Raw genomic sequence first — 108,110 nt, forward strand, 5'->3', positions numbered from 1 at the left:
GCCGACCGGGCTGATGCTGACCCCCGGCGCGGGCGGCGCACCCGGCGTCGAGAGCCGCTGGCATATCGCGCCCTGCCACGCCCCCGGCGAGACCCGCTGGCGGCTCGATCTCCTCCGCGCCCGGGCCGAGCCGCCGGCCGCCTGGATCATCGCCGCGCCGGCCGAGCGCGCGGGCTTCACGCTAGCGCGGGTGAAATCCACCCCCGATCACGGGGAAATGACGGAAGATCCGCGCCGCACCGGCTAGACTGGCCGCGGCCCGCGCCCGGCGGGTCCCGCGAAGGGCTCCCGATGCGCCGCATTGCCCTCATCCTCGCTCTCGGCCTCGCCGCCCCCGCAGCGGCCGAACCCCTGCGCTACCGGCTCGATGGCGCCAATTCCCGGGTCGGCTTCGAGGCCGATTTTGGCGCCAACCTGATCCGCGGCCAGATGCCCGTCGCCGCCGCGGACCTGCTTCTCGACTTCGACGATGCCGCCGCAAGCCGGGTCCGCGTGACGCTTGCCCCGGACAGGGCCCGCTCCAACCTCCCCTTTGCCACCGAGGCCCTGAAGAGCGATGCAGTCCTGGCCACCCGCAGCCATCCCGAGATCAGCTTCGCCAGCACCGCCGTGCGCCCGACGGCCACCGGGGCCAACGTCACCGGGCTCATCACCATTCGCGGCGTCACCCGCGAAGTGACGCTCGCCGCACAGCTCTACCGCCCGAAGGGGAGCCGGCCGGGCGAACGCGACACCCTCGCGGTCCTGCTGACCGGCCGGCTGAGCCGGGCGGCCTTCGGCGCCGCCGGCTTCTCCAACCTCGTGGGCGACGAGGTGCGGCTGAGGATCCTTGCCCGGATCCGCCGCAACGGCTGAGGCCGCGATGATCCGTCAGACCCTCCCCTTCATCGCCCGGCTCGCCCCCGCCACGAGATCGGCCACGATCTCCGCTGCGCTTTCGGCACGCGTCACGAGACCGACGCCCTGCCCCGCCCAGAGCGCGCCGCCTCGGTCTCGCCCTGCATCTTCGAGCGCGTCGCGACCGCGTCGTAGCGCAGGACCGCGCCACCATCCGCATCACGCGCGATCACTTGACCCTCGCCGGGCCGTTCGCCATGCGCCGGGGGACCCGCCGCCCCCCGGTCCTCCACCGTGCTGTTGCGGAGCACGCGGCCCGTCGCGCCGGGCCAGCCGCCATCGAACAACCGCGAATGGGACGTGTCCGATGCCACAGCGGCCGGCACGCGGTCGCGGTAGACGGGATGGATGTCCGCCGCTCGGGCCGCGAGGAACCGCGTCCCGGTCCACGCCGCCTCCGCCCCGCGGCACAGCGCCCCGGCGAATCCCCTGCCATCCGAATTGCTGCCCGCCGCCACGACCGGCAGCGGCTCCACCGCATCGACGACGGCGGGGACAAGCGCCATGGTCGCGACCTCACCGCGCACAGGGCCGCCGGCCTCCGTCGCCCTCAGCGGCTCCTCGACACTTCCGACCGAGGCCATGCTCAGAGCCCCGGCCTCGCGCACCTGCGTCGTATAGGGCGCGACATCGCCCCAGAAGAACGACACCACCTTCGGCGGAGCGTCGAGGATCGCGCGCATCTCGTACCGGACGTCGTGGGACAGTATCACATTTGCCACGATCCCGGCCGAGGTCAGCTCCGCCGCCCGGTTCGGCTGGTCCCGCGTGCCGTCGTAGCCCCAGCCGGTCATGGCAATGCTGCCAAGGCCTCCCGCATTTGACCCGGCCGCCGCAAGCTCGGGGCATGAAATGCCGCCGATCGCGGTCTGGATGACCGGAATTTGGGTACCGAGCCTGTGGCATGGCGGCGTTTTCACGCACGGCCTCTCCGATCGTGCTATGATGGATGATCCCACGTCGCCGGCCGCACGGCAGCATTCCGGAGGCCGCCGTTTCGCGCGCCGCCGATCCGGAATCGGCGGCGGAAGGAGGACACCTCATGCCGACCCTCGCCCTGCACCATGTTTCGATCCCGTGTCGCGACCTTGCGCGCTCCGCCGCCTTTTACGAGGAGGTCTTCGGTTTCGACCGTCTCGAACGGCCGTCGTTCCACATCGCCGGGGTCTGGCTGGGCTGCGGCACCCAACAGATCCATCTCATCGACAATGCGCAGGGCTCGTTCCGCGACACTCCCGACATCAGCATCGCCGACACACATTTCGCCTTCAGAACCGACGATTTCGACGGGGCGCTCGCATCCCTCACCGCGAGAGGCTTCAGCGCGACCGCGCCCGAGGGAGATCCGAGGCGCCTTCTGGTGCTGCGCGACGGGCCGGCGGGGTTCGCGCAGCTCTATCTCCTCGATCCGGACCTGCATATCGTCGAGATCAACGCCGCGCCGTGAAGTAAGTGGCGAAGGGGTAGCTTTTGGGGCTGGGCATTGCCGGCCAGTCACGACATGGTGGCGCCATCCCGAAAGATGACCTCCGATGCGCCTGCTGATCTCCTTCGCCGCCCTCTTCCTCTCGGTCATCCTGCTGCAACTCGGCACCGGCGGCGTGGCGCCGCTCGACGCGCTTTCGGGCGTCGAGCTCGGCTTCACCAAGTCCGAGATCGGAACCCTCGGCTCGGCGCATTTCTTCGGCTTCTTCATCGGCTGCTGGTGGGCGCCCCGCCTGATGGGCGCGGTCGGCCATTCGCGCGCCTTCGCGGCCTTCACCGCCGCCGGCACGATCGGCCTCATCGCCCATATGATGATCGTCGATGCCGTGGCCTGGGCGCTCCTCAGGATGCTCTCGGGCGCCTGCGTCGCGGGCTGCTACACGATCATCGAGGCCTGGCTGAACGCCAAGGTCACGAACGAGACGCGCGGCCGCGCGATGAGCATCTACCGGGTCGTCGACATCACCGGCTCCCTGGGCGCCCAGCTCGTCATCGGCATTCTCAGCCCGGCGGTCTATTTCTCCTACAACCTCCTCGCGCTTCTTTGCTGCGCGGCGCTCCTGCCGATCACCGTGAGCCGGGTCGAGCAGCCCGAGATGCCCGAGGCGCCGCGGCTCCGGCCCGCGATGGCCTGGCGCCGCTCGCCGCTCGCCGCGATGGGCGTCGTCGTCTCCGGCGTCACCGGCGCGGCCTTCCGCATGGTCGGCCCGATCTACGGGATCGAGGTCGGGCTCTCGGCCGACAAGATCGCGCTCTTCCTCGCCGCCTATGTCGTCGGCGGCGCGGTGGTGCAGTTCCCGCTCGGCTGGCTCGCCGACAAGTACGACCGCCGCCACGTCCTGATCGGGCTCTCGGTCGCCGCCACCGCCTCTTGCGCCGTGACGGTGGGGCTCTCGGGTATGGGCGTGGCCAGCGTCTATCTCGGCGCCGCGTTCTTCGGCATGGCGACGATCCCGATCTATTCGGTCTCGGCCGCCCATGCACACGACTTCGCCAACACCTCCGAACGGGTCGAGCTCTCGGCCGCGCTGATGTTCCTCTATGCTGTCGGCGCGATCGCCTCGCCGGTCGTCACCTCGGCCCTGATCGAGGCCTATGGCGCGCCGGCGATGTTCATCTTCATCGCGCTGACCCATCTGGCGCTCCTCGCCTTCAGCCTCCTGAGGATGCGCGCCCGCCCGGCGCCCGAGGCGCGCACGGCCTATGTCAACACCCCGCGCACCTCGTTCCTTGTCGGTCGGCTCTTCGGCCGCAACCGCGACGAGGGCTGATCCGCGACGGAACCCTCTGGTCCTCGCCCCCCGAAGCCGCTAAATCACCGCCCCAACGACAGCAAAGGCGCGCGCATGACCCGGATCCTGATCACCTCCGCCCTGCCCTACATCAACGGCATCAAGCATCTCGGCAACCTCGTCGGCTCGCAGCTTCCGGCCGACCTCTATGCCCGCTACTGCCGCAACCGGGGCCACGAGGTGATGTTCATCTGCGCCACCGACGAGCACGGCACCCCGGCCGAGCTTGCCGCCGCCAAGACCGGCGAGCCGGTCGCCGACTACTGCGCCCGCATGCACGAGGTGCAGGCCGAGCTGGCGAAGGGCTTCCGCCTGTCCTTCGACCATTACGGCCGCTCGTCGTCGGAGCGCAACCGCCGCCTCACCCAGCATTTCGCCGGCAAGCTCGCCGAGAACGGCTTCATCGAGGAGGTGACGGAAAAGCAGGTCTTCTCCCACGCCGACAACCGCTTCCTGCCCGACCGCTACATCGAGGGCACCTGCCCCAATTGCGGCTACGAGCGCGCCCGCGGCGACCAGTGCGAGAACTGCACCAAGCAGCTCGACCCGACCGACCTCATCAACCCCCGCTCGGCGATCTCCGGCTCGACCGATCTCGAGGTGCGCGAGACCAAGCACCTCTATCTCCGCCAGTCCGCGCTCAAGGACGAGATCGACGTCTGGATCGACAGCCAGACCGACTGGCCGGTGCTGACCACCTCGATAGCCAAGAAATGGCTCCATGACGGCGACGGGCTGCAGGACCGCGGCATCACCCGCGACCTCTTCTGGGGCGTGCCGGTCAGGAAAGGCGATCAGGACTGGCCCGGCATGGAGGGCAAGGTCTTCTACGTCTGGTTCGACGCGCCGATCGAATACATCGCCGCCACCGCCGAATGGGCCGACGCGAAGGGCCTCTCCGAGGCGGACTGGGAACGCTGGTGGCGCACCGACAAGGGCGCGGACGATGTGCGCTACGTCCAGTTCATGGGCAAGGACAACGTGCCCTTCCACACGCTCTCCTTCCCCGCGACGATCATGGGGTCGCGCGAGCCCTGGAAGCTTGTCGACTACATCAAGTCCTTCAACTACCTCAACTATGACGGCGGCCAGTTCTCGACCTCGCAAGGCCGCGGCGTCTTCATGGACGACGCGCTCTCGCTTCTCCCCGCCGACTACTGGCGCTGGTGGCTCCTCTCCCACGCGCCGGAGAACTCCGACAGCGAGTTCACCTGGGAGAACTTCCAGACCTCGGTGAACAAGGACCTCGCCGACGTGCTCGGCAACTTCGTCAGCCGCATCACCAAGTTCTGCCGCTCGAAATACGGCGAGGCCCTGCCCGCAGGCGGCGAGACCGGCGAACGGGCGCAGGCGCTGATCGACGAGCTCGAAAGCCGCACCCGCGCCTACGAGGCGCATATGGAGGCGATGGAGATCCGCAAGGCGGCGACCGAACTCCGCGCGATCTGGGTCGCGGGCAACGAGTACCTGCAATCCGCCGCGCCCTGGACGGTCCACAAGACCGACCCCGAGCGCGCCGCCGCGATGGTCCGGCTCGGCCTCAACCTCGTCCGCCTCTACGCGATCCTGTCGGAACCCTTCATCCCCGACGCCTCGACGACGATGCTCGACGCGATGAAGGTCGCGGACCGCGCCTGGCCCGGCGCCATCGCCGAGGCGCTGACCGCGCTCAAACCCGGCCACGCCTTCGAGACCCCCGAGGTCCTCTTCGCCAAGATCGCGGACGAGGACCGCGAGGACTGGGAGAAGCGGTTCGCCGGCGTCAGGGCCTAGGGCGGGCTTCGGCCCGCCGCAACCTCGCGCCTCGGACCTGGTCCGGGACTTCCGCCCGAGTCATTTCCCGAACACACAAATTCCCTCACGACAAAGGGCATCGCCCGAATCCTTGGGTGGGCGAGAGCGCCCGTCCCTTGGGCGCCGTGCGGGCACTGCCCGGCCCGGATGCGGCCCGGACGGGCAAAATGTCTGAAATGCGGACCAGACGGTCATTCGCCGCTTTTGCCCCAATGGCCGCCTTTGTGCCGACATCGGGTTTGGCTGAGAACACGTTGCTAGTGATCGAGCAGATCAGGGCAAGAGCACATCTACCCACCACACCACCGCCGGACTCTGTTCGCTAAGACGTGAGCGGGCATGCGGTTGCCGCTGCCGGGAATTCCGTGTGAATGTACTTACCGAGCGCATTCCGCACGTTTTCTTTTACACAATGCAACAAGTGGAGCGATGGTTGATGAAAAATCTCGGACCGCGCGGCCTTTTGGCCCTGCTAATTCTGGTCGCTGGGGCGGTCGCGGCCTGGGCGGATATCTCGGGGTCGTACTTCGTCTACGGGCGGCACGGCGACGGACGCGCTTTTGAGGGTACGGCAACAATTACTGCCGCCAGCGAAGACCGTTATTCGATCGAATGGATCGTCGGTTCCGGAGTCTATAATGGCATAGGGGTTCTGGAGGGCCGGGTTCTGACCGTCGACTGGGACACCGAAGCACCGGCAGTCTATGTGGTGATGCCAGATGGCGAATTGCACGGTACATTCGAGGACGGCTTGGCCGTGGAACTGTTGACGCCAGAACAGCGGCAGCTCGACCGGGATCAGGGCGCCGATTAGGGATTTCCGTGCTGAGACGCTTCGGTGCTTTCCCTAGTGAACAGGCCACCCATCGTAACCGACATTCGCCTTCCCGCAGTGTTTTGGTCACTCTGGGCTCAAAGCGTTCATCGCCGATGATGCGGGGGCAACCCGCCAACCGCAGACACGCCCCCCTTCCCGCCTCCGCTCCCATTCTGCTACCCTGCCACATCCCCTCCCCTCGGAGGCCGCGCCAATGCTCGAAAAGACCACCTTCCCGATCGACCGCATCCGCGTGCCGGTGAAGCGTGCCAAGACGCTCGACCCGGAGAAGGTATCGGCGCTCGCCGAAAGCATCCTCGAAGAGGGCCAGCTCACGCCGATCAGGGTGCGCGCGGACGGCGAGAACTTCGTGCTCGTCGAGGGGCTCCACCGGCTCGAGGCGCTGAAGGCCCTCGGCGAGGAGACGGTCGAGGGCTATCTCACCCATGCCCGGCTGCACTGAGCCGGCGCCGGCGGCATCAGCCTCTCGACAGCGCGCAGGGCACGGTATAGACGGCTTGCGACTGCTGTATACGCGACAGCCCGCCGGTTGTTGCGCGTCTTTCCGACGATCGAGACTGCGGCGCGGGGCTCCTGCCGGACGCATCGCCCCAACATGGACATGATGCCCCGCGAATGACCACTGCTCCCTTGCCCGCCGCCGCCACTGCCCCGAAGGACTGGGTGCGCATCCTCGCCGCCTATCGCGATCCCGATCCGGTCCGCAGCGCCTTCGAGCTTGCCGTCAGCGTGATCCCCTTTCTCGGTCTCTGGGCCGTCGCCTGGTGGGCGCTCTCGATCAGCGGCTGGCTCGCGCTGGCCATCGCGGTGCTCAACGCCGGATTCCTCGTGCGGCTCTTCATGATCCAGCACGACTGCGGCCACGGCGGCTATTTCCGCAGCCGCGCGCTCGCCGACTGGGCCGGGCGCGCGATCGGGGTCCTGACGCTGACGCCCTACGACGTCTGGCGCAGCACCCATGCGATCCACCATTCCTCGCACGGCAATCTAGACCGCCGCGGCATCGGCGACATCCACACGATGACGGTGGAGGAATACCGCGCGCTGTCGCCCTTGGGGAAGCTCGGCTACCGACTCTACCGCAATCCATTGGTCCTCTTCGGCCTCGGGCCGATCTACCTCTTCATCTTCCAGAACCGGCTGCCGGTCGGGCTGATGCGGAGCGGCGCGAAATACTGGGTCAGCGCGATGGGCACCAATGCCGCGATCGCAGCGATCCTCGCCGGCTTCCTCTATTTCGGCGGGGTGAAAGCGGTGGCGCTGATCTTCCTGCCGACGGTCCTGGTCGCGGCTTCGGCGGGGGTCTGGCTCTTCTTCGTCCAGCACCAGTTCGAGGACACTCACTGGGACCGGGGCGAGGACTGGCAGCTCCACGACGCCGCCCTGCACGGCAGCTCGCATTACGACCTGCCGCCGGTGCTGCGCTGGCTGACCGGTAATATCGGCATCCACCACGTCCATCACCTGTACAGCCGGATCCCGTTCTACCGGCTGCCGGAAGTGCTGCGCGACCACAGCGTTCTCGCGACGACGGCACGGCGGCTGACTTTGCGCGAAAGCCTCGCCTGCGCGCGGCTCCATCTCTGGGACGAGCGCGGCCGGCGGCTCCTGTCCTTCGCCGAGGCCCGGAAACTGCCGGCGGCCGCGTAAGCGCCCGCCCGGCGCGGCGCCGGAATCGAAAAGGGCGGAGCTTTCGCCCCGCCCTTCCCGAAAGTCCGAACGTCGCTGAGCTCAGGCGAGCTGCAGGTTCGTCGCCGATTCGCGGCCATCGCGGCCGGCTTCGATGTCGAAGGTAACCTTCTGGCCGTCCTTCAGTTCGCGGATCCCGGCGCGCTCAACGGCCGAGATGTGGACGAACACGTCCTTCTTGCCGCCATCCGGCGCGATGAAGCCGAAACCTTTGGTCGCATTGAACCATTTCACGGAGCCCGTAGCCATCGTGATATCTCCTGTCATGATGCCGCCCGCGAAATGCAGCGGCCCGGCGCAGTCAGTCGCAATCGAAGTACTGAGGCCGAAGACGGAGACAGTGGTCGAAAGAGGTAACGTCGCGCCGGCACTATGAACGCGACGCCCCTTTTTCGCAAGCCCCGTGGCGATCAGTTCGCGCCGAGCGTCCTGATCCGGCCCTCGACCCCGACCTTGACGCCGCCCGCCGCCACGATGTGGTCGATCACGTCATTGGCCATCAGGTTGCCATTGCCGGCATTGACGATCACCTTGCCGCCGCCAAGCGCCGCATAGCCGTCGCCGCCGCCGAGCATGTAATCGTTGGTGGCCACGGAATAGACCTTGTCGGGATCGAGCGGCGCATCGCCGACCATCACCTCCGACACCCGCGCCCCCGCCTCGGCCGAGGCGTCGAAGGCGAAGCTCATCCCCGAGACATGCGGGAACCGCCCCGCCCCCTTCTCGACCTGGCTCACCCCGTTCTCGAGCGCGGCGAGGATCTGCGACCCCGGAAGCTCGGTCACCACGGTGACATTGCCGAATGGCAGCTCGGTCAGGACGTCGCGGCGGGTCAGCACGGTGCCCGGATCGTAGGTCCGGTCGCCGCGGATGCCGCCGCCGTTGGTGAAGCCGATGTCGGCCCCGGTCGCGGCGCGGATCGCGTCGGCGATGACGTTGCCCATCGCCGATTCCTCGGCCCGAATCACGTTGCGGCGGGAATCGAGCATGGTCTCGGTCGCGCCGATCTCGACGTTCAGGCTCTCGTCGAGCTTGGCGGTGAAGGCGTCCACCATCGCCTGGCTCTCGGGATCGGGCTCGACCATCGCAGTGTCGATGAAGCGGAAGGCCGGCACCCAGTCTATCGTGCGGTTGCCGTCGCCATCCTGGCCGATCTCGACCGTGAGGTCGATGGGCGAGAGGAACTGGCCGTCGATCGAGGTCTCGACATAGGCCGTCACCCCGTCATAGGCGGTGGCATAGGAATGGTCGTCGCCCGACATGATGACGTCGAAGGCATGGCTCGCAATCAGCGCGCGGTCATTGGTCATGTCGGTCTGCACCACGCCGACGACGATGTCGGCCCCGTCCTCGCGCGCCTGTTTCGCGGCGGCGATGGCGGTGTCGACGGTGGGCAGGAACTTCAGATCCCCGGTCGAGGAAACCTCGGGCGAGGTGTCCTGCGCCACCGGGATGAGCGCCACCTTGAGCCCCGCCACTTCCTTCACCATCACCCCGCCCAGACCCTCGATCGGCGAGCCGTCGGCATTGGTGATGTTGATCGCGGCCCAGGGATAGTCCGACGCCTTCATCTTCTCGATGAAGTTCTCCGGCCCGAAATCGAACTCGTGATTGCCCGGCACGGCGATGTCGAAGGGCACGAGATTGGTCAGGTCGATCGTGTTCTGCCCCTTGTCGAAGCCCGAGAGCAGCGAGGGCGAGAGCATGTCGCCGTCGAAGACATAGAGCGTGTTCGGATTGGCGGCGCGCTCGGCCTTGGCGACCGCGTTCAGCCGCGCGAAGCCGCCGCGGCCGTCCTCCTCGGCGAAGTTGTAGGCGTCGCCGACGCCGAGGATCGTGAGCTTCACCGTCTCCGCCCCGGCCGGGACAGCGGCGGCGAGGATGCCGGCGGTCGACAGGAGCGCGGCAATACGGCTTGCGCGGATCGTCATGGTCAAATCTCCCGTTGGTGTTTTTATCCAGACAGACTGCGGGTTTGCCCCCCGCAAGTCAAAGCCCGTGATGCCTTTCCCGACGGCAGCCCGCCGCACCGCCATGACGGCACGGGATTGACCGGTCGCACGCAAATGGGCATGAGAGCGCCATGCTGGTCTTCAAGATCTTCCGCCGCCCCGAATGGGATGCCTTCCGCGCCGCCGGCGAGACCGCCGGCGCGCCGGTCGACCGCGCCGACGGCTTCATCCATTTCTCGACCGCCGCGCAGGTGGCCGAGACCGCGGCGAAACACTTCGCCGAGGAAAGCGACCTCGTCCTCGTGGCCTTCGAGGCCACGGCCCTCGGTCCGTCGCTGAAATGGGAAGCCTCGCGCGGCGGCGCGCTCTTTCCCCATCTCTACCGCCCGCTGACCCTCGCCGAAGTGGTCTGGGACAAGTCCCTGCCGCTCGGCGCGACCGGCCATATCTTCCCCGAGGGGGTATTGTGAACCTCATCGAACGCGCCGGCCTCTGCGCGCTGCACCGGCTTGACCCCGAAACCGCGCACGGGCTCTCGCTGAAGGCGCTCGCCGCGGGCCTCGTGACGCTCCCCGGCCCCGTCACCTCGCCGCGCCTCGCCACCCGGCTCGCAGGCCTCGCGCTGCCGAATCCGGTGGGCCTCGCCGCCGGCTACGACAAGAACGCCGAGGCGGCCGCGGCGCTCACCCGCGCCGGCTTCGGCTTCATCGAGCTTGGCGCCGCCACCCCGCTGCCGCAGCCCGGCAACCCCAAGCCGCGGCTCTTCCGCCTGACCGAGGACCGCGCCGTCATCAACCGCTTCGGCTTCAACAACGACGGCGCCGCGGCGATCGCGGCGCGGCTCGCCCGGCTCGACCGCAAGGTGCCGGTGGGCCTCAACCTCGGCGCCAACAAGACCTCCGCCGACCGCGCCGCCGATTTCGCCCGCGTGCTCGCGACCTGCGGCGCCCATATCGACTTCGCCACCGTCAACGTCTCCTCGCCGAACACCGAGAAACTGCGCGACCTGCAGGGCAAGGCGGCGCTGACAGCACTCCTCGCGGGCGTCATCACGACCCGCGACGGCCTCGCGCGGAAGATCCCGGTCTTCCTCAAGATCGCCCCCGACCTCGCCGGGGCCGAACTTGCCGATGTCGCCGAGGTGGCGCTTCTCTCCGGCATCGACGGCGTGATCGCGACCAACACCACGCTCGGCCGCGACGGGCTCAGAAGCAGCCACCGGGCGGAAGCCGGCGGGCTCTCCGGCGCACCCCTCTTCGAGAAATCGACCCGCGTCCTCGCCCGCCTGTCCGACCTCACGGACGGAAAGCTGCCGCTCATCGGCGTCGGCGGCATCGCCTCGGCCGAGGATGCCTGGCAGAAGATCCGCGCCGGCGCCTCGGCGGTGCAGATCTATTCGGCGATGGTCTACCAGGGCCTCTCGCTCGTCTCGGAGATCGCGACGGGCCTCGATGCCCGCCTCGCAGCCGAGGGCTTTTCCACCCTCGCCGAGGCGGTCGGTAGCGGTCGGAGGGACTGGCTGTGACCGAGATCTGGCACAATCCGCGCTGCTCGAAGTCGCGCCAGACCCTGTCGCTCCTTGAAACGCGAGGCATCGCCCCGCGCATCCGTCTCTACCAGGCCGACGCCCCGTCGGAGGCAGAGATCCGCGCCGCCCTCGCAGCACTCGGCCGCCCGGCGATCGACCTCGTCCGCAGCGGCGACGCGCTCTTCCGCGACCTCGGCCTCGCGAAGGACGCGGGCGAAGCCCAACTGATCGCCGCGATGGCCGCACACCCGGCACTCATCGAACGCCCGCTCGTCCTCCACGACGGCCGCGCCGCTCTCGGCCGCCCGCCGGAAGCCGTCCTCGACCTCTTCTGATCTTCTTCTTTTCCCAAGTATCCCGGGGGTCCGGGGGCAGCGCCCCCGGCGCTCCCCTGTACGAGAAACCGGTCCCCGCCGCGCGGGACCGACCTAGAAGATCCCGTTGGCCTTCTGCACCGCGCGCACATAGCCGGTAATCGCGGCGATGTCGGCATCGGTCAGCCCCTCGACCGGCGCCATGTCCCCGAAGCTCCAGTGATGCGCCCGCGCGCCCTGCCGCACGGCCCGGACGAAGGCCTCGTCGCCATGATGGCCCGGCTCGTAATAGGGATGCAGGAGCGGCGGCCCCTTGGCCTCGACCCCGGTCAGCGCCTCACCGTGGCAGGAGGCGCATTTCGCGGCGAACCCGCGCTGGCCCGCGACAAGCTCGCCCGCCAGGTCCGGCATCACGACCGCCTCTTGTCCGGCCGTCGCCCCCGTTTCGGACGCGCTCCGGGTGAAGACCCAGTAGCCGAGCCCGACGGCAACCACCGCGCCGAGGATGATCAGGTTCCGCATTTCGCACCTCCGGCCCGCTTATCGCCCTCCCCGGAGGCGGCGACAAGACCCGCGGCGCGGAGCTCATGCGGTCTTTAGTCGCTCCCCGGCCCCGGCGCGCCCGGCCCAGGCGCGCACTGCCGCGCCGAAGGCCTCGAAGATCGGCCGCGAGACCGGATCGCCGCCGGCATTCCATTCCGGATGCCACTGCACCGACAGCGTGAAACCCGGCGCGCCCTCGACATAGATCGCCTCCGGCGTGCCATCCGGCGCCCGGCCATCTATCACGATCCGTCGCCCCGCCGCCTTGATGCCTTGGCCGTGCAGCGTGTTGGTCATGACCTCCGCCGCGCCGAGGAGCCGGTGGAACACGCCGCCCTCGGTGAACCGCACGACATGGCGCAGGGCGAACTTCTCCTCAAGCGTGCCGTCGGGCGGCATCCGGTGGTTCATCCGCCCCGGCAGCTCGCGGATCTCGGGATAAAGCGTGCCGCCCATCGCCACGTTGACCTCCTGGAACCCCCGGCAGACCCCGAGGAACGGCTGGCCGCGCTCGACGCAGGCCCGCACCAGCGGCAGCGTGATCGCGTCGCGGCAGCGGTCGAAATCGCCATGCGCCTCTGTAGGCGCCTCGCCGTATTCCTCGGGATGGACGTTCGGCCGCCCGCCGGTCAGGAGGAACCCGTCACAGGCGGCGAGCAGTTCCTCGACGCTGACGAAACGCGGATCGGAGGGGATCAGGAGCGGCATGCAGCCCGCCACCTGCGCCACCGCGGCCGAGTTCATCGTGCCGCCGGCATGGACCGGATACTCGTTGTTGATCAGGCTCATGTTGCCGATGATGCCGACGATGGGCCGTGCCATGCCTTCTCCGCCTCCGCCCCCCGCGATCAGAATAGGCCGCGCCCCGCGGGAAAAAAAGCCCCGCGCGATGCACAGATCCCCTGCACGGAAGCCCTCACGCCTCGGGCTGCAATCCCGCCGCGCGGATCCCGGCCTCGGCCGCGATCGCGTCATTGTCCGACGTGTCGCCGGTGACGCCGACCGCGCCCACGACCGCCCCCGATGCGTCGCGCACGAGGACGCCGCCCGGCACCGGCAGGATCCTACCCTCGAAGACGCCGGAGAGCGCGGCCATGAAATAGCCCTGCGCCTCGGCCCGCGCCATCTGTGCCCGCCCGCCCATCCCGAGCATCACCGCGCCATGCGCCTTGGCCCGCGCGATCTCGAACCGCCCCGGCGAGGCGCCGTCCGACCGCTCGAAGGCAAGCACATGCCCGCCTTGATCCAAAACCACCACCGACAGCGGCTTCATCCCCGCCGCCGCCCCCGCCTTCAACGCCTCGGTGATGATCACCCGCGCCGCATCAATTCCCAGCATCGAAACGCCCTTTCATCTTGCCCAAAATATCCCGGGGGAGAGGGCCTCCGGGGCCCTCGGGGGCAGCGCCCCCTACCCCGCCGCCTTCACCTCGGCCCGCCGCCGGTGCAGGACCGGCTCGGTATAGCCCGAGGGCTGTTCGCGGCCGAGGAACACGAGATCGCAGGCCGCCTGGAACGCGATCCCCTGGAAATCCGGCGCCATCGGCCGGTAGGCCGGATCGCCGGCATTCTGCCGATCCACGACCGCGGCCATCTTCTTCAAGGCCTCCATCACCTGGTCCTTCGTCACCACCCCGTGATGCAGCCAGTTCGCCACGTGCTGCGCCGATATCCGGCAGGTCGCGCGGTCCTCCATCAGCCCGACATCGCCCAGGTCCGGCACCTTGGAACAGCCCACGCCCTGATCGACCCAGCGCACGACATAGCCGAGGATGCCCTGGGCATTGTTCTCGACCTCGCGCATGATCTGCCCCGGCGTCCATTTCCGATAGGCGGCGAGCGGAATGTCGAGAAGCGTGTCGACATAGGCCCGCCGACCGCCCTTCTTCAGCTTCGCCTGGACGCCGAAGACATCGATCCTGTGGTAATGCAGCGCATGCAGCACCGCCGCCGTCGGCGAGGGCACCCAGGCGCAGTTCGCGCCCGCCTTCGGATGGTCGACCTTCTGCTCCAGCATCGCCGCCATCAGGTCGGGCATCGCCCACATGCCCTTGCCGATCTGCGCCCGCCCCGAGAGCCCGCATTCGAGGCCGATATCGACGTTCTGCGCCTCGTAGCCGGTGATCCAGGCCTTGCGCTTGATGAAGTCCTTGCGGCTGAACGGCCCCGCCTCCATCGAGGTGTGGATCTCGTCCCCCGTGCGGTCGAGAAAGCCGGTGTTGATGAAGCAGATCCGGTGGCGCGCGGCGCGGATGCATTCCTTGAGATTGACCGAGGTGCGCCGCTCCTCGTCCATGATGCCGATCTTCACGGTGTTTTGCGGCAGGCCCAGCGCCGCCTCGACGCGGGTGAAGGTCTCGTCGGCGAAGGCGACCTCCTCGGGCCCGTGCATCTTCGGCTTCACCACATAGACCGAGCCGCGATGCGAATTCCTCATGCCCCCGGTCTTCTTCAGGTCGTGGATCGCGATCAGCACCGTCACCATCGCGTCCATCAGCCCCTCGAAGACCTCGCCGCCCCCGGCGTCGAGCACCGCCGGATTGGTCATCAGGTGGCCGACGTTCCGGACCAGCATCAGCGCCCGCCCCTTCAGCGCGAATTCCGACCCGTCTGGCGCGGTCCAGACCCGGTCGGGCTCAAGCCGCCGGCTGACCCGCCGCCCGCCCTTCTCGAAGGTCTCCTCCAGATCGCCCTTCATGAGGCCGAGCCAGTTCGAATAGGCCTGAACCTTGTCCTCGGCATCGACGCAGGCGACCGAATCCTCGCAATCCATGATCGCCGAGACCGCCGCCTCGAGCCGGACATCGGCAAGGCAGGCCTGGTCGCGGGCGCCGATGAAATGCGCCCGGTCGAAGATGAGCTCCACATGGAGCCCGTTGTTGCGCAGGAGCACCGCCTCCGGCGCGCGCGGGTTGCCGCGGTAGCCCGCGAACTTCTCCGGATGCACCAGCGGCATGTCGTCGATCAGCAGCACCCCCTCCTTGACGTGGTAGCGCCGCACATCGGCGTGGCTGGTGCCTTCGATCGGGAAGGCCTCGTCAAGAAAGACCCGCGCCCGCGCCACGACCCGCGCGCCGCGGCCGCGCTCGTAACCGCCCTTCGGCGGCAGCGACCCCATCGCGTCGGTGCCGTAGAGGCAGTCGTAAAGGCTGCCCCAGCGCGCATTGGCGGCGTTGAGCGCGTAGCGCGCATTGGTGATCGGCACCACGAGCTGCGGCCCCGGCACGGTGGCGATCTCGGGGTCGGTATTGGCGGTGTCGATCTCGAACTCCGGCCCCTCGGGCAGGAGATAGCCGATCTCAGCGAGGAAGGCCTTGTAGGCCTCGTGGTCATGGGGTTGCCCGCGCCGCTCGACATGCCAGGCGTCGATCTGGGCCTGCAACGCGTCGCGCTGCGCCAGCAGCGCGCGGTTCTTCGGCCCGAGTTCGGCCACGATTCCCGCGAAGCCCGCCCAGAACGCATCCGCCTCGACGCCGGTCCCGGGCAGCGCGCGCCCCTCGATGAAGGTGGCCAGCTCCTCCGCCACCCGAAGCCCCTGCCGATCGACTCGCGCCATTGCCGCCCCTCCGCTTCCGCATACGACAGTATGCACTCGCATCCTTGCCGACGCGGTGGGAAGGTCAAGCCGGAAACGACGGACGCGCAGCCGCCCGCGGGATCCGCGACGGAAGACTTGGGCCGAAGCAAAGGTTTGGGCGTGTCAGCAAACCGTATTGGCCCGCTTCGGTACCAGCCAGAGGGTTCGGTCACAGCGCCGGGACTGGCGGCTTTACCGACCGGAAGGACATTCGCTGCACGCGCGAAATTCTTGCTCGCGTTCGCGGCAATGCCAGTGCATAGCACACAAGCTTCCGGATACTGACAGCTCGCCGTTTGCGCCAATTGAAACTCACACTCAACGGCGTGTCGGCAACTTTCACGTTGAATATCGGGTTCGCCCAACGTGTTGTTAGAATGAGTGAATTGGAGATTGAGCCGCGCCGTGGAACCACCCGCTGACGACGAACTTAAGAGGCTCCAGATCGAACTTGAGCATTTGCTGGGTCGATGTCTGCTGAAACTGCAACACTATGAAGGTCTGATCAAAGCAATCATCGCCGATCACAAGATCTCAGGGTCGGTTCATGACTTAGAGGCGATACGAGAGGAACGCGCAGGCGCCACCGCCCGCAAGACGCTCGGATCTTTGGTCGGCGACTTCCTTGGATCATGTGTTGTTGCCAACGAGATCGACACTCCCACCGAGGCGACGGCTGATTCTTCTGAGGTCGCCAACTCGTTCAGTTCGTGGATCTACACCGAGTATTCGGACGCCGATTTCGCCCGGATACAAAGTGAAATGAAAGAGTTGGTGGATCTGAGGAACAACTTGGTCCACCATTTCATCGATCAACACAGCCTCGGAACCTTGGACGGATGCCGTAGCGGGCGCGATGCCTTGGTTGCGGCCAACAGCCGGATCGACGAACACCTCAAACAACTCAAGAACTGGGCTGAAGAGTTCTTGCAAGTTCGTCGAATTCTCGCGGAATTCTTAGGGTCGGATGCGGCCACCGACTTCATCGTAAATGGCATTCGGCCGGATGGCACCGTGTGGTGGCCAGGTGCAGGCATTGTGTATGCATTGCGGGGGGCAGCCCGCAGGCTGGCTGTAGATGGATGGACATCTCTTGCGGCAGCCAGCAAGTGGATTGCCGAGGTGCAGCCCGAACAAATCCCGAAGAGATACGGATGCAGAAGTTGGCACCAGGTCGTGAACGAGGCGCGAGTGTTTGACCTCCGGTACTTTGAGGTGGATGGGCAGCGAGTTGCTTGCTATCGGGAAAGGACAAAGTGCACCGCGAACGGGAGCCTGCCGGCGTAGAAACTGCGAACGGCGGCAATGTATCGCAGAGCGGGCCGCCTTTGTTTGCGAACCCCAAAAACACTTAGGCACCTGCATAAGTTTCTCTTGCGCGACTCGCGGGCCCGGAGATACTTAGGTGCGTGACTAAGTATTAGGGCGCAGATGAACCTCTCCCCGGGCCAGCTCGACCTTCTGTTCCAGGCGCTCGGCGACCCGACCCGCCGCGCGATCCTCGAACGGCTGGCGCGCGGCCCCGCCACCGTCACCGAGCTTGCCGCACCGTTCGACATGGCGCTGCCCTCGTTCCTCGGCCATGTCCGCAAGCTCGAAACTTCGGGCCTCGTCGAAACCGCGAAGCACGGCCGCAGCCGCACCGTGACCCTCGTCCCCGGCGCCTTCACGCCGGTGCGCTCGTGGCTCGACGAGCAGCGGGCGCTCTGGGAAGGCCGGCTCGACCGCTTCGATGCCTATGTCCAGACCCTCATGCAGGAAAAGCGCGATGAACCTTGACCTCGATCCTGATCTCGACCTCGTCCTGACCCGCACACTCGCCGCCCCGCGCGAGCTTCTCTTCGAATGCTGGACCGAGGAGCGGCACCTGCCACATTTCTTCGTGCCGCGCCCGCATCGCGTCATCCGCTGCCGCCTCGACCCCCGCACCGGCGGCACTTTCGAGACGACCTTCGAGGTCGACGGGCAGGAGATGCAGAACAACGGCGTCTATCTCGAGGTGATCGAGAATGAAAAGCTCGTCTTCACGGACGGCTACACCGAAGGCTGGAAGCCCGCGCCGGACCCGTTCATGACCGCCATCGTGCTTTTCGAGGACGCCGGCGACGGCCGCACGACCTACACCGCCATCGCCCGCCACCGCTCGGCCGAGAAGGCCGAGGCGCACAATGCGATGGGCTTTCACGAGGGCTGGGGCACCGTCGCTGACCAGCTCGAAGCCTACGCGCAGGGGCTGATGACATGACCGCCCCGGCCCGCTTTTCGACCCTTGCGTTCGAACGCAAGGTGGCCGCGCCGCCAGCCACGCTATGGCAGGCCTGGACCGACCCCTCCATGCGCGCCATGTGGGCCGCCCCGAGCGCGGAGGTGACCGTCGACTTCCTTCAGGCCGACACCCGCGTCGGCGGCCGCGAGATATCCCTCTGCCGCGCCAAAGGGCAGCCCGACATCCGCTGCGAGGTCGGCTGGCTCCTGCTCGCGCCGCCGCGCCACAGCGTCAACTACGAGGTCCTGCAATCCGGCGGTCACACCCTCTCGACCGCGCTCGTCACGGCGGAAATCGCGCCCGAGGCTGACGGCAGCCGCCTTCGGGTGACGGTTCAGCTCTCCTCGGCGGCCGAGGACATGGAGACCGGCTACCGGCAGGGCTTCGGCGCCGGTCTCGACAACCTGGCACGGCTCTCCGGGCGCACGATGGTCCTCGAACGCGACATCGCAGCGCCCCTCGGCACGGTCTGGGCCGCCTGGACCGATCCCGCGGCCCTGCCGGAATGGTGGGGGCCGAACGGCTTTTCCTGCCGCACCACGCGCATCGACCTCCGCGAGGGCGGCGAATGGGTCTTCGACATGATCGGGCCGGACGGCACCGTCTATCCCAACCACCACCGCTACACCCGCCACGTCCCCCTCGCCCGGATCGACTACACCTTGCACTGGGGCGAGAACGGCCCGAAACATGCCGACGCGAGCGTCCGGTTCGAGGATCACGGCGGCCGCACCACCGTCACGCTGACAATGATCTTCGCGACAGCGGCGGAATATGACGCGGCGAAGGGCTTCGGCGCGGTGGAGCTTGGTCAGGAGACGCTCGGAAAGCTCGCGGCCTACGTCGGGGCAAGCCGGGCACCGGTTGCGGCGCCCGAAGGGAAGGCCTAACGTCCGCGCAAAGTCCTGCCGGAGTGCCCCATGAAAGACGCCGCGCCGCAGCCGACGCTGCTTGCCGAGTACCAGCCCTACCCCTTCACCGTGACCGGGGTCGAGCTGACCTTCCGCCTCGCGCCCGCGGCGACGCGCGTCATCGCGAAGATCGGCTTCGCGCCCAACCCTGAGCGCCCCGGCCGCCACGACCTGCGCCTCGACGGCGAGACGCTGACGCTGATCTCGGCCGCGGTCGACGGCCGCCCGCTCTCGCCCACGATCGACGGCGCGGGCCTCACGGTTCCCGCCGCCGCGCTGCCCCAGGGCCCCTTCACCTGGGAGGCCGAGGTCGAGATCGACCCCAAGGGTAACACCGCGCTCGAAGGGCTCTACATGTCGGGCGGCATGTACTGCACCCAGTGCGAGGCCGAGGGTTTCCGCAAAATCACCTTCTACCCGGACCGCCCCGACGTGATGGCGCCCTTCAAGGTGCGGATCGAGTCGGACCTGCCGGTGCTTCTGTCGAACGGCAACCCGACCGCCGAGGGCGAGGGCTGGGCCGAGTGGACCGATCCGTGGCCGAAGCCCGCTTATCTCTTCGCCCTCGTCGCGGGCGACCTCGCCGCGGTGCGCGACAGCTTCACCACGATGTCGGGCAGGAAGGTCGATCTCGCGATCTGGGTCCGCGACGGCGACCAGGACCGCTGCCCCTACGCGATGGACAGCCTGATCCGCTCGATGAAGTGGGACGAGGAGGCCTACGGGCGCGAATACGACCTCGACGTCTTCAACATCGTCGCCGTGGACGACTTCAACATGGGCGCGATGGAGAACAAGGGGTTGAACATTTTCAACTCGAAACTCGTTCTGGCGAGCCCGGAGACCGCCACAGATGCAGATTTCGAACGTATCGAGGGGGTGATCGCCCACGAGTACTTCCACAACTGGACCGGCAACCGCATCACCTGTCGCGACTGGTTCCAGCTCTGCCTGAAGGAGGGTCTGACGGTCTTCCGCGACCAGGAGTTCACCTCCGACATGCGCTCCGCGCCGGTGAAGCGGATCGACGACGTGCTGACCTTGCGCGCCCGCCAGTTCCGCGAAGACATGGGCCCCCTTGCCCATCCGGTCCGTCCCGACAGCTATTTCGAGATCAACAATTTCTACACCGCGACCGTCTACGAGAAGGGCGCCGAGGTCATCGGCATGCTCAAGCGCCTCGTCGGCGAGGACGGATATCGCCGCGCGCTCGACCTCTATTTCGACCGCCATGACGGCGATGCCGCCACGATCGAGGACTGGCTCAAGGTGTTCGAGGACGCGACCGGACGGGATCTTGCGCAGTTCAAGCGCTGGTACACCGATGCCGGCACCCCGCGGCTCGCGGTCACGGAGGACTGGCAGGACGGCGCCTACACGCTCACCTTCACCCAGAAAACAGCGCCGACGCCCGGCCAGGACGTCAAGGCGCCGCGCGTGATCCCGATCGCGGTCGGCCTTCTCAACCCCAACGGCGACGAGGTCGTGCCCACCACCGTGCTCGAGATGAGCAAGGCGACGCAGAGCTTCCGCTTCGACGGCCTCTCCGCGCGGCCCGTGCCCTCGCTCCTGCGCGGCTTCTCCGCCCCGGTAGTGCTCGACCGCGCGGTGGAACCGGCCGAGCGCGCCTTTCTCCTCGCCCATGACACCGATCCCTTCAACCGGTGGGAGGCGGGCCGCGCGCTCGCCAAGGACGTGCTGATCACAATGATCGCCGACGGGACCGACCCCGACGGCGGCTTCATCGACGCCCTCGGCCGGCTTCTCGCCGATGAGACGCTCGACCCCGCCTTCCGCGCGCTCTGCCTGCGGCTGCCGTCCGAGGACGACCTCGCCCAGACGCTGCACGATGCCGGCCGCGCGCCCGATCCCGCCCATATCCACGGCCAACGCAAGCGCCTCGCCACCGCCATCGCCCGGCGGCTCGAAACCCCGCTCGCCGCGACCTACGCGGCGATGGCGACGCCCGGCGCCTTCTCGCCCGACGCCGCCTCGGCGGGCCGCCGGGCGCTCCGCCTCGCCTGCCTCGCGCTCCTGAACCGGATCGACGGCGGCGACCGCGCGGCGGCGCTCTACAACGACGCCGGCAACATGACCGAGAGTGCCGGCGCGCTCGCCTGCCTGATCGAGGCCGGGCGCGGCGAGGCGGCGACAAACGCCTTCTACGAGCGCTGGCACGAAAACCGCCTCGTCATCGACAAGTGGTTCATGATCCAGCTCCTCCATGCCGCCCCTGACAAGACCGCCGCGACCGCCGAGCGGCTCGCCGCACATCCCGATTTCGACTGGAAAAACCCCAACCGGTTCCGCGCCCTGATGGGGGCGCTTTCGGCCAACCACGCGGGCTTCCACGACGCCTCGGGTGCCGCCTACCGCTTCTATGCCGACTGGCTCCTGAAGCTCGACCCGGTCAATCCGCAGATCACCGCTCGCATGTCCACCGCCTTCGAGACCTGGGCCCGCTACGACGCCGACCGAAAGGCGCTGATCCGGGCCGAGCTATCCCGCATCCTCCACCACCCGAGCCTGTCGCGCGACACCCGCGAGATGGTGACCCGGATCCTCGGTGCCGATGCGTAAGGTCGCGCTGGTCACCGGCGCCGCGGACGGGATCGGGCAGGAAACCGCCCGGCTGATGGCGAAGGCGGGCTGGGACGTCGCGGTCCACTGCCACCGGAACCGCGCCGGTGCCGAGGCCACCGCCCGCGCCGTGGCTGAGGCCGGCGGCCGGGCTGAAGTTCTGCAGGCCGACCTCGCCGAACCGATGGCGCCGCAGGAGCTGATGGCAGCCTGCGGCGCGGCCTTCCCGCGCCTTGACGCGCTGGTCAACAATGCCGGCATCACCGATGCCGCCGCCCGCGTCGAGGAGATCACGCCCGCGCGGCTCACCCGCATGTTCGCCGTCAACCTCACCGCGCCCTTCCTGCTCGCGGGCCTCGCCGCGCGGTGCATGTCGACCCGGCATGGCGGCGAGGGCGGCGTTATCGTCAACGTCTCCTCGGTCGCCGCCCGGCACGGCGCGGCCGGGCACTATGTCGAGTACGCCTCGGCCAAGGCCGGGCTCGACATCCTGACGAAGGGCCTCGCCGAGGAGGTCGCGGCCGAGGGCATCCGCGTCGTCTCGATCCGCCCGGGAAGGGTCGAGTCCGGCGCCCCCGCCGAGACGGTCGCGGTGGACCGCCTCGGCCGGCCGGACGAGATCGCAAAGGCCATCGTCTGGCTCGCCTCGGACGAGGCCTCCCGGGTCACCGGAACGGTGTTCGACATCAACGGCGGGCGCTGAGCCGCGAATCGCGCGCGACGCGCGGCGGCCCGGTTCCGATTGGTGATGATTCCGGCGCCAATCCTGACCAGCAAATATTACTGTTTACGTCGCGGAATGTCGCAAAAGGTCAGGAATGCCGCCATACGCCACGCCCTTTCACTGTGATATGCTTGGTTCGTGGTGGGTGGAGTCTGACGTTGCCAATCGAGTACTTTATGAAACGCAGCCAGGGGCGGCGCCCCCGGACTTATCTTGCGCTCGGCGTCGGCATGGCCGCGGCCTATGCGGCCGTGAAGTACGAGTTCGGCGCGCTGACCCTTGGTCTCGCAGCGGTGTATCTCGCGCTGGTCCTGCGCCGGTTGATCCTTAACCCGGCCACCGGATTCCGGCTCGGCCAGACCCGGATCGACTGGTTCACCGAGAGGGGTACCGAGAGCGCCGCGCTCACCGACCTCGTCGGCGTCACGATCTCGCGCAGCCCCGAGGGCCGCACGGTCTGCACCCTGACCCTGCGCGGCGGCCGCGCGATCACGCTTTCGGGGGTCGAGGATCTCGATCCGAAGCGGCTGATCCGCGAATTCATGCGCCGCGGCATTCCGACCGAGGCCTGCTGACCGAGGTGCGTCCGCCTCAGGCGTCGGTATTCCCGCAATAGCTCTGCTGGCTGGTCCACTGCGCCATGTCGGCGCGTTTCGCGGCCGAGCGCATCGGCGCCCAGTCGCGCGCCACGCCGCGCCAGCCGCCGGTGCCGTCCGAGACGATGGCCCCGTCGCGCCCGACCTGGCGCGCCGCGATCTTGACCGCGCAGGCGAGGTTCGCACCGCCATCGGTCAGCCCGGCCGTATCGGCCGCGTCGCAGTCATAGGCCCGCGCGGTCTGCGGCGCGATCTGCATCAGGCCGATCCACTGGCCGCCGCCGCCCTTGGCCTTGGGGTTCCAGGTGCTCTCATGCTTGGCCAGCGCCGAAAAGAGGCCGGCCCAGAACGCCCGACGCTCGGGCATCGTCGCCTCGACGTAGTTCGGGCAGAAGGTCTCGATATCGGCCGGTACCGTCGAGGCGAGAATCGCCCCCTCCGCCCTCAGCGCCTCGAGCGTCGCCGCGGTCCATTCCGCTGCCTCTGGCCGGTGGTCCCAGCGCATCGCCGGGAGGAACGCGGCCTGATCGACCGTGCCGCCGGACTCCACGCAGGCAGCCGGGAGCAGGGCGAGAACGAAGGCCAGCGGGCGGGCCAGGGGCGGGAACGATGCCATCGGATCGGCAGCCATGATGCACCGGACCCTCGCGCCGGCGCCGGGGAGAATGCCCGGATCGCCGGGCCGTGCAACCGCAGCGCATGAGCATCGGCGGATAACCGCCTGAATTCCCCTGCTTCGCCCGGCACCCCACTCCGCAGCCCTCCGTCGCGAAGGCGTATCCGGACCAAGCCTCATTGGGCTTTCCGCGCCTCCCGGCGCCGCCCGCGCCGTCCCGCGTAAAGGCCCCGCGCCATCGCGGCGCCTGTGGATGCTTGCGCCCCGCACGCGGAGCGAAAGGCGCGCTCCGCCGTGCCGGCTTCTGCCAGCGCCGCGATTCTCCCCCTTCGAATCGGTCTCGGCGGGACCGGGCGCTCGCCGCAACGTGATCCCGCCGTGACCGCCACGGCGGCTATGGATAGGAGCCGAAAGGAGGCCCGATGCGCCGCCCCGCCGCCGCCCTCGTCCTTGCGCTGCTCGCCGCCACGGCCGCAGCACAGGACCGCGCCGGCCGCAACACGCCGGGCGACTGGGTCGTCACCCACCACCGCCATTTCGGTCTCTGGGACTCGGTCTGCGACGAACGGCAGGAGGGCGCATCCATGCACCGGCGCTGTTACATCCGCTATGTGGAGGTCTTCTCGCACCGGCCCGCCTTCGCCGCGCATTTTCTCTTCGTGACACCCGAGGGCGCGGACCTGCGGATCGAATACGGCTCCGAGCCCGGCACCCGCTTCGCCAAGGACGGCCACCGCATCGAGACCGGCGGCGCGACGGTCTGGACCGCGACCCGCGCCGGCTGCCTCGCGGGCGGGAACTGCATCTTCACCGGCGCCGAGGCGGCCGAACTCTACGCCCGCCTGCGCGCCGGCGGCACCTGGCGCTTCGACTTCGCCGACCGCCACGGCGCCTTCCGGCAACTCGCCTGGGATCTCGCGCCCTTCGCCGCGGCGGCGGCCGATTTCGAAGCCGAAGCCGCCGCCCGCGGCCTGCGCTAGCCGGAAACCACCGGCGGGGTATGGTCCTCGCCCCAGTCGTAGAGCGCCTGCATCACCGGCCCGAACGCCCGGCCCTTCTCGGTCAGCGCGTAGTCCGCGCGCGGCGGGTGCTGCGAATAGACCTCGCGCGCAACGAGCCCTGCCTCCTCGAGCTTCTTCAGCCGCGCCGAAAGCGTGTTGGGCGACAGGCCGAGCTCGGCCTGAAGGTCGGCAAAGCGCCGGTTTCCCTCGAGAAAGAACTCGCGGAGGATCAGGAGCGACCACTGGTCGCCGACGATGTTGGTGGCCCTGAGGATCGGGCAGTTGTCGCGTGCGGCTCGTTTCATCGGCGGAGGATAACACTCTCGTTACGGATCCGGAATTTACTATTATTTATATAGTCACTATATATTTTGTATTCAATCGAAAGGATCCCGCCATGATCGACCTCATCCTCGACACCTATGTCCGCAGCTTCGCCGTCCTCCTGCCGGCGGCGGTGACTGCCTTCGTCTCGCTCCACGCCCATGAGGCCGGCCTGCCGCACGGCCGCGTCGTCGGCGCCGCCCTTGCCGTCGCCGTCGCGCTCGGTCTCTGGTCGGCCGGCGCTGCCCAGCTCGCCGCGAACGGCCTCCTCGACCCGCCCGCCACCGCCCTTGAACCGCCCTACATCCTGATGATCCTCACGGGCGGCGCGCTCTTCCTCTGGGCGCTGGCGCGGGCGACGGCGACCGGGCGCCGGATCACCGACACGATGGGCCAGGAGGTCCTCATCGGCTTCCAGTCCTTCCGCGTGATGGGCGGGATCTTCCTTCTCGGCTGGGCCGCCGGCGTCATCCCGTGGCAATTCGCGCTGCCCGCCGGGCTCGGCGATATCTGGGCCGGGGTCGCCGGCTACCGGGCGATGCGCGCCGTGACCCGGGTCGAGGCGGATGCCCGCGCCAAGGTGATCCGCGCCAACGTCATCGGGCTTGCCGATTTCGCCGTCGCCGTCCTGATGGGTGTCACCACCTCCGACGGCATGTTCCAGCTCTTCTCCCATAACGCGCCGAACATCATCAACGCCTGGCCGCTCGGCCTCTTCCCGGCCTTCTTCGTGCCGATCTTCATCGCCTTCCACCTCCTCTCGCTTGGCAAGCTGCGCGAGACCGACAAGGCGATCGCCGCCTGACTCCGGCCACGCAAACCCTTGCCGGCCCCGGCCCGCTCCCTTAGAAAGCGGGCCGGACAGCCGAAGGACCAAGCCCATGCTCGACCTGACCTTTGAGACCCCGAAACCCAAGGTGATTTCCGGCGCCAAGGAGGACTGGGAGCTGGTGATCGGCCTCGAAGTCCACGCCCAGGTCTCCTCGAAGGCCAAGCTCTTCTCCGGCGCCTCGACCGAGTTCGGCGCCGAGCCGAACTCCAACGTCGCCTTCGTCGACGCCGCCATGCCCGGCATGCTGCCCGTCATCAACGAGTTCTGCGTCGCCCAGGCGGTCAAGACCGGCCTTGGCCTGAAGGCCGCGATCAACCTGCGTTCCGCCTTCGACCGCAAGAACTACTTCTACCCCGACCTGCCGCAGGGCTACCAGATTTCGCAGCTCTACCACCCGATCGTCGGCGAGGGCGAGGTGATCGTCGACATTGGGCCGGGGATCGCCCGCCGCGTCCGGATCGAGCGCATCCACCTCGAACAGGATGCCGGCAAGTCGATCCACGACCTTGACCCCACGATGTCCTTCGTCGACCTCAACCGCACCGGCGTGGCACTCATGGAGATCGTCTCGCGCCCCGACATCCGGGGGCCGGAGGAGGCGGCGGCCTACGTCGTCAAGCTCCGCCAGATCCTGCGCTACTTGGGCACCTGCGACGGCAACATGCAGAACGGCAACCTCCGGGCCGACGTCAACGTCTCGGTCTGCCGGCCGGGCGATTACGAGAAATACCAGGCGACGCAGGACTTCTCGCATCTCGGCACGCGCTGCGAGATCAAGAACATGAACTCCATGAGGTTCATCCAGCAAGCCATTGAATTCGAAGCGAGACGCCAGATCGCTATCATCGAGGACGGCGGCAAGGTCGTGCAGGAAACCCGGCTCTACGACCCCGACAAGGGCGAGACCCGCTCGATGCGCTCGAAGGAAGAGGCGCATGACTACCGCTACTTCCCCTGCCCCGACCTCCTGCCGCTGGAGATCGAGCAGGACTGGGTCGACGGTATCGCGAAGTCGATGCCGGAGCTTCCCGACGCCAAGAAGGCGCGGTTCGTGAATGACTACGGCATGACCGAATACGACGCCAACGTGCTGACGGCGGAAGTCGAGAACGCCGCCTTCTTCGAGGCGGTGGCCAAGGGCCGCGACGGCAAGCAGGCCGCGAACTGGGTCATCAACGAGCTTTTCGGCCGCCTCAACAAGGAAGGCCACGCCATCGCCGAAAGCCCGATCTCGGCGGCCCAGCTCGGCGGCGTCCTCGACCTCATGGCCAAGGGCGAGATCTCCGGCAAGATGGCCAAGGACCTCTTCGAGATCCTCTGGACCGAGGGCGGCGACCCCGCCGAGGTCGCGGCCAAGCACGGCATGAAGCAGGTCACCGACACCGGCGCCATCGAGGCCGCCGTGGACGAGGTGATCGCCGCCAACCCCGCGCAGGTGGAAAAGGCGCGGGCCAACCCGAAGCTCGCCGGCTGGTTCGTCGGCCAGGTCCTGAAGGCCACCGGCGGCAAGGCCAACCCGGCCACGGTCAACGAGCTGGTGGCGAAGAAACTCGGGCTCTGAGCCCGAGCCAGCCCCCGCATCCCGGCGACACTCCCCGTCAAGCCGGGCCGGATTTCCGGCCCGCGCGCCACACTTTCGCCGGCTCCTTCGGTCACAGAACGGGAACCGGACACCGGATCCGGCTGCGGGGAGAGTGACGATGACCGAGACCGTCTGGCTGAGCGTGGCGCCGCAGAAATCGCAGATAACCGCGTGGTTCGAGATGGAAGATCGCGTAGTCCCCGGATTACAGCGTTCGAACAACGCCATGTTCCACGGGGGAGGGGGGCATCTGGACCCCAACCTTCTGCCGCAGCGGGCGGTCGAAGATGTCGGCCGCAAGGTGACGCGGCTTCCGCACCTGTTCAAACTGAACGGCTTCCTCTGCGTGACCGAAAAGGCTGCGGCGGTGCTGCGCGCCCATGATCTGGGCGGCGGCGGGCTCTATCCACTGGAGCTGGTGCGGCGCGACGGGGTGACGCCGGTGCCGGGGCAGTTCTGGGCGCTGAATTTCGGCGCGAAGAAGAACGCGCTGAGTATCGAGGAGAGCCGGAACATCCACGGCCATCCCCAGCATGGGTTCAGCCCCGAACTCTGGGCAAAGGACGATGACATCGCGGTCACTCCGAACGCGCTCGAAGGTGCCGATATCTGGGGCGACGAGCTGGTGGATACCGGCTTCTTCGTCAGCCCGAAACTCGGCGCCGCGCTTCACAAGGCCGGGCTCGCCAAGGCCTTTCACCTGATGCGTTGCCGCATCGTCTGAGACGCGCGCCGCCTGCCCCCGTGACGTCCCCGCCCGAGACCCACGTCCGGCGCCGCCCCCTTACCCCAGCAGCAGAGCCCCCTCCCCGCCAAGCCGGGCCGGATTTCCGGCCCGCGTGCCACACTTTCGCCCGCTCCTTCGGTCACAGACCGGGAACCGGACACCGGATCCGGCACCGGGAGAGTGACGATGACCGAGACCGTCTGGCTGAGCGTGGCGCCGCAGAAATCGCAGATCAGTTCCAAGTTCACGATGGAAGACCGGGTTGTTCCGGCAGCAGTGCGTGAGGACAATGCAATGGCCCATCGGGGAGGGGGGCATCTGACCCCCAACCTTCTGCCGCAGAAGGCCATCGAGCAAGTGGGCCACAAGATCAAACGATTGCCCAATCTATTCAAGATCAACGGCTTTCTCTGCGTGACCGAAAAGGCAGCGGCGGTACTCAGGGCGCATGATCTGGGCGGCGGCGGGCTCTATCCGCTGGAGCTGGTGCGGCGCGACGGGGTGACGCCGGTGCCGGGGCAGTTCTGGGCGCTGAATTTCGGCGCGAAGAAGAACGCGCTGAGTATCGAGGAGAGCCGGAACATCCACGGCCATCCCCAGCATGGGTTCAGCCCCGAACTCTGGGCAAAGGACGATGACATCGCGGTCACTCCGAACGCGCTCGAAGGTGCCGATATCTGGGGCGATGAGAGTATCAGGGTCGGCTTCTTCGTCAGCCCGAACCTCGGCCGCGCGCTTCACAAGGCCGGGCTCGCCAAGGCTTTTCACCTGATGCGCTGCCGCGTGGTCGGCGACCGCCCCGGACAGCCGGAATGACCCGGCCTCAGCGGCGCGACAGCGATTGTTTTCAGCCGGTTACCGGACTTTCCTGCGAGGATTTCCGCCGACCGCTCGAAGCCTGCCTCGCCGTCACCCTTGCCGAAATGCCCCGCTTCCGCTAATTGGCGCGGGTCCCGCCCGAGGTGCGAAGAGGCCCAGATGCAGACTTTCGAATACAAGGTCGTCCCCGCTCCCAACCGGGGCGAGAAGGCGCCGGGGCTCAAGACGCCGGGCGACCGCTTCGCCCATGCGCTGGCGCAGCTGATGAACGACCTCGCCCGCGACGGCTGGGAATATGTCCGCGCCGACACGCTGCCGTCGGAGGAACGCGCCGGCATCACCCGCCGCACCACGGTCTACCACTCGGTCCTCGTCTTCCGCCGCCCGCGCGGCGAAAAGCAAGCCGAGGAGGCGCCGCGCCGGCTTCTCGCGGTCGATGCCCCCACCGGCCGGGCGCCGCGCCTGCGCCACGAGGGCGAGGCGCGCGCGCCGGGCAGCGACGCCAAGCGCGACTGACGCCACCCAAGCGATTGTGTCCGCGCCGTTTCACGGCGATACTCGCGCTCCACAGATGCTGGAGGCGCCCATGATCGCGATCCTGAAGATCGTCCACCTGCTTGCGCTCTCGGTCGGGCTCGGCGGCGGAGTCGCCACGCTGATCGTGCGCTGGACCGCCGCCAAGGCCGACCCCGCGCTCGGCGGCCGGATCGCGCTTCGGATCAGCCGCGCGGGCTTCCTCGCGATCCTCGTGCTCTGGGCCACCGGGATCGCGCTCGCCACCCGTGCGGAGGCTGCCGGCCAGACGTTCGGGCTCTTCTTCTGGCTCAAGATCGCCGCGGCGCTGGTCCTGACCGGGGCGATGCTGACGTTTCAGGTCCGGGCGCTGAGACCCGGCCCCGAGGTCGCCGCCCTCGCCCGCCTGCTCTCGCCGCTGATGCTCGGCGCGTCGACGCTCGCAGTGGTCTTCGCCGTCCTCGCCTTCGGCTGAACCGACCCCGCCGGACCTTGGCACTTCCCTCCCCCTCGTGGGGAGGGGGGGCGCCCCCCACCCCCATCCCCTCCCCACGAGGGGGAGGGGAGCCGTCCGTCCCCGGCGCCGCGCCTTTCGGTGAGGGCGGTCTAGCCCGCGACGTCGATCGCCAGCGCGTGAATCCGGCCGACAAGTTCGGGCCCGATCGCGGCATGGACCGCCCGGTGCCGTGCGACCCGGCCCATGCCCTCGAAGGCCGGGGCGCGGATCACCACGCGGAAATGGGTCTCGCCGCCCTCGCGCCAGCCGGCATGGCCGCGATGGCTCTCACTCTCGTCGATGACCTCGAGCCGCTCCGGCGCGAAGGCCGCCTCGAGCCGCGCGTGGATTTCCGCCCTAACCGCCATTTTTTTACCTGCCCCCTTCAAAGCGCCGCGAAATGTCCTAGAATTGGCACCCCGAGTCGGAAAGGCAATAGACGAAGACACCATGACCAGACCCGACCCCTTCGGTTTCGACATTTCGGCCGCTTCCGACAAGAAGAAGCGCACCAAGGGCCGTCGCGGCATGTCCGGCGCCTTCGAGACCTCGAGCCGCGAATGCGAACATGCCGGCTGCACCGAAACCGGCCAGTACCGTGCGCCGAAGTCGCCCGACCAGCTCGACGACTATTTCTGGTTCTGCAAGGAACACATCCGCGAATACAATCTGAAGTGGAACTTCTTCCAGGGCACCACCGACGACGAGTTCCAGAAGTTCCTCGACAAGGACCGGGTCTGGGGCCGCGAGACCAAGCCCTTCGCCAAGAAGGGCACCGAGGACCGCGCGTGGGCACGGCTCGGCATCGAGGATCCGATGGAGATCCTCGGCGCCAATGCCACCCAGAACCCCGGCCGCGCCACGGTGGGCCGCAAGCTGCCGCCGACCGAGCGCAAGGCGCTCGAGATCCTCGAGGCCAAGGACAGCTGGACCAAGGTCGAGATCCGCAAGCAGTACAAGAGCCTCGTAAAGGACCTGCATCCCGACATGAACGGCGGTGACCGCTCGGACGAGGATCGGCTGCAGGAGGTTGTCTGGGCCTGGGACCAGATCAAGGACAGCCGCAACTTCAAAGACTGAGCGGGTCGTCGTCCGGAACCAGCCAGCCGCGATAGCGCACGATCGGCCCGGAAAGCGGGTGCGACAGGGCGACGTCGAAGGTGGCCCGGCCCTGCGCGTCGACGCCTTCCAGCGTCTCGCTCACCGGCAGCAGTAAGCGCGGGAGCGGGAGCCCGAGGATCCGCCCCGACAGCACCGGGTAGGCCAGCCAGCCCGCGTGTGCGGTCAGGCCGATATGGAACGACAGCGGCCCGAAGCGCTCGACGATCCCGCGGCCCTGTCCACCGGCGGGCGTGAGATGCGAGCGGAAGCGCCGTCCGGCGAAGCTTCGCGTCCAGACTTCGCCCGCCCCCCGGCGCTGCATCTCGACGCTGACGGCGCAGTCCTGCGTCGCGGGCGGAAAGCCCATCGCCCATCCGATCAGCCGCGCAAGGCGGCCCTGCCCGCGCACCACTTCGGCGCGGCCCGCCCAGCGGCGCAGGTCGATCACCCGGTGCAGCGCCCGGATCGGCTCCGGCAGCGCCGCAAGGCTGCCGCCCAGCGCCTCCGCGAACAGCAGCGGGAAGCGCGCGCCCTCCTCCTCGAGCGTGATGTCGATCGACGACCGGGCCAGCTCGGCGGCGAATGCGGGCACCCCGAACTCGGCCAAGCAGGGCCGCGCGCCGGGGCGCGCCCCGCCGCCGAGCAGTTGCTGCAGCACGATCCGCGCCGGCAGCGTCGGCACCTGCGGCCCGTCGCCGGCACCGGCGCGCAATCGCCATTCGCGCTGGACGGCGTCGCCGCCGGGCATGATGCCGGCCACCACCACCTGCATCCCGCCCCGGTCGGAGCCGAACGGTTCGAGCCGCGCCGCGATCCAGCGCAGCGCCGCGCCAAGCGGCACGAGGTTTCGGACCAATCCGGCCCGGACCGGCAGTGACAGGAACCACAGCCCGCCGTGCATGAGCCGCAGCTCCAGCCCGGCCCGGAACACGACCGATCGGGCCCGGAACCGCTCCGGGAAAAGCAAGAGGTCCGGCGCGCCGATCAGGCTCGCCCAGCGGGCACGCTCGCCGGCAAAGAGCGCGATCCCGACCGGCTGGTCCCAGCCGCGGCCCTCGGTCCAGCGGCTGCCGCGCCACAACCTGATCCGCTGCCCGGCCTGCGCGAGGATCGCGCGCACGACCGAAACGCCCCGCGGCGCGCGGTTGCCGGGCAGGATGGCGATGTCGATCAGGTGCAGGTCGTCGATGCCCCGGCAGAGATGCTCCACCACCGCCGACGACAGCGCGGGCACGCTCGACACCCCCGACAGGACCTGGACTCCCGCCGCGCGGGCCGGAACGTCGAGCGCACCGATTCCGGCGGTGAATGCGGCGTCGTCCGAGAGGTCGAGATAATGCGCCCCCGCCGCGACCGCCGCCCGCGCCAGCCGGTAGGGGTCGGCGCCATAGGCCTGGAACGGACCGGCCGCGTCGATCACCGCGACGGGGCGCAGCGCCGCGATCCGCGCCTCGAGATCGGGCGCATCGCGGTCCAGCCGCTCCGCCCGTCCGCCGTGCCGCGCCGCGAACCGCTCCGCCGCCGCGCGGTCGCGCCCGGCGACGATCACCTCGACCTGAGGCTCGCGGAGGAGCGCGATGCAGAGCCGCGAGCCGAAGACGCCGGTGCCGCCAATGACGAGGACCGGCCTAGTCAATCAGCCGCGCCCGCAATTCGGGGGGCGGCGCGGCGCAGGCGCGCCGGCCGGCGATGCGGTAGCGGTTCCGGGCGATCCGGTCGTAGATCCAGTCGCCCCCCGGCAGGTGGCGCGTCAGCGCCAGCCAGCGCCACGGCCGGCCGAGCGCCGCCATCGCCGCCGCGAAGGCCCGCATCTTCACATGCGCCCTGCCGTCGACGATCACGATGTTGGTCGTCATCGCCACCGGATCGAGCCCGTGCCTCAGGTAGAGCGCCCGCCCGAGGTCCGATTGCGCGGTGACGAAGCGGAAGCGCCCGGCCCGGTCGTGACGGTGCATGAAGCGGGCGAAGCCCGAGCAGAAGACGCAGGTCGCATCGAAAACGATCAGATCCGCAAGGTCGTGCCGCATCGCATCCCCGCCCCCTATGTCCCGGTGCTAGCAGGAGAAAACACGCCCGGCAATGCGACGGATCGCCCTCAGGCGGGCCGGAACGTGAGCGCGAGCCCGTTCATGCACTAGCGCAAATAGTCCCTGGTCAGGAACCTGCATCCCGACATGAACGGCGGCAACCGCGACGACGAGGATCGGCTGCAGGAGGTTTTCTGGGCCTGGGACCAGATCAAGGACAGCCGCAACTTCAAGGACTGACCGCCCTCAGCCGCGCAGCACGCGCCGCCGCGCCCTGAGCCGCCCGGCCGCCATCTTCATGAAGGCCGCGACGCGGGGCACGCGGCGCTTCTCCGGCGTCGTGATCAGCCAGAGATGACTGACCATCTCGGGCGGCGGGGGGAAGCATCGCTGAAGGTCGCGCTCGCCGTCGCCGTGAAAGCAGGGCAAGGCGCCGACCCCGACGCCCGCGCGCAGGACGCCCGTGAGGTTCATGATCGTGTTCGAGACCCCGGCGACCCGCACGGGATCGGCATGGGCCATGAACCACAGCGAGCCCCGCCGTTCCGCCACCCGCCCGCCGACGGCCACGACGGCGTGGTTTGCAAGATCCGCAGCCGAAGCGGGAACGCCATTGCGGGCGGCATAGTCGTGGCTGCAATAGGCGGTCCAGCCGACATCGGCGACCCTGAAGCCCCAGAGCCTTTCGTCGATCCCGCCGTCCGATGCGCGGACGGCGACATCCGCCTCGCCGCGCAGAAGGTCGAGCACGTTTTCCGAACTGTCGTATTCGATCTTCACGTCGGGATGGTCGCGCCGGAACTCCGCGACGACCGGCGCGACGAGGTGGCTGAAGACGACCTCGGGCGCGGTGACGCGGATCTGCCCCGCAAGCGTCCGCTTCAACCCGCTCGCGAGCCGCGCGAGATCCTCGGCCTGGCTCCGCATCGGCTCCGCCGCCGCCGCAAGCAGACGCCCCTCCTCGGTCAGGCGGAAGCCCTGCGGCGTCCGCTCGAACAGCGCGAGCCCCAAAGCGTGCTCCAGAACGTCCATCCGCCGACTGACCGTGGTCTGGCTGAGGCGAAGTGCTGCCGCGGCGGCACGGGTAGATCCGGCCCCGGCCACGGCGAGAAACAGGCGGACGTCGTTCCAGTCGAACATGCCGGCCACTGCAGAAATGCAGAACGGTTCATCATTATCCCGAATTCCCGATTCTGCACAGGCCCGGCAGAAAACCTCTATCCGGCGCGGCCCGCGCCATCGCCCCGAGAGAGGACACACCGTGACCTACCACTTCCCCTATTACCCCGTGAAGACACGGGAAATGCACAATCACCACATGGATTCGACGATCTGGAACGACTTCCGTTTCCGCGACGACGACATCGTCATCTCGACCTACGCCAAGTCCGGCACGACCTGGACGCAGAAAATCGTCAGCCAGTTGATCTTTGCGGGCGCCGAGGGGCTCGACGTGGCCGCCATGTCGCCGTGGCTCGACCTCCGCGTGCCCGCGCGGGCGGAGAAGCTCGCCGCGCTCGAGGCGCAGACCCACCGGCGCTTCATCAAGACCCACCTGCCGGTCGATGCGCTCGTCTTCTCGCCGCGCGCCAGGTACATCTATATCGGCCGCGACGGGCGCGACGTCGCGTGGAGCATGTACAACCACCACGCCACTGCCAACGACTTCTGGTACGAGGTGCTGAACGACACGCCGGGCCGCGTCGGCCCCGCGATCGGGCGCCCTCCCGCATCGGTCCGCGACTACTTCACCGACTGGATGCGGCGGGACGGTCATCCCTTCTGGCCCTACTGGGACAACATCCGGACCTGGTGGGCGGTGCGCCACCTGCCCAACGTGCATCTCACGCATTTCGAGGCGCTGAAGGCCGACATGCCGGGCGAAATCCGCAAGATCGCGGATTTCCTCGGGATCAGGATCGACCCCGCGAACTGGGATGCCATCCTCGAGCATTGCAGCTTCGACTACATGAAGGCCCATGCGCCATCCGTCGTGCCGCTCGGCGGCGCCTTCTGGGAGGGCGGCGCGCCGACCTTCATCAACAAGGGCACGAACGGACGCTGGCAGTCCGTCCTGAGCGCGGCGGAAAGCGCGCGCTACGAGGCCCGGGCGCTTCTGGAGCTCGGCCCGGACTGCGCGGCCTGGCTCAGCACCGGGCGCCGGAGCACGTCGAACGATGACCAGGACGCAAGCTCGCTGAAATACCTGACCCACGATCGACGTTGATCGTCCGGCTGTGGGCAGGGACAACTTTTGGCCTGCAGGGTCATCGGTGCGATCGTTCCACGGCGATCGTGCCGATGCCTTCGGGCGGCCCAGGCCACGCCGCTCTACCGCGACGCGCAATGGGGGTCCGACACGCGCCCACGTCAACCCTGCCAACCTCGTCGGCCCGGTCGCGGTTCAGGGCTGGTCGGCGGTCCCGATCAGGTTTGCGATCTGCTGCCGGTCCTCGACGCTCCAGGCCCCGGAATCCTCGCCGTGCGCGATGCGCGCATGGGTTTCGATCAGCGCCCAGACTTCGGCTTCGGTGGCGGCCGTCACCTTGCCGGGACAGGACTCCATCCCGGGATAATCCGCGCAGGCATAGCTGTAGGTCTTGGCCATGATGCGTCTCCTTCTTGGCGTGGCGTTTCAGGGGAACCGATCGAAAGCCTTCAGGCGCTTGTCCAGCGCGACCCAGGGCTGCCGGTGTGCCAGGTAGACGTTGGAGGTCGGCACGGCCGCCGCGGGATCGTCGAGCGTCGCGGACATGACCGCGGTGTCGGTCCAGTCCTCCCCGGCATAGGTCAGCGAGGTACCGCAACGGGAACAGAACCCCCGCTCGACACCGGGCGACGAGCGGTAGACCGTCAGCTCGCCGCGCGTGACCGCGAAGTTTTCCGGCGCGACCGCCGTGTAGGTCGCGACACCCGCCCCGACGGCGCGCTGGCACGACCGGCAGTGGCAATGGGCCGAATAGGTGAACGGCCCCGTCAGCCGGTACCGCACCGCTCCGCACATGCAGCCGCCCTCGTGGATCGTCCTAGCCATGTCCGCCTCCCCGGATCGGTTCCCCGGCCCATGCTTTCAGCGGCACGGTCAAAAAGCGATTCAGATCTTCTGCGCATCTGTTAGGATTTCTGACAGATGCAATGGAGCGACCTGCCCCCTCTGAACAGCCTCAGGGCCTTCGCCGCGCTGGCCGAAGCGGGCAGTTTCGTCGCGGCCGGACGCGCGCTCGGGGTGTCGCACGGGGCGGTGACCCAGCAGGTCCGCGCGCTCGAGGACCGGCTTGGCACGGCCCTGGTCGAGCGGCGCGGCCGCGGCGTCGGCCTGACCCCCGAGGGGGCCGATCTGGCCCGGTCGCTTGCCCAGGGCTTCGGCACCATTCACGCCGCCGTCTCCAGCCTCGCCGGGGCGGAGAGGCAGCGTCCGGTCGAGATCACGATGTCACCGGCCTTCGCGACCTGCTGGCTCATGCCCCGCCTCGCCGGGTTCCGCCGCCGCCATCCCGGCATCGCACTGACCCTGATCCCGACCTCGGAGATCATCGAGCCGCGCCCCGGCGGCGTCGATGTCGCCATCCGCTACGCCGAGCGCGGAAGGGCGCCGCCGGATGCCACGGCGGTGCTCGTCGCCGACATGGCGGCCGTCGCCGCCCCTGCGCTCCTCGCCGGGCGCCGCATCGCGCGGCCCGAGGATCTCGGCGCGCTGCCATGGCTCGAGGAACTCGGCACCAGCGAGGTCCGGGACTGGATGAGCCGCAAGGGCGCCGGCGCCGCGCGCCCGCCGGTCTCGCAAATGCCGGGCAACCTGATCATCGAGGCGCTGCGCCGCGGCGAGGGCGTGACCTACACCGCCCTGCCCTTCGTCGCCGAGGAGATCCGCCGCGGCGCCCTGGTCTCGTTCTTTGCCGATCCCGGCTTCGGCATCTACCACATCCGGACGGCGGAGGGCGCCGGCCGCGCGGCGTCGCGGACCTTCCTGCGCTGGCTGTGCCGCGAGACGGAACGCTCCCCGCTCACGCCGCCCTGAACACCAGCGCCAGCCCGTTCATGCAGTAGCGCTTGCCGGTCGGTTTCGGCCCGTCGTCGAAGACATGGCCGAGATGGCCGCCGCAGCGGCGGCAATGGACCTCGGTCCGCCGGCCGAGGAGCCCCCAGTCCGGCTTCGTGCCGACCGCGTCCGGCAAGGGCTCCCAGAACGAGGGCCAGCCGGTGCCGCTGTCGTATTTCGTCTCCGAGGAATAGAGCGCGAGGTCGCACCCCGCGCAGTGAAAGGTGCCCGCCCGCTTCTCGTCGTTGAGCGGGCTCGTATAGGCCCGCTCGGTCGCCTCCTCGCGCAAGACCCGGTACTGCGCCGGGGTCAGGAGCTTCCTCCACTCCGCCTCGCTGCGCGTGATCTCGAAGCTCTCGGCCGCCGTGATCCGCCCGGCACCGGCCCAGAAAGCCAGCCCCGCCGCGCCGAGTGCCAGCGCTCCCCTGCGTGTCGTCATCGCATCTCTCCTCGGCCCTACTGCCCGGTCGCGGCCGATCATGCCCCGAACGCCGGCCTCCCCGCGGTAAAACCTGCGCGAAACCCGGTCGCAATCGCGTGATGTCGCAATCGGACGCCCGGATTTCGCCGCCGCTCTTGCACGCCCGGACGTTATGCTCCATCAAAGCGCCGTGGCGCGTCCGGGGGCCGACGCGCGGTCAGGACATGGCGGACAAGATGCTCGACACGATAGCGAAACCCACCGAGGAAATCTCCGTCCGGGAGGTCTTCGGCATCGACACCGAGATGAAGGTCAAGGGCTTTACCGAGAAGACCGACCGCGTGCCGGAGATCGACCCGACCTACAAGTTCGACCCCGACACCACGCTCGCGATCCTCGCGGGCTTCGCCTACAACCGGCGCGTCATGATCCAGGGCTATCACGGCACCGGCAAGTCGACCCATATCGAGCAGGTCGCCGCGCATCTGAACTGGCCCTGCGTGCGGGTCAACCTCGACAGCCACATCAGCCGGATCGACCTCATCGGCAAGGACGCGATCAAGCTCCGCGACGGCAAGCAGGTGACCGAGTTCCACGAGGGCATCCTGCCCTGGGCGCTCCGCAATCCCGTCGCCATCGTCTTCGACGAATACGACGCCGGCCGCGCCGACGTGATGTTCGTGATCCAGCGGGTGCTGGAGCATGACGGCAAGCTGACGCTCCTCGACCAGAACGAGATCATCACGCCGCACCCCTCGTTCCGGCTCTTCGCGACCTCGAACACCGTGGGCCTCGGCGACACGACCGGACTCTACCACGGCGTCCAGCAGATCAACCAGGCGCAGATGGACCGCTGGTCGATGGTGGCGACGCTGAACTACCTCAGCCACGATGCCGAAAGCGCCATCGTTCTGGCCAAGAACCCGCATTACAACACCGAGAAGGGCCGCAAGACGATCTCCCAGATGGTGACCGTCGCCGACCTCACCCGCACCGCCTTCATGAACGGCGACCTCTCGACCGTGATGAGCCCCCGGACGGTGATCAACTGGGCCCAGAACGCCGAGATCTTCCGCAACACCGGCTACGGCTTCCGCCTCACCTTCCTCAACAAGTGCGACGAGCTCGAACGCCAGACCGTGGCCGAGTTCTACCAGCGCTGCTTCGACGAGGAACTCCCCGAGAGCGCGGCGAGCCAGAGCATCCGGTGATGCGGCCGGGGCGTTCGCTCGGATTTTGGCTACCGGGACTGGCGGTCTCCCTCGTCGCTTCGGCTGCCGTGGCAGAGAAAACCAAACTCTCACCCATTGCACCAACCGAGGTTCAAGACGCGGTTCTTGATAATCGACAGCGATGCGCCGTGTTCTTCGATGCGGTCGTCATGCAATACGAACTGCATCGGGATGGTCGTGTACCCGGCTTTAAACCCGGATATGAAACGCCATTTGCCTTCGCGTGGAGCGACGAGATCAGAAATTGGGTGGAGAGAAATCGCGCGCAGGAAAAAGCTGATGCGCAGCGTCTGTTTCAAGCTTACGCCGACAGCTTTGGCCCGATCACTTTCCCCGAAGCTGTCTCGAACCGCGAGTTGTACCAGAGTGACAAGAGCTATTGCCTAGAACTGGTGGAGACGGACCGTGACGCAGCGGACTGACACCCCCGCCGATCCGTTCAAGAAGGCCCTGCTTGCGGTGGTTGGCTGTCTGACCCTGACGGGCGCAAACGTTGCCCATGGCGCTCCTTGCTGGGGCGGGAGCGTAACGAAACTTGAGCCCACGCCAGAACAGAAGACCCAGATCGCCCAGCGTTTCGCGTTGGTATGTCGAACGAGAACTCCCCAAACCGGCCAACCGATAAGACTCTTCACACTGCCCGACCGTACCGCGATATATGACCCTGAACGCGCGCCAACCTATGTCGATCTCGTGGTGTCCGAAATCGTGCAGTCCGGACCCGACCAGTTCCTTGGCGGCGCCGTCGGTACGACGAACCGTTGCCCGGCACTGACTCGTGTCGAAACCGATGCCGATGGCAAGGAAGTCACGCTGAACCACTGGTATCTGCTCTCCGCCGACCTGTACTGCGAACTCAAGCAACCGGGTGAGGAATGACCCACCGCTCCGACAACCCCGCCGATCCGTTCAAGAAGGCGCTGGCCGAGGCCACCAAGACGATGGCCGACGACCCGGACCTGACGGTCTCCTATTCCGTCGATCCGCCGGGCATGACCGCCGACACGATGCGGCTGCCGCAGGTCTCGCGCCGAATGACGCGCGAGGAAGTGCTGATCGCCCGCGGCACGGCGGACGCCTTCGCGCTCCGCCACCGCCACCACGACCTCAAGGTCGCCGCGAAATACCTGCCCCAGGGCCAGATGGCGCGCGATCTCTACGAGGCGATGGAGACCGCCCGCTGCGAGGCGGTGGGCGCGCGGGCCATGCCCGGCACGCTCGGCAATATCGACGCCAAGATCGGCGCGGAGGCCGAGCGCAAGGGTTATTCCCAGATCCGCTCGGCGCAGGAGGCGCCCTTGGCGCAGGCCGCGGGCTATCTCGTCCGTCACCTCGCGACCGGGCGCAAGATGCCCGGCGGTGCCCAGAACGTGATGGAGCTCTGGCGCCCCTTCATCGAAGAGCAGGCCGGCGGCACGCTTGAGCATGTCGACGAGGTGCTGGCCGACCAGGCCGCCTTCGCCCGCCTCGCCCGGCAGGTGATCAAGGACCTCGGCTACGGCGACCAGCTCGGCGACGACCCGGACATGGAGGACGAATCCGAGGGCGACGAGGCCCAGCAGGAAGAGCAGGAAAGCCCCGAGAGCGAGGAAGGCGAGGACCAGTCCGAGGAATCCGAAGCCAGCCCCGAGCAGTCCCAGGACGAGCAGGACGACCAGTCCCAGGCCGAAGTCACCATGGACGACATGGCCGAGATGGAGGACGGCGACGAGGCCGAGATGCCCGAGGGCGAGGCGCCGCTGGAGCCGCCCCCGCCCCCGCCGCATTCCGACGCCGATCCGAACTATTCCGTCTACACCACGGATTTCGATGAGGAAATCAAGGCCGAGGACCTGGCCGAGCCGGCCGAGCTCGAACGCCTGCGCGCCTATCTCGACCAGCAGCTCGAACCCCTGAAAGGCGCGGTCTCGCGGCTCGCCAACAAGCTCCAGCGCCGGCTTCAGGCGCAGCAGAACCGGTCTTGGGAGTTCGACCGCGAGGAAGGCATCCTCGACGCCGGACGCCTCGCCCGCGTGGTCGCCAACCCGACGACGCCGCTGTCGTTCAAGGTCGAGAAGGACACCGAGTTCCGCGACACCTGCGTGACGCTCCTGATCGACAATTCCGGTTCGATGCGGGGCCGGCCGATCTCGATCGCCGCGATCTGCGCCGACGTCCTCGCCCGCACGCTCGAACGCTGCCAGGTCAAGGTCGAGATCCTCGGCTTTACCACCCGCGCCTGGAAGGGCGGCCAGAACCGCGAACGCTGGCTCGCCGCCGGGCGTCCGGCGCAACCGGGGCGGCTCAACGATCTGCGCCACATCATCTACAAGCCCGCCGACGCGCCGTGGCGGCGGACCCGGCCCAACCTCGGGCTGATGATGAAGGAAGGGCTCCTGAAGGAGAACATCGACGGCGAGGCGCTGGAATGGGCGCACCGGCGGATGATCGGGCGGCCCGAGCAGCGCAAGATCCTGATGGTGATCTCCGACGGCGCGCCGGTCGACGATTCGACGCTCTCGGTCAATCCCGCGAACTACCTCGAGAAGCACCTGCGCGACGTGATCGCGATGGTCGAGAAGCGCAAGGCGGTGGAGTTGATCGCCATCGGCATCGGCCATGACGTGACCCGCTACTACCAGCGCGCGGTGACGATCACCGATGTCGAGCAACTGGCGGGCGCGATGACCGAACAGCTCGCCGCGCTTTTCGACACCGACCCCAGGGCGCGGGCACGGGTGATGGGGATGAAGAAGGCGGGCTGAATCCCGCCCCTACCTCTCACGAGCGTCTGTACGAAAGCTGCACGCTTGCTGTACGGAAGACAGACGCAAATCAGACGCTTGCCGCCCCTGTCGGACGGCGCGGGGGGAGAATGCCCATGTTCCAGAGCTTCAAGTCCACCGCCCGCCCGGAACAGGGCCCGCCCCGCCTCGCCGCCCTCCGCACGGTGATCGACGAGGCCGGTCTCGACGGCTACATCGTGCCGCGCGCGGATGCCCACCAGGGCGAATACGTCGCCCCCGCCGACGCCCGTCTCGCCTGGCTCACCGGCTTCACCGGCTCGGCCGGATTCTGCATCGCGCTGCGGAAAATCGCCGGGGTTTTCATCGACGGCCGCTACCGGACGCAGGTGAAATCGCAGGTCGATACCGGGGCCTTCACCCCGGTTCCCTGGCCCGAGGTGAAACCGGGCGCCTGGCTCAAGGACCAGATTCCCGACGGCGGCCGCATCGGCTTCGACCCCTGGCTGCACACGAAAAAGGAGATCGACGAGATCGAGGCCGCACTCAAGGGCAGCGGCGTCGCGCTCTGTCCCGAGCGCAACTTCGTCGACCTGATCTGGGCCGACCGCCCCGCGCCGCCGCTCGGTCCGGTGGCGATCCAGCCCTTCGACCATGCTGGCGAGACGGCCGAGGCCAAGCGCATCCGGCTCGGCGCCGAACTGGCCTCGGCGGGCCAGGAATCGGCGGTGCTGACGCTGCCGGATTCGATCTCCTGGCTTCTCAACATCCGCGGCTCCGACATCGAGCGGAACCCGGTCGTGCAGGCCTTCGCGATCCTGCACGCGACCGGCCGGCTCACGCTTTTCATCGCGCCCGAAAAGCTCTCCGACGCGGTCCGTGCCCATCTCGGCCCCGACGTCACGCTGCGCCCGCCCGCAGCCCTCGCCCCGGCGCTGCGCACCCTCACCGGGCCGGTCCGCCTCGACCGCGCCACCGCCCCCCTGCAGGTGGCGCTGGAACTCGAGACCGCGGGTATCGAGATCGCCTGGGGCGCCGATCCCTGCCTGCTGCCGAAGGCAAAGAAGAACGCCGCCGAGATCGCCGGGATGGAGGAGGCGCATCTCAGGGACGGCGCGGCGATGGTCGAGTTCCTCGCCTGGCTCGACGCCGAGGCGCCGCAGGGCGGGCTGACCGAGATCGACGTGGTCCGGGCGCTCGAAGGATTCCGCCGAGCGACGAACGCGCTGAAGGAGATCAGCTTCGAGACGATCTGCGGCGCGGGCCCCAACGGCGCGATCATGCACTACCGGGTGACGGAGGAGACCAACCGGCCGCTGAAGCCGGGCGAGATCGTGGTGATCGATTCCGGAGGCCAGTATCTCGACGGCACGACCGACATCACCCGCACCGTCTCGGTGGGACCGGTGGACCCCGAGGCCAGGGCCGCCTTCACCCGCGTGCTGCAGGGCATGATCGCGATCTCGCGCCTGCGCTGGCCGAAGGGCGTGGCCGGTGCCCATCTCGATTCCATCGCGCGCTACAACCTCTGGCTCGCCGGTCAGGACTTCGACCACGGTACCGGCCACGGCGTGGGCGCCTATCTCTCGGTCCACGAGGGGCCGCAGCGCCTGTCGCGAACCGGCGAGGTGCCGCTTGAGCCCGGCATGATCCTCTCGAACGAACCCGGTTACTACCGCGAGGGCGCCTTCGGCATCCGGATCGAGAACCTGATCCTGGTTGAGGAGGCGCCGCCCCTGCCGGGTGGCGACGCCCATCGCAAGATGCTCACGTTCCGCACCTTGACCTTCGTGCCGATAGATCTGCGCCTGATCGACGCCCAGGCCTTGACCGGGGCCGAACGGGCGTGGATCAATGCCTACCACGCGGAGGTCGCGGCCCGGATCGGTCCGCGAGTCTCGGCGCCCGCGCGCGACTGGCTCGCGACGGCGACGAAACCGGTCTGACATATTCCTGAAGGACTGTTCGGCGAGAATTGGGCCCCGATCGGGCCAGATGGAGGTATGAGATGACAGACCAGATGCGGATCTACATGGCGGAGGGCACCTGGGTCGTTCGAGCCGCCGGGGCGGTTATCGGCGAGAGCGCCCGCGCGCTCGAACTCAGCGGTCCCGGCGGCGCGCCCGTGATCTACTTTCCGCGCGACGATATCGCCATGGCCTTCCTCGACCGCAGCGAAAAACAGACGGCCTCCCCCGTCCTAGGCACGGCGAGCCACTACACGATTGCCGCCAAGAGCGGCCCCATCGCCGACGCGGCGTGGAGCTACGAAACCCCGGCCGCCGGGATGGAGGCGATCGCCGGCCATCTCGCCTTTGCCCCCGACAAGGTCACGGTCGAGCGGCTCTGACCACGATTTTTCTGCGAAAAATCAACGAACTTTCGCAGAAAATTCGGGTTCACCCGATCAGCTGTGCTCCTCGGCCGCGGTGTCGGCAAGCGCGGCCGCATAGGACCTGAGCGCGTCAGTCTGAAAGACCGCGCCGAGCAGCACAGGCTCGCCGGTCTCGGGATCCGGCTTCGTGATCGGCACGAAATCCGCCCCGGTCTTCTCGAAGAGCCGCAACGCCGTCTCGAGTGTCTGCGTCGCCCCAAGGACGACGCCCTGCCCGATCAGGTCCCTGCAGGCCGCCTCCGGGGCCGCGCGGGCATGATCCACCGGGCGCAGGATCGTCGCGAGCCGGATCGTCTCGGCGAGATAGGCTTGCGGACCGGCCGCGAGATGCACGCCGCGCCGTTCGAGCTGGGTCAGGAAGAAGGACCGGGCAACGAGCCGCGAGGCGAGCGCGGTCGACAGCGATACCGCCGTCATCACCGCGAGCCCGGTCTGCCAGTCGCCGGTCAGCTCGAAGACGATCAGCGTGGTCGAGATCGGCGCCCCCAGCACCGCCGCCGCCACCGCGCCGGTGCCGGCGAGCGCGTAGACCGTCTCCGCCCCCGACACGTCCGGCAGGACGCCGGTCGCGATCAGGCCGAAGGCGAGCCCGGTCAACGCGCCCACGACGAGTGCGGGCGAGAACATGCCGCCGCCCATCCGCCCGCCCATCGTTACCGCCACCGCGATGACCTTGACGATGGCGAAGATGATCGCGGTCGAAAGGCCGATCTGTCCGGTGAGCGCCGCCGCCGTCGTCTCGTAGCCGACCCCGATGATGTGGGGAAACGGGATCGCGATGGCGCCGAGGACCGCGCCCGCCAGCATCGGCCGCAGGTAGCGCGGGAGCCCGGTCGCGGCCTGCACCCGGTTGCCGATGTCCTCGGCGAAGATCACCGAGCGCATGAGCACCGCCGCCACCAGCCCCGACACGAGGCCGAGGAGCAGGAAGGCCGGCAGTTCGACATAGAAGGCGAGCCCGCCCTCCTCCGGCAGCATGAACTCGGTGACGCCGCCGAATTCCAGCCGGTTGATCACCGTGCCCGCGACCGAGGCGATGGCGATCGGCGCGAAGGCATGGACGGCGAAGTGCCGAAGAACCACTTCGAGCGCAAAGATCGCCCCGGCGATTGGCGCGTTGAAGCTCGCCGAGACGGCGGCCGCCACCGCGCAGCCCAGAAGGTCGCGCCCGGTGATGCCGTTGGCGCCGATCCGGTTCGAGACCCAGGTCGAGATCACGGCGGCGAGGTGCACGACCGGCCCCTCGCGCCCCGACGAGCCGCCCGAGCCGAGCGTGATCAGCGAGGCCGCCGCCGAGGCGAGCCCCGCGCGCTGCTCGACCCGCCCCTCCTTCAGCGCCGCGCCCTCGATGACGTCGGCAACCGCCCTTACCCGCCCGTCCGGCGTGAACCGGTCGAGGATCAGCCCGACCACGAGCCCGCCGAGGATCGGCACCGTCAGCACCCACCACCACGGCAGCTCCCCCGCGACCGAGGCGAGGCGAACGTCATCGCTGCCGTAAAGGAAGGTCTGGAGCCAGCCGATCCCCTTGCGGAAGAAGAGCGCGGCGGTGCCGGCCGCGATCCCGATCGCCAGCGCGATGAACCAGAACTGGACCTGGCTCGGCCCCTTCGTCCGCATCACCGCGAGCCCCCGTGCCGCTTCGGCGCGGATCGCGGCGGCCTGGCGGCCGATCCAGTTCGGAGTATCGTCTTCCACCCGGCACTTTTCCGCGAGCCGTCCCCGTCAGGGCTTCCCCGGCCCGCCCGCTTGGCCTAGGGTCCCGGCGCCCGTCCCGAGGTCCAGATGCCCCACGACACAGCACTTGCCGAACTTGCTTCCTTCTTAGGAGATCGCCTCGCGCGGTCCAAGCCCGAACGCGAAGCTCATGGCCGGAGCGAAACCTGGTTTCCCGAAACGCCGCCCGACGCGGTGGCTTACCCGGAGACGAGCGCGGAGGTCTCCCGTATCATATCCACCTGTGCGAGGCTCGGCTGCCCGGTCACCGCCTGGGGCACCGGCACCTCGCTCGAGGGCCACGCGCTCGCGGTCCGGGGCGGGGTCAGCCTCGACATGAGCCGCATGAACCGGGTCCTCGCGATCCGCGCCGAGGACATGCAGGCGATCGTCCAGCCGGGGCTCACCCGCGAGGCGCTGAACTCCGATTTGCGCGCGACCGGGTTGATGTTCTCGGTCGATCCCGGCGCCGATGCCTCGCTCGGCGGCATGGCCGCGACCCGCGCCTCCGGCACCACCTCGGTGCGCTACGGCACGATGCGCGACAATGTCATGGGGCTCGAGGTCGTGCTGGCCGATGGCCGCGTCATCCGCACCGGCTCGGGCGCGCGCAAATCCTCCGCCGGCTATGACCTTACCGGGCTTTTCGTCGGCTCCGAGGGCACGCTCGGCATCATCACCGAACTGACCCTGAAGCTCCACGGCCAGCCCGAGGCGATCTCGGCCGCCGTCTGCGCCTTCGACGATTTCGAGGCGGCGGTCCGGACCGTCATTGCGACGATCCAGATGGGCATCCCGATGGCCCGGATCGAGTTCGTGGACGAGACGGGTGCTGCCGTCTTCAACGCCGCGAATGGCACGGACCTGCCGGAAAAACCGCATCTGATGGTCGAGTTCCATGGCTCCGAGCTCTCTGCCGCCGAGGACGCGAAACGGTTCGGGGAGATCGTTGCAGAGATGGGCGGGGCGCATTTCGACTGGGCGACCACGACCGAGGACCGGAACCGGCTCTGGAAGATGCGGCATGGCGCCTACCCGGCCTGCCTCGCCTTCCGTCCCGGTTCGATGGGCCTTGTCACCGACATCTGCGTGCCGATCTCGCGTCTCGCCGAGGCGGTGCGGGAAACGCGGGCGGATATCGCCGAGAGCGGCCTGACCGGGCCGATCATCGGCCATGTCGGGGACGGCAATTTCCATTCCGTGCTGCTGATCGAGCGCGACAACGCGGCGGAACTGAAGGCCGCCAAGGCGCTCGCCCACCGGATGGCGGAACGGGCGCTGAGGCTCGGCGGCACGATCACCGGCGAACATGGCGTCGGCATGGGCAAGAAGGATCTGATGGAGATGGAGCATGGCGCGGCCTGGGAGGTCATGGCGCGGATCAAGCGGGCGTTGGACCCCGACGGCATCCTCAACCCCGGCAAGGTGGTCGAGGTGAGCCAATGACGCTGTCCGCCCCCGAAACCTTCGTCCGCGCCTTCGCCAATGCCTGGGCGGTGCGAGACGCGAAGGCCATCGCCGCGCTTTTCGCCGAGGACGCGGATTTCCTCACGCTGACCGGCCACTGGGCCGAGGGTCGCAAGGCCGTCGAAGAGACGCTCGCGGGCGAGATGGCCGGCGCGTTCGCGCGCGCGAAGCTGGTGACCGGACGCACCAAGCTGCGCACGGTCGCGCCGGGCGTGGCGCAGATCATGCAGCGCTATGTGCTCTCGGGCATTCTCAATGCCGACGGCTCCGATGCGGGCCGGGTCGGCGCGATCCTCTCGGCGGTTCTGGTCGAGGGACCGCAGGGCTGGACGGTGGCGGCGGCGCAGTTCACGGCGGAAGGGTGAGCGGCGGTCGGGCCGCAGGGCCCGACCGATCGCTCCGGTGGAGCGATTGAAGCCGCGAACGCGCGCCGCGCAGGCGGCGGGCCGGGAGAGCGTGCCACATGCAACCGGCCCTTCGCTTGCGCTCCGGGCGTTCGGCGCCGACGATCTTCCACCGGAAGATCGTCCGGGCGCGCCTCACCCTTCCAGCTTTGTGAGATCCGCCACGCTGAGGCAGATCGTCCGGATCCGCGAGAGCAGGTTCAGCCGGTTCCGCCGCACCACCTGATTGTCGGTATTGACCTGCACCGCCTCGAAGAAGGCGTCGATGGGGGCGCGCAAGGACGCCATCGCCGACATCGCGGCGGCGAAGTTCTCCGCCTCCATCGCCGGGGCGATGGCGGCCTCGGCCTTGTCGAGGGCGGCGAAGAGCGTGCGTTCGGTCTCGTCTTCCGCGAATTTCGGATCGGCGCCGAAGGAGTATTCGACCCCGTCCTTCTCCTCGGCTTGCGTGAGGATGTTGTTCGCCCGCTTGAAGCCCTGGATCAGGTTCTCGCCGTCATCGGTCTTGAGGAATTCGCTGAGCGCCTCGGCGCGCTTGACCAGAAGCGTAAGGTCGTCATTGCCGGGCATGGCGAGGCAGGCGTCGATGACGTCGTGGCGGATGCCCTCGTCGCGCAAGTGGACCTTAAGGCGGTCGTGGAAGAAGGCGAGGAGGTCGGATAGCTTTCGAGACACTTCCGACGAAAAACTAGGCCAGAAATCTTCATCAGCGTCTTCGTTATTACCCTTCGCGCCCGTTGCCTCGAGAGACGCAAAAACCTGCAACGCCTCATCAAATTCGTCATGATCCGATGAAATACGCGAAAGATGCTCTGCGATCTTCCTCGAACTCGCTGTGAGGCGAGCCTCAACGGAACGCAGTTGCACGTTTTGGATCGACAACTCTGCGGCAAAAACTCCGCGCAGAAGCAGAGGAAACAGTTCAAATCTTAACTCATTCCCCAGCACCAACCGGATCACCCCCAGAGCCGCCCGCCGCAGCGCGAAGGGATCTTTCGACCCCGTGGGCTTCTCGTCGATCGCCCAGAAGCCCGTGAGCGTGTCGATCTTGTCGGCGAGGGCCACGGCGACGGAGACCGGCTCGATCGGCACGGCGTCCGAAGGGCCGAGCGGCTGGTAATGCGCCTTGCAGGCATCGGCCACCGCCTCGGGCAGGCCGGCGGCCTTGGCGTAATAGACGCCCATCGTGCCCTGAAGTTCGGGGAACTCGCCGACCATCGCCGATTGCAGGTCGGCCTTGGCAACCCGCGCGGCTTCCGCCGCGAGGTCGGGCTTGGCGCCGACCAGGGGCGCGATCTCGCGCGCCAGCGCCTCGATCCGCCCGATGCGGTCCTTCTGCGACCCGAGCTTGTTGTGGAAGGTGACGTGGGCCAGCCCCTCGGCCATGCCTTCGAACCCCACATCACGAACCGTCCGCAAGTCGTTCTCCCAGAAGAACTTTGCGTCCGAGAGCCGGGCCGAGAGCACCTTCTGGTTGCCCTTCAGGATCGTCGCCCCGTGGTCCGCGGGGTCATTGTTGGCGACCGTGACGAAGCCCTCGATCCGCCCCGTCTTGGGGTTGCGGCAGGAGAAGAACTTCTGGTGCTCCTTCATCGAGGTCTGAAGCACTTCGGGCGGCAGGCCGAGGAACTCCTCGCCGATCCGGCCCATCAGCACCACCGGCCATTCGACGAGCCCCGCGACCTCGGTCAGGAGGCCACGATCCTCGACCACCTCGAGCCCCGCCGCGAAGGCGGCGTTGGTGGCGTCGTGCCAGATGTGACCGGCCCGCTCCTCGGGGTCGAGCATCACCTTCGCGCGCTTCAACTTCGCCGCATAATCCTCGAAGGAGCTTACCGAAAATGCCTCCGGCGCGAGGAAGCGATGACCGCGCGTCGTATTGCCCGAGCGGATGCCGTCGATGTCGAGCGGCACGACCTCGGCCCCGCTTTCGTCGGAGAGAAGGCAGAGGATCGATTGCAGGGGCCTGACCCAGCGCAAGGCCCCCGTGCCCCAGCGCATCGACTTCGGCCAGGGGAAGTTGCGGACCGTCGCCTCCAGCACCTCGGCGACGATCTCCGCGGCTTTCCGCCCCGGCTTCTCGATCACCGCGAAATAGGCCTGGCCCTTGCCGGCGTCGCGCACCTCAAGCTGCTCCAGCGTCAGCCCGGTCGAGCGCAGGAAGCCCTGCACCGCCTGTTCGGGCGCGGTGGTCGCCGGGCCCTTGCGCTCCTCGCGCACCGCACGGCTCTCCGCCGTCAGCCCGTCGATCGCCAGCACCAGCCGGCGCGGCGTCGAGAGCGCGTGCGCGCCCGCGTAGGTCAGCCCCGCCGCGACGAGCCCGTCGGTGACGAGCGTCTTCAGATCGGTCCGGGCCTTCGCCTGCATCCGGGCGGGAATTTCCTCGGAGAAGAGTTCGATGAGGAGATCGGGCATTTACTTCTCCGCGCTTTCGTTCAGTTCGTGCCAGGCATAGGCCCGGCCATCGGCATAGACCGCGACGACGCGGTCGACACCGGGGTGGATGTTCTTTTCCGACAGGAAGGCGAGCGCCGCGCCGGAGTTCAGGTCGGCGCCGATGCGCTCGGCGTCGAAGCAGGGGAACTGGCGCGGGCCGATCAGCGGCTCGGCGCCGGGGTAGTCCGCGAAGGTCTCGGTCAGCATGGCGAGCGACAGGGGCGTGTGGAAGCAGGCGCGGAAACGCAGGGGCGAGCTCTCGGCGTCGATCCCCTCGAAGGCGTCGGTCGGCAGGGCTTCCACCGCGCCCGAGAGCGCTGTCAGCCGGATCTCGGCCGCGGCCGAGGCGGGCTCGACCGGCGCGTAGAACGCGTATTCCTGCATGTAGTAGAGGGCGATGCCCGCCAGAAGCGCCGTGACCACGATGAACCCCGCGACGATCTTTCCGTTCACGCCGCCCGGCCTTCCGAGGCGCCGCCCGCCTCGGTCGTGACGAAGGCATCGGCGCATTTCTTGGCGAGCGCGCGGACCCGGCCGATATAGGCCTGCCGCTCGGTCACCGAGATCACGCCGCGCGCGTCGAGGAGGTTGAAGAGGTGCGAAGCCTTGATGCACTGGTCATAGGCGGGATGCGCCATGACGATGCGGCGCCCGGCACCGTCGGTCTCCCCGGCGGCAAGGATGCGCTCGCATTCGGCCTCGGCGTCCTTGAAGTGCTGGAGCAGCATCTCGGTATCGGCCTGGTCGAAGTTCCAGCGCGAGTATTCCTGCTCGGTCTGGCGGAAGATGTCGCCATATTTCAGCGGGATCGGGCTCGCCGGATCGTTGAACGGCATGTCCATCACATGGTCGATGCCAAGGACATACATCGCGAGACGCTCGAGCCCGTAGGTCAACTCGCCCGAGACCGGCTTGCAGTCATGGCCGCCGACCTGCTGGAAATAGGTGAACTGGCTGACTTCCATCCCGTCGCACCAGACCTCCCAGCCAAGCCCCCAGGCACCGAGGGTGGGGCTTTCCCAGTCGTCCTCGACAAAGCGTATGTCGTGCAGGCCCATGTCGATCCCGATCGCGGCAAGCGAGCCGAGATAGAGCTCCTGCAGGTTCGCGGGCGAGGGTTTAATCAGCACCTGGTACTGGTAATAATGCTGCAAACGGTTCGGGTTCTCGCCGTAGCGCCCGTCGGTCGGGCGGCGCGAGGGCTGGACATAGGCCGCGGCCCAGGGGCGCGAGCCGAGTGCGCGCAGCGTGGTGGCCGGATGGAAGGTGCCCGCGCCGACCTCCATGTCGTAGGGCTGCAGCACCGCGCAGCCCTTGCCGGCCCAGTAGGTTTGCAAGCGCAGGATGATTTCCTGGAAGGAACGGGGGGCGGTCGCGGTCATGTCGGGCCTTCTCGGGCGTAAAAACGCGTTCTCAATAGGCAACAGCCGCGGGGCGGTCAATCGGCGCCGGGGCGATTGTGGCGTGACGCGGCGGGTGAGCCTGCTAGGTTCGGGGGCGGATTCGTTCCGATAAGAAACGTGGAAGGGGTTGAGCGCATGCGTCTTGCGGGCTGGCTGGTGGGAATGGTGATCTGGTTCGCGGCGTCGGTCGCGGCCGTGGCGCAGGACGTCTGGGTCCAGATCGAGGCGCAGCCGACCAGGCAGGAGGGCGAGGAACGCGCCCGCGCCTATTCGGGGGTCTTCCCGAACGTCAATGGCTTCGCGCTGCCGACCGGCTGGTACGCGATCGCGCTCGGGCCGTTCGACGCCGCCGAGGCGGACCGCCAGCTCCGGCTTCTCAAGCAGGAGCGGCTGATCCCCGGTGACAGCTACATCGCCTTCAGCAACCGCTACCGCGAGCGGTTCTGGCCGACCGGTGCGGCGGCCCTCGCGCCCGCCGTGCCGACGGCGCCCTCCGCGGCCACCCCGGAGGCCCTGTCCGACGAAAGCCCGGCCGAGGCGCGCTATTCCGAATCCCTTCTCGCGCCCGAGGATCGCCAGCTGATCCAGGAGGCGCTCAAGTGGGAGGGCGTCTATGCCGGCGCGATCGACGGCGCCTTCGGTGCCGGCACCCGCAACTCGATGGCCGCCTGGCAGTCGGCGCAGGGCTACCAGCCGACTGGCATCCTAACCACCGCCCAGCGCGCCACGCTCATCGAGACCTTCCAGACCGAGCGCACCGCCCTCGGGCTCGAGGCGATCCGTGAGGAGGAGGCCGGGATCGAAGTCACCCTGCCCGCCGCGCTGGTCGAGTTCGACCGCTACCAGCCGCCCTTCGTCCAGTACCGCGAGAAGGACGGATCGGGCTTTCGCGCGCTCCTGATCTCGCAGCCCGGCGACGAGCGGTCGCTCGCGGGGCTCTACGACATGATGCAGACGCTCGAGGTCGTGCCCCTCGGCGGCGAGCGCCAGCTTGGCCGAACCTCCTTCGTGCTCACCGGCAAGAACGACAGGGTCGAGTCCTACACCCAGGCCGACCTTGCCGGCGGGGTGATCCGCGGCTTCACGCTGGCCTGGAAGCCCGAGGATGGCGCGCAAGCGGCGAAGGCGCTCGAGGCGATGAAGGCCTCGTTCCGGCCCTTCGGCAGCGCCACGCTCGACGAGACGACGGGCGCGGGCCTTGCCGAGGACCATGCCGCCCTGATGGCCGGGCTCGAGGTCCGCAAGCCGATCCGCGCGCGCTCGGGCTTCTACGTCAGCGCCACCGGCCTTGTCGCGACTACAGACGAGGTTCTGGCCGAATGCGGCCGGGTCACGCTTGGCAGCGACAAGCCGGCCGAGACCGTGCTGCGCGATGCCGGGCTCGGGCTCGCGGTCCTCAAGCCGCGCGAGCCGCTGGCGCCGCGCGCCCATGCGCGCTTTGCCGACCGTCCGGCGCGGGTCGGGGCCGAGATCGCGGTGGCGGGCTATTCCTACGAGGGCGCGCTCGACGACGCGGTGCTGAGCTTCGGCACGCTCGCCGATCTCAGCGGCCTGCAGGGCGAGGCCACGAAGGCGCGGCTCTCGGTCACGACGCTTGCAGGCGACGCCGGCGGCCCGGTCCTCGACGCCACCGGCGGGGTGATCGGCATGCTCCTGCCGCGCGGCTCCGACGCCGGGCGGGTGCTGCCGGACGATGTCGGCATCGCGATCCGGGCCGAGGCGATCCGCAGCGCGCTGGCCGCGGCCGGGCTCGCGCCCGCCGAGCCCGCGGCAGCGGGCACCCCGCCGGAACTCGCGCCCGAGGACCTGACGATGCTCGGCCGCGACATGACGGTGCTCGTCTCCTGCTGGCCCTGAGCCTCAGATCCGCCAGAACCGCGGCAGGAACAGGACCAGCACCACAAGGAGTTCGAGCCGGCCGAGCAGCATCGTCACCGTCAGGATCCATTTCGCCACGTCGTTGATCGCGGCGAAATTGCCGGCCGGGCCGATGATCTCGCCGAGGCCCGGTCCGATATTGGCGATCGCGGTGGCCGCGCCAGAGACCGAGGTGATGAAGTCGAGCCCGGTCATGCCCAGCGCCACCGCGACCAGCCCGAGCGTGACCACGAAGAGCCCGAGAAAGGCCATGACCGAGGACAGAACCTCCTCGGTCACCGGCTGGCCGTTGTAGTGTGGCGTGAAGACCCCGTTCGGCGAGTGGATGCGGCGGATCTGCGCCTCGACCGCGGCGATGAGAAGCTGGTAGCGGAAGATCTTCACCGAGCAGCAGGTCGACCCCGCGCAGCCGCCGATGAGGCCGATGAAGAAGAACAGCGCGATCGGGAAATGGCCCCAGAGCTGGTAGTCGACGCTGGCATAGCCGGTGCCGGTGATGATCGAGGTGACGTTGAACAGAGCCTCGCGGAAGGCATGCTCCAGCCCGTCGCCGCGGACGAAGACGCGATAGGACCAGATCACCGCGACGAGGGCCGCGAGCGTCCAGCCGAAGCCGCGCACCTGGGGATCGCGGAGAAGCGGCCGGGTGCTGCCGGCGACGAGCTGGATGTAGCGCACGAAGGGCAGGCTCGCGATGATCATGAAGACCGAGGAGACGTATTCCGGCGCTCCCTGGAAAAGCCCGAACGAGGCATCCGAGGTCGAGAAGCCGCCGGTCGCGAGCGTCGTCATCGCGTGGTTGGCCGCCTCGAAGCCGGTCATCCCGACGCTGGCATAGGCAAGCCCGCAGGCCAGCGTCAGCGCGACGTAGATCGCCATGATCTGCGCCGCGATCTGCGCTGCCCGCGGCAGCACCTTGCCACCGGTGTCGAAGCCTTCGGAGCGGAAGATCTGCATGCCGCCGACCTTCAGCTCGGGCAGGAACACCATCGCGACGACGATGATCCCGACGCCGCCGAACCACTGCAGCATGGAGCGCCAGAACAGGAGCCCCTCGGGAAAGTCGTCGAGCCCGACGAAGACCGTGGCCCCGGTCGTGGTCAGCCCCGACATCGCCTCGAAGACGGCATCGACCGGCCGCGCCCCGGTGGCGCCGAAGAGGAACGGCAGCGCCCCGAACAGCGGCAGCGCGACCCAGACCCCGGTGGCCAGGAGAAAGCTCTGCTGCAGCGTCAGCCGCGGGCCGACGCCGCTCGCGCAGGCGATCGCCAGCGCCGCACCGATGATGATCGTGATGATCGCGCTTTGCAGGAAAGCCTGCCAGTGGCCGTTGTCATAGGCCAGATCGACCGCCATAGGCACCGCCATCGTCGCCCCGAGAACGGCGGCAAGGAGGCCGATGACATATCCCACGGGGCGCAGATCGTGCATGCCGGAGCCTTGGCCCGCCGCCCGGCGCCTGTCAAGCGGCGGCCCGCTCAGGCCTCCCAGAACCGCGGCAGCAGCACCACGAAGACCGACAGAAGCGACAGCCGCCCCATGATCATCGCGAGGATCATCAGCGCCTTGGCCGGGTCGGGGAAGTCGATGAAGGTGCCGGTCTCGGCCACCATCGGGCCGTAGCCGTAGCCGATGTTGCCGATCGAGGTCCAGGAGGCGAAGATCGCGGATTCGAAGTCGACCCCGGTCTGCATGATCAGCACGGCGATGACCCCGAAGGTGATGATATAGGCGCCGAGATAGAGTATGATCGCGTCCATCGTGTCCTTCTCGACCGTCCGCCCCTCGTAGCGAACCGGCGCGATCCGATGCGGGGCATGAATGCGGGCGATCTCGGCCCGGAGTGCGGCGAGGATCACCTGCACGCGGAACACCGACAGCCCCGCGGCGCTCGCCCCCGAACAGGCGCCGATGATGCCGATCCACATCGCCACGATCATCGCGAAACTGCCCCAGCCGACGAAGCTTCCCGAACCGAAGCCGGTCGAGGACATCACCGAGATGAGGTTGAACAAGGCCTCGCGGAAGCTCGATTCGACCCCCTGGTCAGAGCTCGCCACCCGCCAGAGGGTGACCGCCCCCACGACCATCGCGATCCAGCGCAGATAGCCGCGCACCTGGGCGTCGCGCCAGAGCGGCGTGGCGCTGCCGCGCACCAGCTGGACGTAGCGGATATAGGGCAGGCTGCCGAGCACCATGTAGAGGGCCGCGGTATACTCCACCGCCGGCGGATAACCGACGAACGAGGCCGCGCGCGGCGAGAAGCCGCCCGTCGCGATCGTGGCGAGCGCGTGCAGGATCGCCTCGAACCAGACCATGCCGGCGAGGTGGTAGCTGAGCATGCAGGCGACCGTGAGGCCGGAGTAGACGAAGAAGAGCTGCCCCGCGATGTCGGTGGCGCGTGGCAGCACCTTGCCGAAGGTGTCGAAGCCCTCCGAGCGGAAGAACTGCATGCCCCCCACCCGCATCACCGGCAGGAAGATCATCGCGATGAAGGCGATGCCGAGCCCGCCGAGCCAGTTCAGCATCGCCCGCCAGACCAGTACGCCCGCCGGCAGGTCGTCGACCCCGACGAAGACCGAGGCGCCGGTGGTGGTGATGCCCGAGACCGCCTCGAAATAGGCGTCGAGGAGGCTCACCTCGGGCGCGCCGATCATCAGCGGCAGGGCGGAGAAGAACGGCACCGCGAGCCAGATCCCGACGGTGAGCAGGAAGCCCTGCCGCACCGACAGGCTCTGGCTCGCGTGGTTCTGGCAGGCCAGCGCCGTCAGCCCGCCGCAGATCAGGCAGGCCAGCGCGGCCGCGCTGAAGGCATGAGCATTGCCGTCGCCGAGATAGAAGTCGGTCAGGAACGGCACCACCATCGTCGCCCCGAGCGCGGTGACGATGAGTCCGAGCACATAACCGACGGGGCGCAGATCGACCATGACGCGGCGAGCCATGAGCGCGCCGCGCCGAACTGTCAATATGCCTCAGGCGCGGGACCGGCCCGCCGCACGGTGGAAGACCACGGTACCGGCCGCGATCATCGTCGCGGCGGGCCAGAAGAAGGCGGGCAGACTCTCGGCCAGTGCCAGCACGGCGATCAGCGCGCCCGCCACTGCCGCGACGGTGCCGATCTGGCTCATGTAGACCGGCCCGGCGGTTTGCTGGAGACGGAACTGGAGCAAGTATTGCGCGGCCACGGTGAGCGCCCCGGCAAGCGTGAGGAGGAGAAGGAACGGCTCTTGCCAGAGCCGGGCGAGTGCATTGCCCTCCGAGAAGGCGGCAGCGGGTACGACCAGTGCTGCGCCGAGCAGCACCGACAAGGCCGCGAGCGTCAGCGGGGCTTCGCCCGCGGGCCAGTAGCGGCTGCGGAAGATGTTGCCGAGCGCGAGCGCGACCGGAATCGCCGAGGCGAGCGCCACCCAGACCGCGCCGCCATCCGGCCCACCGCTCCCGGCGAGCTTGCCCGAGGCCAGAAGCATACCGCCGGCGAGCCCGGCCAGCACCCCTACCCCCTGCCCCGGCCGCACGGCCTGCATCCTGAGTCCGCGCGCGATGAGCCAGGTGAAGAGCGCCGGGAAGGCGAAAGTGAGCGAGATGTATCCCGCGCCGACATGGACGACCGAGAGATAGCCCATCGCACTCGGCAGGGCCATGAGCCCCCCCGCGCCGAACCCGTAGGGGACAAGCCGGCCGAGCCCCGAAACCCCGCGCCGGAGCGTCACCGGAACCGCGAGGATCAGCCCCGCCCCGAGCCAGACCGCCGCAAGATAGCCGAGCATCGGCGCCCCCGCTGCCGCCGCGAGCTTCGACAGCGCCACCGCGGTCGCGATGAGCGACCCGACCGCGACGAGAAGCGCCAGCACCGCAACGCCCGGCCCTTCGGCGCCGGGCATCGCGCCCGCGCCATGAACGGCATCCGCCATTTGCATCCACTCCGAGACAGGATAATATCTTTCCGCAGACAAACTCGACGAAAAGTATCTTGATGTCAAGACAAATGGATCGCGCCGCCTTCGCGGTCTCGCAATGGGCGCGCGAAATGCCGGACCTCGACCTCCGGGCGATGGAGGTTCTCGGGCGGTTGTCGGAACTGGCGCTGGTGATCCGCCGCGACCACCTCGTGCCGCTCTTCGCGGAGTTCGGGCTTCAGGACGGCGAGTTCGACGTTCTGGCCGCGCTCCGCAGGTCGGGCGCGCCCTTCGAGATGACGCCGACCGAGCTCTACGGGGTGACGATGCTGTCGTCGGGCGGGATGACCGCGCGGCTCGACCGGCTGGAACGGTCGGGACTCGTCGTAAGACGGCCCAACCCGGCCGACCGGCGCGGTACCCTCGTTGCGCTGTCGGCCAAGGGGCGCGAGGTCATCGAACGCGCCCTGCCCGCCCACTCCGCCAACGAGACGCGCATCCTCGCGGCCCTGAGCCCCGGGGAACAGGAGCAGTTCGGCGCATTGATGGCGAAACTGCTGACCGGCCTGACGCCGCGCGGCTGATCTGGGGCTCGATTTTTCGCCGATAAAACGGGGGTCAGCCCGGCCTGTGCAGCGAGGCGAAGAGCCGCGGGTCGATGCTCTCGGCGACGAAGGTCGGCCCCTCGGTCAGGATCGAGACGGCGTCGTGCGAATGCAGGCTTTCCTGGTGGCTCGCCACCACGCGGAAGTCGCCGATCCGGTCGTCGGACAGCAGCCGCTCGGCGAAGCTGCGAGCCGCATCCTCGACGAAGATCGGGTTGGCGGCGTTGAGTTCCGCAAACGCCTGCTCGTCCTCGCGTTTCACCATCACCTGGGTCTCGGTCGGCACCGCCGCGCGGGCGAGGTCGATCAGGTCCTCGTACCAGAGCCGCTTGCCGCCCTCCTCCACCACCGAGAGCCGCGCCACCGAGCGCTGCGAATGCGGCGTGGCGAGCTGGCCGCGCGCCTGGCGGGCATGTTCGGAAAGCTCCAGCGAGCAGGGGCAGGTCGAGGAATAGACGTAGTCGAGATGGGTGATCCGCTTCTGCCGCCCCTCGCGCTCCATCAGTTCCAGCGCGATGTCGTAATACTGCCAGCCGGTCAGCCCCGAGCGCAGCGACTGCACCCGCGCCGGGAAGGAGAACCGCATCATCAGCCGCGCGTCGACGCTGTCGTGGTCCTTCTTGTAATCCTCGAGCACGGCTGCGAGGACCGAGAAGGAGAAGGTCCGCTCGGCATGGGCATAGAAGGACCGCATGATGCGGCTCATGTTGATGCCCTTCTTCTCGCCGATCAGGGAGACGGTGCCGGTGACCGAGGTCTCCAGCGTGATATCGCCGCCGTCGCGGGTGTGGAACACGATCGGCAGCCGGAAGTTCGAGATGCCGACATGCTGGATCGGCGCCTGCGCCCCGACGATGAGGCTCGACGGTCCGTTCTGAAGGTCCGGCATCGAGGCGCGGTACTCGGCATCGGGCGTGAAGCCGTCGGGATAGGTCCGCGACAGGTCAGGATAGTTGCCGACCTCGCGCCCCGGCAGAAGCCGCGCGATGGCGGGATCGAGCCGCGCCACTTCGGTCGGATCGGCACGCTCCGCCCAGGCGCGCAGCACCGCCAAGGCCCGTTCTGCCTCGGCCTTGTTCGGCTCCGGATTGATATCGCCCAGGAAATTCATCGCACGTTCCTCAGACCCCCGGCCCCGCGCGGGATGGTCCATTATGCGGGATCACGCCGTCCCTTGTCCAATCCTACACGGTAACCCGTGACGTTTTCGCGACCTCAGACCGCGTCGAGCGCGCGGGTGAGGTCGGCCAGCAGGTCGCCGCCGTCCTCGATCCCGAGCGAGAGCCGCACCAGCCCCGGCGTGATGCCGAGAAGCACCTTCTGCTCGGCCGGCAGCCGCTGATGGGTGGTCGTGGCCGGATGGGTGATGATCGACTTCGCGTCGCCGAGGTTGTTGGAGATCTTCACGATCTCCAGCGCGTTCAGGAACCGGAACGCCGCCGCCTGTCCGCCCTTCACCTCGATCGTCACCACGGTGCCGCCCGCGCCCATCTGCGCCATCGCGAGATCGTGCTGGGCATGACCCTTCAGGCCCGGATAGATCACCCGCTCGAGCTTCGCGTGGCCCGAGAGCGCCTCGGCCACGGCGAGCGCATTGGCGGCCTGCGCCCGCACCCTGAGGTCGAGCGTCTCCAGCCCCTTCAGCATCACCCAGGCGTTGAACGGGCTCATCGCCGCGCCGGTATGCTTGAGATAGGGCTCAAGCACCTTGCGGATATAGGCCTCGGACCCGCAGACCACGCCGCCGAGGCAGCGGCCCGAGCCGTCGATATGCTTGGTCGCCGAATAGACGACGACATCGGCGCCGAGTTCCACCGCCTTCGAGAAGGTCGGCGTCGCGAAGACGTTGTCGACGACGACAGTCGCGCCGACCGCATGGGCGATCTCGCAGACCGATTTGACGTCGATCACCTCGAGCGTCGGGTTCGACACGGATTCGAGGAACACCGCCTTGGTGCCCTCCCGCATCGCCGCCCGCCACTGGCCGAGATCGGTGCCATCCACCAACGTCACCTCGACTCCGAAGCGACCGAGCGTCTCCAGCACATAAAGGCACGAGCCGAAGAGCGCCCGCGCCGCGACGACATGGTCGCCCGCCTTCAGCATCGCGGTCAGCGCCGCGTTGACCGCGGCCATGCCGGAGGCGGTGGCGAAGGCGTCCTCGGTGCCCTCGATCGCGGCCATGCGCTCCTCGAACATGCGCACGGTCGGGTTGCCGTAGCGGCCGTAGATGAACTCGTCCGGGCCGGTCTCGATGAAGCGGGCCTCGGCCTGCTCGGCGCTCGCGTAGACGAAGCCCTGGGTGAGGAAGATCGCCTCGGACATCTCGCCGTACTGGCTGCGGCGCGCGCCCGCATGGATCAGTTTCGTGCGTGTCTTCCAGTCGTCCATGGCCGTTCCTCCGGCAACAAAAAACCCCCACCGGAACAGGTGGGGGCCGCGACCCTCCGACCTCTTTAGCGGCATGTTTAACGTGGCCCGCAATCCGGTACAAATCGCCACGCGCGCCCTTTACATCGAACCGCCGCCCGGGTCAACCGCGCCGCGCCCGCCTGACCGCTTGCGGCGCACGCCGGGTTGCGCTCAACTGTGCCCGAAGCCGGAGGATGACCGATGCCGAAACCGACCGCCCGCCCCGCCGCGACCCTGCTTGCCATCGCGCTTGCCGCCTGCACCCCTGCCGAGCCCCCCTCCGAGGAGCTCCTTGGCGAGATCCGGATCGGGCCCGAGACCTATCCGATCCGGGCGCTCGACGCCTCCGGCACCCGCTGGAAGGTGATCGTCGATGGCCACCGGCTGATCTGCACCGAGCCGACCGAAACCTCCTGCTACTGGAAGGTGCGCCATCATCTCGCCATGCTCGACCAGCTCAACGACTACAAGTGAGGCGGTCTGTTTGCCGGCGCACATACCCCTTCGCGTTGATCGGCCTGGCGGCGCGGACCAGATAGAGTCCATCGGACCAAGGAACCGCGCATGACCAGGGCTGTCGAGCTTTACTACTGGACCACGCCGAACGGCCGGAAGATCACCATCGCCCTCGAGGAGATGGGCCTGCCCTACAACGTCACCCTCGTGAACATCGGCAAGGGCGACCAGTTCGCGCCGGAGTTTCTCGCGATCTCGCCCAATGGCCGGATCCCGGCGATCGTCGATCCGGACGGGCCCGACGGCGCCCCGGTCTCGGTCTTCGAATCCGGGGCGATCCTGATGTATCTCGCGCGCAAGACCGGCCGTTTCCTTGGCACGACCGCGCGCGAGCAGATCGCCGTCGAGGAATGGCTGATGTGGCAGATGGGCGGCCTCGGCCCGATGGCGGGCCAAGCGCATCATTTCCTCGGCTACGCGCCGAAGTTCGATCCGCCGCAGGTGCTGCCCTATGCCCAGGATCGCTACCGGCGCGAGGTGGCCCGGCTCTACGACGTGCTCGACCGCCAGCTCGGGCAGCACGAGTTCGTCGCCGGCGACTTCCTTTCGATCGCCGATTTCGCGATCTACCCTTGGGCCGCGCGCTGGGAATTCCAGCAGCAGGTGCTCGATGACAAGCCCGACATGCGGCGCTGGTTCGAGATGATGACCGCGCGCCCCGCCGTCCAGCGCGGCATGGCTGTGGCCGCCGACAAGCGGAGCGACCTGCAATCCGACCGCAAGGCCCAGGAAATCCTGTTTCAGCAGCCAGCCAGCCCTAAGGTTCGTCGGGTGTAGCCGGCGTTCGATTTGAAACAGGCAGCCTGGAAAAGAATTCGACGATAGCCGCCCGCCCCTCCTCGTCGGGCGCATGATGTTTCGCGAGGAAGCTCGTCAATTCGTCGTATCCGGCCTTTTCGACATACCGGTTGACGAACGCCATCATCAGGATCGGGCTGTGGCAGGCCACACAACGCGCCCGGATGACGCGCACCGTGAAATCGTGGTCAAACAACGTACCGCTATCCTGGGCGCGCAGCGGCTGAAGCGCCGCAACGAGCCCCAGCAGAAGCGCTGCACCCACGTTGGGAATGTGTCCGAGCTTCACCATTTGCTCGCTCCGGCAAGGGCGGCGCGGTTCGCGCGAACACCCGATTGCCTCTCAAAGACGACATCCTAGGCCGATTTTCGGCGGGGTCACTGAGCCTGATCAGTCATCTTCCGCTGTTTGGGCAGATGCGCAGATCTCTCAGACGGACCGGGCGGTCCGGAGCGACCGCGTGATGCACGCCCGCCGTGCGCGCCGATCTCATCGCCCGTCCTTCTCCTCGATCCCGTAGCGTTTGAAGACGCCGCCCTGTGCCATGAAGAAGAAGAAGATCGCCGCGGTGAGGCCGAAGGTCTTGAAGTTGACCCAGGCCGCGTCCGACATCGTGCGCCAGATCACCTCGTTGAGGACCGCGAGCCCGCCGAAGAAGGCGGTGAGCCGGCGGGTGAGGATCATCCAGCCCTCGTGTTCGAGCGGCATCGCCTCCTCGAGGACCAGCGCGAGATAGGACTGGCCGCGCATCAGTCCCCAGCCGAGGATTCCGGCGAAGAGGAGGTAGATCAGCGTCGGCTTCATCTTGAAGAAGCGCTCGTCGTTGAACCAGACCGAGAGCCCGCCGAAGACGACGACCAGCACCAAAGTCGCGACCTGCATCGGCGAGAGCCGCCCGGTCAGGCGCCAGAGGATCAGCGTGGTCAGGATGAGAAGCGGCACGAAGCCCGCGGTGGCGAGGATGAAGCCGCCGTATTCGGTCCCGCCGATCGTGACGGTCTGGTCCTTGAGCCGCGTGAAGGCGGCGAAGAAGGCGATGACCGGACCGATCTCGAGCCCGAGTTTCAGCCACGGATTGATCTTTCTGCCGGCCATGCGCCCTATCCTGTCAGTTTCACGATCACCGCGCCCGCGGCGATCAAGGTCATCAATGCGAGCCGGCGCGGGCCGACCCGGTCGCCGAGCATCACCCAGGCGATGAGGGCGGCGAAGACCGTCGAGGTCTCGCGCAACACCGCCGCCTCGCCGACGCTGTCGATCCGCGTCGCGAGGAGAATCGCCCCGAAGCTGAAATAGGCGACGAAGGCGCCGATGACACCCCTTTGCAGAAGGGGGACGATTTCCGAGGTCGGCAGGTAGCGCCAGCGCCGCCATGTATAGACCGGCATGAAGATGCCGTCGATCAGGAAGAACCAGGCGAGGAAGGTGAAGGGATCGGCGGTGGCGCGGATGCCGTAGGCGTCATAGGTCGTGTAGAGTGCGACAAAGCCGCCGGTCAGCACCGCGAGCCCGAGTGCGGGCACCATCGTCTCGCGGTCGACGGTGATGGTGCGGAGGTTATAGATGGCGAGCCCGAAGATCCCCGCCATCAGGACGCCGACGCCGGCCCATTGCCCGGCGGTGAAATGCTCGCCGAAGAGGAGGCCCGCGCCGATCACCGCGAAGAACGGGCCGGTGCCGCGCACCACCGGGTAGACGACCGCATAGGCGCCGCGGCTGTAGGTCATGGCCTGGGCGATCTTGTAGCCGACATGGATCACAAAGGCGCCGGCGAAGATCGGCCACATGTGCGGCTCCGGCCAGGGCACGACGAGAAACGCGAAGGGCGCGGCGATGATCGCGTAGCTCGCGTCGATCGCGGCGCGGGAGAGCCAGGGGTCGTGGCGGCCCTTTTGCAGGGCGCCGAAGAGCGCGTGCAGGAAGGCGGCCATGAGTGCGAGACCGAGCGCCACATTGTGCCCGGCCGGAGTGCCTTCGAGCGAGACGAGCCAGGCGCTCATGCCCCGGAGACCGGGGGTTTCACCCCCGGACCCCCAGGGTATTTGGGCAATGAAGAAACCGGGAGGGTCATCGGGCAGGTCAGGCCTCGACACCCACGAGCGCGCGGGCGAAGTCCTCGGGATCGAAGGGCGCGAGGTCGTCGATCTTCTCGCCGACGCCGATCGCGTGTATTGGCAGGCCGAAGCGGTCGGCGAGGGCCACGAGGACGCCGCCCTTCGCGGTGCCGTCGAGCTTGGTCATGACGAGACCCGAGACGTCGGCAAGCTTGCGGAAGGTCTCGACCTGAGAAAGCGCGTTCTGCCCCGTCGTCGCGTCGAGCACGAGAAGCGTGTTGTGCGGCGCCGCCGGGTCCTTCTTGCGGATCACGCGGACGATCTTGGCCAGCTCCTCCATCAGGTCCTGGCGGTTCTGCAAGCGCCCCGCCGTGTCGATCATCAGGAGGTCGGCGCCCTCTTCCTGCGCCCGTGTCATCGCGTCGAAGGCGAGGCTCGCGGGGTCGGAGCCCTCGGGCGCGGTCATCACCGGGACGCCGGCGCGCGTCCCCCAGACCTGGAGCTGCTCGACGGCGGCGGCGCGGAAGGTGTCGCCGGCGGCGATCACCACCTTTTTGCCGGCGGCGCGGAACTGGCTCGCGAGCTTGCCGATCGTCGTGGTCTTGCCCGAGCCGTTCACGCCGACGACCAGCACCACTTGCGGCGTCGTCGCGTAGAGCGGCATCGGCCTGGCCACCGGCTCCATGATCCGGGCGATCTCGGATGCGAGCAGCGTCTTGATCTCGGCGACCGAGAGCTTGCGGCCCATGCGGCCCTCGGCGAGGTTCGCGGCGACGCGGAGCGCGGTCTCGACCCCCATGTCGGACTGGATCAGCAGCTCCTCGAGGCTCTCGAGCATCGCGTCGTCGAGCACGCGGCGCGGAGCCGCAGGCGTGCCGCGGCCGAGAATGCGACCGAGGAATCCTGGCCGTGCGGCCGGCGCCGTCACGGCGATGCCGGCGAGGCTCTCGGGCAGTTCGGGCGGTGTGGGTCCGGGGATCTCGCCCGGTGCCGGGTCCGGGATCTCGGAGGGCGGCACCGGGGATTCGTCGGGCGGAGCGGACGGGGTCTCGGGACCGGGCTGCGGGATCTCGTGCGGTGTTGGGTCGGGGGCGGGTGGCAGGTCGGGTTCGGGCACGATCTCGGGGAAGGGGTCCGGCTGCGGCTCCGGCGTCTGCGCGGGGTCGGACCGGGAGGGTTCGGCGGCTTCGGCAATGATCGCGTCCAGCCCCTCTTCGAGCTTCGAGGAGGATTTGAAGAGCTTGTCCTTGAGCTTGTTGAAGAATGACATCGGCAGCCCCGGCTGATCTTACGCTGCCCCCCACCTAGTGCTTTCGGGCACGCGATGGAAGGGTCAGCTGCCGCACGGCCGCCAAGACGGCATTTCGAACGGCGCGGAACACGCCTGCCGTCGGCAGGGAAGCGGGGGCGAAATCGCGCGAATGTGTCGCGGCCGCCAAGATTTTGCCAAGAATTTCCCGTATTCAGGCCCAGATGAAACATCTGGTCCGCTTTCCCTGGCCGCGACGCCACAGAAACGCTCCGGGAGTCGGACCTTCGACGCCTGGAGCCGGCCCGGCTCTGGCGGGCCTTGCCGCCGGGCCGGACGAGGCGCACGACGATGCAGCGACGATGGAGGCCGTGCTCTCGGCGCTGACGGGCGAGGCGGAACCCGTTCGAGCCGGAACCACATTGGAAACGGACAGCGAAGACGCACCGGCCGTGACGGTGAAGCTTCCGGACCGCATGCCGCGGGAAAAACCAGACGGCGCGGAGGGCGCGGCGGCCGGCAGCGACGCTTCGGGCCCGGCTGAGGCCCGGGGGAGCTCCGCCACTGCGCTGGATGAGGCGATCGCCGCGACAGTGGCGGGCGCCCCGACCGGGACCGCACCTGTTGGCGCGGCGGCAACGCTTGCCGGGCGGGTCCGCGCCGCCTGGGCGCCGTGGCGACCGCTGCGGCCGTTCCTCTTGGCGACGCTGGCGCCGGTTCCGGTGCTCGTCCTCGCCGGGTTTTTCGGGGGGCTCTGGAGTCTTGCCGCGTTGCTCTGCATGACGGGCCTGCTCCATGCGATCGACGCCGTGGCGCTGCGGCGCGGGCTTTCCGCGCCCGGACAGGTGCCTGCGAGGATGGCCGACCGGCTGTCGCTGCTGCTCGCGGGGTTGCATTTCCTGCTCCTGCCCTTCGCGGTCTGGGTGCTGACCGGGGCGACGGGGCTCGGATTTCTCGACGGGATGGCGACCCTGCTCGCCTTCGGGCTCTGGTTCGGGCAGGTTTCCAACTCGAACGCGCACGAACTGATCCACCGCGCCGAGCGGCGGCTCTTCCGGACCGGGATGTGGGTCTATATCTCGCTGCTCTTTGGCCATCACACCTCGGCCCACCGGCTGGTCCACCACCGGTTCGTGGCCACGACCGACGATCCCAACACCGCGGCGGCGGGCGAGAGCTTCTATCTCTTCGCCGCCCGCGCCTGGCCCGGCGCCTTCGTCGCCGGATACGAGATGGAGGCGCATCGCCGGGTGGCGCGCCAGGGCCGGAGCCTCTTCGATCCGCATCCCTACGCGGTCTACGTCGCCGGTGGCACCCTCTGGGTCGTCGCGATCCTCGCCGCCTTCGGCCTCGACGGGCTGCTGGCCTACCTGCTGCTTTGCGCCCATGCGCAGGTCCAGCTCCTGCTTTCGGACTATGTGCAGCACTACGGGCTCCTGCGCCGCGAATTGCCGTCCGGCGCGCTTGAACCGGCCGGCATCCGGCACAGCTGGGACGCGCCGCATCCGGTCTCTGGGCTGATGATGCTGAACGCGCCGCGCCATGCCGATCACCATTCCCACCCGGCACGGCGCTATCCGGACCTCAGGCTGTCGGCCGGCGGGCAGGCGCCGCTCCTGCCCTATTCGCTGCCGGTAATGGCGACGATCGCGCTCGTGCCGCCGCTGTGGCACCGGATCATGGACCGGCGGCTTGCGCGGCTCGGCCTTGCCGGCGACTGAGCTCCGGGGGCTGGCCGGTGGCGCCGGCATCTGCCATTCTGAACGGGCACTGCCCCGGTCGAGGAGGCTTGCCATGCGCTGGGCCGCCCTGCTTCTTGCGATCTCGTTCGCCACGGCGCCCGCCGTCGCGGCCGAGCCCGGCGCGCCGCTCGATGCGGCCGGGTTCGACGCGCTCACGGTGGGGCGGACGCTCTACTACAATTCCGGCGGCCAGCCCTATGGCGTCGAGCAGTATCTGCCGGGCCGCAAGGTGGTCTGGGCGTTTCTCGGCGACGATTGCCGCAAGGGCGAGTGGTACGAGGAAGGGGGCTTCATCTGCTTCGTCTACGAGGACAATCCCTCGCCGCAATGCTGGACCTTCTGGGACAGCGACGAAGGCCTCGTGGCGCGGTTTCGCGGCGATCCGGAGGGGCTGCCGCTGATCGCGGTCGAACAGAGCCCCGAGCCGATGCAGTGCCTCGGGCCGAATGTCGGGGTGTGAGCGGGGTTTCGGCCTCGGCTCTGCCGCGGCCGACCCGCCGGGGGTTTCACCCCCGGACCCCCAGGGTATTTGGGCAATGAAGAAGCCTCAGGGTCAGAACAGGCTGCCCTGATCGGGCGGCTCGGATTTCGCGCGCTTCGGTTTCGGCGCGGATCCGGCGAGGACCGGCAGGCGTCCGTCCTGGAACTCGATCTCGAGCTGGGCGGCGGTTTCGGCGGCCTGCCGCGTGGTGACGACGGCGCCTTCGGCGCGGATCACCGCGTAGCCGCGTTTCAGCGTCTCGGTGTAGCCAAGTGTCTGGCGCATGCGGTCGGCGGTGGCCAGCCGTTCCGCGAGCCCGTCGAGCCGCAGGCGTTCGGCGGTGGCGAGTCGCCGCGCGAGCGTGACGAGATCGGCGCGGCGGCGGCTGTTTTCACGGGCCGCATCGCGCCTGAGGCGGGCGAGTGCGGGCGCGAGGCGCTCGGCGAAGGTGGCGAAATGGCGCCGTTCACGGGCGATGAGGCCGGCGAGGATGCCGGGATGGAGGCGGCCGGCGACCGAGTTGAAGCCGGCGCGCTTGCGGGTGGCGGCGGCGTGGAGCGCGGGGCCGAGCCGGTCGGACCAGAGGTCGAGGCCCTGCCGCGCGGGATCGAGCAGCGTCTCGGGCCGGCCGAGTGCGCGGGAAAGGTCGGCGAGGCGCTGGCGGCGCTGGTCGAGGCGCTGGGTCAGCGCGCGCGAGAGCCGGGCGCCCTGGTCGGCGGTCCAGCTCAGGAGCTCCAGGCGGACCGGCACCGCCATCTCGGCCGCCGCCGTGGGCGTCGGCGCGCGGCGGTCGGCGGCGTGGTCGATGAGCGTGGTGTCGGTCTCGTGGCCAACGGCGGAAATCAGCGGGATCCGGCTTTCGGCGGTGGCGCGGACCACGATCTCCTCGTTGAAGCCCCAGAGGTCCTCGAGCGAGCCGCCGCCGCGGGCGACGATCAGGAGATCGGGGCGCGGGATCGCGCCGCCGGGGGTGAGCGCATTGAAACCGCGGATCGCGGCGGCGACCTCGGGGGCGCATTTCTCGCCCTGCACCGCCACCGGCCAGATCAGCACCTTGCGGGGAAAGCGGTCGCGCAGGCGGTGGAGGATGTCGCGGATGACGGCACCCGAGGGCGAGGTGACGACGCCGATGACCTCGGGCAGGTAGGGAATCGGCTGCTTCCGTTCGGGCGCGAAGAGGCCCTCGGCCGTGAGCGCCGCTTTGCGCTTTTCCAGCATCAGCATCAGGGCGCCCATGCCCGCGGGCGCGATATCCTCGACGATGAGCTGGTATTTCGACTGGCCGGGGAAGGTGGTGAGGCGGCCGGTGGCGATGACCTCCATCCCCTCCTCGGGTCGGACCGAAAGCCGGGCGGCCTGGCCCTTCCAAGAGACCGCGGCGATCACCGCGCGGTCGTCCTTGAGGTCGAAATAGACATGGCCCGACGACGGCCGCGAGACGCGGCCGATCTCGCCGCGGACCCGGACATGGCCGAACTCGCCCTCGATCACGCGCTTCACGGCGCCGGAGATTTCCGAGACGGTGAATTCGGGGGCGTTGCCGCCCTGTTCGTCGTTTTCGAAGATGTCCATGGGTCCGCTTGTATCCTCTGCGGGGCGACCTTAGAACGCCCGGCAGGCAAGGCCAAGCGGGGGCGGACATGAACATTCTCATTCTCGGCGGCGGCGGGCGGGAACACAGCCTGGCCTGGGCAGTCAAGCAGAACCCGAAATGCGACCGGCTCATCGTGGCGCCGGGCAATGCCGGGACCGCGATGCTGGCCGAATGCGCCGATCTCGACATTCTCGACGGCGCGGCGGTGGTCACCTTCGCCGAGGAGAACGCGGTCGATTTCGTCATCGTCGGGCCCGAGGCGCCGCTGGCGGCCGGGGTGGCGGATGCGCTGCGCGCCGCGGGGATCCTGACCTTCGGGCCGTCCGCGGCGGCGGCGCGGCTCGAGGCTTCGAAGGGCTTCACCAAGGAGATCTGCGACGCTTCCGGTGCGCCTACAGCGGGCTACGCGCGCTTCACCGACCGCGCGGCGGCCGAGGATTACATCCGGGTCCAGGGGGCGCCGATCGTGGTGAAGGCCGACGGGCTCGCCGCCGGCAAGGGCGTGATCGTGGCGATGACCGAGGCGGAGGCGCTGGCCGCCGTCGCCGACATGTTCGGCGGCGAGTTCGGGGAAGCCGGCGCCGAGGTGGTGATCGAGGAGTTCATGGACGGCGAGGAGGCCTCGCTCTTCGTTCTCTGCGACGGCAAGGACGTGCTCGCGGTGGGGACCGCGCAGGATCACAAGCGGGTGGGCGACGGCGACACCGGGCCCAATACCGGCGGCATGGGCGCCTATTCGCCGGCGCCAGTCCTGTCGGAGGCGGTCCTCGATCAGGCGATGGCGGAGATCGTGCGCCCCACCGTCGCCGAGATGGCGCGGCGCGGCACGCCGTTCCAGGGCGTTCTCTATGCCGGCCTCATGATCGAGGACGGGCGGGCGCGGCTCGTCGAGTACAACGTGCGCTTCGGCGATCCGGAGTGCCAGGTGCTGATGATGCGATTGGGTGCACAGGCCTTCGATCTCATTCATGCCTGCGCCGAGGGGCGGCTGGGCGAGATGCAGGTGACCTGGGCCTCGGATCACGCGCTGACGGTGGTGATGGCGGCGGCAGGCTATCCCGGCGCCTATGGCAAGGGGTCGCAGATCCGCGGGCTCGAGGAGTTGCCGGAGGATTCGAGCCACATGGTCTTTCATGCCGGGACGGCGGGGCGCGACGGTTCGGTCGTGGCCTCGGGCGGGCGGGTGCTGAACGTCACCGCGCGGGGCGCGACCCTGGCCGAGGCACGGGACCGGGCCTACGGGATGGTCGATGCGATCGACTGGCCGGGCGGGTTCTGCCGGCGCGATATCGGCTGGCGGGCGCTTTAGGATTTCGACCTCGGCTGTGCCTCGGCCGACCCGCCGGGGAGGCGCTGCCTCCCCGGACCCCTCCGGAGTATTTTCGGACAGAAAGTGAAGCTGCGGTCAGTCGCAGCCGGCAACCCGGTCGAAGCTCGACGGGTCCCTGTAGGGGCCGAGATCGCGGATGGCGAGCTGGCCTTCGGCGAGCGTGGTGCCGATGATCCGGCTCCAGCCGGCATCGGCGGTCAGAACCGTCGGGCGGCCGCCGCAGCTGGCGATGCGGCCCTGGATGAACGGGTCGCCGATCCTGTGGTTGGTCAGCCCTCTGGCCGCGGCGACCGGGGCGAGGCGGTCGCCGTCCAGCCGGACGATCTTCAGGATCTTGCCGAGATGCGGGGTCTCGACATAGGCGATCTCGGTCTTGCCATCGCCGTCGAGATCGGCGGCGCCGACGGGGGCGAGCCAGCGGTGGCGCCGCCCGATGAAGGGGGTCGCGGCATAGGGGCTGCCGTCGAGACCCGCGGCCAGGAGCCGCGCCCCCTTCCGGTGGTCGGTCTGGACGACGATCAGCTCGGGCCGTCCGTCGCCGTCGACGTCGGCGACCCGCGGCGCTGTGTCCTCGAAGAGCGTGCCGTCGGGCGTCTCGAATTCGAGCGTCCCGCCCCGGCGAAGCGCGCGGAGGCCGCGCGGCCCGAGCGTCACCCGGATCCGTGACCATTCAGGCGTTGCACCGAGGATGTCGTGGCCGTAAAGGCCGCTGCTGCGCGGCTCCTCGTAGCAGGCCCGGCGCACCCAGTCGCCGTCGCCCTCGGTGCAGCGCGCCGCGAGCGGTGATGCGGCGAGGGCGACGAGAAGCGCCAGCGCCGCGCGCAGCATCAGATCTGCTTTTCCGGCATGAACACCTTGAGCCCGTCGAGCGCGTCCGTGACCTTGATCTGGCAGGTCAGCCGCGAGCGCGCCGGGTCCGGCTCGTAAGCAAAGTCGAGCATGTCCTCTTCCATCGAATCCTTCGCCGGCAGCTTCTCGACCCAGGCGGCATCGACATAGACATGGCAGGTCGAGCAGGCGCAGGCGCCGCCGCAATCGGCCTCGATCCCGGGAATGCCGTTGTCGCGTGCGCCTTCCATGACCGTCAGCCCCTTGGCCACGTCCACGACATGCTCGGTTCCGTTGAATTCGACATAGGTGATCTTCGCCATCGACTCGGTCCATGAAAGAGAGCGTTTCTGCGCTTCTAGCGACTCGCGCCGTCCGGCTCCACCCCTCGCGCGATTCCATGTAGAGTTGGGGGAACGGCAGCGGTCGGGGAGGTCGGGATGCTCAAGGTCATCGGCACCGGATTCGGGCGTACCGGCACCGACTCGATGCGGGAAGCGCTCAACCGCCTCGGTGCGGGCCCCTGCCACCACATGGCAGCCGTGTTGCAAGACCCGGAACAGAAGCGCCTCTGGCGGGCGCTGGCGCGCGGCGCGGCGCCGGATTGGCCGCGCCTTTTCTCCGGTTTCAGGTCCTGCGTGGACTGGCCCTCGGCCGCCTACTGGCGCGAGCTCATCGCTTTTTACCCCGAGGCGCGGGTGCTCCTGACCTTGCGCAGCGCCGAGAGCTGGTGGGCGAGCTTCGAGCGGACGATCCTCGACGTGATCCGCAGTTCGGAAGATCCCGACTCGCTCGGCGTGGCGCTGATCGCCGAACAGGTCTTCGGCGGCCGGCCCGACGACCGCGCCCACGCGATCGCCACCTACGAGGCGCATGTCGCGGAGGTGATGGCGACGGTGGGTCCGGGCCGGCTTCTCGTCCACCGGATCGGCGACGGCTGGGCGCCGCTCTGCGCCCATCTCGGCGTCGCGGTACCGGATGAGCCCTATCCGCACCGCAACCGGACGACGGAGTTCCACAGCCGGTTCGGAAACCGTCCCGGCAGCTGAGCGGCTCTTGCCGGGATCTGCCAGATGTTCTACATTTGTTCCCATGCTTACCGATTACCATCCGTTTGAGGACTGGCCGCGCCCGCCCGCCGCCCTGCCCCATGCGCGGCTCAACGAGCCGCCCTCCGGCGCGCGGGTAACGGTGGCCGGGCTGGTGCTGGTGCGGCAGCGGCCCGGCACCGCGAAGGGGGTGGTCTTCCTCACGCTCGAGGACGAGACGGGCGTCGCCAATGTCGTCGTCTGGGCCAAGGTCTTCCAGCGCTTCCGCCGCGCGGTGATCGCCGGGCGGCTCCTGCGCGTGACCGGGCGGCTGCAGCGCGAGGCCGAGGTGGTCCATGTCGTGGCCGAGGCGATCGAGGACATCACGCCGATGCTCGACGAGCTGCTCGCCGCGCCCGGCGCGCCGGCGCGCCGGGCCGAGGCGGCGCGGGCCGACGGGCGGCCGTGACCGCGGCGATCAGGAAACCGGCGTCAGGTCGCAGACGATCGCCGTCGCGGGCGCGTCCGTCCGGTTGTAGAACCAGTGCACCGTGTCGCCGTCCTCGATGATCGCCTCGGCACCGTCCCCGGCAAAGACGGTCTCGCCCGTCTCGCGACCCTCGACGGCCTCCCCGTCGATGACCTTGACGAGCCCCGGTCTTTTCTCATGCGAGTGTTCGGCGATCTGGCCGCCTGGCGCGATGGTGATCGCGCGGAGCTGCATGAGATATCCCTCGAGACCGGTCTGGCGCCGCAGCATCTCCTCCTCGATCACGCCGAGCTTCCCGATCGTCAGGCCCTTGTGCTCGGTCGGGCCCGACATCTTCGCCAGCGCCACCCCGGTGAGGGTCCCGAAAAGCGTCAGCGCGATCGCCGGGGCGATACCGATGCGCCATCTCTCCTGAATGGCCCGCACAGCCATGAACTTCCCTCCCGTTTTGCGATAATCGTGCGGAAAGGGTAGAGTTGGATGCGGCGCGCCTTCAAACGAAGAGACTTCACCCGCGCCTGAGGGAAATTCACCCGGATGAGACGCAAGCTGCCCCCCTTCCCCGCGCTGCGTGCCTTCGAAGCTGCGGCCCGGCTCGGCAGCTTCAAGGCGGCGGCAGAGGAGCTCTGCGTCTCCGCTTCCGCGATCAGCCACCAGGTCAGGCTGCTCGAGACCTATCTCGACAGGCCGATGTTCGCGCGCGGACCGCAGGCGGTGCGCCTAACGCGGGCCGGAGAGCGGTACCTCGCGCGCATCGGACCGTTGCTCGACGAACTGGACGCCAGCACCCGCGCGATCAAGGGCGAGGCAGCGCAGGGCGTGATCCGCCTTAGGATGACCGAATGGTTCGCGAAACGCTGGCTGATCCCGCGCCTGCCGCGGCTCATGCGGGCCTGCCCGGGGCTGGACGTGCAGATCGAGACCGGGTTGCCGCCCACCGACTTCCGCCACGGCGCGCTAGACGTGATCATCCACTGGGGCGACGCGCCGGTCGAGGGCGCGGTCATCGAGCCTTTCTTCGCCTCGACCCGCACACCGGTCTGCAGCCCCGCCTATCTCGCGGCGCATCCCGACCTGAAGGCGCCGCGCGACCTTGCCCGCCACGTTCTTCTGCGCGACGAGACGGATGACGGCTGGGCGGAGTGGTTCGCCGTCGCCGGCTTGCCGGCGTCCTGCCCGGAAGGCGGGCCGGTCTTCTCGCACTGCGAACTTTCGACGAACGCCGCCCTGAGTGATGCGGGTGTCGAGCTGGCTTACCGGGAACTTCTGATCGACCTTCTGCGAGGCGGCGACCTCGTCCAGCTCTTCGACATCCACTCGCCGGTGCGGACGATCTATTCGCTTGCCTATGAGCGTCACCGCGCCACGGATGCACGCATCCTCGCCTTCCGCGAGTGGCTCTTCGGCGAGATCCTTGCCGAATCCGAGGCTCCGGCAGACGCGCACCCGCCGCTCACGGCGGCGCAATAACGTCGCGGCGATGGACACCGGGTGCCCGCTCGCCTAGCCATGAGGCAGTCAGCCCCGGAACCCGCATGTCCCGCCATCCGCTCTTCGGCCTCGGCCTCGCCGCCTTCGGCGCGCTTGTCCTGACCCCGGACACGCTCTTCATGCGCTGGTCGGGAATGTCGGGCTTTCCGATGGTGGCCTGGCGCAGGATGCTGATGGGCACCCTGCTCCTCGGCCTCTGGCTGCTCTCCGCCGGCGGGCGCCGCCGCGCGGACCTGCGCGCCATCCTCAGCCTCTCTGGCCTCGGCGTCATCCTCTGCCACGGGCTGAATGCGACGCTCTTCAGCCTCGGCATCGGACACGCGCCGGTGGCCGTTGTCCTCTTCGGCGTCGCCACGATGCCGATCTTCTCGGCCGTCCTCGGCCGGCTCCTCGGCGACGAGCCGACCCGCTCCGCCACCTGGATCGCGACCGCCGCGGTGCTCGCCGGGATCGGCATCGCGGTCTTCGGGGACGGCGGGAGTCTCAGGCTCGACCGCGCCGCGCTCGTCGGGGCGGCGGCGGGCCTCAGGGTCGCGGCGCTCCTTGCCTCGGCCTTCGCGATCATCCGCCGGGCGCGCGGCCTGCCGATCATGCCGCTGGTCGGCTTCGGCGCGCTGCTCGCGGGGTCGATCGGCATCACCGCCGCGCCGGCCGGATCGCTTCTGAGCGGAGAGATCTGGGCGATCGCGGTCACCGGCGCGGTGATCCTGCCCGCCTCCTTCCTCGCCCTGACCCATGCGACGCGCCACACGGCGGCGGCGAACGTGAGCCTCCTGATGCTGCTCGAGACCGTGCTCGGTCCCGCCTGGGTCTGGATCGGCGCGGGCGAAGCGATGACGCCGCCGATGATCCTCGGCGGCGCGATCGTCGTGGCGAGCCTCGCGCTCTACATCCTCACCATCACCCGCGGCACCTCCGTTCCGCGGTAAGTGCCCGAAAACGCGAAAGGGCGCCCTACGGCGCCCCTCCCCCGTTTCCCGGATCCGCCCGGCTCACTCGACCGACAGCGCCACGAAGCGCGGGTCGCCGTCGCGGCGGATCAGCAAGAGGAGCGACTTGCGCCCCGCTTCCTTCGCCTCGGCGATCCGGGCCTCGAAATCCTCGATCGACGCGACCTTCTGCTGGCCCGCCTCGGTGATCAGGTCGCCGGCGCGCAGGCCCTTCTCGTAGGCCTCGCTGGTCTGGTCGATATCGGTGACGAGAAGCCCCGCCGCATCCGCCGCGAGCCCCATCTGGTCGCGCTGCTCCTCGCTCAGAACGCCGAGCGTCATGCCGAGCAGGTCCTTCTCGACCGGTTCGGTCGTGCCCGCCACCGCTGGCACCGCCTCGCCCTCGGCGACCTCGCGGCGGCCGAGCGTGACCGAAAGCTCTTGGCTCTCGCCGTCGCGCAGCACTACGACACTCACCGCCTTGCCGACATCGGCATCGGCCACGCGGCGCACGAGTTCGCGGGTATCGGTGACCTCGGCGCCGTCGAAGGCGGTGATCACGTCGCCGGACTGGATGCCGCCATCCTTGGCCGGGCCGTCCGGCACGTCGGTGACGAGCGCGCCCTTGATGTCGGCAAGGCCCATCGCCTCGGCCACATCGGGGGTCACGTCCTGGATCCGGACGCCGAGCCAGCCACGCCGGGTCTCGCCGAATTCCTGAAGCTGGCCGACGACCTTCGACACCACGTTCGCGGCCATCGAGAAGCCGATCCCGATCGAGCCGCCGTTGGGCGACAGGATCGCGGTGTTCACGCCGATCACCTCGCCGTCCATGTTGAAGAGCGGCCCGCCCGAGTTGCCGCGGTTGATCGCGGCGTCGGTCTGGATGAAGTCGTCATAGGTGCCCGACAACTCGCGGTTGCGGGCCGAGACGATGCCGGCCGAGACCGAGAAGCCCTGTCCCAGAGGGTTGCCCATCGCCATCACCCAGTCGCCGACCCGCATCACGTCGGAATTGCCGAAGTTCACGTAGGCCAGGGGCTCGTCGCTCTCGACCTTCAGAAGCGCGATGTCGGTCTTGGGGTCGGTGCCGACCAGTGTCGCGTCGAGCTTGCCGCCCGAGAAGAACTCGACCGAGATCTCGTCGGCGCCCTCGATGACGTGGTTGTTGGTGACGATGTAGCCGTCCGCCGAGATCACGAAGCCCGATCCGAGCGCGTTGGACCGCTGCGGCCCGCGCGGCGCATTCGGATTGCCGAACTCGCGGAAGAAATCCTCGAAGGGCGAGCCTTCGGGCACGATCGGCCCGCCATCGGTCGGCGCCGCGATCGTCGTCGAGGTGGTGATGTTCACCACCGAGGGGCTCACCTGTTCGGCCAGTTCGGCAAAGCTTTCCGGCGCGCCGCGCGCCTCCACCGGCCCGACCGGGCCGATGGCCAGCGCGATGGCCAGCATCGCCGCCCAGATCGTTCCTGCCGCCGTCCACGGCCGCGTTCCGGACGGCTGAAGAGTCATCGCCTGAGGTTCCACTCCAAACTCCCTTGTTCTTCTTGCGGCCGCGGCGATCCATCGCCCCGGCCGACCCGTGCGCATCATTCAGCTATGTAGCACGCACCCAAATTCAAACCCGGTCGCGGCGGCTCAACAGATCGTGATCGCCCAAGTCCGGCTGCCCGCGCCAATTCTCTCAGCCCGACAGCCCGGTCGCAAGCCAAATGAGCGCGAGGCCCAGCGCCACCGCCGCAAGACCGAGATTGCGCCGCGTCTCGACCGGCATCCGCCGAATCAACTCGAGAAGCTCGTCGATACGCGAAGGGGCCAGTGCAAGCACCAGCCCCTCCAGAGACAGCACCAGCCCGACGGCCAGCAGGATGAGCGCGAGGCCCGACATCCCTGGCTACCGCTTGTCGGTCGACTTCAGGTAGTCGAAGAACTCGCTGTCCGGCGCCATCACCATCGTCGAGTTGCCCTCCAGAAGCGATTGCCGGTAGGCCGCGAGCGAGCGGTAGAAGTCGAAGAACTCCGGGTCCGCGCCATAGGCCTGGGCAAAGATCCCGTTGCGCAGCGCATCGGCCTCACCGCGGATGATCTCGGCCTGGCGCTGCGCGTCCGAGACGAGCTCCACCTTGGTCCGGTCGGCCTGGGCGCGCACCCTCTGCGCCGCCTCGTTGCCGCGCGCCACCTCGTCGGCCGCCTCGCGCTCGCGCTCGGCGCGCATTCGCGCGAAGGTCGCGTCGAGGTTCTGCTCGGGCAGGTCGGTGCGCTTCAGCCGCACGTCGATGATCTCGACGCCGAGCGAGCTGGCCTCGAAGCGCGAGGCGTCGCGGATCGAGGCGGCAAGACCGGCGCGGTCGGCCGAGAGGATCTCGGACGAGGTGACCGAGCCGAGAACCTCACGGGTCTGGGCGCGCAGGATCGTGTCGATACGGTTTTCCGCGAGCGCCACGCCCGAGGCGCCGACCGCCTGGCGGAAGCGCCGCACATCGGTGATCCGGTAGCGCGCGAAGGCGTCCACCACGAGCCGGCGGTCGTCGAGCGGCGTGATCTCCAGGGGATCGACGTCGAGCCCGAGGATCCGGTCGTCGTATTTCACGACTTCCTGGATGATCGGCAGCTTGAAGTAGAGCCCCGGCTCCTCACGCACGGCCTTGATCTGGCCGAACTGCAGGACCAGCGCCTTTTCCCGCTCGTCGACGATGAAGATGGCCGACAGCGCCGCCGCGATGGCGAGGACGAGGATCGGCAGAAGAAGCGTTGCGCGGTTCATCAGTTCGTCCCCTCGCTGGCGGGCGCCGCCGCGCCACGTCTGAGTTCGTTCAACGGCAGATAGGGCACCACGCCCTGCCCGCCCTGGGTCTCGTCGATGATCACCTTGTCGACCCGGCCAAGCACTTCCTCGAGCGTCTCGAGATACAGCCGCTTGCGCGTAACCTCGGGCGCCTTTTGGTATTCGGCGAGAACGGCGGAGAAGCGGCTCGCCTCGCCCTCGGCCTGGTTCACCACCTGGGCGCGGTAGCCCTCGGCCTCTTCCAGAAGCTGCGCCGCCTGGCCGCGCGCTCCGGCGAGGACAGTGTTGGCGTAGGCGTCGGCCTCCTTCTGCAAGCGGTCGCGCTGCTGCTCGGCCGACTGCACGTTCTTGAAGGCGTCGATCACCTCACGCGGTGGGTCGGCGCGGTCGAAGTTTACCCGCACCACGTTCAGCCCCGAATCGTAGCTGTCGAGCGTGGACTGGATCAGCTCCTTCAGCCGCTCGGCGATGAGGCCGCGGTCGCGGTTGAGGATCGGCGCGAGCTGCGACTGGGCGATGATCTCGCGCATCGAGGACTCGGCCACGGCGTTGATCGTCAATTGCGGGTCGCGCAGGTTGAACAGGTACTTCTGCGGATCGTTGATGTTCCAGACCACCTGGAAGTCGATGTCGACGATGTTCTCGTCGCCCGTCAACATGAGCCCGCTGTCACCGGTTCCGCCGCGGCCGACACCGATATCCTCGGTGCGTTCCGGCGTGACCGCGATCACGTTCGCGGTAACGAGCGGCCAGGGCGCGAAGTTCAGGCCCGGATCGCCGACGGCCGAGAACTCGCCGAGGAAGAGTTCCACCGACTGCTCTTCGGGCTTCACCGTGTAGAACGAGGCGAAGGCCCAGAGGCCCACCGTCGCGAGCGCCGCGATCCCGAGCGTGCCGCGGGTGAAGATCGGCCCCGTTGGCCGTCCGCCGCCGCCCGGCCCGCGCGGCCCTCCGCCGCGCCCGCCCATCAGCACCTTGAGCTGCTCGGTGCCCTTCTTCATTATCTCTTCGATCTCGGGGATCTGCGGGCCCTCGCCCGGCCGCCGTCCGCCGCGTCCGCCCGGACGGTCGTCGTCATCTCCACCGGACCCGCCGCCGCCCCAGGGACCTCCGCTGCCAGCCATCAGATCATTTCCCCCTGCTCTCGTTTCATTGCAATCTCGTTTCCCAACTGGTTGTTCCCGGCTGAATTTCAAGCCGTCCTGACCGGCTTGCGCAAGGTCACCAGTTCCTCGGCCATCACCGGATGCACCGCGACGGTGCGGTCGAAGTCCTCTTTCGTCGCGCCCATCTTGATCGCGATGGCGGCGAGCTGGATCATCTCGCCAGCGCCGGGTGCCACGATATGACAGCCCAGAACCTTGCGCGTCTCGGCGCAGACGACGAGCTTCATCATCACCCGGTCGGGCCGCCCGGCAAAGGCCGACTGCATCGGGCGGAACGAGGTCGCATAGACCTCGATCGGCCGCTCGTCGCGCGCCGCCTCCTCGGTCATGCCCACCGTACCGAACTCGGGCTGGGTGAAGACCGCGCTCGCCACAAGCGCGTGATCGGGCTTCACCGGCTTCGCGCCGAAGACCGTGTCGGCGAAGGCGTGACCCTCGCGGATCGCCACCGGCGTCAGGTTGATCCGGTCGGTCACGTCGCCCACCGCGTAGATCGAGGGCACGGCCGTCTGCGACCAGCCGTCGACCACCACCTCGCCCTTGCGGCCGAGCCTCACCCCGGCCTCGACAAGCCCGAGCCCCTCGGTGTTGGGCACCCGCCCGGTCGCGTAGACGACCTTCTCGAAGACCGCCTCGCGCCCGTCGGTCGACTTGACCCAGGTGCCGCCCTCCACCGGTTTCATCTCGATCACGTCGGTCCCGACATGGAGGTTGATACCGCTCTCCTTCATCAGCTCGGCGATATGGCCGCGCGCCTCGCCGTCGAAGCCGCGCAGGATCTGCTCGCCCCGGTAGAACTGCGTCACCGCAACGCCCAACCCGTTGAGGATGCAGGCAAACTCGCAGGCGATGAAGCCGCCGCCGACGATCAGCACGGATTTCGGCAGCGCGTCGAGCTTGAAGATGTCGTTCGAGGTCATCGCCCCTGCCCCGGCCGCGATCTCCGGCACGAAGGGCCGCCCGCCGGTCGCAACGAGGATGTGCTTCGCGGTGAAGGTCTCGCCCGTGGCGAGTCGCACGGTATGGGGATCGACCACCGTCGCCCGCGTGTCGTGGACCGTGACATTCGCCCCCGCGAGCCCCGCGCGGTAGGCCGCTTCCAGGCGGTCGAGCTCGGCATCGAGCTTGGCGCGGAACGCCGGCCAGTCGAAGGCCGCCGCCTCGACCGCCCAGCCGTAGGACCGCGCATCGACGATCGCCCCGGCATAGGCCGAGGCGAAGACCATCAGCTTCTTCGGCACGCAGCCGCGGATGACGCAGGTCCCGCCCATCCGGTATTCCTCGGCCAGCGCCACCTTGGCGCCGTATTCGCCGCTCGCGATCCGCGCCGCGCGCACGCCGCCCGAACCGCCGCCGATGACGTAAAGATCGTAGTCGAAGACCATCTCAGCGCCACCCGCCATCAGTCGCCAAGATCGGCGAAGATGTTCCGGATCTCGCCGTCATCGTCCCGTCCGTTCTCCGCGGTATCCACCTTCGGCTTGCGGATCTCGGCCGACCCGTCGATGTGACCGATGATCACCCGGCTGCACAGGTCGATGAAGAGCCCGTTCTCGACCACCCCCGGCACCTGGTTCAGGACCAGCGAAAGCCGGCTCGGATTGCCGATCCGCCCGAGATGCAGATCGAGGATATGGTTGCCCTCGTCGGTGACGAAAGGTGCATCCCCGTTCATCCTGAGCGTGACCTTGCGCCCCGCGACGTCGAGCGGCACCAGCGTCTCCTCGACCAGCGCCTTGGTCGCCTTCAGGCCGAAGGGAATGACCTCGACCGGCAGCGGGAAGGCGCCGAGCTGGGGGACGTCCTTGGCCGTATCGGCGATCACGATCATCTGGTCCGAAGCCGCGGCGACGATCTTTTCCTGCAGATGCGCGCCGCCGCCGCCCTTGATCAGGTTGAGGTCGGGGTCGAACTCATCGGTGCCGTCGATGGTGAGATCGAGCCAGCCCGCCTCGTCGAGCGACACGACGGTGATCCCCTCCTCGCGCGCCTGCTTGGCGGTTCGGGACGAGGTCGGCACGCCGGTGATCCTCAGCCCCTCCTCGCGCACCCGCTTGCCGAGAAGCCGGACCATCCAGGCCGCCGTCGAACCGGTTCCAAGCCCGACCCGCATGCCGTCCTCGATGAACTCCACCGCACGTTTCGCGGCGGCGTATTTCGCCTTGTCGGCGGGGGAAAGATCGGCGGGCATGGTCATCTCCGTATCACTCGCGCTCCGGTTATAGGAAAGATGGCCGCGCGGTGCGAGGGGCAAATCTCGCTCCCCGGCGCGCGCGACGCCCCGGTTGTGCTAGGATCGGGGGCGCGAAAGGGGGACGCGATGATTGAATTCGATGCTGAGACCACCCGTATTCTCGAAACCGCATACGAGGGCGCCGACTTCGCGCGGCGCCGCCGCGCGAGCTTCGACGCCGTCGATCCGCGGCCGGGCGAGCATATACTCGACCTCGGCTGCGGGCCGGGCTTCCTGACCCGGGAGTTCGCCCGCGCAATCGGCCCCGGCGGCCGCGTGACCGGCGTCGACCCGAGCCCCGAGATGCGCACGGCGGCCGCGGAGCGCTGCGCCGGCCTCTCCGGCGTGGAGATCCTCGAGGGCAGCGCGGCGGCGCTCCCGCTCGAGGATGCAAGCACCGACAAGGCGGTCTCGGTTCAGGTCTTTGAATACATAAACGATTTCGACGCGCCGCTCGCCGAGCTTCACCGCGTGCTCCGCCCCGGCGGGCGGCTGGTGATCGCCGACATGCACTGGGACACGCTGGTCTGGCACAGCACCGATCGCGACCGCATGGCTCGGATGATCGCGGCCTGGGACGCCCATCTCGCCGACCGCATCGTGCCGGAGAAACTGCCCGCCCCCCTCGCCCGCGCCGGATTCGGCGGGATCCGGACGATCCCGCACCCGATGCTCGACACGGTGCTGAAGCCCGACGGGCTCGCGCGCGTGTTGATGATCCTGATGGTTGCCTTCGCGCGCGGGAACGACCTCATGCCCGAAGCCGACATCGCCGCCTGGGCCGCGGAACAAGAGGCGCTCGCCGCCGAGGGCCGGTTCTTCATGTCGCTGACGCATTTCGTGACGGTGGCCGAGAAGCGGTAAGCGCGGCGATCCGGCCCACATCCCTCTCCGGCGCACCAGCGTCGACCGGCGCGCCGAGGCGCGGCGGGCGGGTGGCCCGCACACCCCCGTTCACCGCCGTCATTCCCGCCGCATGTTTCCGATCACCCACCTCATCATGTCGAGGAACTGGGTCTTTTCCTCCTCGGTGAACCGGCCGAGCGCCACAGCGTTCTGCGCCTGCGCCGCCGCGACGGCCTCCGCCCGAACCTGCCGCGCGGTGTCGGTCAGGTAGATCAGCCGCGATCGCCGGTCGGTTTCCGACGCCCGCCTTTCGATCAGGCCATCCCGCTCCATCCGCGCCAGGGTATTGGCCATCGTCGCCTGCTCGACGTCGAGCGCCGCCACCAGGTCGGCCTGCATGCGCCCGTCCTCCTCCCACAATTCAAGCAGCACCATGAACTGCGCGGGCGCGAGTCCGAGCGGCTGAATACGCCGGGACAGGCCGACGGCGAAGAGCCGGGCCATGTGATTGGCCAGGTAACCGGCCGAGTTTCGCCTAAAGTCGGACATGGGCGCATGAAACACTTGCATAGCGCGCTATGCAATACCATTTGCATAGCATGATATTCAACACGGACACATCGCAATGAAACCGAAACTCCATGCCGCGGCCGGGGCGATTGCCCTTGCCACGATCCTGACCTTCTGGCTCTCGACCGTTCTATCCGAGATCTTCGGCGGCCCTGCCACCGTCGCGGCGGCGAAAACCGCGATTCTCTACGGCATGGCGCTGCTCATTCCCGCGATGGCCACGGCGGGCGCTACCGGCGCCGCGATGGGGCGCGGCTGGAAACTGCCGCAGGTGCAGGTGAAATTGCGGCGCATGAAGATCATCGCCACGAACGGTATCCTGGTCCTTCTCCCCAGCGCGGTCTTCCTCGCGTTTCGGGCCCAGGCGGGAGTGTTCGATACGACCTTCTACACGGTACAGGCGATAGAGCTTCTAGCCGGCGCCACCAATATCATCCTGCTCGGCCTCAACCTGCGCGACGGGCTCGCATTGGCGCTGCGGCGCAACCGCCGCGCGGTCTGAGCCGGCCGACCTCGCGTCGTTCGGGAGAGGCCGCCGCTTCCTGCGCCCACCTTGCAGCCGCGCCGGTTTCAGATCTCCTTCCGCGCCGCCGCGAGGTCGAGCGCGGCGACCGCCTCGACGCCCGCCATGACCTCCCCGAGCGCCACCCGTCCGTCGTGATCGAGATCGAACGCCATCAGCGCCATCAGTTCGGCCGCATCCCGGTCGTCCATCGCGTCAAGCGCCACCGCCTCGGCATGGTCCTTCAGTTCCGCCGCCGAGATCACCCTGTCGCCGTCGCGGTCGGCCCGCTCCTGCGCGAGCTTCAGCTTGCCGCGCCGGCCCTCGTAGGTCCGCGTGATCAGCCCCTCGATCTCCACCGCGGTCATCCGCCCGTCGTTGTCGAGATCGGCGACGAGGAACCGTTCCATCTCGCGCGCCCGGACCCTTGCTCGCTCTGCCCGGATCGCGGTGTCGATCCTGTCCGGGCCGATCCTGCCCCCTTCGCCGAAGCTCAGGATCATATCGGCCGCGTCCTCAGCATAGGCCGCGGGGCGCGCATGGATGCGCGAAACGACCCGCTCCGGCAACACCCGGACCAGCGCCGCGCCGTCGGCGACCGCGACGGGCCGCTCCTCGGCCGCCGCAGCCGCCGCGAATAGCCCCAGAATGATGACGACCACGCGCCCGATCATCGCCTCTCCTCCGCAAGGATCGCCGCCACTCTCGCCCGGCGGGGTTAAGGAAGCGTTGACGCCGCCAGCCGCCGGAAATCGCGGCAAAGGGTCGCTTTCCGCCTCGCGGCGCGGCCCGCTCCGGCGGATAACCACCCGAAGCCCCGGAGCCCGCCGATGTACATCCTCCACTACGCTCCCGACAACGCCTCGCTGATCGTGCGCCTCGCGCTCGAGGAGTTCGGCCAGCCCTTCGAGACCCGGCTCGTCGACCGCGGCATCCGCGCCCAGGACGGCGCCGCCTACCGGCGGCTGCATCCTAACGGCCTGATCCCGGCGCTCGAGACCCCGGACGGGCCGATCTTCGAGACCGGCGCGATCCTCCTGTGGCTCAGCGAGCGCCACGGCGCGATGGCACCGCAACCCGGCGCCCCCGACCGCGCCGCCTTCCTGAAATGGCTGTTCTTCACCTCGAACACGCTCCACGCCGACATAAGGCTGCATTTCTACCCTGAAAGCCATGCCGGCGCGCCCGACTGCATTCAGCCCTTCGCCGCCGCCACCCGCGCCCGCATCGCCGGCCATCTTGCGCTGGTTGAGGCGCTGGCGGCCGGCCGCCCGACCTGGCTCCGCCCCGAGGTGCCCTCGGTCCTCGGGCTTTACCTCTGCGGCCTCCTGCGCTGGCTCGCGCTCTACCCGAGGGGCGGCACCGGCTGGTTCGACCTTGCGGCCTACCCGGCGCTCCATGCCCTCGCCAGCGGCCTCGAGACCCGCCCCGCGGCGCGGAAGGCCGCCCTTGCCGAAGGGCTCGGCGAAACCGTATTCTCAAACCCCTCCCTCGCCTGCCCGCCCGAGGGCAGCGCCACCTGAAAGGCCCCGCCATGTTCCTCTCCGTCTTCGACATGTTCAAGGTGGGCGTCGGCCCCTCCTCGTCCCACACCATGGGCCCGATGGTCGCGGGCGCCCGCTTCCTCGACGCGCTCCGCGCCTCGCCCTTCCACGCCCACGGGCTGAAGGCCTCGCTGCACGGCTCGCTCGCCTTCACCGGCAAGGGCCACGCCACCGACCGCGCGACGATCCTCGGCCTCGCGGGCTTCGCGCCCGACAGCTATGACAATGCCAAGGCCGAGGCCACGCTCGCCGCCATCGCCGAGACCGGCACGGTGACGCCGCCGGGCCTGCCGGCGCTGAAGTTCCAGCCCGAGACCGATCTCGTCTTCGACTACGGCCCGAACCTGCCCGGCCATGCCAACGGCATGATCCTGATGGCAACCGACGCCCAGGGCGACGTGATCCTGCAGGAGACCTATTACTCGATCGGCGGCGGCTTCGTGCTGACCGAGGGCGAGCTGATGAACGCCGACAAGACCGCGGCCAGGCCCACGGGCTGCCCCTACCCGTTCGAGAGCGCCGCGAAGATGCTCGAGATGGCGGCCCAGTCCGGCAAGTCGATCGCCGAGATGAAGCGCGCCAACGAACTGCATTTCCGCTCCGCCAGGGAGCTCGACGAGGGCATGGCGCGGATCTGGCAGGTGATGAACGACTGCATCGAACGCGGCCTCGCCACCGACGGCATCCTGCCCGGCGGCCTGAAGGTGCGCCGCCGCGCCAAGGGCATCCATCAGGCGCTGAAGGCCGAGCAGGGGCTGAACCTGACCGCGCCGCACACGATCAACGACTGGATGAGCGTCTATGCGATGGCGGTGAACGAGGAGAACGCCGCCGGCGGCCAGGTCGTCACCGCGCCGACCAACGGCGCGGCCGGCGTGCTGCCGGCGGTGATCCGCTACTGGCTCGACCATGTGCCGGGCGCGAGCCAGTCGCGGATCGGCGACTTCCTCCTCACCGCCGCCGCCATCGCGGGCCTCTGCAAGCACAACGCCTCGATCTCGGGCGCCGAATGCGGCTGCCAGGCCGAGGTCGGCTCGGCCGCCGCGATGTCGGCCGCCGGGCTCTGCGCGGTGATGGGCGGCACCCCCGAACAGGTGGAAAACGCCGCCGAGATCGCACTCGAGCACCATCTCGGCATGACTTGCGACCCGGTGAAGGGGCTGGTGCAGGTGCCCTGCATCGAGCGGAACGGCCTCGGCGCGATCAAGGCGGTCTCGGCCGCCTCGCTGGCGCTCCGGGGCGACGGCAAGCACTTCGTGCCCTTGGACTCGGCGATCGAGACGATGCGGCAAACGGGGCACGACATGCACGAGAAATACAAGGAAACCTCGCTCGGCGGGCTCGCGGTCAACATCCCGAACTGCTGACCCGCCCCTCTCCATTGCCAAGTACCCCCGCCGGAGGCGGCCCGAGCCGCCCCGGCCCCGCCGGGGTGGCGAGAGATCTCCCGGCCCGGAACGGGCCTCGATCGGGATTGCGGCGGGACCGGATCACCCCTAGCCTCGCCGCCGATGCGCCCCGACCGCCCCCTCCTCGGCATCCTCCTGATGCTCGGCTTCTGCCTCCTCGCCCCCATCGGCGATTCCATCGCCAAGCTCCTCGGGCCGCGGATCCCGCTGCTTGAGCTCGTCGCCACCCGCTTCGCGGTCCAGGCCGCGGTGCTCGTGCCGCTCCTCGCCGCCACCGGCGGCACGCTCAGGATGCGCCGCCGCACCGCGCTCCTGACCGGGCTGCGCACGCTCCTGCACATCACCGGGATCGCCGCGATGTTCCTCTCGCTGCGCTTCCTGCCCCTCGCCGACGCGGTCGCCATCGCCTTCGTGATGCCGTTCCTGATGCTGCTCCTCGGCCATGCCGTGCTCGGCGAGGAAGTGGGCCGCCACCGGCTCGCCGCCTGCGCGGTGGGCTTCGCGGGCACGCTCCTCGTGATCCAGCCCAATTTCGCCGCGGTCGGCGCACCGGCGCTCCTGCCGCTCCTCGTGGCCCTCGTCTTTGCGCTCTTCATGCTGGTCACCCGCCAGATCGCCCGCGACACCGACGCGATCACGCTCCAGGCGGCGAGCGGCCTCCTCGGCTCGGCGCTCCTCCTGCCCGCGCTCCTCCTGGCCGAGGGCTCCGGCCTCGCCGCGCTCGACCCGATCTGGCCCGCGCCGGGCGACGCGGCGCTCCTCGTCGCGCTCGGCCTTCTTGGCACCGCCGCCCATCTCCTGATGACCGGGGCGCTGCGCTTTGCCCCGACCTCGACGCTCGCGCCGATGCAATACCTCGAGATCCCCTTCGCCACGCTGATCGGCTGGGCGGTCTTCGACCAGCTGCCGAACCGGCTCGCGGGCCTCGGCATCGCCGTGACGATCGGCGCCGGACTCTACGTCATCGCCCGCGAACGCCGCCTCGCCCGCGCCGCCTGAGCGCAGCGCCGACCGCTACCCACGTCGCTTTCGGGATGGACGCGCGCGCCGCCGCAGGCTAGCGGGGGCGGATGAACCTCGATGACCGCATCCTGCCCGGCGTCGCCCTGATGATCGGCTTTTGCATCTTCGCGCCGTTGATCGACGTCGCCTCGAAACTCGCCGCCCAATCGGTGCCGGTGGGCGTGGTCACGCTCGGCCGCTTCATCGTCCAGGCCGCGCTGATGCTGCCGGTGGTGCTCGCGATGGGGCTGACCTTCCGGCTCTCCAGGCGGGCGCTCTGGCTCACCGGCCTGCGCGCCGCGATGTCGATCGTCTCGACCTTCTGCTTCGTCGCCGCCGTCAAGGTCATGCCGATCGCCGACGCGCTCGCCATCGCCTTCGTCGAGCCGTTCATCATCCTCCTGATCGGCAAGCTCGTCCTCTCCGAACAGGTCGGGCCCCGCCGCCTCGCCGCCTCGGCGGTGGGATTTGCCGGCGCGATGCTGGTGATCCAGCCCTCCTTCGCCGCCTTCGGCGCGGTGGCGCTCTTCCCGCTCGGCACCGCGGTCTCCTTCGCGCTCTACATGCTCGTCACCCGCCACCTGTCGCGCCACGTCCACCCGGTGACGATGCAGTTCCAGACCGCGGTCGTCGCCGCGCTCCTCTGCCTGCCGCTCCTCGCCCTCGGCGACGCGACCGGCGAACCCGCCCTCGCCTTCGCCCTGCCCGAGGGCATCTTCTGGCTCTGGTGTTTCTGCGTCGGCCTCGCCGCCACGGTCAGCCACATGGCGATGACCTACGCGCTGAAATTCGCGCCCTCCGCCACGCTGGCACCGCTCCACTACCTCGAAATCGTGACCGCGACGCTTTTCGGCTACCTCTTCTTCAGTGACTTCCCCGACGCGATGACCTGGGCCGGCGTCGCCGTCATCGTCGGCTCGGGCCTCTACATCATCCACCGCGAGCGCCAGGTCGCCCGCGCCGCGCGCCTCACGCTCGACCCGCCGGCGCCAGAGCTGCGATAGCCGCGCCGAGGCAGGCGCGCGGGAGCATCACCAGCATCCTGTCGGCGTCGAACTCCAGCGTCACCGGCCCGGTCGCCCGGTTCGAGGTGCCGATCCGCCCGTCCGGCGCGAAAGCCTCGCCCTCGATCGGCCAGTAAAGCCCCTCGGACCGCCCCGCCACCCGGCCCATCGGGTAAAGCGACACCCGCGTCCCCGCCGCGAGGTCGAGCGTAACCCGCCGCGGGGCAACGAAGACGACATCTTCAGAGCCGAGGATCAGGCAGCGCCGCGCCGGATGGCGCACCAGCGCCGACCAGACCGCGAGCGCATGATCGAGCCGCGCCCCGGTGAAGCCGAGCCCGAGGATATAGGGCGCCTCGATCCGGCTCAGACATTTCTCGAAATCGGTCGTCTCCTGCTCGTCGATGCGCCAGATCCGTTCGGCCGGAATCGCCGCCCGCGCCGCCGGGCTCACCGAATCGAGATCGCCGATGACCGCCTCCGGCACATGCCCCGCCGCGATCGCCACATTCGCGCCACCATCGGCGGCTACAAGGAAGGGTGCCCTCGAAAGCGCCTCGGCCACGCAGCGATGCGATACCTCTCCTGCGCCAAGAAGCGTAACGGGTCGTGGTGATTGGACAATGCCCCTGATCATGGCAGTATTGATGGCGAGCAAGGCGCGAGAACACAATCGCCGCCAGAAAGAATCCTTCTTTTTGCCCGCATTTGTCCATGCAAAGGCGCCAGATTGTTTCCAGCCTGTCCGGACAGGCGAAGTCAGAAAGCGAGTATCCCATGGTCGGTGCAAGTAAGATCCTCACGGTCTCGTACGGCACGTTCTCCTGCACGCTGGAGGGGTTCGACGAGCCGTTCTCGACCATGAAGGCGATTGCCGAGTATTTCCGTGACCTCGCCGCCGACGACCGCTATTTCGGCGCCGAGCCGCCGACTCCGGATGCCGAGATGCTGCACAAGATCGCCGAGCGCGAGATCCAGCGCCGGGTCGACGCGAAGATCAGCGAGCACGGCATCGTGCTGCGCCCCCAGGGCGCGCAGGCGGACCAGCCGGCCACCGCTCCGGCGCCGGCCGCGGCCAAATCCGCAGCTGCCCCGGCACCGGCCGTGGCCGAGCGCGTAACCGCACCGGAGGACGACGGCGTCGCCGCGAAGCTCCAGCGCATCCGCGCGGTCGTCGCGACCACCCATCCGGCCTCCGGCGCCAACGAGCCCGAGGCGGAGTTCGCCTCTGCCGCGCCCATGCCCGGCGACGATTTCGGCTTCGACATCGACCTCGGCGACGACCTCTCCGAGCCGATGGAAGCCTCCCCCGCCGTCGGAGCCGGCCCGGCCAGCGACTCCGCCGCCCCCGAAGACGACAAGCCGAGCTACTTCGAGCGCGCCCGCGCCCGGGTGATCAAGATCCACCGCGCGGCGGCCGAGAATGACGGGACCTCCCCGCAGGCGATCCCGGCGGCCCCCGAGGCCGGCCGCGACGCGGACGTCACCGTCGAGAGCCCGGACGAAGACGACCAGCGCTCGGCGATCTTCGCCGCGCTCCACGACGACGCCGGCGCGGCCGCGACCGACGAGCCGCAGGATGACGCCGTCGACGCGGCCGAGGACGACGAAGATTCGACGCTACTCGCCGGCATCAGCGCGGCGATCGGCGCGGCCGGGCACGACCACGGCACGGACGCCCCGCGCAATCGGGCCGAGCCCCCCCATGAGCCGCGCCGCCCGTCCCATACCGGCCGCGCGATCCTCGAAGCCCGGTCGGATAATGACGAGGCCTCGGTGGAACGGCTGATGGAGGTCGCCAAGTCGAAGCTCGAAGGCGTCGAGAACCGCCGCCGCTTCTCGGCGATCACCCAGCTCAAGGCGGCCGTCGTCGCCACCGTCGCCGACCGCAAGCTGAAATCCAGCGACGATGAGGACCGTGCGTCGGCAGCCCCCAGGACCGATCTCGACCGTTACCGCGACGATCTGTCGAAGGCCGTTCGTCCGCGCCCGCCCGTGACCGGGATGGAGGACGCCGAGCCCGCACCGGCTCCCGCGGCCGAGCCACGCCCGGCGCCGCTGGTTCTCGTCTCCGCGCAGCGTATCGACGCCGAACCCGAGCCCGCGCCGGCCGACGAGGAGATCATCCAGCCGCGCCGCGTCAGCGCCGGTCACCACGACCTCGACGAGGCCGATGTCGACGAGGCTGAAGTCGAGGCCGAGGCCGCGATCTCGCCCGAGGACGCCCGGAATTTCGCCGACTTCGCCGAGCGGCTCGGCGCGACGAGTCTTGTCGAGCTTCTCGAGGCTGCCGCCGCCTATACCGCCACGGTCGAGGGCCAGCCGCATTTCTCGCGCCCGCAGATCCTGCGCAAGATCGCGCGGGTCTCCGACGAGGTCGAATACAGCCGCGAGGACGGGCTGCGCTCGTTCGGCATGCTCTTGCGGCAGGGCAAGATCCAGAAGGTACGCCGCGGCCAGTTCGCGATCACCGAGGCCTCGCGCTTCATGTCCGAGGCGCGTCACGCGACGCGCTGAGGCGGATCAGACCGGAGCGATCAGGAAAACGGAGCGGTTCTCACCGCTCCGTTTCGTTTCCGGCCTCCGGATCGGCCTTGCCGACGCCGCGGAAGACGAAGCGGAACGGCAGCATCCAGAGAAAGCCGAGCCCGAGGTAGATCAGCATCTCGACCCAGAACGGCTGCCGCCCGAAGGCCGCGTCGAGCATGTTGATCAGGCTCACCGCGACGACGATATAGACCGGCAGCCCGACCAGCAGAATCAGGAGCGCGAGGCGCCGGCGGGTGCGGTAGGACAGCATCAGTCGGCAAACGGGTCGGTGACGAGGATCGTGTCGTCGCGCTCGGGGCTCGTCGACAGAAGCGCCACCGGGCAGTCGATCAGTTCTTCGACCCGGCGGACGTACTTGATCGCGTTGGCGGGCAGGTCGGCCCAGCTTCGGGCTCCTTCCGTCGATTCCTGCCAGCCCGGCATTTCCTCGTAGATCGGCGTGCAGCGCGCCTGCTTGTCGGCGGCCATCGGCAGGTAGTCCAGCCGCTCGCCATCGACCTCGTAGCCCGTGCAGATCTTCAGCGTCTCGAACCCGTCGAGCACGTCGAGCTTGGTCAGTGCGATGCCCTTGACGCCCGAGGTCGCGCAGGTCTGGCGCACGAGACAGGCGTCGAACCAGCCGCAGCGGCGCTTGCGGCCGGTGACGGTGCCGAACTCGCGGCCGCGCTCGCCAAGGCGCTGGCCGTCGCCGTCATGCAGCTCGGTCGGGAACGGCCCTTCGCCCACGCGGGTGGTGTAGGCCTTGACGATGCCGAGGACGAAGTCGATCGCGCCCGGGCCGATCCCGGTCCCGGTCGCCGCCTGCCCGGCGATGACATTCGACGAGGTGACGAAGGGATAGGTGCCGAAGTCGATATCGAGAAGCGCGCCCTGCGCGCCTTCGAAGAGGATACGCTTGCCGGACTTCCGCGCCTCGTTCATCACCTTCCAGACCGGCGCCGCATAGGGCAGGATCTCGGGCGCGATCGCGCGCAGGTCGGCGAGAAGCGCGTCGCGGTCGATGGGCTCGAGCCCGAGACCGGCGCGCAGCGCGTTGTGATGGACGAGCGCGCGGTCCACGCGCAGTTCCAGCGTCGCCTCATCGGCCAGATCGGCGACCCGGATCACCCGGCGGCCGACCTTGTCCTCGTAGGCGGGCCCGATGCCGCGCCCGGTGGTGCCGATCTTGGCGACCGAGACCTGGCTTTCCCGCGCCCGGTCCAGCTCGCCGTGGAACGGCAGGATCAGGGGCGTGTTCTCGGCGACCATCAGCGTCTCGGGGCTGATCTCCACCCCCTGCTCGCGGATCGACGCGATTTCCTTGACCAGATGCCAGGGATCGAGCACGACGCCATTGCCGATGACCGAGAGCTTGCCGCCGCGCACGACGCCCGAGGGCAGCGCGTTCAGCTTGTAGACCTTGCCGTCGATGACCAGCGTATGGCCGGCATTGTGGCCGCCCTGGAAGCGCGCGATCACGTCGGCGCGCTCGGAGAGCCAGTCGACGATCTTGCCCTTGCCCTCGTCGCCCCACTGGGCCCCGACCACCACGACATTGGCCATCCGTCTCTCTCCTCTGACGCCAAACCCGGCACGGTATAGCGGCGTGGGCGGGCGGACGGAACCGGTAAATTGCGGCCGGCGCGGAATCGCGTCCGCGCCATGCGTTGACGCATGTCAACGCGCGCGCGCCCGGCGTGGCGCAGACTGGTCCGGTCCAACCGATTGCACGCGGCGCGAGGGGCGAAGGGAGGGCGCAAATGGCTTGGGTACGCGACATCCTCAGTGCCAAGAGGCACGGGATCTTCGGCGTCGGCCCCGACGACATGGTGCTCGATGCGCTGAAGCTGATGGCCGAGAAGGACATCGGCGCGGTGCTCGTCACCGAGGGCGACCGGCTCGCCGGCATCTTCACCGAACGGCGCTACGCGCGCGAGGTGTTCCTCAAGGGCCGTTCCTCGCCCATGACGAAGGTCGGCGAGGTGATGGAGCGCGACGTGATCACGGTGACGCCCGACGAGACGGCGGAGGCCTGCATGGCGCTGATGTCCCGCAACCGCATTCGCCACCTGCCGGTGATGCGGGACGGCACGCTCGTCGGGGTGATCTCGATCGGCGACCTGATGCAGAGCATCATCGAGGACCGGGAGTTCGATATCGGCCAGCTCGTCAACTATGTGAGCCGGTAGTCGCGGGCGGACAGCCCCGCCCCGCACCCCGTCCCCGTCTGGACAGGGGCCGCCCGGCTGCGCTAGCCAGTGCGAAAACCGGAGAACACCCATGGGCTTCCTGATCCGCTGGCTCGCCGCGTTCGGCCTTCTGTCCGCGACCTACAACCCGACCGGCTGGAGCTTCGCCCACTGGGCCCGGCAGTCCTTCGCCGACGAGATGCCGCTGATCGTGCTCGCCGGCCTCGTGCTGCTCATCGGCTATGTGATCTACCTGCGCGCCACCCTGCGCTCGATCGGCGGCCTCGGCATGGCGCTCGTCGCCGCCGTCGTGGCCGCGCTGGCCTGGGTACTGATCGACCAGGGGCTTCTCCGGCTCGACAATCCCTCGCTCAACGCCTGGCTCGGGATTGTGGCGCTGTCGGTGGTGCTCGGCATCGGCCTGAGCTGGAGCCATGTGCGCCGCCGCATCTCCGGACAGTCCGACATGGACGATGTCGGCGACTGAGGGGTTGCGGCCCCGCCGCCATGGGCCTAGATAGGCGCGTCAGCGAAATACGAAGGCCAAGCGGTCCATGGAAAACGTCGTCCTCACCGTCCATCTGATTCTCGCGCTCCTGATGATCGGGGTGGTGCTCCTGCAGCGCTCCGAGGGCGGCGGGCTTCTCTCCGGCGGCGGCTCGATGTCGGCCCGCGGCGCGGCCAATGCGCTGACGAAGGTGACCTGGCTTCTCGCCATCGGCTTCATCGCCACCTCGATCACGCTGACGATCCTCGCGGCGCAGAACGCCAAGGGCACCTCGGTGCTCGACCAGTCCGGCGCCGAGGCCCCGGCCGAGGTTCCGGCGGACGTGACCGCCCCGCTTGCGCCCGAAGGCGACCTCCTGCCGCCGTCGAGCGGCGACGCCCCCGCCGCACCGCCGCCGGCGGAGTGACGCCGCACCACAACGATTTGATCTGACACTCGAACCTTACCACAACACCTTGCGGTCCAGTTGCGGGCAGCGCGCGAATCTGTTATGCGTCGACTCCCGTGATGTCGTGTCCTGAGACGGCACGACAAACCCAGGCGACTTGAGGCAATCACGGGAGATTCCGCAGCATGGCGCGTTATGTATTCATCACCGGCGGTGTGGTCTCCTCGCTCGGCAAGGGACTGGCCTCGGCGGCGCTCGGCGCGCTCCTGCAGGCCCGCGGCTATTCGGTGCGGCTGCGGAAGCTCGACCCCTATCTCAACGTCGACCCCGGCACGATGTCGCCCTTCGAGCATGGCGAGGTCTTCGTCACCGACGACGGCGCCGAGACCGACCTCGACCTCGGCCATTACGAGCGGTTCACCGGCGTCCACGCCCGCAAGACCGATTCCATCTCCTCGGGGCGGATCTATTCCAACGTGCTGGAGAAGGAGCGCCGCGGCGACTACCTCGGCAAGACGATCCAGGTGATCCCCCACGTCACCAACGAAATCAAGGAGTTCCTCCATATCGGCGAGGACGAGGTCGATTTCATGCTCTGCGAGATCGGCGGCACCGTGGGCGACATTGAGGGCCTGCCCTTCTTCGAGGCGATCCGCCAGTTCATCCACGAGCGGCCCCGCGGCCAGTCGATCCTGATGCACCTGACGCTCCTGCCCTATCTCGCGGCCTCCGGCGAGTTGAAGACCAAGCCGACCCAGCACTCGGTCAAGGAGCTCCAGTCGATCGGCCTCGCGCCCGACGTGCTCGTCTGCCGCTCCGAACACCCGATCCCGGAGAAGGAGCGCGCCAAGATCGCGCTCTTCTGCAACGTCCGTCCCGAGGCGGTGATCCCCGCCTACGATCTCAAGACGATCTACGAGGCGCCTCTGGCCTATCACCGCGAGGGGCTCGACCAGGCGGTGCTCGACGCCTTCGGCATCGCGCCTGCGCCGCGGCCCAACCTCGGGCGCTGGGAAGACGTGATGGACCGGCTGACCAATGCCGAGGGCGAGGTCCGCGTCGCCATCGTCGGCAAGTACACCCAACTCGAGGACGCCTACAAATCCATCGCCGAGGCGCTGACCCACGGCGGCATGGCCAACCGGGTGCGCGTGAAGTCCGAATGGATCGACGCCGAGATCTTCGAGCGCGAGGACCCCGCGCCCTGGCTCGAGCGCTTCCACGCGATCCTCGTCCCCGGCGGCTTCGGCGAGCGCGGCACGGAAGGAAAGATCAAGGCCGCGCAGTTCGCGCGTGAAAAGAAAATCCCCTATCTCGGCATCTGCCTCGGCATGCAGATGGCCGTGATCGAGGCGGCGCGGAACAAGGCGGGCCTCACCCGCGCCGGCTCCGAGGAATTCGACCACGAGAAGGGCGAGAAGCGGTTCGAACCGGTCGTGTACCACCTCAAGGAATGGGTGCAGGGCAACCACATGGTCGCCCGCAAGGTCGATGACGACAAGGGCGGCACGATGCGGCTCGGCGCCTATACCGCCAATCTCAAGGAAGGCTCGAAGGTCGCCCATGTCTACGGCGCCGCGACGATCGAGGAGCGCCACCGCCACCGCTACGAGGTGGACGTGAAATACCGCGAGAAGCTCGAGGCCTGCGGGCTGATCTTCTCGGGCATGAGCCCGGACGGCAAGCTCCCCGAGATCGTCGAGTGGCAGGACCATCCCTGGTTCATCGGCGTCCAGTTCCACCCCGAGCTGAAGTCGAAACCCTTCGCCCCGCACCCCCTCTTCGCCGATTTCGTGCGGGCAGCGAAGGAGATCGAGCGGCTGGTTTGACGGCGCGGCGCGAGCGGACGATCCGCTTAAAGCCGGCTCGTTGCAGGACCGCCTGCCGAGCGGCCATGTCTCTGAATTGCGCGGGTCCGCCATGCGGACACTGCCGTTCGTCGCACAAGCGGTGTTTCCGCTCGTTTCGACTGTTTTTTCGAACAGCAGCAAAATCTGGCAATCTGCCGCCATCTGCATCAACGTTCGCCTGACCGCCAAACTTTTGGAAACAGGCGCAAGTCCGACGTGAAGCCGTAACGGGCCGAGAACCCGGTTCCAAGATACGAGGGGCACACATGCAGAATGCGGGTTTCAGGGGAATGCGTGTGCTGAGTGCAGTCTGCGCACTCGCCTTGCTTGCCGGGTGTCAGGCTTCCCCGGAAGGGCGCGCGCTGCCTGACGATCCTTATGGTTGGCACGGTTCGGGAAAGATCGTCAGGCTTGCGGAGTTGGGAGACAGCGCCGAGCTTCGGCGCGGCTTCGCCGAGATGTCGCGGGGGGAGGTGTACTTCGGGGCGCTCCATGTGGATCGCGAAAGCGAACGTTACGCCTACACCCGCAGCTGGAACTCGATCGAAGCGGCCATCTCAGTCAGTGCGGCGGTCTGCTCGTCGAAGTCTGGCCGAGCCTGCCAGCTCGCCGCATTGGCTCTGCCGGCCGCGCTGCCGCCGGACACGCGCCGGGCGAAGGGCTTCAGTGTGCAGACGCTGAACCAGTTCCGGCTGCTTTATGCCAAGGTCCAAAAACCCGGCCTCTGGGGCGCCTATGCCATCGCCCCGATGGCAGCGCAGGGATTTTCGGCGCAAGAGCGAACGGAAGAAGACGCCACACGCGGCGCCCTGAAAGATTGCGAGTTCCGGCTTGAGGCGGAACTGGCCCGGATCGGGCCGGCAGGCGCCGCAGCCGCACGGCGGGCCGGCTTCGCCCGTTGCGAGGTGGTCCACATTACGTCACCGTGAAAGAAGCCGTCTGCAGGCTAGTTTCGGTCAGCCGGCCTGCGCCGCGTCGCAAACCTGCCACGCGCCGCCGGCCCCTGCTCGCACCTTCATTTCTGAGAGCGCGCTGTCGTGCCAGCGCCAGCGAGCCGATCGAGCCCCGCACGGAGGCGCCAGACCGCTTCGGCGGCGTGGTCTAGGCCGAGGATCACGAGGCAGAGCGGACAGATCACGAAACGCGACAGCAGGCTGCGGCGAGTCCCGTCCGCGGTGCGGAGCGCCATGCCGGTCGGAAAGATGTTGGGGCTCACGACATCAAGCATTGGCGCCATCTGCGGCCCTCCCGCCCTGAAACGGGAGCCGCTGCGGCGTGGCGTGGCGCCCGGATCGTCCGGCGCGACCACAAGGACATTCTGCCTCTGCCATGTGCGAGACTCTTCCCAATCGTTGCGAGGAAAACGCGGCCACCGTCTACGGTCGACAGGCCCATTGGGCGCACAGGGCCGACTGAGCCGACCATGACCTCATGGTGTCACCGGCCACGCCCTGTCGCAAGCGACAAGATGCCGCTATGGCTTGTTTGCGACAAAAAACTACAACTTTGACGTGTTTGTCATCTCACCGCGGAGCCGAACCGTTGACGCCACGGCAACCATACGAGCGGACCGGCCGGATTCGGGATCGTTTCGCGACGCCGGCAGCCCCTACCCGCGCCGATTCGACGCAATCGGGACCTTTACGACGCGGCTCTGGCGCGGACAACGGACCGACGCCTGCCATACACTTTGCAGACGCCGGATTTTCCGCCTATATGGCCTCCATGTTCGGACGCCTCCTCTCCTCGCTGCTCGGCCCTGAGCCCGAGCCCCTGCCCGCCCCCGAGGCGCGGCTGGCGCTTGCCGCGCTCCTGGTGCGGCTCGCCCGCGCCGACGAGTCCTACACCGATCCCGAGCGCGCCCGCATCGACCGTGTCCTCGCGACCCGCTATGACGTCTCGCCCTTCGAGGCCGCCAGGCTCCGCGCCGAGGCCGAGGTGCTGGAATCCGAGGCGCCCGACACCGTCCGCTTCACCCGCGCGCTGAAGGACGCCGTGCCGCACGAGGACCGGATGAGCCTGATGGAGGCGCTCTGGTCGGTGGCGCTCGCCGACGACGACCGCGACCCGCGCGAGGATGCGATGATCCGGGTCACCGCCGATCTGCTCGGCATCAATGACCGCGACCGCGCCATCGCCCGCCAAACTGTTGAGAAAAGACGGAAATGATCGCCAGCCTCGCGATGTACGACTGGCCGCATGTCGCGGCCGAACACGACCGCCTGTGGCAACTGGTCCGCGCGGCCCTGGCCGAGGAGGGCATCGACGCCCCCGCGGGCCTGACCCGCAACGGCAGCCTCTGGACGATCTGGGAAAGCCCCGCGCTGGTGCTCGGCCAGACCTGCGGCATGCCCTACCGGACCCGGCTCCACGGCCATGTCGCGCTGGTCGCGACGCTCGACTACGCGCTGCCCGACGCGCCGCCCGGCTACTACTATTCGGAATTCATCACCCGCGCCGACGAGCCGGGCGACGTCATTGATTTCATTGACAGAACGCTCGCCTTCAACGGTCAGGACAGCCAATCGGGCTGGGCCGCGCCGCAAAACCACGTCGCGCCCCTCGGGCTGAAGTTCAGCCACACCCGCCACACCGGCGCCCATCGCGACAGCGCCCGCGCGGTCGCCGAGGGCCGCGCCGACATCGCCGCGATCGACGCCGTCACCTGGCGGCTGATCGAGGCGCACATGCCCAAGCTCGCCGCGAAACTGCGCGTCATCACCCATACCGCGCCGACCCCCGGCCTGCCACTCATCACCGCGAAGGGCCGCGACGCCGTCGCCGTCGCCCGTGCGGTCGCCGCCGCGCTTGCCGCACTTGCCCCCGAAGACCGCGCGGCCCTCGGGCTGGCCGGCCTCGCGGCGATCCCGCCGGAGGCCTATCTCGCGGTTCCCACCCCCGCCCCGCCATCGCAAGATGTGCCGGTCAACTGAGCGTTTCGCCGGAATTTTCCCGTCCAGCCGGACAAAAAGCGCATTGTAAAGCGGCGAATTATCCGCCCTACTCTGCGCCGGGGAGAATGCAACGTGACAGAAAAAGACATTCCGGTCATCGAAATCCGTGACCTGCACAAGGCTTATGGCCAGCTTGAAGTCCTGAAAGGCGTCTCGCTCAAGGCGATGCGCGGCGGGGTCGTCTCGCTCATCGGCTCGTCCGGCTCGGGCAAATCGACGCTCCTGCGCTGCTGCAACCTGCTGGAGGACAGCCAGCAGGGCGAGGTGATCTTCAAGGGCGAAGAGGTCAAGTGGCGCGGCGAGGGGCTCGGCCGCCATCCGGCCGACCGGGCGCAGGTGATCCGCATCCGCACCAACCTGTCGATGGTGTTCCAGCAGTTCAACCTCTGGTCCCACATGACGATCCTGCAGAATGTCATGGAGGCGCCGCTGACGGTGCTGAAGCGGGACAGGGCCGAGGTCGAGGCCTCGGCGCGCAAGTATCTCGAGAAGGTCGGCATCGGCGACAAGTGCGACGCCTATCCCGCGCAGCTCTCGGGTGGCCAGCAGCAGCGCGCCGCCATCGCGCGCGGGCTCTGCATGGAGCCGACCGCGCTCCTCTTCGACGAGCCGACCTCGGCGCTCGACCCCGAATTGCAGCAGGAAGTGGTGAAGGTGATCAAGGCGCTCGCCGAGGAACACCGCACCATGATCATCGTCACCCACGACATGCGGCTCGCCGCCGATGTGTCGGACCACGTCGTCTTCCTGCACCAGGGTCGGATCGAGGAGGAAGGTCCGCCGGCCGAGCTCTTCGGCAATCCGAAAACCGAACGCCTGCAACAGTTCCTGAGCGCGACCGTTGCGGCCTGACATTCAAAGCAGCTCGAACCAAAGCAAGACCGGGAGTTACCTTATGAAGAAGCTTGTCCTTTCCGCCGCCGTTCTGGCGCTGACCGCAGGGCTCGCCACGGCCCAGACTGTGCGCATGGGCACCGAGGGCGCCTATCCTCCGTACAACTTCATCAATGATGCCGGCGAGGTGGACGGGTTCGAGCGCGAGGTCGGCGACGAACTCTGCGCGCGGGCCGAGCTGACCTGCGAATGGGTCACCAACGACTGGGATTCGATCATCCCCAACCTCGTCTCGGGCAACTACGACACGATCATCGCCGGCATGTCGATCACCGCTGAACGTGACGCGGTCATCGACTTCACCCAAAACTACTTCCCGCCGGCGGCCTCGGCCTATGTCGGGCTCTCTGCGGATGCCGACCTGTCCGGCGTGATCGCGGCGCAGGCGGCGACACTGCAGGCGAGCCATGTCGCCGAAACCGGCGCCACGCTCCTCGAATTCCCGAGCCCGGACGAGACCATCGCCGCGGTCCGCAACGGCGAGGCCGACGCGGTTCTGGCCGACAAGGATTTCCTCGCGCCGATCGTCGCGGAATCGGGCGGCGAGCTGGCCTTCGTCGGCGATGACATCCAGCTCGGCGACGGCATCGGCATCGGCGTGCGCGAATCCGACGCCGAGCTCAAGGGCAAGCTCGACGCGGCGATCCAGTCGATGAAGGACGACGGCACGCTGAACGAGATGATCAAGAAGTGGTTCGGCGAAGAATCGCTGGTCTTCTGATGCGAGAGGGCGGGGCGTCCGAGCCCCGCCCGTCCTGATCCCATGTTCAATTCCTGCACCGATCCGAGCGCGCTCGAAGGCCTCAGCTGGCTTCTCTGCTACCTGACCACGGGCAAACACCTGTCGATGTACTGGGCCGTCGGCACGGTCCTGCTGCTTCTGGCCATCACCGCCCCCGTGGCATTGGTCTTCGGCTTCGGCGGCGCCTCGGCAGCGCGCAGCCGCTTCCTGCCGCTCCGCTGGTTCGGCAAGGCCTATATCTCGGTGGTGCGCGGAGTTCCGGACATCGCCTTCTTCATGTTCTTCGTCATCGCGCTCGACCAGGCGTTCGAGCTGGTGCGCCACAAGATCAAGTGCCCCGGCTGGGATCAGGATATCTGGCAGGGCAACGATTTCGTGGTCTGCACCGCGGCGAAGCTGCCCCTGGGCACAGCGCCGCAATGGGTGCACGAGACCTACGGCTTCTTCCTCGCCGTCCTGACCTTCTCGATCGTCTTCGGGGCCTTCGCCGCGAACGTGCTCTACGGCGCGATGCAGGCGGTGCCGCGGGCGCAGATCGAGACCGCCGAGGCCTACGGGATGACGCACCGCCAGAGCTTCTGGCGCATCATGGTGCCGCAGATGTGGGTCTACGCGCTGCCCGGCCTCTCGAATCTCTGGATGGTGCTGATCAAGGCGACGCCGCTGCTGTTCCTCCTTGGCGTCGAGGACATCGTCTACTGGGCGCGCGAGCTCGGCGGGTCGAAGACGACGCAGTTCACCGACTATCCCCATCCCGACTGGCGGATGTGGTACTTCCTCGCGCTCCTCATCTTTTATCTCGGCTTCACGCGGGTGTCCGAGGTGGCGCTCGACAAGATCATGAAGCGCCTCACCAAGGGTCAGGCGACGATGGGCGGCGAAGCACAACGAAAGGCGGCGGCATGAGTTGCTGGGAAACGATCGCCGATTACGGCCTCAGAAGCCTCGGCCATGGCGAGCGGCTCCTGCCGCGGTCCGACTTCACGCTCTGCCAGCAGTTCACGCTGATCGGCTCGGGCATGATCTGGAACATCTACTTCGGCACGCTGGCGCTTCTGTCGGGCTTCGTGCTGGCGACCGCGGTCGCGCTCGGCAAGAGCGCGCGCAATCCCCTGATCCGAAAGCCCGCGGAGTGGTTCGTCTTCGTGTTCCGCGGCTCGCCCCTCTTCATCCAGTTCTTCTTCGCCTACTTCCTGTTCCTGAGCCTCAAATCCTCCTACCCGGTGCTGGCGCCCCTGACGGCCGCGGCACTCGGGGCGCTGGTCGTCCTTTTCCTCAACACCGCCGCCTATTCGGCCGAGATCTTCTACGGCGCGCTGCAGTCGATCCCGAAGGGCGACATCGAGGCCGCCGACGCCTATGGCATGTCGGGCTGGCCGCGCTTCCGACGGGTGATCTGGCCGACGATGCTACGACTCGGCTGGCCGGCCTATACGAACGAGGCGATCTTTCTCTTCCACGCCACGACGCTGGTGTTCTTCTCGGGCTTCCCGACCCTGAAGCAGAAGGGCGACGCGCTCTATTACGCGAGCTATTTCGCCGACAAGACCTTCAACCCGTTCATCCCCTATCCGATCCTCGCCTTCTACTTCATCCTGCTCACGCTCACGGTGATCTGGCTCTTCGGGCGGGTGAATGCCCGGCTCAACCGGCACCTGCCGCAGGAGACCCGCAGCAGAATTCGCTTGCGTCCACAGCTGATCCGGTAGTATCACATATTTGATCAAATTATTCGGGCGTACTGAACGCCTGATTCCGGGAACTTGTCGGCGCATGCCGCGCCACCCGCAAAATTTGATCACAAACAGCGAAGGCCCAAGGGCATGGGCCGATGCTGCCTGCCGGATCGTTCAAGATCCGGCCCGAGGCGGTTTCGGAACGCGCGCCAGGCCAATCAGGTGCGGAAGATGAAGAACTGGCTCAGAAAACACCCCGAGGTGCGCACGATTCGCGTGGCGGCCGCGGATCTCAACGGACAGCCGCGCGGCAAGCGCGTCCCGGTCCGCTTCGCCGACACGGTCGTCGAGAACGGCACGCGCTACCCGATGTCGGTCCTGAACCTCGACATCTGGGGCGAGGACATCGAGGACAGCCCGCTGGTGTTCGACTCCGGCGATGTCGACGGCGTGCTGAAACCGACCGAGCGCGGCTTCATGCCGATGCCCTGGCTCGACAGCCCCTCGGCGATCCTGCCGATCTGGATGTTCCGCGAGAGCGGGCGCCCCTACGAGGGCGACCCGCGCCACGCGCTGTCCCGCATCGTCAAGCGCTACAAGGCGCTGGGGCTCACGCCGGTCTGCGCGATGGAGCTTGAGTTCTTCCTGATCGACGATTCCGGCAAGACGCTCCAGGTGCCGCCGAGCCCCCGCTCCGGAAAGCGCCGCAAGGCGGCCGAGATCATGTCGATCCGCGCGCTCGACATGTTCGACACCTTCTTCACCGATCTCTACGACGCCTGCGAGGCGATGGACATTCCGGCCGATACCGCGATCTCGGAATCCGGGCTCGGCCAGTTCGAGATCAACCTGATGCATTGCGACGACGCCCTGCGCGCCGCCGACGATGCCTGGCTGTTCAAGATGCTCCTCAAGGGCATGGCCCGCCACCACGGCTTCGCCGCGAGTTTCATGGCGAAGCCCTATCCGGAGTATTCCGGCAACGGGCTCCACACCCATTTCTCGGTGATCGACAAGGACGGCGAGAACGTCTTCGACAACGGCGGGCCGGAAGGCACCGACATGATGAAGCATGCCGTCGCCGGCTGCCTCGCCGCGATGCGCGACTGCACGCTTCTCTTCGCGCCGCATTCCAACAGCTACGACCGCCTGATCCCCGAGGCCCATGCCCCGAACGGCGTCTGCTGGGCCTACGAGAACCGCACCTCGGCGATCCGCATCCCCTCGGGCAATCCCAAGGCGCGGCGGATCGAGCACCGGGTCGCGGGCGGCGACGTGAACCCCTACCTGATGCTCGCCGGCATCCTTGGGGCGGCGCTCGTCGGCATCGAGGAAAAGATGACCCCGCCGGCGCCGATCACCGGCAATGCCTACGCGCTCGAACTGCCGCTTCTCTGCGAGAGCTGGGAGGAGGCGATCGACACGTTCGAGCAGAGCGAGATCGTGGCGAAGATCTTCCCCAAGGAGCTCATCCGCAACCTCGTGATGACCAAGCGGCAGGAGCTGCGCTACATGGCAGAACTGACGCCCGAGGAGAAGACCGAGATCTACCTCGACACCGTCTGACCCGGCTTCCGCGCCGCTTGCAAAGGCGGGCGGCGCGGCGCACCCTTCCCTGACGTTCCGACCGAGAGACACCCATGCGTATCGGCATCCTCCAGACCGGCCAGGCCCCAGATGTCCTGAAGGACAGGATGGGCGACTATCCCGACATGTTCGTCCGGCTTCTGGCGGGACGCGGGCTCGACTTCACCTCGTACCATGTCGAGGGGATGGAGTTTCCCGAGAGCGTCCATGACTGCGACGGCTGGCTCATCACCGGCTCGCGCCACGGCGCCTACGAGGACCATCCGTTCATCAAGCCGCTGGAAGAGTTCATCCGCAAGGCCTATGCCGAACGGGTGCCCGTCGTCGGCATCTGCTTCGGCCACCAGATCATCGCCCAGGCGATGGGCGGCCGCGTGGAGAAGTTCAAGGGCGGCTGGTCGGTCGGCCCGACCGACTACGACTTCGGGGGCGAGACGGTGACGCTCAACGCCTGGCACCAGGACCAGGTCGTCGAGAAGCCGGCCGCGGCCGAGACCGTGGGCTCCAGCCCCTTTTGCGAACATGCCGCGCTCCTCTATGACGACCGCGCCTATACCGTTCAGGCCCATCCCGAATACGGCGATGCGTTCATCGACGGGCTGATGACGTATCGCGGGAAGGGCCTCGTGCCCGACGCGCTGATGGAGGCGGCGCGCGCCCGATTCGACGGCGCCAATTCCTCCGCCGCGATCGCCGACCGGATCGCGGACTTCTTCAAGCAGAACCGAAATAAAGCGACAGTGTGATTCATGTCCGACTGGACCCAGAAGCTTCCCGAAGCCGCCCAGGAATACATCGCCGGCCGCCGGCTGGACGAGGTTGAGTGCCTCGTCTCCGACCTCGCGGGCGTGGCCAAGGGCAAGGCGATGCCGGCCTCTAAATTCGGCAAACAGAAGTATTTCCACCTGCCGAACTCGATCTTCGCGCAGACCATCACCGGCGACTATGCCGACATGCCGGACGAGAGCGAGTTCACCGAACCCGACATGATCCTGACGCCGGACTTCTCGACCGCGACCGCTGTGCCCTGGACCGCCGACATCACCATCCAGGTGATCCACGACGTCAACGACCAGCAGGGCAACCCGGTGCCGATGGCACCCAGGAACGTGCTTAAGCGCGTGGTGAAGCTCTTCAACGATCAGGGCTGGAAGCCGATCGTCGCGCCCGAGATGGAGTTTTTCCTCGTCGCGCGCAACGTCGACCCGAACATGCCGGTGATCCCGCCGATGGGCCGCTCCGGCCGGCGCGCCGCCGCCAAGCAGGCCTATTCGATGTCGGCCGTCGATGAATACGGCAAGGTCATCGACGATATCTACGACTTCGCCGAGGCCCAGGGCTTCGAGATCGACGGCATCGTCCAGGAAGGTGGCGCTGGTCAGGTCGAGCTCAACCTCTCCCACGGCGATCCGATCGACCTCGCCGACGAGGTATTCTTCTTCAAGCGGCTGCTGCGCGAGGCGGCGCTGCGCCACGACTGCTTCGCGACCTTCATGGCCAAGCCGATCGAGGGCGAGCCGGGCAGCGCCATGCACATCCATTCGTCCGTCGTCGATCTCAAGACCGGCAAGAGCATCTTCTCCGACGCCAAGGGCGGCGAGACCGAGGCCTTCCTGCACTTCATCGCCGGCATGCAGAACTACCTGCCCGCGGTGGTGGCGCTGATGGCGCCCTATGTAAACTCCTACCGCCGCTACGTCCCGGACTTCGCGGCGCCGATCAACCTCGAATGGGGCCGCGACAACCGCACCACCGGGCTCCGGGTGCCGATCTCGGAACCCGCCGCGCGGCGGATCGAGAACCGCCTGCCGGGGATGGACTGCAACCCCTATCTCGGCATCGCCGCGACGCTGGTCTGCGGCTATCTCGGGCTGACGGAGAAGAAGCTGCCGCGGCCCGAGGTCACCGGCAACGCCTATATCGACTCCGACGAGCTGCCGACCAATCTCGGCGACGCGCTCGACCTCTTCTCCGACTGCGCGCCCCTGCGCGAGGTGCTGACGCCGGAGTTCTGCGACATCTACGAGGCGGTCAAGCGCAACGAGTACAAGGAGTTCCTGCAGGTCATCAGCCCCTGGGAGCGCGAGTACCTGCTGCTCAACGTCTGACCGCCGCGATCGGCGATTTTTTGCAGGCCGCCCCCGGGCGGCCTGTGGTCTTTTCCACATCGGACAGATATGGATTTTTGAAACCGGCGATTTCAAAAAGGTGAACCATGTCCACCGCCACCCTGGCACCCCAGCCGACCCGGACCCCCGACGTCCACCAGGCCGAACCGATCCCCGAGGCCGCGCGGGCCGAGATCGAGCGGCTGCTCGCGAGTGGCGACCTCTTCCGCTACACCGCGCCCGAAGGCGCGCCGGTGGCGCTCCTCGAAGCCGAGTTCGCCGCCCATATGGGGGTGCGCTACGCGCTCGCGGTCTCCTCCTGCTCGGCGGCACTCTTCCTCGCGCTGAAGGCGCTCGACCTGCCGCGCGGCGCGCGCGTCGTGATCCCCGCCTTCACCTTCGCCGCGGTGCCCTCCGCCGTGGTTCACGCCGATTGCGAACCCGTCCTCGTCGAGGTCGGCCGCGACCTCCGCATCGACCTCGACGATTTCCGCGCCAAGCTCGACGGCGCCGACGCGGTGCTCATCAGCCACATGCGCGGCCATACCTCCGACATGGACGCGATCATGATCGAGGCCGAGGCTCGCGGCCTGCCGGTGGTGGAGGATGCCGCCCATTCGCTCGGCACGCTCTGGGCGGGCCGCAAGATCGGCACGATTGGCCGGATCGGCTGCTTCTCGTTCCAGTCCTACAAGCTCGTCAATGCCGGCGAGGGCGGCATGTTCATCACCGACGACCCCGAGCTTGCCGCCCGCGCGGTGATCATGTCGGGCGCCTACGAGCACAACTGGAAGAAACACCCCGGCCTGCAGACCGGCTTCATGCGCTGGCAGAACCGGCTGCCCTTGTACAACATGCGGATGCAGAACCTCTCGGCCGCCGTGATCCGGCCGCAGATCCCCGAGATCGCCGCCCGCGTCGCCGCCGGCCGCGCCAATCACGACCACGTCGCGGAGCGCCTAAACGCCTCGCCCTGGATCGAGGTGCCGCCCGCCCTGCCCCAGGAGGAACGCGCCCCGGATTCGCTGCAGTTCAACCTGAACGGCTTCGACACCGACGACGAGGCGCGCGCCTTCCAGGACGCCGCCCTGCGCCGCGGCGTCTCGGTCCAGGTCTTCGGGCTCTCGAAGGACAATGCCCGCGCCTTCTGGAACTGGCAGTTCCTCGGCACGCCGCCCGACCTGCCGAAGACCCGCGCGATGCTGATGCGGGCCTGCGACGTGCGCCTGCCGACGCGGCTCACCCGCGCCGAGCTCGACGTGATCGCCGACGGCCTGCTCGCTGCGGTCGACGAGATCAGGCGCGCCTGATCCTTCTTCATTGCCAAAATACCCCCGCCGGAGGCCTCCTCCGGCGCGGCGTCAGAGCCTGGAGAGCTTTGACTGCAGCTCGGCAAGCTGCTTCTTGATCGCCTCGAGGTCTTCCTCGTCCTTGCCCTTCGCCTTGCCCTTCGGCTTCTCCTCGGCCTCGGATTCCCTCGCAGGCGCCAAGCCGCCCATCATCGAGCGCAGGAAGGCCTGCTGCTGGCGCTGCAATGCCTCGAAGCCCGGCATCGACGACATCGGGTTGGGGAAGGTCGAGAGGTTTTCCAGCATCTTCGACTGGCCCTCGCGCAGCATCTCGAAGGAGGCGGCGAGAAACTGCGGCACCACGCTCTGCGCACTCGTCGTGTAGCTGCGGACGAGATCGGTCAGCACGTCGATCGGCAGCACGCTCTCGCCGCGGCTCTCGTGCTCAGCGATGATCTGGAGGAGATACTGCCGGGTCAGGTCGTCGCCCGACTTCAGGTCGACGATCTGCACTTCGCGCCCGTCGCGGATGAAGGCGGCGATATCCTCAAGCGTGACGTAGTCGCTCGTTTCCGTGTTGTAGAGCCGCCGGCTGGCATAGCGTTTGATCAGCAGCGGCTTGGCGTCTTCGGCCATCGGCCATCCTCCCGGGATCGTCTTTTTTTGGCGTTGCAGCGAGATTAAGCCGCGCGGCAGAAAAGACAACAAAAAGAACGAAAAAAGAAAAGGGCGGGCACGAGGCCCGCCCAGTTTCGGTCTCACCGACAGGGAGGAGTAAGGAGACCGTTAATCTCGCACTCGCTACTTACTTCGAGGTCGCGGCTGCCGCGGCCTTCTTCGCGGCGGTCGTGACTTCCGCCTGGGCTTTCTTCACCGCGGCGGTCGCGTCCTCGGAGAAGTCCTTGCCGGCGGCGAGCATCAGCTCGACGGTTTCCATCTGGGCCTTCTTCGCGACTTCGGCGAAGGCGGCGAGGTTTTCGGCGGCCATCTCGGCAGCGGCCGACGCGAAGTCGGTCATCGCTTTGGAGTAATCGGTCGGCTCGTCCTTGACCTTGGCGAGGGCGCCGAACTTGGCGATCGTGTCCTTGGTCCACTTCGAGGAAATCTCGTTCGACTTCTCGGCGGCTTCGAGAGCGACTTTCGCCACTTTCTCACCGAGAACGGCCGAGGTCTTGAACGTGTCCTGGAACGCTTTCGCGTCGAAGGGAACGGAGGAAGCCATGTCCTGCATGACTTTGGTGAAGTCCTGGGTCTTCTGCATCTGTGTATCTCCTGGCAAGGGCGTCAGCCCGTTCTGCGTATGCAAGGAAGATACGTTCTGCACCGCAGCATTTCAAGGTTTTTCGCTGCAGTGCAGAAAAAAGTTTTTCCGCTTCTATTTCAGATACTTGGAACTTCAGCCACATAATTTCCCGGCGCCGGAGCCAGCACCGGATGCGCCGAATCGCCCAGAGCGCGCGCCGGAACCTTCGTGCCGGCCCGCGCCCGCAGCCACTCTTCCCAACGCGGCCACCAGCTGCCCTTGTGGAAGGTTGCCGACTTCAGCCACTCGTCGGCGGTCGTCATCTCGGCCTCGTTGGTGTAATGGCCGTACTTGTCCTTACCGGGCGGATTGATGATCCCCGCGATATGGCCCGATTGCGACACCACGAAGGTCTTGTCCTTCGACCCGTACTGCCGGATGCCGTTGAACGACCCCTTCCACGGCGCGATATGGTCGGCCTCGCAGGCCACCGCGAAGAGCGGGATC

Annotated in this window: 118 protein-coding genes, 1 pseudogene and 1 riboswitch (2 of these 120 cut by a window edge); of the genes and pseudogenes, 71 read left to right on the top strand and 48 right to left on the bottom strand. The window is 68.3% G+C overall.

Features of this window, described 5'->3' with window-relative positions; all coding sequences use genetic code 11:
• Together OM960_RS09450 and OM960_RS09455 are read left to right on the top strand one after the other, a co-directional pair.
• Window positions 1–247 carry the end of an ImuA family protein gene (locus OM960_RS09450; RefSeq protein ID WP_263334539.1) on the top strand. It extends 419 nt beyond the left edge of the window, so the window shows 247 of its 666 coding nt (coding positions 420–666); the start codon falls outside the window, past its left edge; its stop codon occupies window positions 245–247.
• Between the two features lie 44 nt (window positions 248–291).
• Window positions 292–855 carry a YceI family protein gene (locus OM960_RS09455; protein ID WP_263334538.1) on the top strand — a complete coding sequence of 188 codons (564 nt, stop codon included), beginning with the start codon at window positions 292–294 and terminating at the stop codon, window positions 853–855.
• Between the two features lie 92 nt (window positions 856–947).
• On the opposite strand, the gene OM960_RS25540 is transcribed toward OM960_RS09455, so the two are convergent.
• Window positions 948–1,817, bottom strand: a complete 870-nt coding sequence (locus tag OM960_RS25540; protein ID WP_263334536.1) for an NAD(P)H-dependent flavin oxidoreductase — start codon at window positions 1,815–1,817, stop codon at window positions 948–950.
• A 122-nt stretch (window positions 1,818–1,939) separates the two neighbouring features.
• On the opposite strand from OM960_RS25540, the gene OM960_RS09465 reads away from it, so the two are divergent.
• The 6 genes from OM960_RS09465 to OM960_RS09490 all read left to right on the top strand — a co-directional run bounded on the left by OM960_RS09465 (window position 1,940) and on the right by OM960_RS09490 (window position 7,956).
• Complete coding sequence (locus OM960_RS09465) at window positions 1,940–2,344, top strand: VOC family protein (RefSeq protein WP_263334534.1); 405 nt, start codon at window positions 1,940–1,942, stop codon at window positions 2,342–2,344.
• Window positions 2,345–2,429: 85 nt separating this feature from the next.
• On the top strand, window positions 2,430–3,653 hold the full coding sequence (locus tag OM960_RS09470) for an MFS transporter (RefSeq protein WP_263334532.1): 1,224 nt from the start codon (window positions 2,430–2,432) through the stop codon (window positions 3,651–3,653).
• A gap of 75 nt (window positions 3,654–3,728) precedes the next feature.
• Window positions 3,729–5,447, top strand: a complete 1,719-nt coding sequence (gene metG, locus OM960_RS09475) for a methionine--tRNA ligase (protein WP_264771796.1) — start codon at window positions 3,729–3,731, stop codon at window positions 5,445–5,447.
• 388 nt (window positions 5,448–5,835) lie between these two features.
• Window positions 5,836–6,282 (top strand): hypothetical protein, encoded by a 447-nt coding sequence (locus tag OM960_RS09480; RefSeq protein WP_263334529.1) that lies wholly within the window; start codon window positions 5,836–5,838, stop codon window positions 6,280–6,282.
• A gap of 217 nt (window positions 6,283–6,499) precedes the next feature.
• Window positions 6,500–6,748: a ParB N-terminal domain-containing protein gene (locus tag OM960_RS09485; protein ID WP_264771797.1), complete on the top strand. Its 249-nt coding sequence runs from the start codon at window positions 6,500–6,502 to the stop codon at window positions 6,746–6,748.
• A 173-nt stretch (window positions 6,749–6,921) separates the two neighbouring features.
• On the top strand, window positions 6,922–7,956 hold the full coding sequence (locus OM960_RS09490) for a fatty acid desaturase (RefSeq protein ID WP_263334525.1): 1,035 nt from the start codon (window positions 6,922–6,924) through the stop codon (window positions 7,954–7,956).
• A gap of 81 nt (window positions 7,957–8,037) precedes the next feature.
• Here the strand turns inward: OM960_RS09490 and OM960_RS09495 are convergent, their stop codons facing one another.
• Together OM960_RS09495 and OM960_RS09500 are read right to left on the bottom strand one after the other, a co-directional pair.
• Window positions 8,038–8,244, bottom strand: a complete 207-nt coding sequence (locus OM960_RS09495; protein ID WP_263334524.1) for a cold-shock protein — start codon at window positions 8,242–8,244, stop codon at window positions 8,038–8,040.
• A gap of 161 nt (window positions 8,245–8,405) precedes the next feature.
• Window positions 8,406–9,926: a bifunctional metallophosphatase/5'-nucleotidase gene (locus OM960_RS09500; RefSeq protein ID WP_263334522.1), complete on the bottom strand. Its 1,521-nt coding sequence runs from the start codon at window positions 9,924–9,926 to the stop codon at window positions 8,406–8,408.
• A 152-nt stretch (window positions 9,927–10,078) separates the two neighbouring features.
• Here OM960_RS09500 and OM960_RS09505 point away from each other — a divergent pair, with 152 nt between their 5' ends.
• From OM960_RS09505 to arsC, 3 genes are read left to right on the top strand one after another with little or no spacing between them, the layout of a single operon-like run.
• On the top strand, window positions 10,079–10,417 hold the full coding sequence (locus OM960_RS09505; RefSeq protein ID WP_264771798.1) for a DUF952 domain-containing protein: 339 nt from the start codon (window positions 10,079–10,081) through the stop codon (window positions 10,415–10,417).
• Window positions 10,414–11,472 carry a quinone-dependent dihydroorotate dehydrogenase gene (locus OM960_RS09510; RefSeq protein WP_264771799.1) on the top strand — a complete coding sequence of 353 codons (1,059 nt, stop codon included), beginning with the start codon at window positions 10,414–10,416 and terminating at the stop codon, window positions 11,470–11,472. The genes OM960_RS09505 and OM960_RS09510 overlap by 4 nt, the downstream gene beginning before the upstream one ends.
• Complete coding sequence (arsC, locus tag OM960_RS09515) at window positions 11,469–11,810, top strand: arsenate reductase (glutaredoxin) (RefSeq protein WP_432759515.1); 342 nt, start codon at window positions 11,469–11,471, stop codon at window positions 11,808–11,810. Before OM960_RS09510 ends, arsC begins: the two co-directional genes overlap by 4 nt.
• Window positions 11,811–11,903: 93 nt before the next feature.
• On the opposite strand, the gene OM960_RS09520 is transcribed toward arsC, so the two are convergent.
• The 4 genes from OM960_RS09520 to OM960_RS09535 all read right to left on the bottom strand — a co-directional run bounded on the left by OM960_RS09520 (window position 11,904) and on the right by OM960_RS09535 (window position 15,888).
• Window positions 11,904–12,311 (bottom strand): c-type cytochrome, encoded by a 408-nt coding sequence (locus tag OM960_RS09520; RefSeq protein ID WP_263334517.1) that lies wholly within the window; start codon window positions 12,309–12,311, stop codon window positions 11,904–11,906.
• Window positions 12,312–12,374: 63 nt separating this feature from the next.
• Window positions 12,375–13,154, bottom strand: coding sequence for a gamma-glutamyl-gamma-aminobutyrate hydrolase family protein (locus OM960_RS09525; RefSeq protein WP_263334515.1), 780 nt, complete (start codon window positions 13,152–13,154; stop codon window positions 12,375–12,377).
• Between the two features lie 94 nt (window positions 13,155–13,248).
• The gene (locus OM960_RS09530; RefSeq protein ID WP_264771800.1) at window positions 13,249–13,671 is read right to left on the bottom strand and encodes a GlcG/HbpS family heme-binding protein; all 423 of its coding nucleotides are present in this window, start codon (window positions 13,669–13,671) and stop codon (window positions 13,249–13,251) included.
• 72 nt (window positions 13,672–13,743) lie between these two features.
• Window positions 13,744–15,888, bottom strand: a complete 2,145-nt coding sequence (locus OM960_RS09535) for a malate synthase G (protein ID WP_263334512.1) — start codon at window positions 15,886–15,888, stop codon at window positions 13,744–13,746.
• Window positions 15,889–16,302: 414 nt separating this feature from the next.
• Here OM960_RS09535 and OM960_RS09540 point away from each other — a divergent pair, with 414 nt between their 5' ends.
• The 7 genes from OM960_RS09540 (at window position 16,303) to OM960_RS09570 (ending at window position 22,965) form a co-directional block, all read left to right on the top strand.
• A complete protein-coding gene (locus tag OM960_RS09540; RefSeq protein WP_264771801.1) occupies window positions 16,303–17,196 on the top strand; it encodes an LOTUS domain-containing protein in 894 nt (297 codons plus the stop codon).
• A gap of 144 nt (window positions 17,197–17,340) precedes the next feature.
• On the top strand, window positions 17,341–17,688 hold the full coding sequence (locus OM960_RS09545; protein WP_263334508.1) for an ArsR/SmtB family transcription factor: 348 nt from the start codon (window positions 17,341–17,343) through the stop codon (window positions 17,686–17,688).
• Complete coding sequence (locus OM960_RS09550) at window positions 17,678–18,154, top strand: SRPBCC family protein (RefSeq protein ID WP_264771802.1); 477 nt, start codon at window positions 17,678–17,680, stop codon at window positions 18,152–18,154. The genes OM960_RS09545 and OM960_RS09550 overlap by 11 nt, the downstream gene beginning before the upstream one ends.
• A complete protein-coding gene (locus tag OM960_RS09555) occupies window positions 18,151–19,065 on the top strand; it encodes an SRPBCC family protein (protein WP_264771803.1) in 915 nt (304 codons plus the stop codon). The genes OM960_RS09550 and OM960_RS09555 overlap by 4 nt, the downstream gene beginning before the upstream one ends.
• Before the next feature lie 30 nt (window positions 19,066–19,095).
• The gene (gene pepN / locus OM960_RS09560) at window positions 19,096–21,666 is read left to right on the top strand and encodes an aminopeptidase N (protein ID WP_264771804.1); all 2,571 of its coding nucleotides are present in this window, start codon (window positions 19,096–19,098) and stop codon (window positions 21,664–21,666) included.
• Window positions 21,659–22,369: an SDR family NAD(P)-dependent oxidoreductase gene (locus OM960_RS09565; RefSeq protein WP_264771805.1), complete on the top strand. Its 711-nt coding sequence runs from the start codon at window positions 21,659–21,661 to the stop codon at window positions 22,367–22,369. The genes pepN and OM960_RS09565 overlap by 8 nt, the downstream gene beginning before the upstream one ends.
• Before the next feature lie 197 nt (window positions 22,370–22,566).
• Window positions 22,567–22,965 carry a hypothetical protein gene (locus tag OM960_RS09570; RefSeq protein ID WP_264771806.1) on the top strand — a complete coding sequence of 133 codons (399 nt, stop codon included), beginning with the start codon at window positions 22,567–22,569 and terminating at the stop codon, window positions 22,963–22,965.
• 16 nt (window positions 22,966–22,981) lie between these two features.
• Here the strand turns inward: OM960_RS09570 and OM960_RS09575 are convergent, their stop codons facing one another.
• The gene (locus OM960_RS09575; RefSeq protein WP_263334499.1) at window positions 22,982–23,617 is read right to left on the bottom strand and encodes a lytic transglycosylase domain-containing protein; all 636 of its coding nucleotides are present in this window, start codon (window positions 23,615–23,617) and stop codon (window positions 22,982–22,984) included.
• 407 nt (window positions 23,618–24,024) lie between these two features.
• On the opposite strand from OM960_RS09575, the gene OM960_RS09580 reads away from it, so the two are divergent.
• Window positions 24,025–24,582: a hypothetical protein gene (locus OM960_RS09580; protein WP_263334496.1), complete on the top strand. Its 558-nt coding sequence runs from the start codon at window positions 24,025–24,027 to the stop codon at window positions 24,580–24,582.
• Here the strand turns inward: OM960_RS09580 and OM960_RS09585 are convergent.
• Window positions 24,579–24,908, bottom strand: a complete 330-nt coding sequence (locus OM960_RS09585) for a winged helix-turn-helix transcriptional regulator (protein WP_263334494.1) — start codon at window positions 24,906–24,908, stop codon at window positions 24,579–24,581. The genes OM960_RS09580 and OM960_RS09585 overlap by 4 nt on opposite strands.
• Before the next feature lie 92 nt (window positions 24,909–25,000).
• Between OM960_RS09585 and OM960_RS09590 the strand changes: the two genes are divergently transcribed.
• From OM960_RS09590 to OM960_RS09615, 6 genes are all read left to right on the top strand, one after another.
• Complete coding sequence (locus OM960_RS09590; RefSeq protein WP_263334492.1) at window positions 25,001–25,732, top strand: DUF8737 domain-containing protein; 732 nt, start codon at window positions 25,001–25,003, stop codon at window positions 25,730–25,732.
• A gap of 76 nt (window positions 25,733–25,808) precedes the next feature.
• Window positions 25,809–27,320: an Asp-tRNA(Asn)/Glu-tRNA(Gln) amidotransferase subunit GatB gene (gatB, locus tag OM960_RS09595; RefSeq protein WP_264771807.1), complete on the top strand. Its 1,512-nt coding sequence runs from the start codon at window positions 25,809–25,811 to the stop codon at window positions 27,318–27,320.
• Window positions 27,321–27,459: 139 nt separating this feature from the next.
• Window positions 27,460–28,065, top strand: a complete 606-nt coding sequence (locus OM960_RS09600; RefSeq protein ID WP_264771808.1) for an imm11 family protein — start codon at window positions 27,460–27,462, stop codon at window positions 28,063–28,065.
• Between the two features lie 189 nt (window positions 28,066–28,254).
• Window positions 28,255–28,884, top strand: coding sequence for an imm11 family protein (locus tag OM960_RS09605; RefSeq protein WP_264771809.1), 630 nt, complete (start codon window positions 28,255–28,257; stop codon window positions 28,882–28,884).
• A 162-nt stretch (window positions 28,885–29,046) separates the two neighbouring features.
• Window positions 29,047–29,403: a DUF4177 domain-containing protein gene (locus OM960_RS09610; protein WP_263334485.1), complete on the top strand. Its 357-nt coding sequence runs from the start codon at window positions 29,047–29,049 to the stop codon at window positions 29,401–29,403.
• Window positions 29,404–29,473: 70 nt separating this feature from the next.
• Entirely contained in the window at window positions 29,474–29,875 is a 402-nt protein-coding gene (locus tag OM960_RS09615; protein ID WP_264771810.1) for a hypothetical protein, read from the top strand.
• Window positions 29,876–30,006: 131 nt separating this feature from the next.
• Here OM960_RS09615 and OM960_RS09620 read toward each other — a convergent pair whose 3' ends face one another.
• Window positions 30,007–30,264: a BolA family protein gene (locus OM960_RS09620; RefSeq protein ID WP_263334481.1), complete on the bottom strand. Its 258-nt coding sequence runs from the start codon at window positions 30,262–30,264 to the stop codon at window positions 30,007–30,009.
• A gap of 82 nt (window positions 30,265–30,346) precedes the next feature.
• Here OM960_RS09620 and OM960_RS09625 point away from each other — a divergent pair, with 82 nt between their 5' ends.
• A complete protein-coding gene (locus OM960_RS09625) occupies window positions 30,347–30,976 on the top strand; it encodes a J domain-containing protein (protein ID WP_263334480.1) in 630 nt (209 codons plus the stop codon).
• On the opposite strand, the gene OM960_RS09630 is transcribed toward OM960_RS09625, so the two are convergent.
• Both OM960_RS09630 and OM960_RS09635 read right to left on the bottom strand, forming a co-directional pair.
• Entirely contained in the window at window positions 30,966–32,633 is a 1,668-nt protein-coding gene (locus OM960_RS09630; RefSeq protein ID WP_264771811.1) for a saccharopine dehydrogenase family protein, read from the bottom strand. The two genes, OM960_RS09625 and OM960_RS09630, sit on opposite strands and share 11 nt — an antisense overlap.
• Window positions 32,626–33,024 (bottom strand): thiol-disulfide oxidoreductase DCC family protein, encoded by a 399-nt coding sequence (locus OM960_RS09635; RefSeq protein WP_264771812.1) that lies wholly within the window; start codon window positions 33,022–33,024, stop codon window positions 32,626–32,628. The genes OM960_RS09630 and OM960_RS09635 overlap by 8 nt, the downstream gene beginning before the upstream one ends.
• Before the next feature lie 120 nt (window positions 33,025–33,144).
• Between OM960_RS09635 and OM960_RS09640 the strand changes: the two are divergent.
• A pseudogene (locus OM960_RS09640) lies at window positions 33,145–33,264 on the top strand (molecular chaperone DnaJ); the annotation flags it as partial.
• 6 nt (window positions 33,265–33,270) lie between these two features.
• Here the strand turns inward: OM960_RS09640 and OM960_RS09645 are convergent.
• Window positions 33,271–34,164 (bottom strand): LysR family transcriptional regulator, encoded by an 894-nt coding sequence (locus OM960_RS09645; protein ID WP_264771813.1) that lies wholly within the window; start codon window positions 34,162–34,164, stop codon window positions 33,271–33,273.
• 121 nt (window positions 34,165–34,285) lie between these two features.
• Between OM960_RS09645 and OM960_RS09650 the strand changes: the two genes are divergently transcribed.
• Window positions 34,286–35,251 (top strand): sulfotransferase domain-containing protein, encoded by a 966-nt coding sequence (locus OM960_RS09650; RefSeq protein ID WP_264771814.1) that lies wholly within the window; start codon window positions 34,286–34,288, stop codon window positions 35,249–35,251.
• Window positions 35,252–35,428: 177 nt separating this feature from the next.
• On the opposite strand, the gene OM960_RS09655 is transcribed toward OM960_RS09650, so the two are convergent.
• Both OM960_RS09655 and OM960_RS09660 read right to left on the bottom strand, forming a co-directional pair.
• The gene (locus OM960_RS09655; protein ID WP_263334471.1) at window positions 35,429–35,632 is read right to left on the bottom strand and encodes a DUF1059 domain-containing protein; all 204 of its coding nucleotides are present in this window, start codon (window positions 35,630–35,632) and stop codon (window positions 35,429–35,431) included.
• Window positions 35,633–35,659: 27 nt separating this feature from the next.
• Window positions 35,660–36,058 carry a GFA family protein gene (locus OM960_RS09660; RefSeq protein ID WP_263334469.1) on the bottom strand — a complete coding sequence of 133 codons (399 nt, stop codon included), beginning with the start codon at window positions 36,056–36,058 and terminating at the stop codon, window positions 35,660–35,662.
• Window positions 36,059–36,154: 96 nt separating this feature from the next.
• Between OM960_RS09660 and OM960_RS09665 the strand changes: the two genes are divergently transcribed.
• Window positions 36,155–37,042, top strand: coding sequence for a LysR substrate-binding domain-containing protein (locus tag OM960_RS09665; protein WP_264771815.1), 888 nt, complete (start codon window positions 36,155–36,157; stop codon window positions 37,040–37,042).
• Here OM960_RS09665 and msrB read toward each other — a convergent pair.
• Window positions 37,029–37,502, bottom strand: a complete 474-nt coding sequence (gene msrB, locus OM960_RS09670; RefSeq protein ID WP_264771816.1) for a peptide-methionine (R)-S-oxide reductase MsrB — start codon at window positions 37,500–37,502, stop codon at window positions 37,029–37,031. The genes OM960_RS09665 and msrB overlap by 14 nt on opposite strands.
• 206 nt (window positions 37,503–37,708) lie before the next feature.
• Between msrB and cobS the strand changes: the two genes are divergently transcribed.
• The 6 genes from cobS to OM960_RS09700 all read left to right on the top strand — a co-directional run bounded on the left by cobS (window position 37,709) and on the right by OM960_RS09700 (window position 43,789).
• Window positions 37,709–38,695, top strand: coding sequence for a cobaltochelatase subunit CobS (cobS, locus tag OM960_RS09675; RefSeq protein ID WP_264771817.1), 987 nt, complete (start codon window positions 37,709–37,711; stop codon window positions 38,693–38,695).
• 68 nt (window positions 38,696–38,763) lie between these two features.
• The gene (locus OM960_RS09680; RefSeq protein WP_264771818.1) at window positions 38,764–39,138 is read left to right on the top strand and encodes a hypothetical protein; all 375 of its coding nucleotides are present in this window, start codon (window positions 38,764–38,766) and stop codon (window positions 39,136–39,138) included.
• Window positions 39,122–39,595: a hypothetical protein gene (locus OM960_RS09685; RefSeq protein WP_264771819.1), complete on the top strand. Its 474-nt coding sequence runs from the start codon at window positions 39,122–39,124 to the stop codon at window positions 39,593–39,595. Before OM960_RS09680 ends, OM960_RS09685 begins: the two co-directional genes overlap by 17 nt.
• Window positions 39,592–41,460 (top strand): cobaltochelatase subunit CobT, encoded by a 1,869-nt coding sequence (gene cobT / locus OM960_RS09690; protein ID WP_264771820.1) that lies wholly within the window; start codon window positions 39,592–39,594, stop codon window positions 41,458–41,460. The genes OM960_RS09685 and cobT overlap by 4 nt, the downstream gene beginning before the upstream one ends.
• Window positions 41,461–41,576: 116 nt before the next feature.
• On the top strand, window positions 41,577–43,385 hold the full coding sequence (locus OM960_RS09695) for an aminopeptidase P family protein (protein ID WP_264771821.1): 1,809 nt from the start codon (window positions 41,577–41,579) through the stop codon (window positions 43,383–43,385).
• A gap of 62 nt (window positions 43,386–43,447) precedes the next feature.
• Window positions 43,448–43,789, top strand: a complete 342-nt coding sequence (locus tag OM960_RS09700) for a DUF427 domain-containing protein (RefSeq protein ID WP_263334457.1) — start codon at window positions 43,448–43,450, stop codon at window positions 43,787–43,789.
• Between the two features lie 57 nt (window positions 43,790–43,846).
• Here the strand turns inward: OM960_RS09700 and OM960_RS09705 are convergent, their stop codons facing one another.
• Window positions 43,847–45,454, bottom strand: coding sequence for a chloride channel protein (locus tag OM960_RS09705; protein WP_264771882.1), 1,608 nt, complete (start codon window positions 45,452–45,454; stop codon window positions 43,847–43,849).
• A 165-nt stretch (window positions 45,455–45,619) separates the two neighbouring features.
• On the opposite strand from OM960_RS09705, the gene OM960_RS09710 reads away from it, so the two are divergent.
• Both OM960_RS09710 and OM960_RS09715 read left to right on the top strand, forming a co-directional pair.
• Window positions 45,620–46,996 carry an FAD-binding oxidoreductase gene (locus OM960_RS09710; protein WP_264771822.1) on the top strand — a complete coding sequence of 459 codons (1,377 nt, stop codon included), beginning with the start codon at window positions 45,620–45,622 and terminating at the stop codon, window positions 46,994–46,996.
• The gene (locus OM960_RS09715; RefSeq protein ID WP_264771823.1) at window positions 46,993–47,382 is read left to right on the top strand and encodes an SgcJ/EcaC family oxidoreductase; all 390 of its coding nucleotides are present in this window, start codon (window positions 46,993–46,995) and stop codon (window positions 47,380–47,382) included. The genes OM960_RS09710 and OM960_RS09715 overlap by 4 nt, the downstream gene beginning before the upstream one ends.
• 174 nt (window positions 47,383–47,556) lie before the next feature.
• On the opposite strand, the gene glyS is transcribed toward OM960_RS09715, so the two are convergent.
• The 3 genes from glyS to OM960_RS09730 are packed head-to-tail and all read right to left on the bottom strand — an operon-like array spanning window position 47,557 to window position 51,239.
• Window positions 47,557–49,836 (bottom strand): glycine--tRNA ligase subunit beta, encoded by a 2,280-nt coding sequence (gene glyS, locus OM960_RS09720; RefSeq protein ID WP_264771824.1) that lies wholly within the window; start codon window positions 49,834–49,836, stop codon window positions 47,557–47,559.
• A complete protein-coding gene (locus OM960_RS09725) occupies window positions 49,837–50,310 on the bottom strand; it encodes a DUF6446 family protein (RefSeq protein ID WP_263334449.1) in 474 nt (157 codons plus the stop codon).
• A complete protein-coding gene (locus OM960_RS09730) occupies window positions 50,307–51,239 on the bottom strand; it encodes a glycine--tRNA ligase subunit alpha (protein ID WP_263334447.1) in 933 nt (310 codons plus the stop codon). The genes OM960_RS09725 and OM960_RS09730 overlap by 4 nt, the downstream gene beginning before the upstream one ends.
• Window positions 51,240–51,395: 156 nt before the next feature.
• On the opposite strand from OM960_RS09730, the gene OM960_RS09735 reads away from it, so the two are divergent.
• Window positions 51,396–53,117: a serine protease gene (locus tag OM960_RS09735; protein WP_263334445.1), complete on the top strand. Its 1,722-nt coding sequence runs from the start codon at window positions 51,396–51,398 to the stop codon at window positions 53,115–53,117.
• A 3-nt stretch (window positions 53,118–53,120) separates the two neighbouring features.
• Here the strand turns inward: OM960_RS09735 and OM960_RS09740 are convergent, their stop codons facing one another.
• Genes OM960_RS09740 through OM960_RS09750 form a run of 3 tightly spaced genes read right to left on the bottom strand, consistent with a single transcriptional unit; the run spans window position 53,121 to window position 57,049 of the window.
• The gene (locus tag OM960_RS09740) at window positions 53,121–54,569 is read right to left on the bottom strand and encodes a TrkH family potassium uptake protein (protein WP_263334444.1); all 1,449 of its coding nucleotides are present in this window, start codon (window positions 54,567–54,569) and stop codon (window positions 53,121–53,123) included.
• A gap of 47 nt (window positions 54,570–54,616) precedes the next feature.
• Entirely contained in the window at window positions 54,617–56,080 is a 1,464-nt protein-coding gene (locus OM960_RS09745; protein WP_264771825.1) for a TrkH family potassium uptake protein, read from the bottom strand.
• Window positions 56,081–56,110: 30 nt separating this feature from the next.
• Window positions 56,111–57,049, bottom strand: a complete 939-nt coding sequence (locus tag OM960_RS09750; RefSeq protein WP_264771826.1) for a DMT family transporter — start codon at window positions 57,047–57,049, stop codon at window positions 56,111–56,113.
• A 62-nt stretch (window positions 57,050–57,111) separates the two neighbouring features.
• Between OM960_RS09750 and OM960_RS09755 the strand changes: the two genes are divergently transcribed.
• On the top strand, window positions 57,112–57,618 hold the full coding sequence (locus tag OM960_RS09755) for a MarR family winged helix-turn-helix transcriptional regulator (RefSeq protein WP_264771827.1): 507 nt from the start codon (window positions 57,112–57,114) through the stop codon (window positions 57,616–57,618).
• Between the two features lie 34 nt (window positions 57,619–57,652).
• Here OM960_RS09755 and folE2 read toward each other — a convergent pair whose 3' ends face one another.
• Together folE2 and metZ are read right to left on the bottom strand one after the other, a co-directional pair.
• On the bottom strand, window positions 57,653–58,750 hold the full coding sequence (folE2, locus tag OM960_RS09760) for a GTP cyclohydrolase FolE2 (protein ID WP_264771828.1): 1,098 nt from the start codon (window positions 58,748–58,750) through the stop codon (window positions 57,653–57,655).
• A 104-nt stretch (window positions 58,751–58,854) separates the two neighbouring features.
• Complete coding sequence (metZ, locus tag OM960_RS09765) at window positions 58,855–60,030, bottom strand: O-succinylhomoserine sulfhydrylase (protein ID WP_264771829.1); 1,176 nt, start codon at window positions 60,028–60,030, stop codon at window positions 58,855–58,857.
• Between the two features lie 44 nt (window positions 60,031–60,074).
• Window positions 60,075–60,151: riboswitch (SAM riboswitch) on the bottom strand.
• Window positions 60,152–60,252: 101 nt separating this feature from the next.
• Here metZ and OM960_RS09770 point away from each other — a divergent pair.
• Together OM960_RS09770 and OM960_RS09775 are read left to right on the top strand one after the other, a co-directional pair.
• Window positions 60,253–60,525, top strand: coding sequence for a hypothetical protein (locus OM960_RS09770; RefSeq protein ID WP_263334433.1), 273 nt, complete (start codon window positions 60,253–60,255; stop codon window positions 60,523–60,525).
• A 90-nt stretch (window positions 60,526–60,615) separates the two neighbouring features.
• Window positions 60,616–61,344, top strand: a complete 729-nt coding sequence (locus OM960_RS09775; protein ID WP_264771830.1) for a glutathione S-transferase N-terminal domain-containing protein — start codon at window positions 60,616–60,618, stop codon at window positions 61,342–61,344.
• Here OM960_RS09775 and OM960_RS09780 read toward each other — a convergent pair.
• The 4 genes from OM960_RS09780 to ftsY form a co-directional block, all read right to left on the bottom strand.
• Window positions 61,325–61,657, bottom strand: a complete 333-nt coding sequence (locus tag OM960_RS09780) for a hypothetical protein (RefSeq protein ID WP_264771831.1) — start codon at window positions 61,655–61,657, stop codon at window positions 61,325–61,327. The two genes, OM960_RS09775 and OM960_RS09780, sit on opposite strands and share 20 nt — an antisense overlap.
• Before the next feature lie 198 nt (window positions 61,658–61,855).
• Complete coding sequence (locus OM960_RS09785; RefSeq protein WP_264771832.1) at window positions 61,856–62,461, bottom strand: inner membrane-spanning protein YciB; 606 nt, start codon at window positions 62,459–62,461, stop codon at window positions 61,856–61,858.
• A 5-nt stretch (window positions 62,462–62,466) separates the two neighbouring features.
• Complete coding sequence (locus tag OM960_RS09790) at window positions 62,467–63,366, bottom strand: DMT family transporter (protein ID WP_264771833.1); 900 nt, start codon at window positions 63,364–63,366, stop codon at window positions 62,467–62,469.
• 79 nt (window positions 63,367–63,445) lie between these two features.
• Window positions 63,446–64,690, bottom strand: coding sequence for a signal recognition particle-docking protein FtsY (gene ftsY / locus OM960_RS09795; protein WP_263334423.1), 1,245 nt, complete (start codon window positions 64,688–64,690; stop codon window positions 63,446–63,448).
• 203 nt (window positions 64,691–64,893) lie between these two features.
• Here ftsY and OM960_RS09800 point away from each other — a divergent pair, with 203 nt between their 5' ends.
• Both OM960_RS09800 and OM960_RS09805 read left to right on the top strand, forming a co-directional pair.
• Window positions 64,894–66,390, top strand: coding sequence for an alkane 1-monooxygenase (locus tag OM960_RS09800; protein WP_263334422.1), 1,497 nt, complete (start codon window positions 64,894–64,896; stop codon window positions 66,388–66,390).
• Between the two features lie 73 nt (window positions 66,391–66,463).
• Window positions 66,464–66,871: a hypothetical protein gene (locus OM960_RS09805; RefSeq protein ID WP_264771834.1), complete on the top strand. Its 408-nt coding sequence runs from the start codon at window positions 66,464–66,466 to the stop codon at window positions 66,869–66,871.
• Between the two features lie 93 nt (window positions 66,872–66,964).
• Here the strand turns inward: OM960_RS09805 and xseA are convergent, their stop codons facing one another.
• Window positions 66,965–68,464, bottom strand: a complete 1,500-nt coding sequence (gene xseA, locus OM960_RS09810) for an exodeoxyribonuclease VII large subunit (RefSeq protein WP_264771835.1) — start codon at window positions 68,462–68,464, stop codon at window positions 66,965–66,967.
• A gap of 68 nt (window positions 68,465–68,532) precedes the next feature.
• On the opposite strand from xseA, the gene purD reads away from it, so the two are divergent.
• A complete protein-coding gene (purD, locus tag OM960_RS09815; RefSeq protein ID WP_264771836.1) occupies window positions 68,533–69,795 on the top strand; it encodes a phosphoribosylamine--glycine ligase in 1,263 nt (420 codons plus the stop codon).
• A gap of 96 nt (window positions 69,796–69,891) precedes the next feature.
• Here purD and OM960_RS09820 read toward each other — a convergent pair whose 3' ends face one another.
• Both OM960_RS09820 and OM960_RS09825 read right to left on the bottom strand, forming a co-directional pair.
• The gene (locus OM960_RS09820) at window positions 69,892–70,644 is read right to left on the bottom strand and encodes an FG-GAP repeat domain-containing protein (protein WP_263334415.1); all 753 of its coding nucleotides are present in this window, start codon (window positions 70,642–70,644) and stop codon (window positions 69,892–69,894) included.
• Window positions 70,644–70,967, bottom strand: a complete 324-nt coding sequence (locus tag OM960_RS09825) for a 2Fe-2S iron-sulfur cluster-binding protein (RefSeq protein WP_263334413.1) — start codon at window positions 70,965–70,967, stop codon at window positions 70,644–70,646. The genes OM960_RS09820 and OM960_RS09825 overlap by 1 nt, the downstream gene beginning before the upstream one ends.
• Window positions 70,968–71,084: 117 nt before the next feature.
• On the opposite strand from OM960_RS09825, the gene OM960_RS09830 reads away from it, so the two are divergent.
• Window positions 71,085–71,693, top strand: coding sequence for a sulfotransferase family protein (locus OM960_RS09830; protein WP_263334412.1), 609 nt, complete (start codon window positions 71,085–71,087; stop codon window positions 71,691–71,693).
• A gap of 43 nt (window positions 71,694–71,736) precedes the next feature.
• Window positions 71,737–72,141 (top strand): OB-fold nucleic acid binding domain-containing protein, encoded by a 405-nt coding sequence (locus OM960_RS09835; protein ID WP_263334410.1) that lies wholly within the window; start codon window positions 71,737–71,739, stop codon window positions 72,139–72,141.
• A 9-nt stretch (window positions 72,142–72,150) separates the two neighbouring features.
• Here OM960_RS09835 and OM960_RS09840 read toward each other — a convergent pair whose 3' ends face one another.
• Window positions 72,151–72,594 (bottom strand): cupin domain-containing protein, encoded by a 444-nt coding sequence (locus OM960_RS09840; RefSeq protein ID WP_264771837.1) that lies wholly within the window; start codon window positions 72,592–72,594, stop codon window positions 72,151–72,153.
• A gap of 105 nt (window positions 72,595–72,699) precedes the next feature.
• Between OM960_RS09840 and OM960_RS09845 the strand changes: the two genes are divergently transcribed.
• Complete coding sequence (locus OM960_RS09845; RefSeq protein WP_264771838.1) at window positions 72,700–73,632, top strand: LysR substrate-binding domain-containing protein; 933 nt, start codon at window positions 72,700–72,702, stop codon at window positions 73,630–73,632.
• Between the two features lie 65 nt (window positions 73,633–73,697).
• Window positions 73,698–74,582 carry a DMT family transporter gene (locus OM960_RS09850; protein ID WP_264771839.1) on the top strand — a complete coding sequence of 295 codons (885 nt, stop codon included), beginning with the start codon at window positions 73,698–73,700 and terminating at the stop codon, window positions 74,580–74,582.
• 63 nt (window positions 74,583–74,645) lie between these two features.
• Here OM960_RS09850 and OM960_RS09855 read toward each other — a convergent pair whose 3' ends face one another.
• The 6 genes from OM960_RS09855 to rpiA form a co-directional block, all read right to left on the bottom strand.
• A complete protein-coding gene (locus OM960_RS09855; protein WP_264771840.1) occupies window positions 74,646–76,097 on the bottom strand; it encodes a DegQ family serine endoprotease in 1,452 nt (483 codons plus the stop codon).
• A 172-nt stretch (window positions 76,098–76,269) separates the two neighbouring features.
• Window positions 76,270–76,473 carry a DUF2065 family protein gene (locus OM960_RS09860; protein ID WP_263334402.1) on the bottom strand — a complete coding sequence of 68 codons (204 nt, stop codon included), beginning with the start codon at window positions 76,471–76,473 and terminating at the stop codon, window positions 76,270–76,272.
• A gap of 6 nt (window positions 76,474–76,479) precedes the next feature.
• The gene (gene hflC / locus OM960_RS09865; RefSeq protein ID WP_263334400.1) at window positions 76,480–77,349 is read right to left on the bottom strand and encodes a protease modulator HflC; all 870 of its coding nucleotides are present in this window, start codon (window positions 77,347–77,349) and stop codon (window positions 76,480–76,482) included.
• Window positions 77,349–78,494 (bottom strand): FtsH protease activity modulator HflK, encoded by a 1,146-nt coding sequence (gene hflK / locus OM960_RS09870; protein WP_264771841.1) that lies wholly within the window; start codon window positions 78,492–78,494, stop codon window positions 77,349–77,351. The genes hflC and hflK overlap by 1 nt, the downstream gene beginning before the upstream one ends.
• A gap of 68 nt (window positions 78,495–78,562) precedes the next feature.
• Window positions 78,563–79,921, bottom strand: coding sequence for a glutathione-disulfide reductase (gene gorA / locus OM960_RS09875; RefSeq protein ID WP_264771883.1), 1,359 nt, complete (start codon window positions 79,919–79,921; stop codon window positions 78,563–78,565).
• Window positions 79,922–79,938: 17 nt separating this feature from the next.
• Complete coding sequence (gene rpiA, locus OM960_RS09880) at window positions 79,939–80,727, bottom strand: ribose-5-phosphate isomerase RpiA (protein WP_263334397.1); 789 nt, start codon at window positions 80,725–80,727, stop codon at window positions 79,939–79,941.
• Window positions 80,728–80,856: 129 nt separating this feature from the next.
• Between rpiA and OM960_RS09885 the strand changes: the two genes are divergently transcribed.
• Window positions 80,857–81,633 (top strand): methyltransferase domain-containing protein, encoded by a 777-nt coding sequence (locus tag OM960_RS09885; protein WP_263334395.1) that lies wholly within the window; start codon window positions 80,857–80,859, stop codon window positions 81,631–81,633.
• A 99-nt stretch (window positions 81,634–81,732) separates the two neighbouring features.
• Here OM960_RS09885 and OM960_RS09890 read toward each other — a convergent pair whose 3' ends face one another.
• A complete protein-coding gene (locus tag OM960_RS09890) occupies window positions 81,733–82,164 on the bottom strand; it encodes a MarR family winged helix-turn-helix transcriptional regulator (protein ID WP_264771842.1) in 432 nt (143 codons plus the stop codon).
• 76 nt (window positions 82,165–82,240) lie between these two features.
• Here OM960_RS09890 and OM960_RS09895 point away from each other — a divergent pair, with 76 nt between their 5' ends.
• Window positions 82,241–82,687: a hypothetical protein gene (locus OM960_RS09895; protein ID WP_264771843.1), complete on the top strand. Its 447-nt coding sequence runs from the start codon at window positions 82,241–82,243 to the stop codon at window positions 82,685–82,687.
• A 68-nt stretch (window positions 82,688–82,755) separates the two neighbouring features.
• Here the strand turns inward: OM960_RS09895 and OM960_RS09900 are convergent, their stop codons facing one another.
• Window positions 82,756–83,361 carry an EF-hand domain-containing protein gene (locus tag OM960_RS09900; RefSeq protein ID WP_264771844.1) on the bottom strand — a complete coding sequence of 202 codons (606 nt, stop codon included), beginning with the start codon at window positions 83,359–83,361 and terminating at the stop codon, window positions 82,756–82,758.
• Between the two features lie 156 nt (window positions 83,362–83,517).
• On the opposite strand from OM960_RS09900, the gene OM960_RS09905 reads away from it, so the two are divergent.
• From OM960_RS09905 to OM960_RS09920, 4 genes are all read left to right on the top strand, one after another.
• The gene (locus tag OM960_RS09905) at window positions 83,518–84,210 is read left to right on the top strand and encodes a glutathione S-transferase family protein (RefSeq protein WP_264771845.1); all 693 of its coding nucleotides are present in this window, start codon (window positions 83,518–83,520) and stop codon (window positions 84,208–84,210) included.
• A gap of 11 nt (window positions 84,211–84,221) precedes the next feature.
• Complete coding sequence (locus OM960_RS09910) at window positions 84,222–85,598, top strand: L-serine ammonia-lyase (protein WP_263334387.1); 1,377 nt, start codon at window positions 84,222–84,224, stop codon at window positions 85,596–85,598.
• A 144-nt stretch (window positions 85,599–85,742) separates the two neighbouring features.
• Window positions 85,743–86,639: a DMT family transporter gene (locus OM960_RS09915; RefSeq protein WP_264771846.1), complete on the top strand. Its 897-nt coding sequence runs from the start codon at window positions 85,743–85,745 to the stop codon at window positions 86,637–86,639.
• Between the two features lie 71 nt (window positions 86,640–86,710).
• Window positions 86,711–87,646, top strand: coding sequence for a DMT family transporter (locus OM960_RS09920; RefSeq protein WP_263334383.1), 936 nt, complete (start codon window positions 86,711–86,713; stop codon window positions 87,644–87,646).
• On the opposite strand, the gene OM960_RS09925 is transcribed toward OM960_RS09920, so the two are convergent.
• The gene (locus OM960_RS09925) at window positions 87,612–88,283 is read right to left on the bottom strand and encodes a thiamine diphosphokinase (RefSeq protein WP_263334382.1); all 672 of its coding nucleotides are present in this window, start codon (window positions 88,281–88,283) and stop codon (window positions 87,612–87,614) included. The two genes, OM960_RS09920 and OM960_RS09925, sit on opposite strands and share 35 nt — an antisense overlap.
• Before the next feature lie 140 nt (window positions 88,284–88,423).
• Here OM960_RS09925 and OM960_RS09930 point away from each other — a divergent pair, with 140 nt between their 5' ends.
• On the top strand, window positions 88,424–90,163 hold the full coding sequence (locus tag OM960_RS09930) for a prolipoprotein diacylglyceryl transferase (protein ID WP_264771847.1): 1,740 nt from the start codon (window positions 88,424–88,426) through the stop codon (window positions 90,161–90,163).
• A 40-nt stretch (window positions 90,164–90,203) separates the two neighbouring features.
• On the opposite strand, the gene OM960_RS09935 is transcribed toward OM960_RS09930, so the two are convergent.
• A complete protein-coding gene (locus OM960_RS09935) occupies window positions 90,204–90,446 on the bottom strand; it encodes a DUF2842 domain-containing protein (RefSeq protein WP_263334379.1) in 243 nt (80 codons plus the stop codon).
• The gene (locus OM960_RS09940) at window positions 90,446–91,738 is read right to left on the bottom strand and encodes an adenylosuccinate synthase (RefSeq protein ID WP_264771848.1); all 1,293 of its coding nucleotides are present in this window, start codon (window positions 91,736–91,738) and stop codon (window positions 90,446–90,448) included. The genes OM960_RS09935 and OM960_RS09940 overlap by 1 nt, the downstream gene beginning before the upstream one ends.
• A 197-nt stretch (window positions 91,739–91,935) precedes the next feature.
• On the opposite strand from OM960_RS09940, the gene OM960_RS09945 reads away from it, so the two are divergent.
• The 6 genes from OM960_RS09945 to OM960_RS09970 all read left to right on the top strand — a co-directional run bounded on the left by OM960_RS09945 (window position 91,936) and on the right by OM960_RS09970 (window position 96,039).
• Window positions 91,936–92,364: a CBS domain-containing protein gene (locus OM960_RS09945; protein ID WP_263334375.1), complete on the top strand. Its 429-nt coding sequence runs from the start codon at window positions 91,936–91,938 to the stop codon at window positions 92,362–92,364.
• 91 nt (window positions 92,365–92,455) lie between these two features.
• The gene (locus tag OM960_RS09950; protein ID WP_263334372.1) at window positions 92,456–92,851 is read left to right on the top strand and encodes a DUF6524 family protein; all 396 of its coding nucleotides are present in this window, start codon (window positions 92,456–92,458) and stop codon (window positions 92,849–92,851) included.
• Window positions 92,852–92,918: 67 nt separating this feature from the next.
• Entirely contained in the window at window positions 92,919–93,278 is a 360-nt protein-coding gene (gene secG / locus OM960_RS09955; protein ID WP_263334370.1) for a preprotein translocase subunit SecG, read from the top strand.
• Window positions 93,279–93,445: 167 nt separating this feature from the next.
• Entirely contained in the window at window positions 93,446–95,089 is a 1,644-nt protein-coding gene (gene pyrG, locus OM960_RS09960) for a CTP synthase (RefSeq protein WP_264771849.1), read from the top strand.
• 40 nt (window positions 95,090–95,129) lie between these two features.
• Window positions 95,130–95,330 carry a hypothetical protein gene (locus OM960_RS09965; RefSeq protein WP_264771850.1) on the top strand — a complete coding sequence of 67 codons (201 nt, stop codon included), beginning with the start codon at window positions 95,130–95,132 and terminating at the stop codon, window positions 95,328–95,330.
• 46 nt (window positions 95,331–95,376) lie between these two features.
• Window positions 95,377–96,039 carry a hypothetical protein gene (locus OM960_RS09970; RefSeq protein WP_264771851.1) on the top strand — a complete coding sequence of 221 codons (663 nt, stop codon included), beginning with the start codon at window positions 95,377–95,379 and terminating at the stop codon, window positions 96,037–96,039.
• An 86-nt stretch (window positions 96,040–96,125) separates the two neighbouring features.
• On the opposite strand, the gene OM960_RS09975 is transcribed toward OM960_RS09970, so the two are convergent.
• Entirely contained in the window at window positions 96,126–96,347 is a 222-nt protein-coding gene (locus OM960_RS09975) for a hypothetical protein (RefSeq protein ID WP_264771852.1), read from the bottom strand.
• A gap of 488 nt (window positions 96,348–96,835) precedes the next feature.
• On the opposite strand from OM960_RS09975, the gene OM960_RS09980 reads away from it, so the two are divergent.
• The 10 genes from OM960_RS09980 (at window position 96,836) to OM960_RS10025 (ending at window position 106,381) form a co-directional block, all read left to right on the top strand.
• Entirely contained in the window at window positions 96,836–97,279 is a 444-nt protein-coding gene (locus OM960_RS09980) for a tellurite resistance TerB family protein (RefSeq protein WP_264771853.1), read from the top strand.
• The gene (locus tag OM960_RS09985; RefSeq protein WP_264771854.1) at window positions 97,276–98,043 is read left to right on the top strand and encodes a phosphate/phosphite/phosphonate ABC transporter substrate-binding protein; all 768 of its coding nucleotides are present in this window, start codon (window positions 97,276–97,278) and stop codon (window positions 98,041–98,043) included. Before OM960_RS09980 ends, OM960_RS09985 begins: the two co-directional genes overlap by 4 nt.
• A 93-nt stretch (window positions 98,044–98,136) precedes the next feature.
• Window positions 98,137–98,916, top strand: coding sequence for an ABC transporter ATP-binding protein (locus OM960_RS09990; protein WP_354003551.1), 780 nt, complete (start codon window positions 98,137–98,139; stop codon window positions 98,914–98,916).
• A gap of 43 nt (window positions 98,917–98,959) precedes the next feature.
• On the top strand, window positions 98,960–99,679 hold the full coding sequence (locus OM960_RS09995; RefSeq protein ID WP_263334360.1) for a transporter substrate-binding domain-containing protein: 720 nt from the start codon (window positions 98,960–98,962) through the stop codon (window positions 99,677–99,679).
• A gap of 42 nt (window positions 99,680–99,721) precedes the next feature.
• A complete protein-coding gene (locus tag OM960_RS10000) occupies window positions 99,722–100,606 on the top strand; it encodes an ABC transporter permease (RefSeq protein ID WP_264771855.1) in 885 nt (294 codons plus the stop codon).
• Window positions 100,603–101,409: an ABC transporter permease gene (locus OM960_RS10005; protein ID WP_263334356.1), complete on the top strand. Its 807-nt coding sequence runs from the start codon at window positions 100,603–100,605 to the stop codon at window positions 101,407–101,409. Before OM960_RS10000 ends, OM960_RS10005 begins: the two co-directional genes overlap by 4 nt.
• 198 nt (window positions 101,410–101,607) lie before the next feature.
• Window positions 101,608–102,942: a glutamine synthetase family protein gene (locus tag OM960_RS10010; protein WP_263334354.1), complete on the top strand. Its 1,335-nt coding sequence runs from the start codon at window positions 101,608–101,610 to the stop codon at window positions 102,940–102,942.
• A gap of 74 nt (window positions 102,943–103,016) precedes the next feature.
• The gene (locus OM960_RS10015) at window positions 103,017–103,709 is read left to right on the top strand and encodes a type 1 glutamine amidotransferase (RefSeq protein WP_263334353.1); all 693 of its coding nucleotides are present in this window, start codon (window positions 103,017–103,019) and stop codon (window positions 103,707–103,709) included.
• 3 nt (window positions 103,710–103,712) lie between these two features.
• Complete coding sequence (locus OM960_RS10020; RefSeq protein ID WP_264771856.1) at window positions 103,713–105,071, top strand: glutamine synthetase family protein; 1,359 nt, start codon at window positions 103,713–103,715, stop codon at window positions 105,069–105,071.
• 107 nt (window positions 105,072–105,178) lie between these two features.
• The gene (locus OM960_RS10025; protein ID WP_264771857.1) at window positions 105,179–106,381 is read left to right on the top strand and encodes a DegT/DnrJ/EryC1/StrS family aminotransferase; all 1,203 of its coding nucleotides are present in this window, start codon (window positions 105,179–105,181) and stop codon (window positions 106,379–106,381) included.
• A 51-nt stretch (window positions 106,382–106,432) separates the two neighbouring features.
• On the opposite strand, the gene phaR is transcribed toward OM960_RS10025, so the two are convergent.
• The 3 genes from phaR to OM960_RS10040 form a co-directional block, all read right to left on the bottom strand.
• A complete protein-coding gene (gene phaR / locus OM960_RS10030; protein WP_263334348.1) occupies window positions 106,433–106,996 on the bottom strand; it encodes a polyhydroxyalkanoate synthesis repressor PhaR in 564 nt (187 codons plus the stop codon).
• A gap of 169 nt (window positions 106,997–107,165) precedes the next feature.
• Window positions 107,166–107,621, bottom strand: a complete 456-nt coding sequence (locus OM960_RS10035) for a phasin family protein (protein ID WP_263334346.1) — start codon at window positions 107,619–107,621, stop codon at window positions 107,166–107,168.
• Between the two features lie 119 nt (window positions 107,622–107,740).
• Window positions 107,741–108,110: the 3' end of a PHA/PHB synthase family protein gene (locus OM960_RS10040; RefSeq protein ID WP_264771858.1), read on the bottom strand. It continues 1,424 nt past the right edge of the window; 370 of the gene's 1,794 nt are visible here — the last part of the coding sequence; its start codon lies off the right edge, out of view; the stop codon is at window positions 107,741–107,743.

The sequence above is a fragment of the Defluviimonas salinarum genome (assembly GCF_026013545.1).
In the GTDB taxonomy this organism is placed as follows: domain Bacteria; phylum Pseudomonadota; class Alphaproteobacteria; order Rhodobacterales; family Rhodobacteraceae; genus Albidovulum; species Albidovulum salinarum.

What these genes read in the sequence shown, in the direction of transcription:
- OM960_RS09455 (WP_263334538.1), top strand. Translation starts at nt 292, where the DNA reads ATGCGCCGCATTGCCCTCATCCTCGCTCTCGGCCTCGCCGCCCCCGCA.
- OM960_RS09465 (WP_263334534.1), top strand. Translation starts at nt 1,940, where the DNA reads ATGCCGACCCTCGCCCTGCACCATGTTTCGATCCCGTGTCGCGACCTT.
- OM960_RS09470 (WP_263334532.1), top strand. Translation starts at nt 2,430, where the DNA reads ATGCGCCTGCTGATCTCCTTCGCCGCCCTCTTCCTCTCGGTCATCCTG.
- metG (WP_264771796.1), top strand. Translation starts at nt 3,729, where the DNA reads ATGACCCGGATCCTGATCACCTCCGCCCTGCCCTACATCAACGGCATC.
- OM960_RS09485 (WP_264771797.1), top strand. Translation starts at nt 6,500, where the DNA reads ATGCTCGAAAAGACCACCTTCCCGATCGACCGCATCCGCGTGCCGGTG.
- OM960_RS09490 (WP_263334525.1), top strand. Translation starts at nt 6,922, where the DNA reads ATGACCACTGCTCCCTTGCCCGCCGCCGCCACTGCCCCGAAGGACTGG.
- OM960_RS09495 (WP_263334524.1), bottom strand. Translation starts at nt 8,244, where the DNA reads ATGGCTACGGGCTCCGTGAAATGGTTCAATGCGACCAAAGGTTTCGGC.
- OM960_RS09500 (WP_263334522.1), bottom strand. Translation starts at nt 9,926, where the DNA reads ATGACGATCCGCGCAAGCCGTATTGCCGCGCTCCTGTCGACCGCCGGC.
- OM960_RS09505 (WP_264771798.1), top strand. Translation starts at nt 10,079, where the DNA reads ATGCTGGTCTTCAAGATCTTCCGCCGCCCCGAATGGGATGCCTTCCGC.
- OM960_RS09520 (WP_263334517.1), bottom strand. Translation starts at nt 12,311, where the DNA reads ATGCGGAACCTGATCATCCTCGGCGCGGTGGTTGCCGTCGGGCTCGGC.
- OM960_RS09525 (WP_263334515.1), bottom strand. Translation starts at nt 13,154, where the DNA reads ATGGCACGGCCCATCGTCGGCATCATCGGCAACATGAGCCTGATCAAC.
- OM960_RS09530 (WP_264771800.1), bottom strand. Translation starts at nt 13,671, where the DNA reads ATGCTGGGAATTGATGCGGCGCGGGTGATCATCACCGAGGCGTTGAAG.
- OM960_RS09535 (WP_263334512.1), bottom strand. Translation starts at nt 15,888, where the DNA reads ATGGCGCGAGTCGATCGGCAGGGGCTTCGGGTGGCGGAGGAGCTGGCC.
- OM960_RS09545 (WP_263334508.1), top strand. Translation starts at nt 17,341, where the DNA reads ATGAACCTCTCCCCGGGCCAGCTCGACCTTCTGTTCCAGGCGCTCGGC.
- OM960_RS09550 (WP_264771802.1), top strand. Translation starts at nt 17,678, where the DNA reads ATGAACCTTGACCTCGATCCTGATCTCGACCTCGTCCTGACCCGCACA.
- OM960_RS09555 (WP_264771803.1), top strand. Translation starts at nt 18,151, where the DNA reads ATGACCGCCCCGGCCCGCTTTTCGACCCTTGCGTTCGAACGCAAGGTG.
- pepN (WP_264771804.1), top strand. Translation starts at nt 19,096, where the DNA reads ATGAAAGACGCCGCGCCGCAGCCGACGCTGCTTGCCGAGTACCAGCCC.
- OM960_RS09565 (WP_264771805.1), top strand. Translation starts at nt 21,659, where the DNA reads ATGCGTAAGGTCGCGCTGGTCACCGGCGCCGCGGACGGGATCGGGCAG.
- OM960_RS09570 (WP_264771806.1), top strand. Translation starts at nt 22,567, where the DNA reads ATGAAACGCAGCCAGGGGCGGCGCCCCCGGACTTATCTTGCGCTCGGC.
- OM960_RS09575 (WP_263334499.1), bottom strand. Translation starts at nt 23,617, where the DNA reads ATGGCTGCCGATCCGATGGCATCGTTCCCGCCCCTGGCCCGCCCGCTG.
- OM960_RS09580 (WP_263334496.1), top strand. Translation starts at nt 24,025, where the DNA reads ATGCGCCGCCCCGCCGCCGCCCTCGTCCTTGCGCTGCTCGCCGCCACG.
- OM960_RS09585 (WP_263334494.1), bottom strand. Translation starts at nt 24,908, where the DNA reads ATGAAACGAGCCGCACGCGACAACTGCCCGATCCTCAGGGCCACCAAC.
- OM960_RS09590 (WP_263334492.1), top strand. Translation starts at nt 25,001, where the DNA reads ATGATCGACCTCATCCTCGACACCTATGTCCGCAGCTTCGCCGTCCTC.
- gatB (WP_264771807.1), top strand. Translation starts at nt 25,809, where the DNA reads ATGCTCGACCTGACCTTTGAGACCCCGAAACCCAAGGTGATTTCCGGC.
- OM960_RS09600 (WP_264771808.1), top strand. Translation starts at nt 27,460, where the DNA reads ATGACCGAGACCGTCTGGCTGAGCGTGGCGCCGCAGAAATCGCAGATA.
- OM960_RS09605 (WP_264771809.1), top strand. Translation starts at nt 28,255, where the DNA reads ATGACCGAGACCGTCTGGCTGAGCGTGGCGCCGCAGAAATCGCAGATC.
- OM960_RS09610 (WP_263334485.1), top strand. Translation starts at nt 29,047, where the DNA reads ATGCAGACTTTCGAATACAAGGTCGTCCCCGCTCCCAACCGGGGCGAG.
- OM960_RS09615 (WP_264771810.1), top strand. Translation starts at nt 29,474, where the DNA reads ATGATCGCGATCCTGAAGATCGTCCACCTGCTTGCGCTCTCGGTCGGG.
- OM960_RS09620 (WP_263334481.1), bottom strand. Translation starts at nt 30,264, where the DNA reads ATGGCGGTTAGGGCGGAAATCCACGCGCGGCTCGAGGCGGCCTTCGCG.
- OM960_RS09625 (WP_263334480.1), top strand. Translation starts at nt 30,347, where the DNA reads ATGACCAGACCCGACCCCTTCGGTTTCGACATTTCGGCCGCTTCCGAC.
- OM960_RS09635 (WP_264771812.1), bottom strand. Translation starts at nt 33,024, where the DNA reads ATGCGGCACGACCTTGCGGATCTGATCGTTTTCGATGCGACCTGCGTC.
- OM960_RS09645 (WP_264771813.1), bottom strand. Translation starts at nt 34,164, where the DNA reads ATGTTCGACTGGAACGACGTCCGCCTGTTTCTCGCCGTGGCCGGGGCC.
- OM960_RS09655 (WP_263334471.1), bottom strand. Translation starts at nt 35,632, where the DNA reads ATGGCCAAGACCTACAGCTATGCCTGCGCGGATTATCCCGGGATGGAG.
- OM960_RS09660 (WP_263334469.1), bottom strand. Translation starts at nt 36,058, where the DNA reads ATGGCTAGGACGATCCACGAGGGCGGCTGCATGTGCGGAGCGGTGCGG.
- OM960_RS09665 (WP_264771815.1), top strand. Translation starts at nt 36,155, where the DNA reads ATGCAATGGAGCGACCTGCCCCCTCTGAACAGCCTCAGGGCCTTCGCC.
- msrB (WP_264771816.1), bottom strand. Translation starts at nt 37,502, where the DNA reads ATGACGACACGCAGGGGAGCGCTGGCACTCGGCGCGGCGGGGCTGGCT.
- cobS (WP_264771817.1), top strand. Translation starts at nt 37,709, where the DNA reads ATGGCGGACAAGATGCTCGACACGATAGCGAAACCCACCGAGGAAATC.
- cobT (WP_264771820.1), top strand. Translation starts at nt 39,592, where the DNA reads ATGACCCACCGCTCCGACAACCCCGCCGATCCGTTCAAGAAGGCGCTG.
- OM960_RS09695 (WP_264771821.1), top strand. Translation starts at nt 41,577, where the DNA reads ATGTTCCAGAGCTTCAAGTCCACCGCCCGCCCGGAACAGGGCCCGCCC.
- OM960_RS09700 (WP_263334457.1), top strand. Translation starts at nt 43,448, where the DNA reads ATGACAGACCAGATGCGGATCTACATGGCGGAGGGCACCTGGGTCGTT.
- OM960_RS09705 (WP_264771882.1), bottom strand. Translation starts at nt 45,454, where the DNA reads ATGCGGACGAAGGGGCCGAGCCAGGTCCAGTTCTGGTTCATCGCGCTG.
- OM960_RS09710 (WP_264771822.1), top strand. Translation starts at nt 45,620, where the DNA reads ATGCCCCACGACACAGCACTTGCCGAACTTGCTTCCTTCTTAGGAGAT.
- OM960_RS09715 (WP_264771823.1), top strand. Translation starts at nt 46,993, where the DNA reads ATGACGCTGTCCGCCCCCGAAACCTTCGTCCGCGCCTTCGCCAATGCC.
- glyS (WP_264771824.1), bottom strand. Translation starts at nt 49,836, where the DNA reads ATGCCCGATCTCCTCATCGAACTCTTCTCCGAGGAAATTCCCGCCCGG.
- OM960_RS09730 (WP_263334447.1), bottom strand. Translation starts at nt 51,239, where the DNA reads ATGACCGCGACCGCCCCCCGTTCCTTCCAGGAAATCATCCTGCGCTTG.
- OM960_RS09735 (WP_263334445.1), top strand. Translation starts at nt 51,396, where the DNA reads ATGCGTCTTGCGGGCTGGCTGGTGGGAATGGTGATCTGGTTCGCGGCG.
- OM960_RS09740 (WP_263334444.1), bottom strand. Translation starts at nt 54,569, where the DNA reads ATGCACGATCTGCGCCCCGTGGGATATGTCATCGGCCTCCTTGCCGCC.
- OM960_RS09745 (WP_264771825.1), bottom strand. Translation starts at nt 56,080, where the DNA reads ATGGCTCGCCGCGTCATGGTCGATCTGCGCCCCGTCGGTTATGTGCTC.
- OM960_RS09750 (WP_264771826.1), bottom strand. Translation starts at nt 57,049, where the DNA reads ATGGCGGATGCCGTTCATGGCGCGGGCGCGATGCCCGGCGCCGAAGGG.
- OM960_RS09755 (WP_264771827.1), top strand. Translation starts at nt 57,112, where the DNA reads ATGTCAAGACAAATGGATCGCGCCGCCTTCGCGGTCTCGCAATGGGCG.
- folE2 (WP_264771828.1), bottom strand. Translation starts at nt 58,750, where the DNA reads ATGAATTTCCTGGGCGATATCAATCCGGAGCCGAACAAGGCCGAGGCA.
- metZ (WP_264771829.1), bottom strand. Translation starts at nt 60,030, where the DNA reads ATGGACGACTGGAAGACACGCACGAAACTGATCCATGCGGGCGCGCGC.
- OM960_RS09770 (WP_263334433.1), top strand. Translation starts at nt 60,253, where the DNA reads ATGCCGAAACCGACCGCCCGCCCCGCCGCGACCCTGCTTGCCATCGCG.
- OM960_RS09775 (WP_264771830.1), top strand. Translation starts at nt 60,616, where the DNA reads ATGACCAGGGCTGTCGAGCTTTACTACTGGACCACGCCGAACGGCCGG.
- OM960_RS09780 (WP_264771831.1), bottom strand. Translation starts at nt 61,657, where the DNA reads ATGGTGAAGCTCGGACACATTCCCAACGTGGGTGCAGCGCTTCTGCTG.
- OM960_RS09785 (WP_264771832.1), bottom strand. Translation starts at nt 62,461, where the DNA reads ATGGCCGGCAGAAAGATCAATCCGTGGCTGAAACTCGGGCTCGAGATC.
- OM960_RS09790 (WP_264771833.1), bottom strand. Translation starts at nt 63,366, where the DNA reads ATGAGCGCCTGGCTCGTCTCGCTCGAAGGCACTCCGGCCGGGCACAAT.
- ftsY (WP_263334423.1), bottom strand. Translation starts at nt 64,690, where the DNA reads ATGTCATTCTTCAACAAGCTCAAGGACAAGCTCTTCAAATCCTCCTCG.
- OM960_RS09800 (WP_263334422.1), top strand. Translation starts at nt 64,894, where the DNA reads ATGAAACATCTGGTCCGCTTTCCCTGGCCGCGACGCCACAGAAACGCT.
- OM960_RS09805 (WP_264771834.1), top strand. Translation starts at nt 66,464, where the DNA reads ATGCGCTGGGCCGCCCTGCTTCTTGCGATCTCGTTCGCCACGGCGCCC.
- xseA (WP_264771835.1), bottom strand. Translation starts at nt 68,464, where the DNA reads ATGGACATCTTCGAAAACGACGAACAGGGCGGCAACGCCCCCGAATTC.
- purD (WP_264771836.1), top strand. Translation starts at nt 68,533, where the DNA reads ATGAACATTCTCATTCTCGGCGGCGGCGGGCGGGAACACAGCCTGGCC.
- OM960_RS09820 (WP_263334415.1), bottom strand. Translation starts at nt 70,644, where the DNA reads ATGCTGCGCGCGGCGCTGGCGCTTCTCGTCGCCCTCGCCGCATCACCG.
- OM960_RS09825 (WP_263334413.1), bottom strand. Translation starts at nt 70,967, where the DNA reads ATGGCGAAGATCACCTATGTCGAATTCAACGGAACCGAGCATGTCGTG.
- OM960_RS09830 (WP_263334412.1), top strand. Translation starts at nt 71,085, where the DNA reads ATGCTCAAGGTCATCGGCACCGGATTCGGGCGTACCGGCACCGACTCG.
- OM960_RS09835 (WP_263334410.1), top strand. Translation starts at nt 71,737, where the DNA reads ATGCTTACCGATTACCATCCGTTTGAGGACTGGCCGCGCCCGCCCGCC.
- OM960_RS09840 (WP_264771837.1), bottom strand. Translation starts at nt 72,594, where the DNA reads ATGGCTGTGCGGGCCATTCAGGAGAGATGGCGCATCGGTATCGCCCCG.
- OM960_RS09845 (WP_264771838.1), top strand. Translation starts at nt 72,700, where the DNA reads ATGAGACGCAAGCTGCCCCCCTTCCCCGCGCTGCGTGCCTTCGAAGCT.
- OM960_RS09850 (WP_264771839.1), top strand. Translation starts at nt 73,698, where the DNA reads ATGTCCCGCCATCCGCTCTTCGGCCTCGGCCTCGCCGCCTTCGGCGCG.
- OM960_RS09855 (WP_264771840.1), bottom strand. Translation starts at nt 76,097, where the DNA reads ATGACTCTTCAGCCGTCCGGAACGCGGCCGTGGACGGCGGCAGGAACG.
- OM960_RS09860 (WP_263334402.1), bottom strand. Translation starts at nt 76,473, where the DNA reads ATGTCGGGCCTCGCGCTCATCCTGCTGGCCGTCGGGCTGGTGCTGTCT.
- hflC (WP_263334400.1), bottom strand. Translation starts at nt 77,349, where the DNA reads ATGAACCGCGCAACGCTTCTTCTGCCGATCCTCGTCCTCGCCATCGCG.
- hflK (WP_264771841.1), bottom strand. Translation starts at nt 78,494, where the DNA reads ATGGCTGGCAGCGGAGGTCCCTGGGGCGGCGGCGGGTCCGGTGGAGAT.
- gorA (WP_264771883.1), bottom strand. Translation starts at nt 79,921, where the DNA reads ATGGTCTTCGACTACGATCTTTACGTCATCGGCGGCGGTTCGGGCGGC.
- rpiA (WP_263334397.1), bottom strand. Translation starts at nt 80,727, where the DNA reads ATGCCCGCCGATCTTTCCCCCGCCGACAAGGCGAAATACGCCGCCGCG.
- OM960_RS09885 (WP_263334395.1), top strand. Translation starts at nt 80,857, where the DNA reads ATGATTGAATTCGATGCTGAGACCACCCGTATTCTCGAAACCGCATAC.
- OM960_RS09890 (WP_264771842.1), bottom strand. Translation starts at nt 82,164, where the DNA reads ATGTCCGACTTTAGGCGAAACTCGGCCGGTTACCTGGCCAATCACATG.
- OM960_RS09895 (WP_264771843.1), top strand. Translation starts at nt 82,241, where the DNA reads ATGAAACCGAAACTCCATGCCGCGGCCGGGGCGATTGCCCTTGCCACG.
- OM960_RS09900 (WP_264771844.1), bottom strand. Translation starts at nt 83,361, where the DNA reads ATGATCGGGCGCGTGGTCGTCATCATTCTGGGGCTATTCGCGGCGGCT.
- OM960_RS09905 (WP_264771845.1), top strand. Translation starts at nt 83,518, where the DNA reads ATGTACATCCTCCACTACGCTCCCGACAACGCCTCGCTGATCGTGCGC.
- OM960_RS09910 (WP_263334387.1), top strand. Translation starts at nt 84,222, where the DNA reads ATGTTCCTCTCCGTCTTCGACATGTTCAAGGTGGGCGTCGGCCCCTCC.
- OM960_RS09915 (WP_264771846.1), top strand. Translation starts at nt 85,743, where the DNA reads ATGCGCCCCGACCGCCCCCTCCTCGGCATCCTCCTGATGCTCGGCTTC.
- OM960_RS09920 (WP_263334383.1), top strand. Translation starts at nt 86,711, where the DNA reads ATGAACCTCGATGACCGCATCCTGCCCGGCGTCGCCCTGATGATCGGC.
- OM960_RS09925 (WP_263334382.1), bottom strand. Translation starts at nt 88,283, where the DNA reads ATGATCAGGGGCATTGTCCAATCACCACGACCCGTTACGCTTCTTGGC.
- OM960_RS09930 (WP_264771847.1), top strand. Translation starts at nt 88,424, where the DNA reads ATGGTCGGTGCAAGTAAGATCCTCACGGTCTCGTACGGCACGTTCTCC.
- OM960_RS09935 (WP_263334379.1), bottom strand. Translation starts at nt 90,446, where the DNA reads ATGCTGTCCTACCGCACCCGCCGGCGCCTCGCGCTCCTGATTCTGCTG.
- OM960_RS09940 (WP_264771848.1), bottom strand. Translation starts at nt 91,738, where the DNA reads ATGGCCAATGTCGTGGTGGTCGGGGCCCAGTGGGGCGACGAGGGCAAG.
- OM960_RS09945 (WP_263334375.1), top strand. Translation starts at nt 91,936, where the DNA reads ATGGCTTGGGTACGCGACATCCTCAGTGCCAAGAGGCACGGGATCTTC.
- OM960_RS09950 (WP_263334372.1), top strand. Translation starts at nt 92,456, where the DNA reads ATGGGCTTCCTGATCCGCTGGCTCGCCGCGTTCGGCCTTCTGTCCGCG.
- secG (WP_263334370.1), top strand. Translation starts at nt 92,919, where the DNA reads ATGGAAAACGTCGTCCTCACCGTCCATCTGATTCTCGCGCTCCTGATG.
- pyrG (WP_264771849.1), top strand. Translation starts at nt 93,446, where the DNA reads ATGGCGCGTTATGTATTCATCACCGGCGGTGTGGTCTCCTCGCTCGGC.
- OM960_RS09970 (WP_264771851.1), top strand. Translation starts at nt 95,377, where the DNA reads ATGCAGAATGCGGGTTTCAGGGGAATGCGTGTGCTGAGTGCAGTCTGC.
- OM960_RS09975 (WP_264771852.1), bottom strand. Translation starts at nt 96,347, where the DNA reads ATGGCGCCAATGCTTGATGTCGTGAGCCCCAACATCTTTCCGACCGGC.
- OM960_RS09980 (WP_264771853.1), top strand. Translation starts at nt 96,836, where the DNA reads ATGTTCGGACGCCTCCTCTCCTCGCTGCTCGGCCCTGAGCCCGAGCCC.
- OM960_RS09985 (WP_264771854.1), top strand. Translation starts at nt 97,276, where the DNA reads ATGATCGCCAGCCTCGCGATGTACGACTGGCCGCATGTCGCGGCCGAA.
- OM960_RS09995 (WP_263334360.1), top strand. Translation starts at nt 98,960, where the DNA reads ATGAAGAAGCTTGTCCTTTCCGCCGCCGTTCTGGCGCTGACCGCAGGG.
- OM960_RS10000 (WP_264771855.1), top strand. Translation starts at nt 99,722, where the DNA reads ATGTTCAATTCCTGCACCGATCCGAGCGCGCTCGAAGGCCTCAGCTGG.
- OM960_RS10005 (WP_263334356.1), top strand. Translation starts at nt 100,603, where the DNA reads ATGAGTTGCTGGGAAACGATCGCCGATTACGGCCTCAGAAGCCTCGGC.
- OM960_RS10010 (WP_263334354.1), top strand. Translation starts at nt 101,608, where the DNA reads ATGAAGAACTGGCTCAGAAAACACCCCGAGGTGCGCACGATTCGCGTG.
- OM960_RS10015 (WP_263334353.1), top strand. Translation starts at nt 103,017, where the DNA reads ATGCGTATCGGCATCCTCCAGACCGGCCAGGCCCCAGATGTCCTGAAG.
- OM960_RS10020 (WP_264771856.1), top strand. Translation starts at nt 103,713, where the DNA reads ATGTCCGACTGGACCCAGAAGCTTCCCGAAGCCGCCCAGGAATACATC.
- OM960_RS10025 (WP_264771857.1), top strand. Translation starts at nt 105,179, where the DNA reads ATGTCCACCGCCACCCTGGCACCCCAGCCGACCCGGACCCCCGACGTC.
- phaR (WP_263334348.1), bottom strand. Translation starts at nt 106,996, where the DNA reads ATGGCCGAAGACGCCAAGCCGCTGCTGATCAAACGCTATGCCAGCCGG.
- OM960_RS10035 (WP_263334346.1), bottom strand. Translation starts at nt 107,621, where the DNA reads ATGCAGAAGACCCAGGACTTCACCAAAGTCATGCAGGACATGGCTTCC.